General features: G+C 52.7%; 106 protein-coding genes, 3 tRNA genes, 2 pseudogenes and 1 other annotated feature (2 of these 112 only partly in view). Of the genes and pseudogenes, 65 read left to right on the top strand and 46 right to left on the bottom strand.

Features of this window, described 5'->3' with window-relative positions; genetic code table 11:
• On the bottom strand, positions 1 to 617 hold the start of the coding sequence (gene btsT / locus SK33_RS20310; protein ID WP_048219778.1) for a pyruvate/proton symporter BtsT. The gene continues 1,534 nt to the left of window position 1, outside the view; the window shows 617 of its 2,151 coding nt (coding positions 1–617); the start codon lies at positions 615 to 617; its stop codon lies off the left edge, out of view.
• Between the two features lie 365 nt (positions 618 to 982).
• On the opposite strand from btsT, the gene tsr reads away from it, so the two are divergent.
• Positions 983 to 2,644, top strand: coding sequence for a methyl-accepting chemotaxis protein (gene tsr / locus SK33_RS20305; RefSeq protein WP_003019155.1), 1,662 nt, complete (start codon positions 983 to 985; stop codon positions 2,642 to 2,644).
• 85 nt (positions 2,645 to 2,729) lie between these two features.
• On the opposite strand, the gene SK33_RS20300 is transcribed toward tsr, so the two are convergent.
• The 3 genes from SK33_RS20300 to SK33_RS20290 all read right to left on the bottom strand — a co-directional run bounded on the left by SK33_RS20300 (position 2,730) and on the right by SK33_RS20290 (position 5,787).
• On the bottom strand, positions 2,730 to 3,245 hold the full coding sequence (locus tag SK33_RS20300; protein WP_048219777.1) for a GNAT family N-acetyltransferase: 516 nt from the start codon (positions 3,243 to 3,245) through the stop codon (positions 2,730 to 2,732).
• 52 nt (positions 3,246 to 3,297) lie between these two features.
• The gene (locus tag SK33_RS20295) at positions 3,298 to 4,659 is read right to left on the bottom strand and encodes an MFS transporter (protein ID WP_003019150.1); all 1,362 of its coding nucleotides are present in this window, start codon (positions 4,657 to 4,659) and stop codon (positions 3,298 to 3,300) included.
• Between the two features lie 213 nt (positions 4,660 to 4,872).
• Positions 4,873 to 5,787, bottom strand: coding sequence for a GntR family transcriptional regulator (locus SK33_RS20290; protein WP_003019148.1), 915 nt, complete (start codon positions 5,785 to 5,787; stop codon positions 4,873 to 4,875).
• 136 nt (positions 5,788 to 5,923) lie between these two features.
• On the opposite strand from SK33_RS20290, the gene SK33_RS20285 reads away from it, so the two are divergent.
• Together SK33_RS20285 and SK33_RS20280 are read left to right on the top strand one after the other, a co-directional pair.
• On the top strand, positions 5,924 to 6,946 hold the full coding sequence (locus tag SK33_RS20285) for a zinc-binding alcohol dehydrogenase family protein (RefSeq protein WP_032948468.1): 1,023 nt from the start codon (positions 5,924 to 5,926) through the stop codon (positions 6,944 to 6,946).
• A gap of 13 nt (positions 6,947 to 6,959) precedes the next feature.
• Positions 6,960 to 8,405: a tagaturonate reductase gene (locus tag SK33_RS20280; RefSeq protein ID WP_048219775.1), complete on the top strand. Its 1,446-nt coding sequence runs from the start codon at positions 6,960 to 6,962 to the stop codon at positions 8,403 to 8,405.
• Between the two features lie 43 nt (positions 8,406 to 8,448).
• Here SK33_RS20280 and opgB read toward each other — a convergent pair whose 3' ends face one another.
• From opgB to SK33_RS20250, 6 genes are all read right to left on the bottom strand, one after another.
• On the bottom strand, positions 8,449 to 10,740 hold the full coding sequence (gene opgB, locus SK33_RS20275) for a phosphatidylglycerol--membrane-oligosaccharide glycerophosphotransferase (RefSeq protein ID WP_048219773.1): 2,292 nt from the start codon (positions 10,738 to 10,740) through the stop codon (positions 8,449 to 8,451).
• A 231-nt stretch (positions 10,741 to 10,971) separates the two neighbouring features.
• Positions 10,972 to 11,463, bottom strand: coding sequence for a DUF2501 domain-containing protein (locus SK33_RS20270; protein WP_003830016.1), 492 nt, complete (start codon positions 11,461 to 11,463; stop codon positions 10,972 to 10,974).
• Positions 11,464 to 11,533: 70 nt separating this feature from the next.
• Positions 11,534 to 12,271: a DNA replication protein DnaC gene (dnaC, locus tag SK33_RS20265; RefSeq protein ID WP_003019133.1), complete on the bottom strand. Its 738-nt coding sequence runs from the start codon at positions 12,269 to 12,271 to the stop codon at positions 11,534 to 11,536.
• Positions 12,272 to 12,273: 2 nt separating this feature from the next.
• Positions 12,274 to 12,813 (bottom strand): primosomal protein DnaT, encoded by a 540-nt coding sequence (dnaT, locus tag SK33_RS20260; protein WP_003019130.1) that lies wholly within the window; start codon positions 12,811 to 12,813, stop codon positions 12,274 to 12,276.
• Between the two features lie 123 nt (positions 12,814 to 12,936).
• A complete protein-coding gene (locus SK33_RS20255) occupies positions 12,937 to 13,410 on the bottom strand; it encodes a threonine/serine exporter (protein WP_003019127.1) in 474 nt (157 codons plus the stop codon).
• On the bottom strand, positions 13,401 to 14,177 hold the full coding sequence (locus SK33_RS20250) for a threonine/serine ThrE exporter family protein (protein ID WP_003019122.1): 777 nt from the start codon (positions 14,175 to 14,177) through the stop codon (positions 13,401 to 13,403). The genes SK33_RS20255 and SK33_RS20250 overlap by 10 nt, the downstream gene beginning before the upstream one ends.
• 462 nt (positions 14,178 to 14,639) lie before the next feature.
• Between SK33_RS20250 and SK33_RS20245 the strand changes: the two genes are divergently transcribed.
• Together SK33_RS20245 and bglJ are read left to right on the top strand one after the other, a co-directional pair.
• The gene (locus SK33_RS20245) at positions 14,640 to 15,365 is read left to right on the top strand and encodes a helix-turn-helix transcriptional regulator (protein ID WP_003019119.1); all 726 of its coding nucleotides are present in this window, start codon (positions 14,640 to 14,642) and stop codon (positions 15,363 to 15,365) included.
• Positions 15,326 to 16,003 (top strand): DNA-binding transcriptional activator BglJ, encoded by a 678-nt coding sequence (bglJ, locus tag SK33_RS20240; RefSeq protein ID WP_048219770.1) that lies wholly within the window; start codon positions 15,326 to 15,328, stop codon positions 16,001 to 16,003. Before SK33_RS20245 ends, bglJ begins: the two co-directional genes overlap by 40 nt.
• A gap of 58 nt (positions 16,004 to 16,061) precedes the next feature.
• Here bglJ and SK33_RS20235 read toward each other — a convergent pair whose 3' ends face one another.
• Entirely contained in the window at positions 16,062 to 16,520 is a 459-nt protein-coding gene (locus SK33_RS20235) for a YbaK/EbsC family protein (protein ID WP_003019114.1), read from the bottom strand.
• A gap of 236 nt (positions 16,521 to 16,756) precedes the next feature.
• Here SK33_RS20235 and SK33_RS20230 point away from each other — a divergent pair, with 236 nt between their 5' ends.
• Both SK33_RS20230 and SK33_RS20225 read left to right on the top strand, forming a co-directional pair.
• The gene (locus SK33_RS20230) at positions 16,757 to 16,897 is read left to right on the top strand and encodes a hypothetical protein (protein WP_008322136.1); all 141 of its coding nucleotides are present in this window, start codon (positions 16,757 to 16,759) and stop codon (positions 16,895 to 16,897) included.
• On the top strand, positions 16,887 to 18,230 hold the full coding sequence (locus SK33_RS20225; RefSeq protein ID WP_003829998.1) for a PTS cellobiose transporter subunit IIC: 1,344 nt from the start codon (positions 16,887 to 16,889) through the stop codon (positions 18,228 to 18,230). The genes SK33_RS20230 and SK33_RS20225 overlap by 11 nt, the downstream gene beginning before the upstream one ends.
• Before the next feature lie 29 nt (positions 18,231 to 18,259).
• Here SK33_RS20225 and fhuF read toward each other — a convergent pair whose 3' ends face one another.
• Both fhuF and SK33_RS20215 read right to left on the bottom strand, forming a co-directional pair.
• Entirely contained in the window at positions 18,260 to 19,048 is a 789-nt protein-coding gene (gene fhuF, locus SK33_RS20220; protein WP_048219768.1) for a siderophore-iron reductase FhuF, read from the bottom strand.
• 108 nt (positions 19,049 to 19,156) lie between these two features.
• Positions 19,157 to 20,233, bottom strand: a complete 1,077-nt coding sequence (locus tag SK33_RS20215) for a GGDEF domain-containing protein (RefSeq protein WP_048219767.1) — start codon at positions 20,231 to 20,233, stop codon at positions 19,157 to 19,159.
• A gap of 255 nt (positions 20,234 to 20,488) precedes the next feature.
• Here SK33_RS20215 and SK33_RS20210 point away from each other — a divergent pair, with 255 nt between their 5' ends.
• Complete coding sequence (locus SK33_RS20210) at positions 20,489 to 20,725, top strand: DUF1435 domain-containing protein (RefSeq protein ID WP_003019100.1); 237 nt, start codon at positions 20,489 to 20,491, stop codon at positions 20,723 to 20,725.
• A 40-nt stretch (positions 20,726 to 20,765) separates the two neighbouring features.
• Here the strand turns inward: SK33_RS20210 and SK33_RS20205 are convergent.
• The 4 genes from SK33_RS20205 to rsmC form a co-directional block, all read right to left on the bottom strand.
• Positions 20,766 to 20,851 (bottom strand) — tRNA-Leu (locus SK33_RS20205).
• 32 nt (positions 20,852 to 20,883) lie between these two features.
• A tRNA-Leu gene (locus SK33_RS20200) sits at positions 20,884 to 20,969 on the bottom strand.
• A 28-nt stretch (positions 20,970 to 20,997) separates the two neighbouring features.
• Positions 20,998 to 21,084: transfer RNA gene (locus tag SK33_RS20195), tRNA-Leu, on the bottom strand.
• A gap of 221 nt (positions 21,085 to 21,305) precedes the next feature.
• Positions 21,306 to 22,337, bottom strand: a complete 1,032-nt coding sequence (gene rsmC, locus SK33_RS20190; RefSeq protein WP_003829990.1) for a 16S rRNA (guanine(1207)-N(2))-methyltransferase RsmC — start codon at positions 22,335 to 22,337, stop codon at positions 21,306 to 21,308.
• A gap of 103 nt (positions 22,338 to 22,440) precedes the next feature.
• On the opposite strand from rsmC, the gene holD reads away from it, so the two are divergent.
• From holD to SK33_RS20150, 8 genes and pseudogenes are all read left to right on the top strand, one after another.
• Positions 22,441 to 22,854: a DNA polymerase III subunit psi gene (holD, locus tag SK33_RS20185; RefSeq protein WP_003837254.1), complete on the top strand. Its 414-nt coding sequence runs from the start codon at positions 22,441 to 22,443 to the stop codon at positions 22,852 to 22,854.
• Entirely contained in the window at positions 22,823 to 23,269 is a 447-nt protein-coding gene (gene rimI / locus SK33_RS20180) for a ribosomal protein S18-alanine N-acetyltransferase (protein ID WP_048219765.1), read from the top strand. The genes holD and rimI overlap by 32 nt, the downstream gene beginning before the upstream one ends.
• A gap of 14 nt (positions 23,270 to 23,283) precedes the next feature.
• Complete coding sequence (gene yjjG / locus SK33_RS20175; RefSeq protein WP_003019088.1) at positions 23,284 to 23,964, top strand: pyrimidine 5'-nucleotidase; 681 nt, start codon at positions 23,284 to 23,286, stop codon at positions 23,962 to 23,964.
• 92 nt (positions 23,965 to 24,056) lie between these two features.
• Positions 24,057 to 25,646, top strand: a complete 1,590-nt coding sequence (prfC, locus tag SK33_RS20170) for a peptide chain release factor 3 (protein WP_003019086.1) — start codon at positions 24,057 to 24,059, stop codon at positions 25,644 to 25,646.
• Positions 25,647 to 25,954: 308 nt separating this feature from the next.
• Complete coding sequence (osmY, locus tag SK33_RS20165; protein ID WP_048216855.1) at positions 25,955 to 26,572, top strand: molecular chaperone OsmY; 618 nt, start codon at positions 25,955 to 25,957, stop codon at positions 26,570 to 26,572.
• Between the two features lie 127 nt (positions 26,573 to 26,699).
• A complete protein-coding gene (locus SK33_RS20160; RefSeq protein WP_003019081.1) occupies positions 26,700 to 26,861 on the top strand; it encodes a DUF1328 domain-containing protein in 162 nt (53 codons plus the stop codon).
• A 121-nt stretch (positions 26,862 to 26,982) separates the two neighbouring features.
• Positions 26,983 to 28,055, top strand: a pseudogene (locus SK33_RS20155) (patatin-like phospholipase family protein).
• Positions 28,052 to 28,828: a metal-dependent hydrolase gene (locus SK33_RS20150; protein ID WP_003019050.1), complete on the top strand. Its 777-nt coding sequence runs from the start codon at positions 28,052 to 28,054 to the stop codon at positions 28,826 to 28,828. Before SK33_RS20155 ends, SK33_RS20150 begins: the two are co-directional and overlap by 4 nt.
• A gap of 36 nt (positions 28,829 to 28,864) precedes the next feature.
• On the opposite strand, the gene SK33_RS20145 is transcribed toward SK33_RS20150, so the two are convergent.
• The gene (locus SK33_RS20145) at positions 28,865 to 29,728 is read right to left on the bottom strand and encodes a YjjW family glycine radical enzyme activase (RefSeq protein ID WP_048219763.1); all 864 of its coding nucleotides are present in this window, start codon (positions 29,726 to 29,728) and stop codon (positions 28,865 to 28,867) included.
• A complete protein-coding gene (locus tag SK33_RS20140; protein WP_003019044.1) occupies positions 29,700 to 31,250 on the bottom strand; it encodes a YjjI family glycine radical enzyme in 1,551 nt (516 codons plus the stop codon). The genes SK33_RS20145 and SK33_RS20140 overlap by 29 nt, the downstream gene beginning before the upstream one ends.
• Positions 31,251 to 31,511: 261 nt before the next feature.
• Here SK33_RS20140 and deoC point away from each other — a divergent pair, with 261 nt between their 5' ends.
• From deoC to deoD, 4 genes are all read left to right on the top strand, one after another.
• Positions 31,512 to 32,291: a deoxyribose-phosphate aldolase gene (deoC, locus tag SK33_RS20135; RefSeq protein ID WP_003019042.1), complete on the top strand. Its 780-nt coding sequence runs from the start codon at positions 31,512 to 31,514 to the stop codon at positions 32,289 to 32,291.
• A gap of 112 nt (positions 32,292 to 32,403) precedes the next feature.
• On the top strand, positions 32,404 to 33,726 hold the full coding sequence (deoA, locus tag SK33_RS20130; protein ID WP_003019040.1) for a thymidine phosphorylase: 1,323 nt from the start codon (positions 32,404 to 32,406) through the stop codon (positions 33,724 to 33,726).
• 51 nt (positions 33,727 to 33,777) lie between these two features.
• Positions 33,778 to 35,001, top strand: a complete 1,224-nt coding sequence (deoB, locus tag SK33_RS20125; RefSeq protein WP_003019037.1) for a phosphopentomutase — start codon at positions 33,778 to 33,780, stop codon at positions 34,999 to 35,001.
• A 103-nt stretch (positions 35,002 to 35,104) separates the two neighbouring features.
• Complete coding sequence (deoD, locus tag SK33_RS20120; RefSeq protein WP_000224864.1) at positions 35,105 to 35,824, top strand: purine-nucleoside phosphorylase; 720 nt, start codon at positions 35,105 to 35,107, stop codon at positions 35,822 to 35,824.
• 150 nt (positions 35,825 to 35,974) lie between these two features.
• Here deoD and lplA read toward each other — a convergent pair whose 3' ends face one another.
• A complete protein-coding gene (gene lplA / locus SK33_RS20115) occupies positions 35,975 to 36,991 on the bottom strand; it encodes a lipoate--protein ligase LplA (protein WP_003019035.1) in 1,017 nt (338 codons plus the stop codon).
• A 37-nt stretch (positions 36,992 to 37,028) separates the two neighbouring features.
• Positions 37,029 to 37,670, bottom strand: coding sequence for a YtjB family periplasmic protein (locus SK33_RS20110; RefSeq protein ID WP_003019032.1), 642 nt, complete (start codon positions 37,668 to 37,670; stop codon positions 37,029 to 37,031).
• A gap of 115 nt (positions 37,671 to 37,785) precedes the next feature.
• Here SK33_RS20110 and serB point away from each other — a divergent pair, with 115 nt between their 5' ends.
• The 3 genes from serB to nadR all read left to right on the top strand — a co-directional run bounded on the left by serB (position 37,786) and on the right by nadR (position 41,466).
• Complete coding sequence (serB, locus tag SK33_RS20105; RefSeq protein WP_048219761.1) at positions 37,786 to 38,754, top strand: phosphoserine phosphatase; 969 nt, start codon at positions 37,786 to 37,788, stop codon at positions 38,752 to 38,754.
• A gap of 11 nt (positions 38,755 to 38,765) precedes the next feature.
• Positions 38,766 to 40,148, top strand: coding sequence for a DNA repair protein RadA (gene radA / locus SK33_RS20100; RefSeq protein ID WP_001728171.1), 1,383 nt, complete (start codon positions 38,766 to 38,768; stop codon positions 40,146 to 40,148).
• A gap of 88 nt (positions 40,149 to 40,236) precedes the next feature.
• Entirely contained in the window at positions 40,237 to 41,466 is a 1,230-nt protein-coding gene (gene nadR / locus SK33_RS20095) for a multifunctional transcriptional regulator/nicotinamide-nucleotide adenylyltransferase/ribosylnicotinamide kinase NadR (protein WP_003019021.1), read from the top strand.
• 99 nt (positions 41,467 to 41,565) lie between these two features.
• On the opposite strand, the gene ettA is transcribed toward nadR, so the two are convergent.
• Complete coding sequence (ettA, locus tag SK33_RS20090; RefSeq protein WP_003019019.1) at positions 41,566 to 43,233, bottom strand: energy-dependent translational throttle protein EttA; 1,668 nt, start codon at positions 43,231 to 43,233, stop codon at positions 41,566 to 41,568.
• 331 nt (positions 43,234 to 43,564) lie between these two features.
• Here ettA and sltY point away from each other — a divergent pair, with 331 nt between their 5' ends.
• Positions 43,565 to 45,502 carry a murein transglycosylase gene (gene sltY / locus SK33_RS20085; RefSeq protein WP_003019016.1) on the top strand — a complete coding sequence of 646 codons (1,938 nt, stop codon included), beginning with the start codon at positions 43,565 to 43,567 and terminating at the stop codon, positions 45,500 to 45,502.
• A gap of 89 nt (positions 45,503 to 45,591) precedes the next feature.
• On the top strand, positions 45,592 to 45,918 hold the full coding sequence (trpR, locus tag SK33_RS20080; protein WP_003837292.1) for a trp operon repressor: 327 nt from the start codon (positions 45,592 to 45,594) through the stop codon (positions 45,916 to 45,918).
• Between the two features lie 55 nt (positions 45,919 to 45,973).
• On the opposite strand, the gene yjjX is transcribed toward trpR, so the two are convergent.
• A complete protein-coding gene (yjjX, locus tag SK33_RS20075) occupies positions 45,974 to 46,489 on the bottom strand; it encodes an inosine/xanthosine triphosphatase (protein WP_003019009.1) in 516 nt (171 codons plus the stop codon).
• 52 nt (positions 46,490 to 46,541) lie between these two features.
• Between yjjX and gpmB the strand changes: the two genes are divergently transcribed.
• A complete protein-coding gene (gpmB, locus tag SK33_RS20070; protein WP_003019006.1) occupies positions 46,542 to 47,189 on the top strand; it encodes a 2,3-diphosphoglycerate-dependent phosphoglycerate mutase GpmB in 648 nt (215 codons plus the stop codon).
• On the opposite strand, the gene robA is transcribed toward gpmB, so the two are convergent.
• On the bottom strand, positions 47,186 to 48,055 hold the full coding sequence (gene robA / locus SK33_RS20065) for an MDR efflux pump AcrAB transcriptional activator RobA (protein ID WP_003837295.1): 870 nt from the start codon (positions 48,053 to 48,055) through the stop codon (positions 47,186 to 47,188). The two genes, gpmB and robA, sit on opposite strands and share 4 nt — an antisense overlap.
• A 211-nt stretch (positions 48,056 to 48,266) precedes the next feature.
• Here robA and creA point away from each other — a divergent pair, with 211 nt between their 5' ends.
• Genes creA through creD form a run of 4 tightly spaced genes read left to right on the top strand, consistent with a single transcriptional unit; the run spans position 48,267 to position 52,285 of the window.
• Positions 48,267 to 48,740, top strand: coding sequence for a protein CreA (gene creA / locus SK33_RS20060; protein WP_003018998.1), 474 nt, complete (start codon positions 48,267 to 48,269; stop codon positions 48,738 to 48,740).
• A 12-nt stretch (positions 48,741 to 48,752) separates the two neighbouring features.
• Entirely contained in the window at positions 48,753 to 49,442 is a 690-nt protein-coding gene (creB, locus tag SK33_RS20055) for a two-component system response regulator CreB (protein ID WP_003018994.1), read from the top strand.
• Positions 49,442 to 50,866 carry a two-component system sensor histidine kinase CreC gene (gene creC, locus SK33_RS20050; protein ID WP_016149521.1) on the top strand — a complete coding sequence of 475 codons (1,425 nt, stop codon included), beginning with the start codon at positions 49,442 to 49,444 and terminating at the stop codon, positions 50,864 to 50,866. Before creB ends, creC begins: the two co-directional genes overlap by 1 nt.
• A 57-nt stretch (positions 50,867 to 50,923) precedes the next feature.
• Complete coding sequence (creD, locus tag SK33_RS20045) at positions 50,924 to 52,285, top strand: cell envelope integrity protein CreD (protein ID WP_048219760.1); 1,362 nt, start codon at positions 50,924 to 50,926, stop codon at positions 52,283 to 52,285.
• 60 nt (positions 52,286 to 52,345) lie between these two features.
• Here creD and arcA read toward each other — a convergent pair whose 3' ends face one another.
• Entirely contained in the window at positions 52,346 to 53,062 is a 717-nt protein-coding gene (gene arcA, locus SK33_RS20040; protein ID WP_001194359.1) for a two-component system response regulator ArcA, read from the bottom strand.
• Between the two features lie 95 nt (positions 53,063 to 53,157).
• Between arcA and yjjY the strand changes: the two genes are divergently transcribed.
• From yjjY to thrC, 6 genes are all read left to right on the top strand, one after another.
• A complete protein-coding gene (gene yjjY, locus SK33_RS20035) occupies positions 53,158 to 53,298 on the top strand; it encodes a protein YjjY (RefSeq protein ID WP_042998021.1) in 141 nt (46 codons plus the stop codon).
• A 398-nt stretch (positions 53,299 to 53,696) separates the two neighbouring features.
• Positions 53,697 to 54,383, top strand: coding sequence for a tRNA/rRNA methyltransferase (locus tag SK33_RS20030; RefSeq protein WP_003018988.1), 687 nt, complete (start codon positions 53,697 to 53,699; stop codon positions 54,381 to 54,383).
• 206 nt (positions 54,384 to 54,589) lie between these two features.
• Positions 54,590 to 54,716: a sequence feature (Thr leader region), on the top strand.
• Positions 54,595 to 54,660 (top strand): thr operon leader peptide, encoded by a 66-nt coding sequence (gene thrL, locus SK33_RS20025; protein WP_032337689.1) that lies wholly within the window; start codon positions 54,595 to 54,597, stop codon positions 54,658 to 54,660. (Overlaps the previous feature by 66 nt.)
• 23 nt (positions 54,717 to 54,739) lie before the next feature.
• Positions 54,740 to 57,202: a bifunctional aspartate kinase/homoserine dehydrogenase I gene (gene thrA, locus SK33_RS20020; protein ID WP_003018985.1), complete on the top strand. Its 2,463-nt coding sequence runs from the start codon at positions 54,740 to 54,742 to the stop codon at positions 57,200 to 57,202.
• A 1-nt stretch (position 57,203) separates the two neighbouring features.
• Positions 57,204 to 58,133: a homoserine kinase gene (gene thrB, locus SK33_RS20015; protein ID WP_048219758.1), complete on the top strand. Its 930-nt coding sequence runs from the start codon at positions 57,204 to 57,206 to the stop codon at positions 58,131 to 58,133.
• A 3-nt stretch (positions 58,134 to 58,136) separates the two neighbouring features.
• Positions 58,137 to 59,423: a threonine synthase gene (gene thrC, locus SK33_RS20010; RefSeq protein ID WP_003018980.1), complete on the top strand. Its 1,287-nt coding sequence runs from the start codon at positions 58,137 to 58,139 to the stop codon at positions 59,421 to 59,423.
• 84 nt (positions 59,424 to 59,507) lie between these two features.
• On the opposite strand, the gene yaaA is transcribed toward thrC, so the two are convergent.
• Positions 59,508 to 60,281, bottom strand: a complete 774-nt coding sequence (gene yaaA, locus SK33_RS20005; protein WP_003018978.1) for a peroxide stress protein YaaA — start codon at positions 60,279 to 60,281, stop codon at positions 59,508 to 59,510.
• 77 nt (positions 60,282 to 60,358) lie between these two features.
• A complete protein-coding gene (locus tag SK33_RS20000) occupies positions 60,359 to 61,789 on the bottom strand; it encodes an alanine/glycine:cation symporter family protein (RefSeq protein WP_003018976.1) in 1,431 nt (476 codons plus the stop codon).
• A 274-nt stretch (positions 61,790 to 62,063) separates the two neighbouring features.
• Here SK33_RS20000 and tal point away from each other — a divergent pair, with 274 nt between their 5' ends.
• From tal to SK33_RS19985, 3 genes are all read left to right on the top strand, one after another.
• On the top strand, positions 62,064 to 63,017 hold the full coding sequence (gene tal / locus SK33_RS19995; protein WP_003018974.1) for a transaldolase: 954 nt from the start codon (positions 62,064 to 62,066) through the stop codon (positions 63,015 to 63,017).
• Positions 63,018 to 63,127: 110 nt separating this feature from the next.
• Positions 63,128 to 63,715, top strand: coding sequence for a molybdopterin adenylyltransferase (gene mog / locus SK33_RS19990; protein ID WP_048219756.1), 588 nt, complete (start codon positions 63,128 to 63,130; stop codon positions 63,713 to 63,715).
• 124 nt (positions 63,716 to 63,839) lie between these two features.
• Positions 63,840 to 65,147, top strand: coding sequence for an MFS transporter (locus SK33_RS19985; protein ID WP_048219754.1), 1,308 nt, complete (start codon positions 63,840 to 63,842; stop codon positions 65,145 to 65,147).
• 34 nt (positions 65,148 to 65,181) lie between these two features.
• On the opposite strand, the gene satP is transcribed toward SK33_RS19985, so the two are convergent.
• The 3 genes from satP to SK33_RS19970 form a co-directional block, all read right to left on the bottom strand.
• Positions 65,182 to 65,748: an acetate uptake transporter gene (gene satP, locus SK33_RS19980; protein ID WP_048219753.1), complete on the bottom strand. Its 567-nt coding sequence runs from the start codon at positions 65,746 to 65,748 to the stop codon at positions 65,182 to 65,184.
• A 148-nt stretch (positions 65,749 to 65,896) separates the two neighbouring features.
• Positions 65,897 to 66,610, bottom strand: a complete 714-nt coding sequence (gene msyB / locus SK33_RS19975) for an acidic protein MsyB (protein ID WP_048219751.1) — start codon at positions 66,608 to 66,610, stop codon at positions 65,897 to 65,899.
• Between the two features lie 33 nt (positions 66,611 to 66,643).
• Positions 66,644 to 67,048 carry a DUF2541 family protein gene (locus SK33_RS19970; protein ID WP_003018965.1) on the bottom strand — a complete coding sequence of 135 codons (405 nt, stop codon included), beginning with the start codon at positions 67,046 to 67,048 and terminating at the stop codon, positions 66,644 to 66,646.
• 383 nt (positions 67,049 to 67,431) lie between these two features.
• Between SK33_RS19970 and dnaK the strand changes: the two genes are divergently transcribed.
• From dnaK to nhaR, 5 genes are all read left to right on the top strand, one after another.
• A complete protein-coding gene (dnaK, locus tag SK33_RS19965) occupies positions 67,432 to 69,354 on the top strand; it encodes a molecular chaperone DnaK (RefSeq protein WP_048219750.1) in 1,923 nt (640 codons plus the stop codon).
• An 85-nt stretch (positions 69,355 to 69,439) separates the two neighbouring features.
• A complete protein-coding gene (gene dnaJ, locus SK33_RS19960) occupies positions 69,440 to 70,573 on the top strand; it encodes a molecular chaperone DnaJ (RefSeq protein WP_003837322.1) in 1,134 nt (377 codons plus the stop codon).
• A 177-nt stretch (positions 70,574 to 70,750) separates the two neighbouring features.
• Positions 70,751 to 71,185: an IS200/IS605 family transposase gene (gene tnpA, locus SK33_RS19955; RefSeq protein WP_041162689.1), complete on the top strand. Its 435-nt coding sequence runs from the start codon at positions 70,751 to 70,753 to the stop codon at positions 71,183 to 71,185.
• Positions 71,186 to 71,409: 224 nt separating this feature from the next.
• The gene (gene nhaA / locus SK33_RS19950) at positions 71,410 to 72,576 is read left to right on the top strand and encodes a Na+/H+ antiporter NhaA (RefSeq protein ID WP_003018952.1); all 1,167 of its coding nucleotides are present in this window, start codon (positions 71,410 to 71,412) and stop codon (positions 72,574 to 72,576) included.
• A gap of 38 nt (positions 72,577 to 72,614) precedes the next feature.
• A complete protein-coding gene (gene nhaR / locus SK33_RS19945) occupies positions 72,615 to 73,514 on the top strand; it encodes a transcriptional activator NhaR (RefSeq protein ID WP_003018949.1) in 900 nt (299 codons plus the stop codon).
• A 49-nt stretch (positions 73,515 to 73,563) separates the two neighbouring features.
• Here the strand turns inward: nhaR and SK33_RS19940 are convergent, their stop codons facing one another.
• The 3 genes from SK33_RS19940 to rpsT form a co-directional block, all read right to left on the bottom strand.
• Positions 73,564 to 75,603, bottom strand: a complete 2,040-nt coding sequence (locus tag SK33_RS19940) for a glycoside hydrolase family 31 protein (RefSeq protein WP_048219748.1) — start codon at positions 75,601 to 75,603, stop codon at positions 73,564 to 73,566.
• A gap of 40 nt (positions 75,604 to 75,643) precedes the next feature.
• Positions 75,644 to 77,017: an MFS transporter gene (locus SK33_RS19935; protein ID WP_048219976.1), complete on the bottom strand. Its 1,374-nt coding sequence runs from the start codon at positions 77,015 to 77,017 to the stop codon at positions 75,644 to 75,646.
• 463 nt (positions 77,018 to 77,480) lie between these two features.
• The gene (rpsT, locus tag SK33_RS19930) at positions 77,481 to 77,744 is read right to left on the bottom strand and encodes a 30S ribosomal protein S20 (RefSeq protein ID WP_003018940.1); all 264 of its coding nucleotides are present in this window, start codon (positions 77,742 to 77,744) and stop codon (positions 77,481 to 77,483) included.
• A 117-nt stretch (positions 77,745 to 77,861) separates the two neighbouring features.
• Here rpsT and SK33_RS26495 point away from each other — a divergent pair.
• The 11 genes and pseudogenes from SK33_RS26495 to caiF all read left to right on the top strand — a co-directional run bounded on the left by SK33_RS26495 (position 77,862) and on the right by caiF (position 91,376).
• A pseudogene (locus SK33_RS26495) lies at positions 77,862 to 78,065 on the top strand (DUF2575 domain-containing protein).
• Between the two features lie 7 nt (positions 78,066 to 78,072).
• Entirely contained in the window at positions 78,073 to 79,011 is a 939-nt protein-coding gene (gene ribF / locus SK33_RS19925; RefSeq protein WP_003837336.1) for a bifunctional riboflavin kinase/FAD synthetase, read from the top strand.
• Positions 79,012 to 79,048: 37 nt separating this feature from the next.
• Positions 79,049 to 81,865: an isoleucine--tRNA ligase gene (ileS, locus tag SK33_RS19920; protein ID WP_016149528.1), complete on the top strand. Its 2,817-nt coding sequence runs from the start codon at positions 79,049 to 79,051 to the stop codon at positions 81,863 to 81,865.
• Positions 81,865 to 82,362 carry a signal peptidase II gene (gene lspA, locus SK33_RS19915; protein ID WP_003018932.1) on the top strand — a complete coding sequence of 166 codons (498 nt, stop codon included), beginning with the start codon at positions 81,865 to 81,867 and terminating at the stop codon, positions 82,360 to 82,362. The genes ileS and lspA overlap by 1 nt, the downstream gene beginning before the upstream one ends.
• 117 nt (positions 82,363 to 82,479) lie before the next feature.
• Positions 82,480 to 82,929: an FKBP-type peptidyl-prolyl cis-trans isomerase gene (gene fkpB, locus SK33_RS19910; protein WP_003018929.1), complete on the top strand. Its 450-nt coding sequence runs from the start codon at positions 82,480 to 82,482 to the stop codon at positions 82,927 to 82,929.
• Between the two features lies 1 nt (position 82,930).
• On the top strand, positions 82,931 to 83,881 hold the full coding sequence (gene ispH, locus SK33_RS19905) for a 4-hydroxy-3-methylbut-2-enyl diphosphate reductase (protein WP_032948486.1): 951 nt from the start codon (positions 82,931 to 82,933) through the stop codon (positions 83,879 to 83,881).
• Positions 83,882 to 83,947: 66 nt separating this feature from the next.
• Positions 83,948 to 84,862, top strand: a complete 915-nt coding sequence (rihC, locus tag SK33_RS19900) for a ribonucleoside hydrolase RihC (RefSeq protein WP_048219746.1) — start codon at positions 83,948 to 83,950, stop codon at positions 84,860 to 84,862.
• Between the two features lie 173 nt (positions 84,863 to 85,035).
• Entirely contained in the window at positions 85,036 to 85,857 is an 822-nt protein-coding gene (dapB, locus tag SK33_RS19895; protein ID WP_003018920.1) for a 4-hydroxy-tetrahydrodipicolinate reductase, read from the top strand.
• A gap of 456 nt (positions 85,858 to 86,313) precedes the next feature.
• Positions 86,314 to 87,462, top strand: a complete 1,149-nt coding sequence (gene carA, locus SK33_RS19890) for a glutamine-hydrolyzing carbamoyl-phosphate synthase small subunit (RefSeq protein WP_003018918.1) — start codon at positions 86,314 to 86,316, stop codon at positions 87,460 to 87,462.
• Between the two features lie 17 nt (positions 87,463 to 87,479).
• Complete coding sequence (gene carB, locus SK33_RS19885) at positions 87,480 to 90,707, top strand: carbamoyl-phosphate synthase large subunit (protein WP_003018915.1); 3,228 nt, start codon at positions 87,480 to 87,482, stop codon at positions 90,705 to 90,707.
• 273 nt (positions 90,708 to 90,980) lie between these two features.
• Positions 90,981 to 91,376 carry a carnitine metabolism transcriptional regulator CaiF gene (caiF, locus tag SK33_RS19880; RefSeq protein WP_003018912.1) on the top strand — a complete coding sequence of 132 codons (396 nt, stop codon included), beginning with the start codon at positions 90,981 to 90,983 and terminating at the stop codon, positions 91,374 to 91,376.
• A gap of 75 nt (positions 91,377 to 91,451) precedes the next feature.
• Here the strand turns inward: caiF and caiE are convergent, their stop codons facing one another.
• From caiE to caiT, 6 genes are all read right to left on the bottom strand, one after another.
• The gene (caiE, locus tag SK33_RS19875; protein ID WP_003018909.1) at positions 91,452 to 92,048 is read right to left on the bottom strand and encodes a carnitine operon protein CaiE; all 597 of its coding nucleotides are present in this window, start codon (positions 92,046 to 92,048) and stop codon (positions 91,452 to 91,454) included.
• A gap of 6 nt (positions 92,049 to 92,054) precedes the next feature.
• Positions 92,055 to 92,840 carry a crotonobetainyl-CoA hydratase gene (caiD, locus tag SK33_RS19870; RefSeq protein WP_003018906.1) on the bottom strand — a complete coding sequence of 262 codons (786 nt, stop codon included), beginning with the start codon at positions 92,838 to 92,840 and terminating at the stop codon, positions 92,055 to 92,057.
• A gap of 54 nt (positions 92,841 to 92,894) precedes the next feature.
• Entirely contained in the window at positions 92,895 to 94,448 is a 1,554-nt protein-coding gene (caiC, locus tag SK33_RS19865; RefSeq protein WP_032948492.1) for a crotonobetaine/carnitine-CoA ligase, read from the bottom strand.
• A gap of 61 nt (positions 94,449 to 94,509) precedes the next feature.
• Positions 94,510 to 95,727 (bottom strand): L-carnitine CoA-transferase, encoded by a 1,218-nt coding sequence (gene caiB, locus SK33_RS19860; RefSeq protein WP_003018901.1) that lies wholly within the window; start codon positions 95,725 to 95,727, stop codon positions 94,510 to 94,512.
• A gap of 105 nt (positions 95,728 to 95,832) precedes the next feature.
• The gene (caiA, locus tag SK33_RS19855) at positions 95,833 to 96,975 is read right to left on the bottom strand and encodes a crotonobetainyl-CoA dehydrogenase (protein WP_003018898.1); all 1,143 of its coding nucleotides are present in this window, start codon (positions 96,973 to 96,975) and stop codon (positions 95,833 to 95,835) included.
• Positions 96,976 to 97,009: 34 nt separating this feature from the next.
• The gene (gene caiT, locus SK33_RS19850) at positions 97,010 to 98,527 is read right to left on the bottom strand and encodes an L-carnitine/gamma-butyrobetaine antiporter (RefSeq protein WP_048219744.1); all 1,518 of its coding nucleotides are present in this window, start codon (positions 98,525 to 98,527) and stop codon (positions 97,010 to 97,012) included.
• A gap of 480 nt (positions 98,528 to 99,007) precedes the next feature.
• Here caiT and SK33_RS19845 point away from each other — a divergent pair, with 480 nt between their 5' ends.
• From SK33_RS19845 to folA, 9 genes are all read left to right on the top strand, one after another.
• Positions 99,008 to 99,778 (top strand): electron transfer flavoprotein FixA, encoded by a 771-nt coding sequence (locus SK33_RS19845; RefSeq protein ID WP_032937512.1) that lies wholly within the window; start codon positions 99,008 to 99,010, stop codon positions 99,776 to 99,778.
• A gap of 15 nt (positions 99,779 to 99,793) precedes the next feature.
• Complete coding sequence (locus SK33_RS19840; protein WP_048219742.1) at positions 99,794 to 100,735, top strand: electron transfer flavoprotein subunit alpha/FixB family protein; 942 nt, start codon at positions 99,794 to 99,796, stop codon at positions 100,733 to 100,735.
• Positions 100,736 to 100,783: 48 nt separating this feature from the next.
• Positions 100,784 to 102,070: an FAD-dependent oxidoreductase gene (locus SK33_RS19835; RefSeq protein WP_003018887.1), complete on the top strand. Its 1,287-nt coding sequence runs from the start codon at positions 100,784 to 100,786 to the stop codon at positions 102,068 to 102,070.
• Positions 102,067 to 102,354, top strand: a complete 288-nt coding sequence (gene fixX, locus SK33_RS19830; protein ID WP_048219741.1) for a ferredoxin-like protein FixX — start codon at positions 102,067 to 102,069, stop codon at positions 102,352 to 102,354. Before SK33_RS19835 ends, fixX begins: the two co-directional genes overlap by 4 nt.
• A 147-nt stretch (positions 102,355 to 102,501) precedes the next feature.
• On the top strand, positions 102,502 to 103,845 hold the full coding sequence (locus SK33_RS19825) for an MFS transporter (RefSeq protein ID WP_003845694.1): 1,344 nt from the start codon (positions 102,502 to 102,504) through the stop codon (positions 103,843 to 103,845).
• A gap of 91 nt (positions 103,846 to 103,936) precedes the next feature.
• Positions 103,937 to 104,170 (top strand): YgdI/YgdR family lipoprotein, encoded by a 234-nt coding sequence (locus SK33_RS19820; protein WP_048219738.1) that lies wholly within the window; start codon positions 103,937 to 103,939, stop codon positions 104,168 to 104,170.
• 103 nt (positions 104,171 to 104,273) lie between these two features.
• Positions 104,274 to 104,804, top strand: a complete 531-nt coding sequence (kefF, locus tag SK33_RS19815) for a glutathione-regulated potassium-efflux system oxidoreductase KefF (protein WP_003018878.1) — start codon at positions 104,274 to 104,276, stop codon at positions 104,802 to 104,804.
• The gene (gene kefC / locus SK33_RS19810) at positions 104,797 to 106,659 is read left to right on the top strand and encodes a glutathione-regulated potassium-efflux system protein KefC (RefSeq protein ID WP_003018875.1); all 1,863 of its coding nucleotides are present in this window, start codon (positions 104,797 to 104,799) and stop codon (positions 106,657 to 106,659) included. Before kefF ends, kefC begins: the two co-directional genes overlap by 8 nt.
• Positions 106,660 to 106,857: 198 nt before the next feature.
• Positions 106,858 to 107,337: a type 3 dihydrofolate reductase gene (gene folA, locus SK33_RS19805; RefSeq protein ID WP_003018873.1), complete on the top strand. Its 480-nt coding sequence runs from the start codon at positions 106,858 to 106,860 to the stop codon at positions 107,335 to 107,337.
• A gap of 96 nt (positions 107,338 to 107,433) precedes the next feature.
• Here the strand turns inward: folA and apaH are convergent, their stop codons facing one another.
• From apaH to lptD, 6 genes are read right to left on the bottom strand one after another with little or no spacing between them, the layout of a single operon-like run.
• On the bottom strand, positions 107,434 to 108,282 hold the full coding sequence (apaH, locus tag SK33_RS19800) for a bis(5'-nucleosyl)-tetraphosphatase (symmetrical) ApaH (protein ID WP_016149534.1): 849 nt from the start codon (positions 108,280 to 108,282) through the stop codon (positions 107,434 to 107,436).
• A gap of 10 nt (positions 108,283 to 108,292) precedes the next feature.
• On the bottom strand, positions 108,293 to 108,670 hold the full coding sequence (apaG, locus tag SK33_RS19795) for a Co2+/Mg2+ efflux protein ApaG (protein ID WP_003018867.1): 378 nt from the start codon (positions 108,668 to 108,670) through the stop codon (positions 108,293 to 108,295).
• A 2-nt stretch (positions 108,671 to 108,672) separates the two neighbouring features.
• The gene (gene rsmA, locus SK33_RS19790) at positions 108,673 to 109,494 is read right to left on the bottom strand and encodes a 16S rRNA (adenine(1518)-N(6)/adenine(1519)-N(6))-dimethyltransferase RsmA (RefSeq protein WP_003018865.1); all 822 of its coding nucleotides are present in this window, start codon (positions 109,492 to 109,494) and stop codon (positions 108,673 to 108,675) included.
• Positions 109,487 to 110,479 carry a 4-hydroxythreonine-4-phosphate dehydrogenase PdxA gene (gene pdxA, locus SK33_RS19785; protein ID WP_048219736.1) on the bottom strand — a complete coding sequence of 331 codons (993 nt, stop codon included), beginning with the start codon at positions 110,477 to 110,479 and terminating at the stop codon, positions 109,487 to 109,489. The genes rsmA and pdxA overlap by 8 nt, the downstream gene beginning before the upstream one ends.
• A complete protein-coding gene (gene surA / locus SK33_RS19780) occupies positions 110,479 to 111,765 on the bottom strand; it encodes a peptidylprolyl isomerase SurA (RefSeq protein WP_003018860.1) in 1,287 nt (428 codons plus the stop codon). Before surA ends, pdxA begins: the two co-directional genes overlap by 1 nt.
• Positions 111,766 to 111,818: 53 nt before the next feature.
• Positions 111,819 to 114,173 carry an LPS assembly protein LptD gene (gene lptD / locus SK33_RS19775; protein ID WP_032948502.1) on the bottom strand — a complete coding sequence of 785 codons (2,355 nt, stop codon included), beginning with the start codon at positions 114,171 to 114,173 and terminating at the stop codon, positions 111,819 to 111,821.
• Positions 114,174 to 114,428: 255 nt separating this feature from the next.
• Here lptD and djlA point away from each other — a divergent pair, with 255 nt between their 5' ends.
• On the top strand, positions 114,429 to 115,244 hold the full coding sequence (djlA, locus tag SK33_RS19770) for a co-chaperone DjlA (protein WP_003845702.1): 816 nt from the start codon (positions 114,429 to 114,431) through the stop codon (positions 115,242 to 115,244).
• Positions 115,245 to 115,339: 95 nt separating this feature from the next.
• Here djlA and rluA read toward each other — a convergent pair whose 3' ends face one another.
• Positions 115,340 to 115,343, bottom strand: the final stretch of a protein-coding gene (rluA, locus tag SK33_RS19765) for a bifunctional tRNA pseudouridine(32) synthase/23S rRNA pseudouridine(746) synthase RluA (RefSeq protein WP_048219734.1). It continues 656 nt past the right edge of the window; the window shows 4 of its 660 coding nt (coding positions 657–660); its start codon lies beyond the right edge, outside the window — the gene reads right to left on this strand; its stop codon occupies positions 115,340 to 115,342.

The raw sequence follows: 115,343 nt of genomic DNA, 5'->3' as shown, positions 1-115,343 counted from the left end.
AGCGCGATAGGTACGGTTGAGCAGACGGTGAACACACCCCACGGGCTTTCAGCCAGTGCTTTCACCACGATCAACGCCAGTACTGCGAGGATGATGATCATGATTAAGAAGCAGCCGAACAGCGCAATGGTTCCCGGGATCGGGCCCATCTCTTCTTTGATCATCTCACCCAGAGATGCGCCGTTACGGCGAGAAGAGATAAACAGCACCATGAAGTCCTGTACTGCACCGGCCAACACTACGCCCGCCAGCAACCACAGCGTACCAGGCAGGTAGCCCATCTGCGCGGCCAGTACCGGCCCAACCAGCGGACCTGCACCTGCGATAGCAGCAAAGTGGTGACCAAACAACACGTTACGGTTGGTTGGAACGTAGTTCAGACCATCATTGTTGATGACCGCCGGCGTGGCGCGCGTCGGGTCAAGTTTCATCACCTTTTGGGCGATGTACAAACTGTAGTAACGATAAGCCACCAGATAAACAGAAACTGAGGCGACTACGATCCACAGGGCACTAATGTGTTCACCCCGACGTAATGCCACTACCGAGAGGCAGAATGCACCGATGATTCCGAGAATCACCCAGGGTATGTGCTTGAATATCTTTTTCGTATCCATAGTAAAACCTGGTATCTAATTAATAATTGGCCGAAGCCGCGTGGGTTAGATCTTGTGTTTGAGGAGGTTATTTGACTGCTATGTTGGGGGGATCTTGCCAGAGAATTACGCGCGTAAAGTAAGGTAAATAAGTGAGCGGTTGTATGTCAGCTTAAGCGGTCCCAAGTGTCAGCGAGCGGTAAGCGGTGGGGACTAACGGGTATATTTATGTGATTGAGATCACTAATAAACCCGCTTAGCGCTTTGGCAGACGGCGTAGATCGACGAATCGTCGATGCTGAGATCGATTCAACTAGCACAAATTTCATAAAGTTTTCCCTTTCCAGGCCGAAAATTCTGACATCTGTCTAGCGGAAAGAGAAAACATGTTAAAACGTATGAAGATTGTTACCAGCTTACTGCTGGTATTGGCGCTATTTGGCCTTTTACAGCTCGCCTCGGGCGGCTTGTTTTTTAACTCACTTAAGAATGACAAAGAGAACTTTACCGTTCTGCAAACCATTCGCCAGCAACAGTCTGCGCTGAACGCCACCTGGGTTGAGCTGCTGCAAACGCGTAACACCCTGAATCGGGCAGGCATTCGCTACATGATGGATCAGAGCAATATCGGCAGCGGCGCGACCGTTGCCGAGCTGATGCAGGTGGCGAGTACGGCGCTGAAGCTGACGGAAAAAAACTGGGCGATTTACGAGTCGCTCCCGCGCGATCCGCGCCAAAGCGAAGCCGCTTTCCAGGAGATCAACCGCACCTATGACATCTATCACGGTGCGCTGGCGGAGCTGATCCAGTTACTGGGTGACGGGAAGATCAACGCGTTCTTTGATCAACCGACGCAGAGTTATCAGGATGGTTTTGAGAAGCAGTATATCAATTACATGCAGCAGAACGATCGCCTGTATGACATCGCTGTGGAAGATAACAACAGCTCTTACAGCCAGGCGATGTGGGTGCTGGTTTGTGTGCTGATCACCGTTCTGGCGGCGATTATTGCGGTCTGGTTTGGTATCAAACTGACTCTTATTTCCCCAATGAACCGTCTGATTGACAGCATTCGTCATATCGCCAGCGGCGATCTGGTGAAGCGTATTGAAGTGGAAGGTTCCAACGAGATTGGGCAACTGGCGGAAAGCCTGCGTCACATGCAGGGTGAGCTGATGAACACCGTGGGTGACGTGCGTAACGGCGCCAATGCGATTTACAGCGGGGCCAGCGAGATTGCGATGGGCAATAACGATCTCTCCTCGCGTACCGAACAGCAGGCTGCATCTCTGGAAGAAACCGCAGCCAGCATGGAACAGCTGACGGCAACTGTGAAGCAGAACGCCGAAAACGCGCGTCAGGCCAGCCATCTGGCGCTGAGTGCGTCGGAAACCGCGCAGAAAGGCGGCAAAGTGGTGGACAACGTGGTGCAAACCATGCGTGATATCGCTTCCAGTTCGCAGAAGATCGCCGACATTATTAGCGTCATCGACGGCATTGCCTTCCAGACCAATATTCTGGCACTCAACGCCGCAGTAGAAGCCGCACGTGCGGGCGAGCAGGGCCGTGGATTTGCGGTGGTGGCGGGTGAAGTGCGTAACCTGGCCCAGCGTAGTGCACAGGCCGCGCGCGAGATTAAGAGCCTGATTGAAGACTCGGTCAGCCGTGTGGATGTCGGTTCAACGCTGGTTGAAAGCGCCGGTGAAACCATGGATGAGATCGTTAATGCGGTAACCCGCGTGACCGATATCATGGGGGAAATCGCCTCTGCTTCTGATGAACAGAGCCGCGGTATTGATCAGGTTGGTCTGGCCGTTGCCGAGATGGATCGTGTGACGCAGCAGAACGCCTCGCTGGTGGAAGAGTCCGCCGCTGCCGCTGCCGCGCTGGAAGAGCAGGCCAGCCGCCTGACTCAGGCCGTTGCCGTGTTCCGTATTCAGCATGACCAACAGCGCGCGCGTGACGTTGCGGCCGCTAAACCGGTTTCAACAGTCCAGCCGCGTAAAGCCGCGGTAGCGGATGCCGGGGATAACTGGGAAACGTTCTAAGACTGTGATGCCGGATGGCGCTATCGCTTATCCGGCCTACGGGAATGTTACGTAGGCCCGATAAGGCGTAGCCGCCATCGGGCAATTAGCGCAACATCAGGCGCATGGCGCAGCGCGATTCATATGCCAGTCCATGCGCTGCTTCCTCTTCTCTTTTCTGGAGCAACTTTGCAGGCAGCGTCTCTTCAGCCAACATTTCAAATCCCAGTCGCGCGTACCATGGCGCATTCCACGGCACATCGCGGAAGGTGGTCAGCGTAAGCGACGTGTAACCTTTCTCGCGCGCCTGTTCGGCAACATAGCAAATTAATCGGCGGCCAATTCCTTTTCCCTGCCACTCCTGATGCAGCGACAGTTCTGCAATGAACAGCGATGAATCCAGCGTTTCGGCGACTAAAAAGCCGACCGGATGCTCATCGGCCTGCGCCAGCCAGCTCAAGCCAGTGGCGGCAAATGCCTGATGCTGAGCAGCCGATATAATCTGGTCATCAGCAATCCACGCCAGTTCCGGGATCTGTAAAAAACGTTGCCCCGCAGATCGTTCGATGGCGGGAAGAGCGGCTGTGTCTGCCAGAGTAGTAGCGCGTAAGGTGATGTTCATACGAGGAGCATAACATGCCCGATAAGCACGGTGTTATCGGGCATCTGGAGGATTAATCTTTACGTGGATCGCTAATGGGCTGGCGAACCAGGAAGATGTAGGCAAGGGCCCCCACCATGGTGACGCAGCCACAGATGATCAGCGCCAGGCGGAAAGAGTTGGTGGTATCAACAATAAATCCGGTGACGATCGGCGCAAACGATGCGCAGATAAAGCTGGCAAAGTTCTGGATACTGCCCACGGAAGCGGTCATGCGTGAGGCGACGGCGACGTGGATCAGGCCCCAGCACGAGGTACCGGCGAAGTGGATACAGAACAGCGCCATACCGATCAGTAACACGGCGGCCATCGACGTTGTGGCCTGCGGCACAACGAAGGTGAAGGCTGCAGAGCAGAACATCCCGGCGATTATACAAATCTTACGGCTCTTAATCGGCGCCATACCGCCTTTTACCAGCCAGTCGGTGACAAAGCCGTTAATCAACATGCCGGCTGCGCCAAACAGGAACGGGATCGCCGCCATTAATCCGGTGCTTTTTAAATCCAGGTTGTAGGAGGTTTGCAGGTAGCCCGGCAGCCAGGCCAGGTATAACCATGCGGTATAGTTGATGCCGCTAAAGCCCAGCATCATGCCCCACATGGTACGGTTGCGAAACAGGCTGCGCCATTCGGCAAAGCTCAGCGGATCTCGGCGGGCATTGACGCTACCAGCGTTCAGGTACGCTTGTTCCGTGGCGCTCAGCTCAATTTGCTCGCGGTTGCGATACAGCATGTACCAGCCGATGGCGAGGAAAATACCCAGCACGCCAATGGTGATGAACATCCAGCGCCAGCCCATTACCAGCATCATGGCAGCCAGAATCGGCGGGCTAATGGCAACCCCGATGGTGGAGGCGGCGTTGAATAATCCCATCGGGCGGCCGCGCTCTTTGATGTTAAACCAGTCGTTGATGACCTTTACGCCGCACGGGTTCATTGGCGCTTCACCAATCCCCATCCCGATACGTACCAGCACAAACTGAGTGAAGGTATGCACCATGCCGGACATCGCCTGAAACAGCGACCAGAAGAACATCCCCAGCCCCAGCATAATGCGCGGACCTTTGCGATCCAGCAGCGGGCCGCAGGGCAATTGCGCAATACCATAAGCGAGAGAAAATACCGACAGCAGCACGCCGATTTGCGTGGCGCTCAGCCCCAGTTCTTCACGAATCGTTAAGTTGGCGACCGACAGAGAACTGCGGTCGAGGTAATTAATAACCGCAGCAAAAAATAATAAAATCATTGCCGTGGTTTGAATGCGTTTTATTCGGCTACTGCGTTGCACCATGCCCTCAGGCGGAACATTAATATCCGCAGATGATGACGTGCCAAACGAAGAACTCGGGTCGAGGGTAATATTATTTTTTTCCACGCCGGACTCCTGAACCTCAATAATTTATTTTTCACACAGCAGGACTGTGCAGTATTGAAAAAATACCGGTGATGAATCAATTTGCTCATCACCGCTCACAAAAGTTTTTAATGCAGTCGACTTAGCGTGAGCATAGGCAAGAGGTATTTTTCAGGCGTTTTTATTTTTATAAAATCGTGCTCCCGGTAATGATTTGCTGTTTTTTATCGGTACTTAATGGGCGGCGCTATGACTCTGGTTGATGGAACGAATCATTGATTGTTTGGCTGAATTCAAATGGTTACAAAGCGCCAGGGTGGCATCCAGGTCGCTGCGGCAGATCAGCGCGCTGAGGATGGTCATATGCTCATCGATGGCAATGATGTTGCGTTGTTTGAGGTCGCTCTCATCCCACTGATAGTGGAAGTGGAAAATCACGGAGATGATTTCAAGTGATTGATTGAAAAATATATTATCGGCAGCAGAGAGCAGCAAGGCATGAAACTCACGGTCTAACTGCGAGAACATACGAAAGCTGCTGCCGATGCTGTCGCGCAGGATCCGGTGGCGTTCCAGCAGCGTTTTCGCTTGCAGCCAGCGTGGGTCATCGTCGGGCAGATTGAGAAAATGTTGCAGGGAATGGGTTTCCAGCATTTCTCTGAGTTCAAACAGCTGCTCCGCATAGGCCTGATCGAACTGCTTCATGCTCCACTGACCGCGTTTTTCGTTTTTGATCAGGTTGTAACGTTCGAATTTTAAAAGATATTCCCGTACGACTACCGGACTGACGCCCGCGGCTCTGGCAAGCTGCAGTTCGGAGAAGCTCTCGCCTGCACGCAGCTGGCGCTGGTTGATCATGGTGAAAAACGCCTGCTCAAAAATCCTGTTTTGCTCAGTCATGGAGGCGGTGGTGCAGGCAAAACCGTCGTCATGGTCGGGTTTACGCACGATAACATAGTGGCTGCCGACCTGGGTCAGAACGCCGCACTCGCCTAAGTGGCTCAGCATATGACGCACAGTGGTGCGGCTGATGTTGTACATCTCCGCTAATGCGCTTTGCGACGGGAGAGGGGAAGGGATATGACCACGCGCCATATCATCGATAATCTGGTTAATCACATTGTGGCGTAAGTTCTGCGAACGGCTCATGGCTTCTCCTTTTTATCTATTAAAACCCGATTTAAAACATTTTTATGCGCTGGGATTCACAGATTGTGTTTCTGCTTTCTCCGTCTTTTTTATTTTCGTTGATATCTGAGGAAACAAAAAACAGGAGAGCAGAATCATGTCTACGATGAATACGTTGATTTGCCAGGAACCTAAAAAATTAGTCTGGAAAGAACGCGAAATACCTATTCCGGGTGAGAGCGAAGCATTAATAAAAATTAAATCGGTAGGGATTTGTGGTACCGATATTCATGCCTGGGGTGGCAATCAACCTTTTTTCAGCTACCCACGTGTATTAGGGCATGAAATATGTGGGGAAATTGTCGGGCTGGGTAAGAATATACAGAATCTGAAAAATGGTCAGCAGGTGGCGGTTATTCCTTACGTGGCCTGCCAGCAGTGTCCGGCATGCCTGAGCGGGCGCACCAACTGCTGCGAGAAGATTTCAGTAATTGGCGTGCACCAGGATGGCGGTTTCAGTGAATATTTGTCCGTTCCGGTGACCAACCTGCTGGATGCGCAGGGGATTGACCCGCAGGCGGCGGCGCTGATTGAGCCTTATGCCATCAGCGCGCATGCGGTACGCCGGGCGGCGGTGGCGTCGGGTGAGCAGGTGTTGGTGGTCGGCGCTGGTCCGATTGGCCTGGGGGCAGCAGCGATTGCCAAAGCCGATGGCGCACAGGTGGTGGTCGCCGATACCAGTCCGGCGCGCCGAGACCATGTGGTTTCCCGCCTGGGACTCCCGGTTATCGACCCATCCGCTGAAGATTTTGATGCGCAGCTGCGCGCTCAGTTTGGCGGTTCGCTGGCGCAAAAGGTGATTGATGCCACGGGGAATCAGCATGCGATGAATAACACGGTGAATTTGATTCGTCATGGTGGCAGCATCGTTTTCGTTGGGTTGTTTAAAGGCGATTTGCAGTTCTCTGACCCTGAGTTCCACAAGAAAGAGACCACCATGATGGGCAGTCGCAACGCCACGCCGGAAGATTTCGCCAAAGTAGGCCGCCTGATGTCGGAAGGCAAATTGACCGCCGACATGATGCTTACGCACCGTTACGCGTTTGCCACACTGGCTGAAATCTACGAGCGGGATGTAATCAACAACCGTGAACTGATTAAAGGCGTGATCACGTTCTGAGAGGGAAAACAGGATGAAAACATTGAATCGACGTGATTTTCCGGGAGCCAGCTACCCAACGCGTGTGATCCAGTTTGGAGAAGGTAACTTTCTGCGGGCGTTTGTCGACTGGCAACTGGATATCCTCAACGAGCATACCGATCTGAACGCTGGCGTGACTATCGTTCGGCCAATTAATACCGATTTCCCGCCGTCGCTGAATACCCAGGACGGGCTGTATACCACGCTTATTCGCGGGCTAAACGAGCAGGGTGAGGCGGTGAGTGAGGCGCGGCTTATCCGGTCGGTGAATAACGAAATCAACCCGTACCAGGATTTCGCGGCGTATCTGGCGCTGGCGCACAATGCAGATATCCGTTTTGTGTTTTCAAATACTACCGAAGCCGGAATTAGCTATCACGCGGCAGACTGTGTGGATGATGCGCCGCCAGTGAGCTTTCCGGCCAAACTGACGCGCCTGCTGCTGGAGCGCTTTAACCACTTTGAGGGCGCGGTGGATAAGGGCTGGGTAATTATCCCGTGCGAGCTTATCGACTATAACGGTGAGGCGCTCAAAACCCTGGTGCTGCGGTATGCGCAGGAGTGGCAGCTTCCTCCGGCATTTGCCGACTGGGTGGAGACGGCAAACACGTTCTGTTCCACGCTGGTTGACCGTATTGTCACCGGCTACCCGCGCGAAGAAGCCGCTGCGCTGGAGGCTACACTTGGCTATCATGATGCGTTTCTCGATACCGCGGAGCATTTTTACCTGTTTGTGATCCAGGGGCCGCAGTGGCTGGCAGAGGAGCTGAAGCTGGCGCAGTGTCCGCTGAATATCCGTGTAGTGAGCGATATCAAACCGTACAAAGAGCGCAAAGTCGCTATTCTCAATGGCGCGCATACGGCGCTGGTGCCGGTGGCGTGGCTGTGCGGGTTGGAGACCGTTGGCGAGGCGATGCAGGATGCTGATATCCGCCGCTTTGTCGAGCGGGCGATTAGTGAGGAGATTATTCCGGTGTTGGATCTCCCGGCGGACGAACTGCGAGAATTTGCCGACGCGGTGAGCGGGCGTTTTCAGAACCCCTACATTCGCCACCAGTTGCTTTCCATTGCGCTTAACGGGATGACTAAATTCCGCACCCGAATTTTGCCGCAACTGCTGGCGGGTGAGCAAAATGGGCGCTGGCCAGTGCGGTTAACGTTTGCCCTCGCTGCGCTGCTGTCGTTTTATCGCGCAGAGCGTAACGGGGAACGCTATCCGATACAGGATGATGAGCAGTGGGTAAGCCTCTATGCCAGCCTGTGGCCGCGAGTTGGCAATGATTTAACGCTGCGTGAACTGGTGGATTCAGTGCTTGGCGATGCGGCGCACTGGGGAGAGGATTTGACGTTGTTACCTGGGCTTGCCGGGCAGGTGACGGCCAACCTGGAGATGATTCTGGTGCAGGGTATGCGCCAGGCGGTGAACAGTCTGGAATAAGGTTGCCATGCAGCGCCCGGTGTGGTGTTGGGCGCTGTTTTTTTTATCCCTGAGCAGCCACTATTTTGATTTCAACCATCCCGATCCCCAGCTTACGCGGTGAGTGACCGAGAATATTGCCCTCGTTGGTGGCGACCGGATCGGGTGGAACAATAACCAGCGTATCGGCATCCGCCGGGTTATCAAAATGTAAGGTAGTGGTGCTGACGTCATGGCCTAACACCAGCGTCTGTTCCTCGTTGCCAACGCGCACGGGGATCGGACGATTGGCATTGTCGCCGAAGGCTTTCGCGGTAATGACCAGATCGAATTTCTTCGGCAACGGGGCTTTGTACTCTATCGTTACTTCTTCGCTGAGCTGCGCATTGGACCAGCGTCCCCAGGATTCGGGGCGTGAAATACCGCTAAATTGTTTCACCTCTTCCGGCGCGCCCGCCACGTTGAAAACGAAGCTATCTGCTTTGTAGCGAATGTCGTTATCGACAATTTTCAGCGTATCGACGTTACCTTTGTAGCGCTCCATGTCGATCACCGTATCTTTAAATACGGTTTTACTTTTCCATTTGGCTTTGTCGACGTGCTGCACAATTTGCTGCCCGCCTAACTGACCCTGTGAAACGCACCAGTCGGTAGAAAGCGCCAGCTCCGGCGCCCACAGTTGCGCCATTTTGTAGCAGCGATCGACCCAGACAAAGTTATCGCGCGGGGCAAAATCAGCCAGCTGGAAGCGCAGCGGGGCCGAGTATTCGCTTTCCGGCAGCGGCTCGACGCGTTTGTCCGATACACGCAGCAGCAACGGCAAGCGGAAATGGCTGCCGGAGAAGGAGATCATATTTTTGTCCTGGTCGACGGTGAACTCTTTCATCTCTTTCGGGAAATTCCACAGGCGAATGATATCGGGCTTCCACGCCAGCATTTTTTCTTTAATGTTCAGGAATACTTCCGACACGGATTCGCTCGACAAGCTGCTACGGCCAAGACCGATAAAGTTATCGCCGCCGAGAATATCCAGTACCGTTGCGCCGTTATCCATCGTATTACGTTTTACCGCCAGCGTGTCCTGTTGCGGTTGGTCGCCGCGCAGCACGAAGAACAGGTTGTTACGATCCTGCTTGTTCAGATACTTCCATGCGGTGTTGTTCATCGCCAGATGATCGGAAGAAACAACGATAACGGTATCTTTAAACCACGGCGATGCTTTGATTTTATTGATAAATTCGGCAATGTTTTCCTGGCTGCAACTGACCGCGCTGAACGACTGGTTGGCCTTCCCGTCGATGTCATAACGTTTACGGTTGCAGCTACGTGAGATAAATCCATCCGGATGATGGGTATCCACGGTCAGGTTAAACAGTGAAAAACGCTGGCCCGAGCGCGAAAGCTCTTCGAATTTTTTCCATGCTGCGTCCAGCACGGTATCGTCGTAGAAGCCCCAGTCGTTACGATAGGCCGGGTCCGCCACCACGCTTTTTAACTCTTCCGCACCGTACAGATGGTCAAAGCCGTGAGATTTCAGGAACACGTCTTTGCCGGCAAAGCGCAGGTTGGCACCCTGCACAAAGTAGTTCTGATAGCCGGAGTTTTTCAGGATATCGCCCAGACAGATATTGTTAGGGAAGAAACTTGAGACCGACGCCGAGGCGTTGCCTTCAAATGGCGCAAACAGCGGAATACCGCACTGGGAGGCGACCATCCCGGCGATGGTGTAATCGGTACCCGGCAGTTGCATGGTATTGCTGAAATCCAGACCTTCATTTTTTAACGCGCCGAGTTCCGGGGTCAGATCCGGGAACGCGTCGTTATTAAAATAGGTGCGCTCGAGGCTCTCACCGTAGATATACACCAGGTTCAGCTTCGGGTTGGGAATGGTTTTCGACGGCTCTTTATAATACGTCGTGAAATCCGGATCGCCATCGCGCGACTGCGACTTCACCAGTTCGGTTATCTGGTGAAAAGCCGGGCTGGCGTCAACGGAGGCCAGCGCCAGCAGCAGGGCCAGCAGACTGTAACCCACATGATGCGGGTGATGGCGACGGCGGCGCAGGATCCAACCGAGCGCGACAAAAACCGTCGTCAGCGCCAGCGCGATGCCGACCCCCGGCAAAATATATTTTCCAATCCCCGCGCCGGTCAGGCTGTTGGTCAGCGTGTAGAGTACCGCGTCATTGATCCCGTCGCCGGTGAAATAGTCACTGGCGTACAGCGTGATATTCAGGACAATAAAAATCCCCAGCACCGTTAACGTGGCGGCAAACCACCAGGTGTTGCGACCCGCTTTCCAGGCGTAAATCAGCACTGAAGCGAGAAACAGAGTGATGGAGATTAATTCTGACAACGGTCGATCCTCAATAAACCGGGCACATGCCTGGCAGGCTAATCATTAGGGGAAAGCACAATGTAATAGCGATGTTATATTGCTGCAATTGTAGTGACATTAAATTACGTTGTTATTCAGAATTGGTTTAGATATGTGTGTTTTTTGCAGGGGATTTACTAGTTATTTAACGTGTGAATGTAATGGGGTAAAAAATAGATGCCGCGCAGGTTATACGCGGCATGTCGTGCGTCAGGAAATGAAGTTCATGCCCTGTTTTAACACCAGATCGCAGGCCTTGGTTTTAACCTGCTTCGCCAGCGAGCTGTTGCCAATCGTGTTCAGGTCCAGCTGTTGACCATCTTTGGCGTTGAGCAGACCCTGAATCCCGTCCATATAGTTGGTGTCTTGCTTCTGCTCAGGAGCACTGAGCCCCAGTTTATCCAGCACCTGGTTTTTGACGTTTTGCGTGTCGGTGACCGAGGCCAGCTTCTGTTTCGCGCAATATTCCAGGATCCCGGCGGCGTTATTCATGCTGCTGGAGGTCAACGACTGATTACTGCCATTCAGCAGGCTGGTCAGGGAAGAGAGCGACGAGCTGCTTTGCGAGCCGGAGCTTTGTTTGCTCAGCTCACTGGCCGCGCTGGAGAGCGAGTCCTGCCAGGAGGCAGCGAAAACGCTGGTGGAGATGAGCGTGCTGGCGGCAAGCGCACAGCACAGCAGACGTTTGGTAGTTTTCATCATTATATGCAACTCGTGTTATGCCTTTTCAGCGCAGTATAGCGCTGGCAGTCTTAGGAGTGGTCCTAATACGTTAATACTCTTTACCGGTGACCCGACTACGGTAGCTTTCCCAGTTAAAAATGACCCACAGGCTGTTGCCAAGGCGCATACGATCCATCACGCGCTCGCCCAGCAGCTTGTTCATTTCATCCATATTGCTGTTAGTTAACATGCCGGTCGGACGTTTTGAGGATGAACGGCGATCGACAATCTGATTAATAATCACTTTTTCATAGCGGGATTCGGTCTGCATGCCGATCTCGTCGATCACCAGCAGATCCACATTGCTCAGATCGTTGAGCAGCTGTTCTTCGCTGGTTTCACGATTGCTGAACGTCTCTTTCATCGCCGACATGATATCGGCCACGGTAATGATCAGTACCGACTTGCCGCGCAATAGCAGTTCGTTGCAGATGGCGGCGGCCAGATGGTTTTTGCCGGTGCCGGGTTTGCCGGAGAAGATAAAGCTGGCGATGTTGCCGTCAAACTCTTCAACGTATTGGCGGGCTTTGCTCAGGGCGTTCATCTGACCTTCGCACTCAACCCGATAGTTTTCGAACGAACAGTTCTGATGCAGCGGACGGATACCGGAACGGTTGAATGTGCGCTGCATTTTCATGGCCCGGTTTTCGCGGGCCAGCGCTGCGGCACGAATTTCACCTTGCTCTTTTTGCCATGCCAGCAGCTCCTCGCCCGTTTTAAAGGCGGGCTCGACATTAGGTGGCATCATTTTTTGCAGACGTTTCATCAGGTCACCAACGTTTTTCATCGTTATCCTCTAAAACCCGGTGGAATGTGGCTGTCAGGTTCACTGACGCTGTTCACATCGCGCTTTGGCATTCCGCCATTGCTGGCCCGTCCAATCTGAATGCTGCGCGCCAGTTTTTGCTGCCACTGAATATGGTGAAAGACTTTGCCTTCAGCCTGCCAGTAGGCAACAAATGAGGCCAGTTCTTCAGCAGTAACCGGCTCTCGCAACGCTACGCCCCATAAAGCGGCCTGACGCTGAAAATCGGCATCAGGCTGCCAGGCAGCGTACATCGCAAATTTCCCCATTGGCACGGCAACGGGAGCGGTTTGCGGCTCTTCATAAAATTGATCATCCAATGTCACATCGCTTCCCGGGCGTGACAGTTTCTCCTCAAGCGCCAACAGCTCAGCCAGTCTCGCAGGCGTCACCGCGTAAAACGCTGGTGCATTGTTAGCGAATACGGCTACGGCGCCACCCGCAGACTTGGCCAGCACAGCGTGGTGATCGTGTAGTAAGGCGTCAATGCTCGTGACGTCTGGCGTCAAAATTTTGCAGGGCATAATGTTTCTCAATACTGAACAACAACCGAGAAGGGGACTGCTTTTATAGTAACACAGAGAAGAAGGAGAGCAGCAGGTGAGGGGAGATTCCCCTCTCTGCACGGCATTAAAGAAAGTGTACCGTCAAACGCGTGGACGTTTGCGATACAGCCATAATCCTGGCACGGACAGACCGATGGAGAGCGCACCGACAATCGATGAGGCTTTCAGGAAGTTGGTCAGCAGGGTAATCATCAGCACTTCGCTGTAACCAAAATGGCCGATTTTTACCGCTGAGATCATGGCTGTGTAGGCGGAGATCCCCGGAAACATAGGGATCACTGCCGCGACGGTGAAGACTTTCGGATGCGCCAGATACCAGCGCGACCACTGGATCCCAATGCAGCCGACCAGCAGCGACGCCATAAATGTTGACCATTCAATATTAAACCCTGCGGTCATCATCACCATTCGTGAGCCGTGACCGAGTGCACCGAGTAATGCGCACCATGGGAGCGCCCGATGGGGGACATTGAATACCATGGCAAAGCCAAGCGCTGGGATCGCCGACAGGATCATATCCTGCATCAGCGCCAGTATGAAATCGATCACGCCCATCCGCGCAGCCCCCATAAGGTCATCGACACGATCACGCCAATACAGGTCGCCAACGTAAGCAGACTGGCAATAGCCCAGCGAGCGAGTCCGGTATTAATGTGTCCCTTAAACATATCCGCGACGGAGTTGATCAACGGAAAACCCGGAACCAGCAGTAGCACGCTGGCGGCCATAGCGATAGTCGGAGTATTACTAAAAGTCGGCAACGTCAGCAGCAAGCCTGAAATGGTGGTCGCCACAAAGGCGGTGATGCAAAAATTGATTTGCGGATGCAAATGCCGGGATGCCAGTATCTGGCGGATATACATCGCCACCATGCTGGCGAAAAAGGTGATCACCGCACCATCCCACCCGCCGTTATTGAGTTTACAAAAACAGGCGCAGGATAAACCGACCATCAGGGCGACCAGCCATCTTGGATAGCGCAGTGGTTTAATCTGGCTAAAGCGTTTCTCTACGCCTTTAACATCCAGCAGTTTATGTTCCGCCAAAATGACAATGTGCTGCACTTCTGTCACGACGTGCATATTAATGCCGCGATCTTGATTTTTTCGCGTTGATGTCAGGCATTGCCCGTCTTTAATGGTGGTCAGGACGATAGCGTTAGAGGAGATAGCGCTTTCTACACTATCCATGCCAAGCGCCAGCCCGAGGCGGGTGGAAAGCTCGTCAACCAGCGCGCTTTCTGCCCCATGCTGAAGTAAAAAAAGACCGCATTGAATACATAACCGTGTAACCGTTCGCTGTGACGACTGCTCTGTTTGCATGGTTCGCTCTGACTGAAAAGGATCTCTTTGAGTGACGAATGTTTACTTTTATCATGAAGCATGAGCCCGCTGGCTCTGGCTAAGATCAATCTTTGTGTCGAAAAAAGACACCGACGATACGGTTATGGCATATTAACACTCCCCACCCGCCGAGGTATGAGAGGGCGCATGACTGTAATGTAGCGTTATTTATCCGGATGGCAAATACATAAGCCATGCTAACGACCTATTGTAGTTATTTTAATTTTACAAATAACGTATTTATGCGTAATCATGTAATAATAGCTTGACAGTTTGGCTTTATCTGGATTGTAGTGCCAATACTTTTATTTTAATAAACGCCAAGGATAAGCAATTCACCCCGTTTATTGTTCGGAGTATTTTCTCGTGAATTAATGGCTATTAATTTATTCGGGAAAACTGAATTAAGTACGATTACGGACTGGTGAGTGTGGAGGGGATATGTTGCAAGGACGCTGCAAAAACGCAATTATTATTAGTAAATCACCGATTATACAGACCGGGCTTAAAGGTATAATACAGGCGCAGTTTGCCGATTACGAACTCACATACTGTCGTTCTGTTGAAGAGCTAACATTATTACAACTACGGTACGCTGATTTGGTGATTGCTGATTTAACTGGAGACTGCAATTATCCTCGTTCAGTCTGCGAACAATATTATTCTTTATTATCTCAATACCGTGATATTCACTGGGTCTTTCTCGTCTCTCGTATTTTTTATCCTTTGGCTATTGAGCTACTGATGTGTCCTGTCAGTTCGCTACTCTCTGATGCAGAGCCGATAGAAAGTTTAGTGAGCGTCATTCACGCAGGAAATGCGCGAGCAGAAAGAATAAGTAAGACACTACTTTCTCCACCTGCCATGCCGCAATTGTTAGATCATAGCGCGCGCTCAATAGTCCTCACTCTCTCTGAAAGGAAAGTGCTGCGCCTCCTTGGGAAAGGCTGGGGAATTAATCAGATTGCGATGTTGCTGAAGAAAAGCAATAAAACAATCAGTGCCCAAAAGAATAGCGCTATGCGTCGTTTGTCGATAAATAGCAATGCAGAAATGTATGCCTGGATAAATAGTTCTCAAGGATCGCGAGAACTTAATTTACCTTCAGTTTATGGAGAAACCACGGAATGGAAAGCAGAATCATCAAAAGAAACGTTGCACTGGTAGAAAAGTGTACAATGAGCAGTGTAGGTATTAATAGTTTATTTAATACCATGCCAGATGACCAATATAAACTTCATCTCTTTTCTAGCCAGCCCACTTTTAGTCAGGCAATGTTAAAGATGTCGTTTTCGGCAGTTATTTTTTCTCTCTCTGCAATCAGAAGCGATCGCAGAGCTGGGTTGGCCTATTTAACGGAACTGGCGATAAATTTTCCACGGATTCGCCGTGTGGTGATTGCCGATGATGACGCTGAAGCGCGTTTAATTGGCTCCTTGTCCCCCTTGCCGCTGGATGGCGTTGTGAGTAAAGCTTCTTCGTTAACGGTGCTACAGGACGCTTTATTTACGGCGTTAAGCAGCCCAAGCCGAGGAACCGAAAGCACGAAAAACCATTGGTATATTAATCAAAGCCGCATACTCAGTCCAACAGAACGAGAAATTCTGCGCTTTATGTCGAATGGATATTCAATGCCGCAGATAGCCGTTCAGTTGGAGCGGAATATTAAAACCATTCGGGCACATAAATTTAATGTGATGTCTAAACTGGGCGTGAGCTCAGATGCCGGACTGCTTGATGCGGCAGATATCCTGCTGTACCTGCGCGCAGGTGAACCCGCTCCATTTCTACAGGCGGTTTCTTAACGGCAATGCTAATCGTAACGTGCTGGTGTGAGCAACCGGCACGGGGCGTATTATAACCTTACTGACAGACATCCACCCAGGTGGCAGAAGTTAGTTCAGCCATTCTCTCAGGCGTAATGCGAACAGCGCTGTGGATGGCACCTGCGGCAGGCAACACTTCAGCGTAGTGCTTCAGAGAAACATCACAGTACACTGAAATCGGTGTTTCTAATCCGAAGGGGCAAACGCCGCCAACGGGATGCCCCGTCGCGCTCACGACCTCATCACTACTCAACATACGGGCTTTGGCACCGAACGTACTCTTTAGCTTTTTATTATCCAGTCGGGCATCACCTTTTGCCACGACCAGGATGATGTCGTTCTTCACCTTTAGCGAAAGTGTTTTCGCTATCTGACCAGGTTCAACGTTATGGGCTTTTGCTGCCAGATCAACGGTTGCTGTGCTCTGATCTAATTCGATAATCTCAATATCTGGTGCATGTTGCGCCAGGAATTGACGTACTGATTGCAAACTCATTCTTCTCTCCCTATCGCTTACAGATAACCCTGCACAGCAGAAAACATGCAGGATGTAATTTGTCATAGGGGCAACCGCACTGTAAATATTTTATTGTAACAACATAGCAACATTAGCAGTTTTTCGATCGTCTTCACAATCAAAGAAACCGGTTACAGTAACCGGTTGCAGAATGCTGAAATGACGATTAATACTGAAGTTGTCACTTCCTCTGTATCACATAATAAGAGCCATCTATGAAACTTAACTCGAATAGCGGTAGTGCTGGTGTTCCTCCCGGCACGGTTGCGAAAAGTGGTAATGGGCTTTACGTGGTGGTGTTGATGCCAACACGGTTGCAGGATTTTGCACAACGGGAGAACGGCTATGTCTACTAACCATGCTGTGTTTAACGTGATTTTCCGCTTTGTTGAAAACTATGTTAGCCCTGTTGCCGGGCGCATCTCTTCACAACGTCATGTCATGGCTATTCGTGACGGTTTTATTTCGGCGATGCCTTTTATGATTGTAGGCTCTTTTCTGCTGGTTTTTGCCTATCCGCCATTTTCTCCGGATACCACCTGGGGATTCGCCCGTGCGTGGCTGGATTTGGCAAAACAGTTTGAAGGCCAAATCCTCACACCGTTTGATATGACGATGGGGATCATGTCGGTCTACATATGTGCGGCTATTGCTTATAACCTGGGCAAGCACTATGTGAAGTCGCATCAGTTAGATCCGTTTATGTGTGCGATGCTATCAATCATGGCTTTTTTGCTGATTGCCGCGCCAAAAACCAAAGGCACGATGCCGGTTGATAGTCTGGGAGGAACGGGGATTTTCACCGCCATCCTGGTAGCCATTTACTGCGTTGAAATGATGCGCTTCCTGAAGGCGCACAACATTGGCATCCGTTTACCCGATCAGGTGCCGCCGATGATCAAAAACTCTTTCGATCTGCTGATCCCGGTGCTGGTGGTGGTGCTAACGTTGTACCCGCTAAGCCTGGTGATACAGTCGCAGTTTGACATGCTGATCCCGCAGGCCATTATGGCTATTTTCAAACCACTGGTGTCGGCTGCAGATTCTCTCCCAGCGATCCTGCTGGCGGTATTGATCGGCCATCTGCTGTGGTTTGCCGGTATTCACGGCGCGGCTATTGTGTCGGGAATGCTGCAAATGTTCTGGCTCACCAATCTCGGGATGAACCAGTCGGCGCTGGCGCAGGGTGCGCCGTTGCCGCATATCTTTATGGAAGCGTTCTGGACATTCTTCATTGTGGTTGGTGGTTCCGGCGCGACGATGGGGTTGGTGATTTGCTATCTGCGGAGTCGTTCCGCTCATCTACGCTCGATTGGGCGTCTGAGCGTGGTCCCCAGCATTTTTAATATTAACGAACCGGTGATATTCGGTACGCCGATTGTCATGAACCCGGTGTTTTTTATCCCCTTCCTGCTGGCTCCGATGGTGAATGCGGTACTGGCGTGGGCGGCGATGAAACTGGATTTAATTGGGCGGGTAATTTCAGTGGTTCCATGGACGGCCCCGGCACCGGTTGGCGCCGCATGGGCGTTAGGTTGGGATTATCGTGCGGCTATCCTGGTGGTGCTGTTGGCGCTGGTATCGGCCGTTATCTACTTCCCGTTCTTTAAGGTCTACGAAAAGCAGTTATTAGCGCAGGAAAAAGAAGAAGCGCAGCGTATGGAAGAGGAAAACCAGCAGGTTGCATAAATATCTGGCGAGGGGCTACGGCTCCTCGCTTACTTCAGCGTGCAGTCTCCGCATTGCTGAACGTCAGGCAGGCGATAGCGTTGGCAGCAGGTTCTGCGCACTAACAGCCCTTCACGCGGAACAACGGTACGCCATAAAGGATTATCCTGACCGCAGGAAAGTTGTTTCTCAAAAAAGCAGGTCTGGCGCAGCGTGGTCAGCAGTTCTTCACCTAACAACGGCTTCATTTCCGTTAAATACCAGTGAATTAAGTATCCGGTGTTGCTCCAGATAAGCTTTGCGTTGATCTCACCCGTCGCTTCCAGCGCCTGCACAACCGGCGTTAGCGCTGAGATAATCAGCGTTTCCATGCGTTGTTGAGGAGACAGGGCTGTAGCCAGATGATCCTGATGGACATCGAGCCAGAAGCAGGCTGCTCGGCCCGTTTCGTGGAATTCTACGTGCATGTGTTCAGGAGAGACGTCTATAGCCTCCTTTTGCGTCAGCAGGGCCACCATTAACGGAGGCATCATCAGACCGATATACCATTGCGCCCAAAGAGATATCAGGGGCTTATTTTCGCGGGGCAGCGTGGGCTGGTTGCGATAGATATGATCTGAATAAATAGCGAGCAATGAACTTAGCGTCGTCGGTTGCGTCCATTCATGCAGCGTCATTGCACCTGGCACAGGCGTTTCGTCAAGACGAATGAAGTCCAGCAAGTGCTCGCGAGTTTTGGCTATCGTTGCGCGTACGGCAGCAGCCAGCGAGGGCATCTCTGAGGGGAGATGGCTACGCCAGATGACATCTTCAACGATCGGTGCGGAACGATAAGCCATGTCGATATAAGGATGTTAATCTTAATGATAATGATTGCTAATCCTATAATTGGTGTTAAGCGATAGCAAGATCTTTGTCGCCATCTCGGGTGGCACCGCACAGAAAACTCAGGTAGAAGGGCAGTTTACCCGTAGCTCATCGCTGGCCAGAGTATTGTTACGCCCAAGATTCTTCGCCTCGTAAAGGGCTTTATCCGCTTTGGCAATAGCAGCATCAATATCCTGTTCGACCAGAGGTGCAATGCCGATACTGACGGTTACGTTGGTTGCCACGCTCTCATTAAACATGTGAGGGATTTTAAGGTCGTACACTTTCTGGCGGATACGTTCGGCGGCTGCCTGGGCCTGCTGTGGATCGACCGCGGTCAGCAAAATCATAAACTCTTCACCGCCAAAACGCGCCACCACATCCCTGGAGCGGACGGAGTCTCGGATGGCGGCAGAAACACGGATCAACGCCTGGTCGCCCATCATATGTCCGTAATGATCGTTATAGGATTTGAAATGGTCGATATCCAGCAGCAGAACGAAGTGTCTCGAATTACTTAGGGCCAACAGCGTATCGAGCCGGTGTTGCAGCCCCCGGCGATTATACAAACCGGTTAGCGGGTCGAGCATGCTGAGCCCGTTCAGGGTTTCTCGTTCTTCCAGCAGTTTGTACATCAGCTGCTGAGCGAATCCATCGTAGCGCTTTTGTATCACATGCTGGATGGCGATACCGGCCATAGGCAGCGCCATAAAATAGAAAATCCGCAAACCATGCTCGCTGCCGTTAAGCCATAAACAAACGGCGACGGAGGGGAGTGAGTGGAGCGTAAACGCGATGATATTATTGGCAAAAGCGATAGAGCCAATAAACAGTACGCTGAGAAGCGCTATTAACAGGAAATAATAATCATTCTGACCTAAAGCATTATATTTCAATAATATGTGTAACGCCCATAACAAGCCAAAAACGATTGAAATAAAAGGGAGATTAATTCTTTTATCTGCGTATTTCCCATGCCATACCAGCAGCAGTGTACTCATCACCAGTATCAGCAACGCCGATACTGATAAGGCTTTGACCGCAAACAGTGGGAAAAAAAGCGTAAACAGCGCGGAGACTGCGTTGAGCAGCAGAAACAGTCGTAAAGAGAGTTGGTATTTTTTGGTGCGCAGAGTTCGCCAGGATTGTACTGTCATAGGTAAATATTGTTAGTTATCTGCAATGTACGAAGGTGTGTTGGTAAATAAAACAAATAACGAACGGGGTATCATTCGCAGAGGTTTTTATTGTTTTTAGTTGAAGAGCTAACCGGTGAGCAATTTATCACCTTGGATTATTCATGTCATCAATCGTTAAGTAAAACTCATATAATTGATAGTGCTTCACGGCTGACAAATGAGAAATTTTATCATATGATATTGGTTATCATTATCAATGTCATAGGTGGAATCATGTTGCAACGTACGCTGGGCAGTGGATGGGGTGTTTTGCTGCCGGGAATGCTGATTGCCGGGATGGCATATAGCGACCTGTCGGTCTACGTATGGAAGGTGATGATTGTATTAGGATTACTACTGACTTCGCTCATGTTGTACCACAAGCGTTTACGGCACTTTGTTTTGTTACCTTCATGCGCGGCGCTGATAGGTGGCATTGTTCTGGTAATGATGAACTGGAATCAGGGATGAACAAAACTAGGGAAGGAAATCGAGAGGGAAATAAGATAATTGGTGCGAGGGGGGGGACTCGAACCCCCACATCCTAAGGACACTAACACCTGAAGCTAGCGCGTCTACCAATTCCGCCACCTTCGCACAGTCATCTTATTTTTTTGATATCGCCTCGTTGGTGCGAGGGGGGGGACTCGAACCCCCACATCCTAAGGACACTAACACCTGAAGCTAGCGCGTCTACCAATTCCGCCACCTTCGCACAGTGCGAGCAATATCAACGTGGATTATGGTGCGAGGGGGGGGACTTGAACCCCCACGTCCGAAAGGACACTAACACCTGAAGCTAGCGCGTCTACCAATTCCGCCACCTTCGCATACCATCGACACTCAAAAAGTATCGTTACCACGGAGGCGAATTCTAGAGATTTTATGCAGGGCGTCAACTGTTAATTATCGAACTTAACGTGATTGCCGAAAAAAAAGGCGTTTCTTCGGCTTTGGCGTTTTATGCAGGCCGGATAAGCGATAGCGCCATCCGGCGTTGCTCGATGTCACGCCGGATGGCGGCGTAAACGCCTTATCTGGCCTGCAGCGGTTAGGCTTTTTTCGCCTGGCGCGTCATGATGGTGCGATAGACCTTGAAGCGCCCGGTCTGCGCGATAACTTCGTGGAAGCCAAACACTTCATCCAGAACCTTCGGATAAGGCAGGAAGGCGTTTGCCACGATACGCAGTTCACCGCCACTGTTCAGATGACGCACGGCGCCGCGAATCAGCGTTTGCGCGGCATCAAGGCTGGTCTGCATTCCATCGTGGAACGGTGGGTTGGAGATGATCATATCAAATCGGCCCGTTACGTCAGAAAAGACGTTACTGGCGATGACGTCACCTTCAATGCCATTGGCTGCAAGCGTTGCACGGCTGGCTTCAACGGCGGCGGCGCTAACATCGCACAGGGTTAAGCGCACTTTCGGCGAGTGGCTGGCTAAGGCGACGGAGAGAACGCCTGCGCCACAGCCGACATCCAGCACTTTGCCTTTGGTGTGCGGCGTCAGCGTGGAGAGCAGCAGTTGGCTGCCAACATCCAGGCCGTCACGGCTGAAGACGCCCGGCAGCGTTTTGATGGTCAGATTTTCTGTCTGGTATTCATCCCAGTATTTTTCTGCATCAAAGACCGGCTGTTTTTCCAGACGACCGTGGTACAGGCCACAGCGACGTGCGCTGTCGACTTTGTTTAACGGTGCGTATTCGGCCAGCATCTGCTCTGCGCTACGTACGCCGCTGCGATTCTCACCGACAACAAAAATATCGGTGCCAACCGGTAACAGCGACAGAATGTTCATCAACTGGAACTGGGCTTCTGGCTTATTCTTTGGCCAGTAGTAGATCAGCGTATCGCTATCGGCAACGTCATCGGCCTGCGCGACGAGGCTGAAGCGGACGTTGTCGCCCATCTGGCGGTTAAGCACCTGCCAGTGGTGAAGTTGCTGAGTGTGCGCTCGGCTGGCGGCACTTTCAAAATGGGCAGGCAGGTCATCCTGCAAATCACCGGCAAACAGAATACGGCTTTGTTCGAAATCATCACTGTGGCGCAGCAAGACTTCACTTGCCGGGGTAAAAGCAGACATGGAATGCTCCTTAAATTGTACAGCGGGGGATTATAGTTGTTTGATGGCACGGATTCGACAAATTTGCTATATTTGCGCCCCTGATAGACAGGAGTGTTTCGCTATGACATCCCGACGAGACTGGCAGTTACAGCAACTGGGCATTACGCAGTGGTCGTTGCGTCGTCCTGGCGCACTGCAGGGCGAGATCGCGATTTCCATTCCTGCGCATGTCCGTTTGGTGATGGTTGCTGCACAGTTACCCGCGCTAACCGAACCATTGATGAGCGATATTTTACGCGCATTAACCGTCAGCCCGGATCAGGTTTTACAACTGACGCCTGACCGTGTCGCCATGCTGCCGCAAGGCAGTCGCTGTAATAGCTGGCGGCTGGGAACCGAAGAGCCGCTGCTGCTGGAGGGCGCTCAGGTCGAGAGTCCTGCGTTTAATGAATTACGGGAAAACCCAGCGGCACGCGCCGCGTTATGGCAACAAATCTGCGCATATGAACACGATTTCTTCCCTCGAACCGACTGATTTACCCGCAGCATTTCATATTGAAAAACGCGCCCACGCTTTTCCGTGGAGTGAAAAAACATTTGCCAGCAACCAGGGCGATCGCTACCTCAATTTTCAGTTGAGAGTGGATGACGTGATGGCGGCTTTTGCGATTACGCAGGTCGTGCTGGATGAAGCTACGCTGTTCAATATTGCCGTCGATCCTGACTTTCAGCGTCGTGGGCTGGGGCGTGAGCTGTTGGAGTATTTGATCGATGAGCTGGAAAAGCGTGGCATTTTGACGCTGTGGCTTGAAGTGCGCGCCTCGAATGCGGCCGCTATCGCGTTGTACGAAAGCTTAGGCTTTAACGAGGCGACGATCCGTCGCAATTATTATCCAACGGCCGATGGTCACGAAGACGCCATCATCATGGCGTTGCCAATCAGCATGTAAGACAAGGTGTAATGATGAAGAAGTGGGACTGGATTTTCTTTGATGCCGACGAAACGCTGTTTACATTTGACTCGTTTACCGGCTTACAGCGGATGTTTCTCGACTATAGCATTACCTTTACCGCTGAAGATTTTCAGGACTACCAGGCCGTGAATAAACCGCTGTGGGTGGATTATCAAAACGGCGCGATTACCTCATTACAACTTCAGCATGCCCGTTTTCAGAGCTGGGCCGAACGCCTGAAGGTTGAACCGGGCCAGCTTAATGATGCATTCATCAATGCGATGGCGGAGATCTGCTCGCCGTTGCCGGGGGCGGTTTCTCTGCTCAATGCGATTCGTGATAAAGCGAAAATCGGCATCATTACTAACGGCTTTACCGCGTTGCAGCAAATCCGCCTTGAGCGGACGGGGCTGCGCGATTATTTCGACCTGCTGGTGATTTCTGAGCAGGTTGGGGTGGCAAAACCTGATTCCCGTATTTTTGACCATGCGCTGGAGCAGGCGGGCAATCCTGACCGTTCTCGCGTGCTAATGGTGGGTGACACCGCAGAGTCCGATATTCTTGGCGGCATTAACGCCGGGCTATCCACCTGCTGGCTAAATACGCACCACCGCGAGCAGCCAGCGGGCATTCAGCCGACCTGGACCGTAGCGTCATTAAGCGAACTGGAGCAGCTCCTGTGTAAACACTGATTGCCTCCCCCCCGTTGATGGGTAAAATAGCCGCAATTTTTCGTATTCAACTTGCCCGGCCCGTTGCCGTGCTTACCTAAGAAGATTTGACTATGACGTTGTCTCCTTATTTGCAAGAGGTGGCCAAACGCCGCACTTTTGCCATTATTTCTCACCCGGATGCCGGTAAAACGACAATTACTGAAAAGGTACTGTTATTCGGACAGGCCATTCAGACCGCCGGTACGGTAAAAGGCCGTGGCTCCAGCCAGCATGCAAAATCTGACTGGATGGAAATGGAAAAGCAACGTGGTATCTCCATTACCACCTCTGTGATGCAGTTTCCGTATCATGACTGCCTGGTGAACCTGCTGGACACCCCGGGGCACGAAGACTTCTCCGAAGATACCTATCGTACTCTGACGGCGGTGGACTGCTGCCTGATGGTTATCGATGCAGCAAAAGGCGTTGAAGATCGTACCCGTAAGCTGATGGAAGTTACCCGTCTGCGCGATACGCCGATCCTGACCTTTATGAACAAACTCGACCGTGACATCCGCGATCCGATGGAGCTGCTGGATGAAGTTGAGAACGAACTGAAAATCGGCTGTGCGCCGATCACCTGGCCGATTGGCTGCGGTAAGTTGTTCAAAGGTGTCTATCACCTTTATAAAGATGAAACTTACCTGTATCAGACCGGTAAAGGCCACACCATTCAGGAAGTGCGTGTTGTTAAAGGTCTTAACAACCCGGAACTTGATACTGCCGTGGGTGAAGACCTGGCGCAGCAGCTGCGCGACGAGCTTGAGCTGGTGCAGGGCGCGTCCAACGAGTTCGACCATGAGTTGTTCCTTGCGGGCGAAATCACCCCGGTCTTCTTCGGTACCGCGTTGGGTAACTTCGGCGTTGACCATATGCTGGATGGCTTAGTGGAGTGGGCGCCTGCGCCGATGCCGCGTAAAACCGACACCCGCGTCGTCGAAGCCTCAGAAGAGAAGTTCACCGGTTTCGTGTTTAAAATTCAGGCCAACATGGACCCGAAACACCGTGACCGTGTGGCGTTCATGCGTGTGGTATCCGGCAAGTATGAGAAAGGCATGAAAATGCGCCAGGTGCGCATTGGTAAAGACGTGGTGATCTCCGACGCACTCACCTTTATGGCCGGTGACCGTTCTCATGTGGAAGAAGCGTATCCGGGCGATATTCTCGGCCTGCATAACCACGGCACTATCCAGATCGGCGATACCTTTACCCAGGGCGAAATGATGAAGTTCACCGGTATTCCGAACTTCGCGCCGGAGCTGTTCCGTCGTATTCGCCTGAAGGATCCATTGAAGCAGAAACAGCTGCTGAAAGGGCTGGTTCAGCTATCAGAAGAGGGTGCAGTGCAGGTATTCCGTCCGATCGCCAACAACGATCTGATCGTAGGTGCGGTGGGTGTGCTGCAGTTTGACGTGGTGGTTTCACGTCTGAAGAGCGAGTACAACGTTGAAGCGATTTATGAATCCGTCAACGTGGCGACTGCGCGCTGGGTAGAATGTTCTGACGTGAAGAAATTCGAAGAATTTAAGCGTAAGAACGAAATTCAGCTGGCGCTGGATGGCGGCGATAACCTCACCTATATCGCGCCAACCATGGTTAACCTGAATCTCACCCAGGAACGTTACCCGGACGTTCAGTTCCGTAAAACACGCGAACACTAATCGACCTTCCAGGGCACGGTATCCGCCGTGCCCTGCAACTTTTCCTGTCTTTTAAATCCCTTGCGGAATGTTCTTAAAACCTCGCGTTTTTCTTTTGTTTGCCTGTTTTTTAGTCAATTCGGGCAGCGATCACGAAATCCTGAACTATATTTAACAATGTGATGACATAAATATCGGCGTTTAATGCTTTTTAGGCTGCCTGTTGCAGCTTCTATTGCTGATATTTATTCCACTTACAAAATTAGTTGCTGGTTCAGGCCGTGTAACGGCAGAGCCTGGCTTTTAGCAAAACATACAGGAATACATCGATGACAATGACAGGACTTAAGATTTCTAAAACGCTGCTGGCCGTGATGCTGACCTCCGCTGTTGCAACGGGTTCTGCTTATGCAGAAAACGCCACGATGGATAAAGCGCAATCCGGCGTCGAAAGTGCGGGGCAGAAAGTCGATAGCTCTATGAACAAAGTCGGTAATTTCATGGATGACAGCACCATCACCGCGAAAGTAAAAGCCGCGCTGGTGGACCACGATAGCATTAAGAGCACCGATATTTCCGTCAAGACCGATCAGAAAGTAGTAACGCTAAGCGGCTTTGTTGAAAGCCAGGCGCAGGCTGAAGAAGCGGTGAAAGTGGCGAAAGGCGTTGAGGGTGTGACCTCCGTTAGCGACAAACTGCACGTGCGTGATAGTAAAGAAACCTCCGTTAAAGGCTATGCGGGCGATACGGCAATCACCAGTGAAGTAAAAGCCAAGCTGCTGGCCGATGATATTGTCCCTTCACGCAAGGTGAAAGTTGAGACCACCGATGGCGTTGTGCAACTTTCAGGCTCTGTCGATTCACAAGCTCAAAGCGATCGCGCTGAGAGCATCGCCAAAGCGATTGATGGCGTGAAAAGCGTCAAAAACGATCTCAAAACTCACTAATTAGACTTAATTCGCCCTCCTGACGTTTGTCGGGAGGCGTATTGTGCACCACACTGAAAATATCGCCGATGGGTAGCCTGAGCGCTCATATCAAGCGGTGAAATTAACTATGGTAAAGGAGAAGCATATGTTTCGATGGGGCATCATATTTCTGGTTATCGCGTTAATTGCCGCTGCACTGGGTTTTGGTGGACTGGCGGGTACCGCTGCAGGCGCAGCGAAAATTGTTTTTGTGGTGGGTATCATTCTGTTTCTGGTCAGCCTGTTTACCGGGCGTAAACGACCCTAGTACGTAAACCGTAAAGATAACTTGCTACTGAGCCAGTCCAGCGGACTGGCTTTTACGGTTTTAGCTGCAGGCAATTTGCGTTACTTTGTTGTCCTATTACAAAAACAACAGGAAGGCAGAGGTGGGGCAGAGAATACCCGTCACGCTCGGTAATATCGCGCCGTTATCGTTACGTCCGTTTCAACCAGGCAGTATGGCGCTGGTGTGCGAGGGCGGGGGACAAAGAGGCATCTTCACCGCAGGCGTACTGGATGAATTCATGCGCGCGCAGTTCAATCCCTTTGATCTCTTCTACGGGACGTCCGCTGGTGCGCAAAACCTTTCAGCTTATCTCTGTAACCAGCCCGGTTACGGTCGTAAAGTCATCATGCGTTACACTACCCGACGTGAGTTTTTTGACCCGGTGCGCTTTGTGCGCGGGGGAAACTTAATCGATCTCGACTGGCTGGTGGATTCGACCTCGTCCCAAATGCCGCTGGCGATGGACAACGCTGAGCGCTTGTTGCCGCGGGGAAAGCGTTTTATATGTGCGCCTGTCGGGGTGATGACTACACGCCGGGCTATTTTTCGCCGAACCGGCAAAACTGGCTCGATCTTATTCGTGCCTCCAGCGCGATTCCCGGGTTCTACCGCACAGGGGTTGTGCTGGACGGTGTGAATTACCTGGATGGTGGCGTCAGCGACGCCATTCCCGTGCAGGAAGCAGCGAAGCAGGGGGCGAAAACGCTGGTGGTTATCCGCACTGTGCCTTCGCAAATGTATTACACCCCGCAGTGGTTCAAGCGTATGGAACGCTGGCTGGGCGAAAGCAGCCTGCAACCACTGTTGAATCTGGTGCAGCACCATGAGGCCACCTATCGCGCGATTCAGAGCTTTATTGAGAAACCGCCGGGCAAGCTGCGTATCTTTGAGATCTACCCTCCCAAACCGCTCCACAGCATGGCGTTGGGAAGCCGTATTCCGGCCTTGCGGGAAGACTACAAAACCGGACGTCTGTGCGGTCGTTACTTCCTCGCTACCGTCGGCAAACTGCTGGGGAAAAACGTGCCGCTGCCTCGTCAGACGCCGAAGATTGTGGTGCCGGGACCGGTGGTGGTTCCTCCCGCGCCGGTGGCCAACGATGCCCACGCGCCGGTGGTGGCCAATGCGCCTCAGGCCAACGATACAACGTTTAATAATGAGGATTTGGCGTGAGTTATCGTTTTATCGATACGCACTGTCACTTTGATTTCCCGCCGTTTACCGGCGATGAACCTGCCAGCATTCAGCGCGCGGCGGAGGTTGGTGTACAGAGCATTATCGTTCCGGCCACCCAGGCGGCGAATTTTTCCCGTGTACTGGCGTTAGCGGAAAATTATCCTCCATTATTTGCCGCGCTTGGTTTACATCCCATTGTTATTGAACAACATAGTGATGACTGCCTGGACCAGTTGCAGCAGGTGCTGGATAAGCGCCCACAAAAGCTGGTGGCGGTAGGTGAGATTGGATTGGATCTGTATCGCGACGATCCGCAATTCGACAAGCAAGAGCGGGTGCTGGAAGCGCAACTTAAGCTGGCGAAGAGGTACGAACTGCCGGTGATCCTGCATTCGCGACGCACGCATGACAAGCTGGCGATGTACCTTAAACGCCATGCTTTGCCACGAACAGGCGTGGTGCATGGGTTTTCCGGGAGCGTGCAGCAGGCCGAACGCTTTGTGCAACTGGGATACAAAATTGGCGTGGGCGGCACCATTACCTATCCGCGTGCCAGTAAAACCCGCGAGGTAATGGCGCAGCTGCCGCTGGAGTCGCTGTTGCTGGAAACCGACGCGCCGGATATGCCGCTCAACGGCTTTCAGGGGCAGCCTAATCGCCCGGAGCAGGTAGTCAGAGTCTTTGACGTCTTATGCGAACTGCGCCCGGAACCTGCGGACGTGATCGCTGACGCGCTGTATCGTAATACCACGGCGTTGTTTGATTTTTGAATTCCGGATGCGGCGCTATTGCATCGCATCCGGATATCACAGGTACAGCGCCGGAAAAATCAAATTATCCACCCCGCGTTCGCGCAATCTTTGCGCCAGGTGTTCCACATCCTCCGGCGTGGCGCTCGGCCAGTCCTTCGCTTCGCCATACACCCCGTGCGCATGAAAGGCATTCAGCCGTACCGGCACGTCACCTGAACCTCTGATAAACGCCGCCAGCGCATCAATATGCTGTAGATAATCCACCTGACCAGGGATAACCAGCAGGCGCAGTTCCGCAAGTTTCCCTTGCCCGGACAGAAAGGTAATGCTTTGTTTAATCAGCGTGTTATCGCGACCGGTCAACTGACGATGACACGTGCTGTCCCAGGCTTTTAAATCCAGCATTACGCCGTCGCACACCGGCAGCAGCTTCTGCCAGCCGGTTTCGTTCAGCATGCCATTGCTGTCGACCATACAGGTCAGGTGTTGCAGTTGCGGATCGGTTTTGATCGCACGAAACAGCGCCACAATAAACGGTAGCTGGGTTGTCGCTTCGCCGCCGCTGACCGTAATTCCCTCAATAAACAGTGCTGCCTTGCGAATATGCTGCAGCACCTCATCAACGCTCATGGTCTGCGCCATCGGCGTGGCCTGCTGGGGGCACATATGAAGGCAGGTGTCACACTGCTGACACAAATCGGACTGCCACCACACTTTCCCCGCGCTCAGGCTCAGCGCCTCATGCGGGCAATGCAGCACACACTCCCCGCAGTCGTTGCAGCGTCCCATCGTCCACGGATTGTGGCAATTTTTACAGCGCAGATTACATCCCTGCAGAAACAGAGCCAGGCGACTGCCCGGCCCGTCGACGCAGGAGAAAGGGATAATCTTACTTACCGAAGCGCATCTGCTGTTCATGGCTAATCACGCGAGGTTGTCGTTCCAGAATGCGCGTATTACGCGCGGCTTCTTCGCCAAGCCAGGTGGTGTTGGTGCGAGAACCTTCGGCGCGATATTTTTCCAGATCCGACAGACGCACCATATAGCCGGTAACGCGAACCAGATCGTTGCCGCTCACGTTGGCGGTAAACTCACGCATCCCGGCTTTAAATGCGCCGAGGCACAGCTGCACCAGCGCCTGAGGATTGCGCTTGATGGTTTCATCCAGCGTGAGAATGTCGCTGATCCCCGCGTGATAAAACGCGTGATGCGGCGCGACGGTTTGCAGATGAGTAATCGGGTCTGGTTCATCGCCGTAAGGCAGGCGTGCACCCGGCGTGGTGCCGATGTCAGAACTGATCCCCGACTGTGCATGCAGCATCGCGCGCTGCTTCCAGCCATATTTCACTGGGGTGCTTTCGACAAACTCCGCCAGTTGGGCGCTGATGCGATAGCCAAGCTGATTGGCGAACTCATCTTTTCCGTAGCGCGCATTTTGTCCCGCCTTATCGCACAGTAGATTCACCGCCTCCGCCAGGCCATACATGCCGAACATAGGCACAAAACGTTCGGGATCAATCAACCCTTCCTGCACGAGGAAGCTATTCTCAAAGAAATGTGATTTTTCATAGAGGAATTCACATCGTGAATCAATGATGGCGATTTGCTGTTGGCAATAGTGCGGTAGGGTGCGCGTAAAGAAGTCATCGACAGAGGCGCTGCGCTCTGCGATGGCTTTCAGATTAAGCCTGACCAGCGTGCTACCACCCCCGGCGAGCGGCAAAGAGTTGTAACAGCTGACGACGCCATACTGACCTTTTGTGAAAATTTTATCATTTTCAGGGCCGTTGGAAATATGTGGCTTACTGCACTCGCAGATATTTTTCGCCACGCTGAGCAGCAGATCGTCAGGTGTGATTTGCGGGTCATAAATGAAAGTCAGATTAGGCGAAACCTGCTTTAACTCTGCATCCGCGCGTAAAATTGCACGGGTAACTGGAGTATCGGCGGGGCCGATATTGGCATGCATAAACGCGTCTGGCAGGGTTCTGTCGAGATAACGCCAGAAACGTTTTATTCGAATATCGATCTCTTCTTGTGTTAGAATTCTAACATACGGTTGCAGCAGAGCATCGAGCTGGCCGAGATAAACCGGCATCGACGTCACTGACGGAACGTGGTGGTACAGGATGGTGAGTAAGGATAACGCGTCATCAAGATCCTTTGCCCCTTCCAGCTCTAGCCACGATGAACCATTGGCCAGAAAACGCGCGTAATCGGGTAAAACGTAGCGCGGTTTGAACGGGGCATGACCTTCGTACATATCGCAGATTACCCCATCATCCAGCGCCTGACGTGCCTGTGCAGGTAGTTGCGGATAAGGCAGCGCGTTTTCAGCTTCCAGCGCCAGAAAGTGGCGTTTCTGCTCAGGGCTGAGCACCGGGCTGGTCACGATTTGTTGGCAACGCTGTTGCAGCGCGAGTTCGCTTGAAGTGGGCATCGTTGATTCCTTTTTGTCCCGAAGGTGTAACGCCATTGTAGAAAGCAACGCCGCCACAACCTTTGATCCGGATGCGCCTGATGCCACCGCATCCCTTTAGAAAAGGTAATTTATTTGAAGTATATCTCATTAGAGTAATGCAAATCTGTATGTGGTTTTCATTAACTGTGATGTATATCGAAGTGTAATAGCGAGCGGATGTTAGAATACTAACAAACTCGCAAGGTGAAATTTTATACGGCGATGCCGTTGGAGAATGTTATGACCGATTTAACAGCAAGCAGCCTGCGTGCACTGAAACTGATGGACCTGACCACTCTGAATGACGACGACACCAATGAAAAAGTGATCGCGCTGTGTCATCAGGCGAAGACCCCGGTTGGCAACACTGCCGCAATCTGTATCTATCCGCGTTTCATCCCTATTGCGCGTAAGACTCTGAAAGAGCAGGGTACGCCGGACATCCGCATTGCAACCGTCACCAACTTCCCGCACGGCAACGACGACATCGAGATTGCGTTGGCGGAAACCCGCGCGGCGATCGCCTACGGTGCTGATGAAGTTGACGTGGTGTTCCCGTACCGTGCGCTGATCGCTGGTAACGAGCAGATTGGTTTTGATCTGGTTAAAGCTTGCAAAGACGCGTGTGCGGCGGCAAACGTGCTGCTGAAAGTGATCATCGAAACCGGTGAGCTGAAAGAAGAAGCACTGATTCGCAAAGCATCTGAAATCTCCATCAAAGCCGGTGCTGATTTCATCAAAACGTCTACCGGTAAAGTGCCGGTCAATGCGACGCCGGAAAGCGCACGCATCATGATGGAAGTGATCCGCGACATGGGTGTTTCTAAAACTGTAGGTTTCAAACCGGCTGGCGGCGTGCGTACTGCAGAAGATGCACAGCAGTTCCTGGCGATTGCCGATGAACTGTTTGGCGCTGACTGGGCTGATTCTCGTCACTACCGTTTTGGCGCATCCAGCCTGCTGGCTAGCTTGCTGAAAGCGCTGGGTCACGGCGACGGCAAGAGCGCAAGCAGCTACTAAGCCCGTAGGCCGGATAAGGCGCAGCCGCCATCCGGCATTAAGACGACTGCCGGGTGGCGCGTTGCTTACCCGGCTTACAACGGCCTTCTACTCTTTTCCCCTGGGGGTTACCGTGTTTCTCGCACAAGAAATTATTCGTAAAAAACGTGATGGTCATACGCTGAGCGATGAAGAAATTCGTTTCTTTATCAATGGCATTCGCGACAATACCATTTCTGAAGGGCAAATCGCCGCCCTGGCGATGACCATTTTTTTCCACGATATGACAATGCCTGAGCGTGTTTCGCTGACCATGGCAATGCGTGATTCAGGAACCGTGCTGGACTGGAAAAGCCTGCAGTTGAACGGCCCGATTGTGGATAAACACTCTACCGGCGGCGTAGGTGACGTAACGTCACTGATGTTAGGCCCGATGGTTGCTGCGTGCGGCGGCTATATTCCGATGATCTCCGGGCGTGGCCTGGGGCATACCGGCGGTACGCTCGATAAACTGGAAGCGATTCCTGGATTTGACATCTTCCCGGACGACGCGCGTTTCCGTGAAATTATTAAAGACGTGGGTGTGGCGATTATTGGGCAAACCAGCTCGCTCGCACCGGCGGATAAACGTTTTTATGCCACCCGCGATATTACCGCGACGGTGGATTCCATCCCGCTGATTACCGGTTCCATTCTGGCGAAAAAACTGGCGGAAGGGCTGGATGCGCTGGTGATGGATGTGAAAGTGGGCAGCGGTGCTTTTATGCCGACCTACGAGCTTTCTGAAGCCCTTGCTGAAGCGATTGTCGGCGTGGCAAACGGTGCGGGTGTACGTACCACCGCGCTGTTAACTGATATGAACCAGGTGTTGGCCTCCAGCGCAGGTAACGCGGTCGAAGTCCGCGAAGCGGTGCAGTTCCTGACCGGTGAATACCGCAATCCACGTCTGTTAGACGTCACCATGGCGCTGTGCGTGGAAATGCTGATCTCCGGCAACCTGGCGAAAGATGACGCCGAAGCCCGTGCGAAATTGCAGACGGTGCTGGATAACGGCAAAGCAGCAGAGATTTTTGGTCGCATGGTGGCGGCGCAAAAAGGCCCGACCGATTTCGTCGAAAATTATGCGAAGTACCTGCCGACGGCAATGCTCAGCAAAGCGGTATATGCTGATACCGAAGGCTTTGTCAGCGCGATGGATACCCGTGCGCTGGGAATGGCGGTTGTTTCCATGGGTGGCGGTCGTCGTCAGGCATCGGACACCATTGATTACAGCGTTGGCTTTAGCGATATGGCGCGTCTGGGCGACAGCGTAGACGGACAGCGCCCACTGGCGGTGATCCACGCCAAAGACGAAGCCAGCTGGCAGGAAGCGGCGAAAGCGGTCAAAGCGGCAATTAGCCTTGACGATAAAGCGCCAGAAATTACACCGACAGTCTATCGTCGTATTACCGAATAACTGTATACTGATCTGATCGCTTTTTTGCGGCGCAGATGTATGGAGAACAAGATGAAACGTGCATTTATTATGGTGCTGGACTCCTTTGGTATTGGTGCGACTGAAGATGCGGATCGCTTTGGCGACGTAGGTTCAGACACTATGGGACATATTGCAGAAGCCTGTGCGAAAGGTGAAGCTGACAATGGTCGCAAAGGTCCACTGAATCTGCCTAACCTGACCCGTCTGGGCCTGGTGAAAGCTCACGAAGGTTCTACTGGTAAAATTGCTGCTGGCATGGACGGCAACGCGGAAGTGATTGGTGCCTACGCATGGGCGCATGAACTTTCTTCCGGGAAAGACACGCCGTCTGGCCACTGGGAAATCGCGGGTGTTCCGGTTCTGTTTGACTGGGGATATTTCTCCGATCACGAAAACAGCTTCCCGCAAGAACTGCTGGATAAACTGGTAAAACGTGCCAACCTGCCGGGCTACCTCGGCAACTGCCACTCTTCCGGTACCGTGATCCTGGATCAACTGGGTGAAGAGCATATGAAAACCGGCAAGCCGATTTTCTATACCTCCGCTGATTCCGTGTTCCAGATTGCCTGCCACGAAGAGACTTTTGGCCTGGATAAGCTCTATGAGCTGTGCGAAATCGCCCGTGAAGAGCTGACCGAAGGTGGTTACAACATCGGTCGTGTTATCGCCCGTCCGTTTATCGGCGATAAAGCCGGTAACTTCCAGCGTACCGGTAACCGTCACGACCTGGCCGTTGAGCCGCCAGCACCGACCGTGTTGCAGAAACTGGTCGACGAGAAAGACGGTCACGTGGTTTCCGTCGGTAAAATCGCGGATATCTACGCTAACTGCGGCATCACCAAAAAAGTGAAAGCCACCGGTCTGGACGCGTTGTTCGACGCCACCATCAAAGAGATGAAAGAAGCCGGTGATAAGACCATCGTCTTCACCAACTTCGTTGATTTCGACTCTTCCTGGGGACATCGTCGCGATATCGCCGGTTATGCTGCGGGCCTGGAACTGTTCGACCGCCGTTTGCCTGAGTTGATGGAGCTGGTGGGTGAAGATGACATTCTGATCCTGACCGCTGACCACGGCTGCGACCCAAGCTGGACCGGCACTGACCATACCCGTGAGCACATTCCGGTACTGGTTTACGGCCCGAAAGTGAAACCAGGTTCTTTAGGTCACCGTGAAACCTTCGCGGATATCGGTCAGACGCTGGCGAGCTACTTTGGTACGTCGCCGATGGACTACGGTAAAAATATGCTCTGATGCAATTGCCCGGTGGCGCTTCGCTTACCGGGCCTACGGTTTTGTAGGCCGGGTAAGGCGCAGCCGCCACCCGGCAAAAACAACAATATAAAAGGAACTGAAGATGGCAACTCCACATATTAATGCAGAAATGGGTGATTTCGCTGACGTCGTATTGATGCCGGGCGACCCGCTGCGTGCAAAGCATATTGCTGAAACTTTCCTCGAAGATGTTCGTGAAGTGAACAACGTTCGCGGCATGTTAGGCTTCACCGGTACTTACAAAGGCCGTAAGATCTCCGTAATGGGCCACGGTATGGGTATCCCGTCCTGCTCCATCTACACCAAAGAGCTGATCACCGACTTCGGCGTGAAGAAAATCATTCGCGTAGGCTCCTGCGGCGCTGTGCGTATGGACGTTAAACTGCGTGACGTGGTTATCGGTATGGGCGCTTGCACCGACTCCAAAGTTAACCGTATCCGTTTTAAAGATCATGACTTTGCAGCTATCGCTGACTTCGACATGGTGCGTAACGCAGTTGATGCGGCAAAAGCGCTGGGTGTAGACGCTCGTGTGGGCAACTTGTTCTCCGCTGACCTGTTCTACTCTCCGGACGGTGAAATGTTCGACGTGATGGAAAAATACGGCGTGCTGGGCGTGGAAATGGAAGCGGCGGGTATCTACGGCGTGGCGGCGGAATTCGGTGCGAAAGCGCTGACCATCTGCACCGTATCCGACCATATCCGTACCCACGAGCAGACTACTGCCGCTGAGCGTCAGACGACCTTCAACGACATGATCAAAATCGCACTGGAATCCGTTCTGCTAGGCGATAAAGAGTAAGTTTTGTTGTGGCCCGGAGGCGCTGCGCTTACCGGGCCTACGGGAATGCCGCTATTAATGCTTGATGGCGCTTCGCTTATCAGGCCTACGGGAGCGGTCTTGTAGGCCGGATAAGGCGCAGCCGCCATCCGGTAATTCGCCACTAATCGCTTAACGCACGGCCTTCGCTACCCAAGCAGCCAGCTCACGCAACTCGCTTTCCTGATCTGGATACTCCGCAAGCAGCGCTTCACAAGTCTGCTGTAAAATATCGGCGCGATACTGGCAGCCCTGTAGTCGTTCTGCCAGTACTTCCAGCGGCGCAGGATTGAGGCTATCGGTGTAGACTTGGGTGCGGGTAATCACGCCTTTTTCGACGTCGAAATGCAGCTCAACGCCACCCCAGGTGAAACGTTCGTCCAGTAAATGTGAAAAAGCAGGCGCCTGACCAAAATTCCACTCCCAACTGCTCTGGCGGGCAAAGGTTTCGGCGAAGTTCGGCAGATCCGGCGCTTTGTCTGGGGAGATGATCTCGGCTTCTACGCGTTCGCCGTAGTGGGCAAAAAAGGCTTCCGTGATGGCCTGACAGACCTGTTGATGAGTGATGCCCGGTAACAGCTCGGTCAAATTCGCTACGCGCGAGCGAACCGAAGTGATGCCTTTGGCGGCAAGTTTCTTTTTATCGGGATTGAGATAGTTTGCCAGGCGGCTGAGATCGGCATTCAACAGCAGCGTGCCGTGGTGGAATCCGCGATCTTTCGTTTCCCGATAAGCAGAGCCGGAAACTTTGCGATCGCCGTCCGGCGTTTTCACCACCAGATCGTTACGCCCGGAGGCATCAGCTTCTACGCCCAGCGAATTCAGCGCATTGAGGACGATCGCGGTGGAGATGGTTTTGTCGTATTCCGGTTTACCAGCCATAAAGGTAAAGCAGGTATTGCCTAAGTCATGGAACACCGCGCCGCCACCGCTGCTGCGCCTGGCGAGCCGCACGTTGTCTTCTTCCATGCGGCGGGTATTACACTCTTTCCACGGGTTTTGCGCCCGGCCAATTACCACCGTATCGGCGTTACGCCACAAGAACAGAACGCGCTGCGTGGCGGGCATCTGGCGAAAAATGCACTCTTCGACCGCGAGGTTAAACCACGGATCGTAAGAGTCTGAGATAAGCAGGCGTAGTGTTGTCATGGTTGATTTCCCTTCTGTTTTACAGTTTTTACAGCTTTTACTCTATCTTCTCGTTGTCTTCTTCCTGCACCGGTTTGTTGGCAGTGAGAAGGAAAGGAGATTGCTGCCAGCGGGTACGCTTACCTTGCAATAAGGTACGGGTCAGCACTACACCGATTGCCAGTGACAGTAGCAGCATCAGGCGTAAGATGTTGGTGGTGTTATCCACCTGCTTGGCTTCAGTGGCAAGAGTGTGGGTATCCAGCGTCAGGCGCAGATAGCCCAGCGGACCATTTTTTCCCTGAATGGGTTCGACGATCTGCTGGTTAAAATAGCCTCCGGCTTTTTTGCCGTCGAGCGCCAGACGATCACGAACATTGACGCTCTCACCGGTGCGCGTAATCAGGTCTCCCTGTTCGTCGTACACGCCTGCGTCCAGAATACGGCTACTCTCCGTCAACTGTGTGAGCACCGCCTTAATACGCTTTTCATCCGGCGTTTCGGTACGCATCAGCGGGGCGACGTTCAGCGCGACCTGACGGGCCAGCGTGCGGGCCAGCTCTTCGAGCTGCGGATTACGCTGCTGCTGGTGGCTTTGACTAAACCAGGAAGCCCCCTGCATCAGCGCGACGAGCAGCGCAAGGCAGGACAATACAATCACTGCACGATGAAGTCGGAATTTCAGTTTTGTGCGAGCCATATTCCACCTGCTGAAAATTTGAGACTTAATGTTGCCAGAAGCGCTGGTTACAGGGTAGCCTCATGCGTTATTTTCCCCTGATGATTCCGACCCGAACGATTTTACAGGAGCTTTAATGCCTAACATTACCTGGTGCGATCTACCTGAAGATGTCTCTCTGTGGCCAGGTCTGCCCCTCTCTTTAAGCGGTGATGAAGTGATGCCGCTAGATTACCACGCGGGCCGCAGTGGCTGGCTGCTGTACGGTCGTGGGCTGGATAAACAACGGTTAACGCAATACCAGAGTAAACTGGGCGCGGCGATGGTGATCGTGGCGGCGTGGTGCGTTGAGGATTATCAGGTAATTCGGCTGGCGGGCTCGTTAACGCCGCGTGCGGCAAAACTGGCGCATGACGCCAAACTGGATGTTGCGCCGCTGGGTAAAATTCCGCATCTGCGCACGCCGGGTTTGCTGGTGATGGACATGGATTCAACGGCTATCCAGATCGAATGCATTGATGAAATTGCTAAACTGGCCGGAACCGGCGAGATTGTTGCCGAAGTCACCGAACGCGCAATGCGCGGCGAGCTGGACTTTACCGCCAGCCTGCGCAGCCGCGTGGCGACGCTGAAGGGCGCTGATGCCAATATTCTGCACCAGGTGCGCGAAACATTGCCGCTAATGCCAGGCCTGACTCAGTTGGTGTTAAAACTGGAAACGCTTGGCTGGAAAGTGGCTATCGCTTCCGGCGGGTTTACTTTCTTTGCCGATTATCTGCGCAACAAGCTGCGCCTGACGGCAGCTGTGGCGAATGAGCTGGAGATCATGGACGGTAAATTTACTGGCAATGTGATCGGCGATATCGTCGATGCTCAGTACAAAGCCAGTACTCTGACCCGCCTGGCGCAAGAATATGAGATCCCGATGGTGCAGACGGTGGCGATCGGCGACGGTGCCAACGATCTGCCGATGATCAAAACGGCCGGGCTGGGCATTGCGTATCATGCGAAACCCAAAGTGAATGAAAAGACGGAGATTACTATCCGTCACGCTGACCTGATGGGCGTGTTCTGCATTCTCTCTGGCAGTATGAATCAGAAATAATGAGGTAAAACGTGGCAAAAGCTCCTAAACGCGCCTTTGTTTGTAATGAATGCGGGGCCGATTACCCGCGCTGGCAGGGGCAATGCAGCGCCTGTCAGGCCTGGAATACCATTACCGAGGTGCGCCTTGCTGCATCGCCAACGGTGGCGCGCAACGAGCGACTCAGCGGCTACGCCGGAAACGCGGGCGTTGCAAAAGTGCAGAAGCTCTCTGACATCAGCCTTGAGGAACTGCCGCGTTTTTCTACCGGATTTAAAGAGTTTGACCGCGTGCTCGGCGGTGGTGTGGTGCCCGGCAGCGCCATACTGATTGGCGGTAACCCCGGCGCGGGCAAATCAACGCTGCTGTTGCAAACGCTGTGCAGGCTCGCCGAGCAGATGAAAACCCTGTACGTCACCGGCGAAGAGTCGCTGCAACAGGTGGCGATGCGCGCGCATCGGCTTGGCCTGCCGACGGCGAACCTGAACATGCTGTCGGAAACCAGTATCGAACAAATTTGCCTGATTGCTGAAGAAGAACAGCCGAAGCTGATGGTGATCGACTCCATTCAGGTGATGCACATGGCGGATATTCAGTCTTCGCCGGGCAGCGTGGCGCAGGTGCGTGAAACCGCTGCTTACCTGACGCGCTTTGCTAAAACGCGCGGCGTGGCGATTGTGATGGTCGGCCACGTCACCAAAGATGGCTCGCTGGCCGGGCCGAAGGTACTGGAGCACTGTATTGACTGCTCGGTGTTGCTCGACGGCGACGCCGATTCCCGCTTCCGTACACTGCGTAGCCATAAAAACCGCTTTGGCGCGGTGAATGAGCTGGGCGTCTTTGCCATGACGGAACAGGGGCTGCGTGAAGTCAGCAACCCTTCTGCAATTTTCTTAAGCCGTGGCGATGAAGTCACTTCCGGTAGTTCGGTGATGGTAGTCTGGGAAGGCACGCGCCCGCTGCTGGTCGAGATTCAGGCGCTGGTCGATCACTCAATGATGGCGAACCCGCGTCGTGTGGCGGTCGGTCTGGAACAGAACCGTCTGGCGATTCTGCTGGCAGTGTTACATCGTCATGGCGGCTTGCAGATGGCGGATCAGGACGTGTTCGTTAACGTAGTTGGCGGCGTAAAAGTCACCGAAACCAGCGCCGACCTGGCGTTGCTGCTGGCAATGGTCTCCAGCCTGCGCGACAGGCCGCTGCCACAGGATTTAGTGGTCTTTGGCGAAGTGGGGTTGGCGGGAGAAATCCGTCCGGTACCCAGCGGGCAGGAGCGTATTTCGGAGGCGGCGAAACACGGTTTTCGCCGGGCGATTGTTCCTGCCGCTAACGTACCGAAAAAAGTACCGGAAGGGATGCAGGTCTTTGGCGTTAAGAAGCTTGCGGATGCGTTAAGCGTGTTTGACGACCTATAATCAAATACCCGTACGTACTGAATTTGTAGGCCTGATAAGCGATGCGTCATCAGGCAGTGTTACGCGATTTTTCCAGCAGGAGGCTCTTGTGTCATTTGATTATCTGAAAACCGCCATTAAGAAAAAGGGTTGTACCCTGCAACAGGTGGCAGATGCCAGTGGCATGACCAAGGGATATCTAAGCCAGCTTCTGAATGCCAAAATTAAAAGCCCCAGCGCGCAAAAGCTGGAGGCGTTGCACCGTTTTCTCGGACTGGAGTTTCCGCGCCAGCAGAAAAATATCGGTGTGGTATTTGGTAAGTTTTATCCGCTGCATACCGGCCATATCTATCTTATCCAGCGCGCCTGTAGTCAGGTTGATGAACTGCATATCATCATGGGCTATGACGACACGCGCGATCGCAGCCTGTTTGAAGACAGTGCCATGTCGCAACAGCCTACGGTGCCCGATCGTCTACGCTGGCTGCTGCAAACCTTTAAGTATCAGAAAAATATCCGTATTCATGCCTTCAACGAAGAGGGCATGGAGCCGTATCCACACGGTTGGGACGTGTGGAGCAACGGGATCAAAACGTTTATGCAGGAGAAAGGGATCCAGCCAAACTGGATCTACACCTCTGAAGAATCAGATGCCCCGCAATATCTCGAACATCTGGGGATCGAAACCGTGCTGGTGGATCCCAAGCGGACGTTTATGAGCATCAGCGGCGGGCAAATCCGTGAAAACCCGTTTCGCTACTGGGAGTATATTCCGACCGAAGTGAAGCCGTTTTTCGTGCGCACCGTGGCGATCCTCGGCGGGGAGTCGAGCGGTAAATCGACGCTGGTGAACAAGCTCGCCAACATCTTTAACACCACCAGTGCGTGGGAATATGGGCGTGATTACGTCTTCTCCCATTTGGGCGGCGATGAGATGGCGTTACAGTATTCTGATTACGATAAAATCGCCCTGGGACAAGCGCAATACATTGATTTTGCTGTTAAGTACGCCAATAAAGTGGCGTTCATCGACACCGATTTTGTGACCACTCAGGCTTTCTGCAAAAAGTATGAAGGGCGTGAACACCCGTTTGTGCAAGCGCTGATTGACGAGTATCGCTTCGACCTGGTTATCCTGCTGGAAAACAACACCCCGTGGGTAGCGGATGGCTTGCGCAGCCTTGGAAGTTCGGTTGACAGAAAAGCGTTTCAGACGCTGTTGGTCGAGATGCTGCAGGAAAACAATATCAATTTTGTGCACGTTCAGGAGCCTGACTACGACGGCCGCTTCCTGCGCTGCGTGGAGTTGGTGAAAGAGTTGATGGGCGAGCAGAGGTAGGTTTTAATGCCGGATGCGCTGCGCTTATCCGGCCTACAAGTCGCACTAACCTCGTAGGCCGGATGTGGCATGACGCCGCCATCCGGCGCTTAACGCTAATTACTTAGAAATACGCTTGTACTTAATACGCTTCGGCTCCAGCGCATCGGCGCCCAGCGTGCGTTTCTTGTACTCTTCGTATTCGGTAAAGTTACCTTCGAAGAACTCAACCTTACCCTCATCCTGGTAATCCAGAATGTGGGTCGCGATACGGTCAAGGAACCAACGGTCGTGCGAGATAACCATCGCGCAGCCCGGGAACTCCAGCAGGGCGTTTTCCAGCGCGCGCAGGGTTTCGATATCCAGGTCGTTGGTTGGTTCATCGAGCAGCAGCATGTTGCCGCCAACTTGCAGCAGCTTCGCCAGGTGCAGACGACCACGCTCACCGCCGGACAACTCGCCAACGCGTTTACCCTGATCCACACCTTTGAAGTTGAAGCGGCCCACGTAGGCACGGCTTGGCATTTCGGTGTTGCCGATCTTCATGATATCCAGCCCGCCGGACACTTCTTCCCACACGGTTTTGCTGTTGTCCATGGCGTCACGGAACTGGTCAACGGAGGCCAGTTTGACGGTTTCACCCAGCGTGATGGTACCGCTGTCAGGCTGTTCCTGGCCGGACATCATACGGAACAGGGTTGATTTACCCGCGCCGTTCGGACCGATGATGCCGACGATAGCGCCTTTCGGTACCGAGAAGCTCAGGTCGTCAATCAGCACGCGATCGCCGTAGGATTTACGCAGATTGGTAACTTCAACGACTTTATCGCCCAGACGTGCTCCAGGTGGGATAAACAATTCGTTGGTTTCGTTACGTTTCTGGTATTCAGTGTTGTTCAGCTCTTCAAAGCGTGCCAGACGGGCTTTACCCTTAGACTGACGGCCTTTCGCGCCCTGACGTACCCACTCCAGCTCTTTCTCAATGGATTTACGGCGAGCCGCTTCCTGAGAGGCTTCCTGGGCCAGACGCTGATCTTTCTGCTCCAGCCAGGAAGAGTAGTTACCTTCCCATGGAATACCTTCACCACGGTCCAGCTCCAGGATCCAGCCGGCAACGTTGTCGAGGAAGTAACGGTCGTGGGTAATCGCCACCACGGTACCTTCGAAGTCGTGCAGGAAGCGTTCCAGCCACGCGACGGATTCGGCGTCCAGGTGGTTAGTCGGTTCGTCGAGCAGCAGCATGTCTGGTTTTTCCAGCAGCAGGCGGCACAGCGCGACGCGGCGGCGTTCACCACCGGAGAGATTCTCAATTTTAGCGTCCCAGTCCGGCAGACGCAGGGCGTCAGCGGCACGCTCAAGCTGCACGTTCAGGTTATGACCGTCGTGCGCCTGAATGATCTCTTCAAACTTGCCCTGTTGCGCGGCCAGCTTATCGAAGTCAGCGTCCGGTTCGGCGTACTTGGCGTACACTTCATCCAGACCTTTCAGCGCGTTAACCACTTCGGCAACCGCTTCTTCCACGGATTCACGAACGGTATGTTCCGGGTTCAGTTTTGGTTCCTGTGGCAGGTAACCGATTTTAATGCCAGGCTGTGGGCGAGCTTCACCTTCGATATCAGTATCAATACCGGCCATGATGCGCAGCAGGGTAGATTTACCCGCACCGTTCAGACCGAGAACACCGATTTTGGCGCCAGGGAAGAAGCTCAGTGAGATGTTTTTAAGAATATGACGTTTCGGCGGAACGACCTTACCGACACGATGCATGGTATAAACGAATTGGGCCACGTTGGACTCGCCTCTATGTTTATCCCGTCATACTTCAAGCCGCAGATGCGTTGGCTGTGTCGTTCACCCCAGTCACGTACTTTTGTACGCTCAGGGGATTCACTTCCTCGCCGCCTTGCTGCAACTTGAATTATTTAGGGCTAATTATTGGTAAATAGTTATCAAAGGCGAAGTGTAGCCTTTTTCATTGTCCAATCCCAGCCAGCAGATCCCACTCGCAACAAAAGTAAAAAAGTGTCCGTGACGTGGCGCATTCTGCAATGTCTGGTTAGCATGAATGAATTAAGCGGCATGATGCTGCACAGACGTAACATGAGAAGAGGAAGAGCTTGTGGACAAAGCCAAACAATTTACCTGGCGCCTGCTGGCTGCCAGCGTATGTCTGCTGACGGTCAGTCAAGTAGCGCGAGCGGATTCCCTGGATGAGCAGCGCAATCGCTATGCGCAAATTAAGCAGGCCTGGGATAACCGGCAGATGGATGTCGTAGAGCAGATGATGCCTGGCCTGAAGAACTATCCTCTGTATCCTTATCTGGAATATCGCCAGATCACTGACGATCTGATGAATCAGCCCACCATTACCGTCACCAATTTTGTGCGCGCCAACCCGACGCTGCCCCCGGCGCGTACTCTGCAATCTCGTTTCGTGAATGAACTGGCGCGCCGCGAAGACTGGCGTGGGCTGCTGGCGTTCAGTCCGGAAAAACCGGGCACCACCGAAGCGCAATGTAACTATTACTTCGCGAAATGGAGTACCGGACAAACTGAAGAAGCCTGGCAGGGGGCGAAAGAACTGTGGCTGAGCGGAAAAAGTCAGCCGAACGCCTGTGACAAATTATTCGGCGTATGGCGTGCCTCAGGCACCCAGGATCCGCTGGCGTATCTGGAGCGTATTCGTCTGGCGATGAAAGCCGGGAATACCGGACTGGTCACGGCGTTGGCCGGACAGATGCCCGCGCAATACCAAACCATTGCTTCAGCGATCATCGCGCTGGCCAACGATCCGAATTCGGTAATGACCTTTGCTCGCACCACCGGCGCAACGGATTTCACCCGACAGATGGCGGCGGTCGCCTTTGCCAGCGTGGCGCGTCAGGATGTGGAGAATGCCCGCCTGATGATCCCTTCCCTGGTGCAGGCGCAACAGCTGAATGACGAGCAAACCCAGGAGCTGCGCGACATTGTCGCCTGGCGTCTGATGGGCAATGACGTTACCGACGAGCAGGCCAAATGGCGTGATGATGCGATTATGCGCTCCAACTCCACCTCGCTTGTGGAGCGCCGGGTGCGCATGGCGCTGGGAACCGGCGATCGTCGTGGCCTGAATACCTGGCTGGCGCGTCTGCCAATGGAAGCCAAAGAAAAAGATGAGTGGCGCTACTGGCAAGCGGATCTGCTGCTGGAGCGCGGACGCGATGCGGAAGCCAAAGAGATCCTGCACCAACTCATGCAGCAGCGCGGTTTCTATCCGATGGTGGCGGCACAGCGCCTGGGCGAAGAGTACGAGCTGAAAGTGGATAAAGCACCAGCTAACGTTGATTCTGCGCTGACTCAGGGCCCGGAAATGGCACGCGTACGCGAGCTAATGTACTGGAACATGGATAATACCGCGCGCAGTGAATGGGCGAATCTGGTCACCAGCCGTACCAAGTCCGAGCAGGCTCAGTTGGCGCGTTACGCGTTCAACAATCACTGGTGGGATCTAAGCGTTCAGGCGACGATCGCCGGAAAGTTGTGGGATCATCTGGAAGAGCGATTCCCGTTGGCCTATAAAGATCTTTTTACCCGTTACACCAGCGGCAAGGATATTCAGCCAAGCTATGCGATGGCGATAGCGCGTCAGGAAAGCGCCTGGAACCCGAAAGTGAAATCACCGGTTGGCGCAAGCGGGCTGATGCAGATTATGCCGGGTACGGCGACGCATACGGTGAAAATGTTCTCGATTCCAGGTTACAGCAGTCCGAGCCAGCTATTGGATCCTGATACCAACATCAACATCGGAACCAGCTATTTGCAGTACGTGTATCAGCAATTTGGCAATAACCGCATCTTTGCGTCAGCAGCCTATAACGCCGGTCCGGGACGCGTTCGCACCTGGCTTGGCAATAGCGCTGGCCGCATTGATGCCGTCGCGTTTGTCGAGAGCATTCCGTTCTCAGAAACGCGTGGTTATGTGAAGAACGTGCTGGCTTACGATGCGTACTATCGCTATTTCCTCGGCGATAAACCGGAGTTGATGAGCGACGCAGAATGGCAACGTCGTTACTGATCGTGTCGATTGTGTTATGCTATCGTACTCGTTAAAGAGTACAAAAGGGGGAGGCAAGCACGCTTCCCCCGCAACGATGGCGATATCTTATGACTCAGCAATCACCCTATTCAGCAGAGATGGCAGAACAACGTCACCAGGAGTGGTTACGTTTTGTCGATCTGCTTAAACACGCCTACGAACAAGATTTACACCTGCCACTGCTCAATTTGATGTTAACGCCGGATGAGCGTGAAGCGTTGGGCACGCGTGTGCGTATCATTGAAGAGCTGCTGCGCGGTGAGATGAGCCAGCGTGAGCTTAAAAACGAGCTCGGGGCGGGGATTGCTACTATTACGCGAGGGTCGAACAGCCTCAAATCCGCACCGGTGGATCTGCGTCAGTGGCTGGAACAGGTGTTGCTCGGGAAAAATTGATCCGCCGGATGTGGCTTTGCCTTATCCGGCCTACGATTGAACAACCGGCACAATGCTATAAATATACCGCGTTATGAAACGGGCTGAGCGCCAGAATCACCGCCTGGTGGTAGACGCTCGAGCGCGTCAGCTTACCCGCGGTAAAGACGCCGATTGCGCCCTCTTTACGGCCAATCTCATCAATACCTGTATAGTCCGACATCACCGGGCCGAGTGCTTCACCTTTGCGGACTCTGTCGAGAATGACAGTAGGCAATGGCAGCGTGGCTGAACGGGCTTCACCGCGCTGGATGCCGTTATCAATTACTACCCAACTGAAGGTGGCATCGTCGTCAATTCCTGCTTCAATGGCGACCCAGAAATCAGCCTGTGGGTGCTGGCGGCGAGCGTTATCAACGCGATTTCGTGCGCCAGTGCGCGTTTCCTGGTTTCCGAAAGGTTGTTCCGGCACGCCACTCTCGACGGCGACGGGTTCAATATGGCAGGATCCTTCCCCGAAAATCTCTTCAAATGCCCGCAGAATTGCCTGAATTTTGGCAGGATTGGTGGTCGCAGAGATAACCTTGTGCATAATTAAGCTCAGTTTGAAAATTCATCGCATCGCAGTATAACGGAAAAAAAGCATGTTACAGGTATACCTTGTTCGCCATGGCGAAACGCAGTGGAACGCCGAGCGACGTATTCAAGGCCAGTCAGACAGCCCACTAACCGCTAAAGGTGAACAGCAAGCCATGCAGGTGGGTGAACGCGCTCGCTCGTTTGGTATTACGCATGTCATCAGTAGCGATCTTGGTCGTACACGACGCACCGCAGAAATCATCGCCCAGGCCTGTGGCTGTGATATCACCTATGACTCCCGTCTGCGCGAGCTAAATATGGGTGTGCTGGAAAAACGTCACATCGATACGCTGACGCCGGAGGAAGAGGGCTGGCGTCGCCAGTTGGTGAACGGTACGGTGGATGGGCGTATCCCGGAAGGGGAATCGATGCAGGAATTGAGCGATCGCGTCAACGCAGCGCTGGCATCCTGTCTGGAATTGCCGCCGGGAAGTCGTCCGCTGCTGGTCAGTCACGGTATCGCGCTGGGTTGCCTGGTGAGTACAATTCTTGGATTACCGGCATGGGCTGAACGTCGCTTGCGTCTGCGCAACTGTTCTATTTCTCGCGTTGATTACCAGGAAAGCTTATGGCTGGCGCCGGGATGGGTCGTTGAAACGGCAGGGGACATCTCACATCTGGACGCCCCTGCGTTGGATGAACTACAGCGCTAGCGGCGAATCGGAATCAGGAATTCGCAGCGCAGGTTGATCGGGCGATCTCCCGCTTTGGCATCTTCTGCCGGGTAATATCGCTCGATATCCTGTCCTTTACGGCGCGTCAGGTTCAGCATTGGCATGCATGTGCCGTAAACCGTCAGGATAAACTCTTGCACGCCGGTTCCCAGCCCTTCGTAGGTAAACATCACGTACTCGCCACCCTGTAACAGGATAGGCTGCGCCGACGGCACATAGCCATTGGCCTGTTCCGGCGTCAGTGCAGTGGTGTAAAACACTTCCTGCTCGTCATCTTTTTCAATGCTCGGACGCGTTTCGTTAAGCCCGTACAGGACTGGCGGGATCGCAGGAGCCTGACTGAGGAAGTCGCGCCAGAACTGAATACGCATTTCATGACGGAAATCTGAAATCTGTTCCAGCGAGCAGGAATAGCTTTGCGTGGTGCCGAGTAGTTGCGTATCTTCCAGGGTGACAAACTCGTGCGCAGGCATCGCAAATTCACCCAGTCGCATTGGCGGGCGAATACCAAACGCACTCCATTCCGGGGAGCGACGATACAGAGCAGGAGTTTGGGAAAACTGTTTCTTGAACGCGCGAGTAAAGGTTTGTTGAGAGTCGAAGCGATATTGCAGCGCAATATCCAAAATTGGGCGCGCAGTCAGTCGTAGCGCCACTGCAGATTTCGATAAACGACGGGCGCGGATATAGGCGCCAATAGCATGGCCCGTCACGTCCTTAAACATTCTCTGCAGGTGCCACTTGGAATAGCCCGCTTTTGCCGCCACATTGTCAAGCGACAAAGGCTGATCCAGATGACCTTCCAGCCAGATTAATAGGTCGCGAATAATGCCAGCCTGATCCATAAAATATCCTCATCCTTTCAACAACGAGTACCTGACGTCAGGTATGAGGATAATAGCATTTTTTGCTGTTTTAGCATTCAGTGTTTTTTTTGCTCATAAATGCTTTTTTCGGACATACGAAAGCGTGATTATTGTAATCCTGTGATCTGTATACGTTTTATCTTAGAATGTCGAATAATTGCACAGAGTAACTTTTAAAAATGGTAACAATATGAAATATAAGAGCTTAGTCATTTCCTCAATTCTGCTGATGTTGGCGCAGGTTGCCCATGCGGAGCAGATTGGATCTGTCGATACGGTGTTCAAAATGTTCGGCCCGGATCATAAAATTGTGGTCGAAGCGTTTGACGATCCGGATGTTACCAACGTGACCTGCTACGTGAGTCGGGCGAAGACTGGCGGCATCAAAGGTGGTCTGGGGCTGGCGGAAGATACCTCCGATGCCGCCATTTCCTGCCAGCAGGTTGGGCCGGTAGAACTGAGCGACAGAATCAAGAACGGTAAAGCTCAGGGCGAAGTGGTATTTAAAAAACGTACCTCGCTGGTGTTTAAATCTTTACAGGTCGTGCGTTTTTACGATGCGAAACGTAATGCGCTGGCCTATCTGGCTTATTCAGATAAAGTCGTCGATGGATCGCCCAAAAATGCCATTAGCGCGGTACCCATCATGCCGTGGCGGCAATAATAAGGAAGCACAATGCAACAGCCGTTGATCTGGTTGGTTGAGGATGAGCAGGGAATCGCTGATACGCTTATCTACATGCTGCAGCAAGAGGGGTTTAGCGTAGAGGCGTTTGAGCGCGGATTTCCCGTGCTGGAGAAATCTCGCCAGCAATGCCCTGATGCCATCATTCTGGATGTCGGGCTACCGGATATAAGCGGTTTTGAACTGTGCCGACGTTTACTTGAACGCCACCCGGCGTTGCCGATCCTGTTTCTGACCGCACGCAGCGATGAAGTGGATCGCCTGTTGGGGCTGGAAATTGGCGCGGATGACTATGTTGCCAAGCCTTTCTCGCCGCGTGAAGTGTGCGCTCGTGTGCGTACGCTGCTGCGGCGGGTGCAAAAATTCTCCACGCCTTCATTGACAACGCGCTGTGGGGATTTTGAACTTAATGAGCTGGCCGCGCAGATTACCTGGTTCGGCATGCCGTTGAACCTGACGCGCTATGAATTCCTGCTGCTGAAAACATTGCTGATGGCGCCGGGACGTATTTACTCCCGCCAACAATTGATGGATTTAGTCTGGGCCGATGCGCAGGATACCTTTGACAGAACGGTCGATACCCACATCAAAACGCTGCGCGCCAAGCTGCGGGCCATCAACCCCGAGCTTTCCCCCATCAATACGCATCGCGGTATGGGATACAGCCTGAGGAGCGTCTGATGCGCATTGGCATGCGTTTGCTGCTCGGCTATTTTCTGATTGTTGCCGTCGCTGCCTGGTTCGTTCTGTCTATCTTTGTGCAGGAAATTAAGCCAGGCGTCCGTCGAGCGACTGAGGGCACATTGATTGATACCGCCACGCTGCTGGCTGTGCTGGCGCGTGATGACTTACTCTCTGATACCCCCGCCAACGGCAAGCTGGCGCAGGCCTTTTCGCAACTGCATAACCGCCCATTCCGCGCCAATATCAGCGGCATTAACAAAGTACGTAATGAATACCATGTCTACATGACGGACGCGCAGGGCAAGGTGGTGTTTGATTCAGCTAACCAGGCCGTCGGTCAGGACTACTCCCGCTGGAACGACGTGTGGTTAACGTTACGTGGGCAGTATGGCGCTCGTAGTACGCCGCAAAACCCGGATGATCCGGAAAGCTCGGTGATGTACGTTGCCGCGCCGATTGTAGACGGTGGTCGTATTATCGGTGTGCTCAGTGTCGGCAAACCAAATGCAGCGATGGCGCCGGTGATTAAACGCAGTGAACGGCGAATGCTGTGGGCCAGCGCCGTATTGCTGGGTATTGCCCTGGTGATTGGCTTCGGGATGGTATGGTGGATAAACCGCTCCATTGCCCGGCTGGCGCGTTATGCCGATTCCGTTACTGAGAATCGCCCCGTCCCACTGCCTGATTTAGGCAGTAGCGAGTTACGCAAACTGGCGCAGGCGCTGGAAAGTATGCGTCTGAAGCTCGAAGGCAAGAACTACATTGAGCAGTATGTCTACGCGTTAACGCATGAGCTGAAAAGCCCGCTGGCGGCCATTCGTGGCGCGGCAGAGATACTGCGCGAAGGTCCGCCGCCAAACGTGGTAGCGCGCTTTACCGATAATATTCTGACGCAAAATGCGCGCATGCAGGCGCTGGTTGAAACCTTGTTACGTCAGGCGCGACTGGAGAATCGGCAGGACATTACGTTGACGCCAGTGGCGGTAGATGCACTGTTTGCTCAGCTCAAAGAGGCGCGTAGCGTGCAGCTGGCGGCAAAAAACATCACGCTGACCATTTTGCCTTCATCGCTTAGCGTCGCAGCCGATCCCGCGTTACTGGAGCAGGCATTGGGGAATTTACTCGACAACGCTATCGACTTTACGCCACAGGACGGGACGATTGTGCTGAGTGCACATCAGCACGAGGATCGGGTCACGTTGCAGGTTACCGACAGCGGTAGCGGGATCCCTGACTTTGCGTTGCCGCGTATTTTTGAGCGCTTCTACTCGCTGCCCCGCGAGAATGGACACAAGAGCAGCGGTTTGGGGCTGGCGTTTGTCAGTGAAGTTGCACGACTGCATGAAGGCGCGGTGACATTATCTAACAGACCAGAGGGCGGCGCACAAGCTTCGTTTACGCTTCACCGTCACTTCACATAACTTCAAATTCTCCGCACATAGCTGTTCTACCTTGCTGATATTGCAAAGGAGAACGCTATGTTGAAATCACCCCTGTTCTGGAAAATCGTCACTCTGGGTGGCGCCATGCTGCTGCTGTTAATTCCCCTGACAATGGTCAGGCAGATAATCGTAGAGCGATCGGATTATCGCAATGACGTTGAAGATGCAATCCGCCAGAGCACCAGCGGACCGCAAAAGATGGTCGGCCCGTTGATAGCCATTCCGGTGACAGAGCTTTATACCTCGCTGGAGGATGGCAAAGAGATCCAGCGTAAGCGAAGCTATATCCATTTCTGGCTGCCGGAGTCGTTGGTGGTTGAGGGGAGTCAGAACGTTGAAGCGCGTAAAATCGGTATTTATGAGGGCCAGGTCTGGCACAATGACCTCTCGGTGAAGGCCGAGTTTAACGCTGAACGTTTGCGTGATTTAAACCATCCCAACGTCAGCGTCGGCAAACCATTTATCGTGGTTGGCGTGGGGGATGCGCGCGGGATTGGTGTGGTGCAAGCGCCGCAGGTCAATGGAACGTCGCTGGCGGTTGAGCCGGGGACGGGGCTGGATGGACGTGCGCAGGGAATTCACATTCCGTTACCCGACGCGAGCTGGGCGGAGCAAAACCTGAGCATGACGCTGTTGCTGAATTTGAGCGGAACAGGAGATTTCTCCGTTGTTCCGGTTGGCCGTAACAGTGAAATGACCTTAACCAGCAATTGGTCGCATCCCAACTTTCTTGGGGATTTTCTTCCGGCTAAGCGCGAAATCAGTAAGTCTGGATTCAATGCCCAGTGGCAAAGCAGTTGGTTTGCCAATAACCTCGGCGAACGCTTTGATGGCGAAAAGATTGGCTGGGAGGGAATGCCTGCATTTAGCGTCGCTGTCGCCACGCCTGCGGATCAATACCAACTGACGGACAGGGCGACAAAATATGCCATTTTGCTGATTGTGCTGACCTTTATGTCTTTCTTTGTTCTTGAAAGCATGACCAGCCTTCGACTGCACCCAATGCAGTACCTGCTGGTGGGATTATCGCTGGTGATGTTTTATCTGTTGCTGCTGGCGTTGTCAGAACATATTGGTTTTACCGCCGCGTGGATTACGGCGAGTCTGGTGGGGGCGTTGATGAACGGTGTGTATCTGCAGGCGATATTACAGGGTTGGCGTAAGAGTATTTTGTTCACCGTAGCGCTGCTGGGGCTGGATGGTGTGATGTGGGTGTTGCTCCGTTCACAGGACAGCTCTTTACTGCTGGGAACCGGCGTGCTGTTGGTCGCGTTGTGTGGCGTGATGTTCCTGACGCGTCATCTTGACTGGCACTCGCTGGCACAGCCAAAACCAAAGCCGACAGAAATTCCGGAGTTTCAGCCTGCGCAGAGTGACGAGTTTCGCTTATGGAAATAGGGCTGTGGTGAAATGAAAAACGGCGCATATTGCGCCGTTTTTTTACCTGTGAGGATCGAATTAATCCTGCAGGTCGCCGCAGAAACGGTAGCCTTCACCGTGAATGGTGGCGATGATTTCTGGCGTATCCGGCGTTGATTCGAAATGTTTACGAATGCGGCGGATAGTCACGTCAACGGTACGGTCATGCGGCTTCAGTTCGCGACCGGTCATTTTTTTCAGCAGTTCTGCGCGAGACTGGATTTTGCCCGGATTCTCACAGAAGTGAAGCATGGCGCGGAATTCGCTGCGTGGCAGTTTATACTGCTCGCCATCAGGACCAATCAGAGAGCGGCTGTTGATGTCCAGCTCCCAGCCATTGAATTTGTAGCTCTCGACGCTACGGCGTTCTTCGCTGACGGTACCCAGGTTCATGGTACGCGACAGCAGGTTACGAGCACGGATAGTCAGTTCGCGCGGGTTAAACGGCTTGGTGATGTAATCGTCTGCGCCGATTTCGAGGCCGAGAATTTTATCGACTTCGTTATCACGGCCCGTCAGGAACATCAGCGCAACGTTAGCTTGTTCGCGGAGTTCGCGCGCTAACAGGAGGCCATTTTTCCCAGGCAGATTGATATCCATAATCACAAGGTTGATGTCATATTCAGAGAGAATCTGATGCATTTCCGCGCCATCTGTCGCTTCGAATACATCATAGCCTTCTGCTTCGAAAATGCTTTTCAACGTGTTGCGTGTTACTAACTCGTCTTCAACGATAAGAATGTGCGGGGTCTGCATGTTTGCTACCTAAATTGCCAACTAAATCGAAACAGGAAGTACAAAAGTCCCTGACCTGCCTGATGCATGCCGTAAATTAACATGATCGGCGTAACATGACTAAAGTACGTAATTGCGTTCTTGATGCACTTTCCATCAACGTCAACAACATCATTAGCTTGGTCGTGGGTAGTTTCCCTCTGGACCCGACAGTGTCAAAAACGGCTGTCATCCTAACCATTTTAACAGCAACATAACAGGCTAAGACATGCCGGACACCCAATAAAACTACGCTTCGTTGACATATATCAAGTTCAATTGTAGCACGTTAACAGTTTGATGAAATCAACGTATCCAAATGTTTGCTTTCATCACAAAATTGCAATATTACAACTAGTTGCACGCGCTAATTAATAAATGTAATGAATCCAACCAATGCGATCCATTTTAAATTAAATTATCATGGATAAACAGAAGGATATGCAACTTTTGTTAACATAAAGGGCAATAGTTCAGCCTGGAAATAGTTTAGCATTTTTTACCGGATGCGAAATGCTTTTTCAGTGATTTCTGTTAAAAATATGTAAATTCGTGCTGCGTAATATGTTGATGCACGTCACATTATTACCTGCACACAGGCCAAAAGAGTATCGAAATGCGTTTAACAATTATTCTGGTTGCCCCCGCCAGAGCGGAAAATATTGGTGCGGCAGCCCGTGCGATGAAGACCATGGGATTTACCCAGTTGCGGATCGTTGACAGCGAGGCCCACCTGGAACCCGCCACGCGATGGGTTGCGCATGGCTCGGGTGATATTATTGATAATATTAACGTTTTTCCAACGTTAGCCGAGGCGCTTCACGACGTGGATTTTACCGTCGCGACCACGGCGCGCAGCCGCGCGAAGTTTCATTATTACGCTACGCCGGTCGAACTGGTTCCCCTGTTGCAGGAAAAATCAACGTGGATGGATCACGCCGCGCTGGTTTTTGGTCGTGAAGATTCGGGGCTGACCAACGAAGAATTGGCTCTGGCGGATGTCCTCACCGGGGTACCTATGGTAGCTGACTATCCATCACTCAATTTGGGGCAGGCGGTGATGGTGTATTGCTATCAATTAGCAGGTTTAATACAACAACCGGCCAGAAACATTGAGATGACGGATGAGCATCAGCTACAGGCATTGCGCGAACGTGTTTTGCGTTTATTAGCCACGCTGAACGTTTCTGACGACATTAAGTTGACGGACTGGCTGCAACAGCGAATGGGTCTGTTAGAGCAGCGAGACACGGCAATGTTGCACCGTTTTTTACATGATATAGAAAAAAATCTAACAAAATAAAGTATTGATAAATGTTTGTTGAGTGGTGTTTTACTCTGGTTTCAAGTGGGCGAGACATACTGTATTGGTTGAAAGTAAAAGGGCAAGCAGTCGCTCATGAACAAGTGTCGGAATGTGATCAATTTAAAAATTTATTGACTTAGGTCAGCAGATACTTTAACCCTAAAAGAATACAAGACAGACAGATAATAATTACAGAGCACACAACATCATGAAACGCATCAGCATCACTATTACCACAACCATCACCATTACCACAGGTAACGGTGCGGGCTGACGCGTACAGGAAACACAAGAAAAAGCCCGCACCTAAACAGTGCGGGCTTTTTTTTCGACCAAAGGCAATGAGGTAAACCATGCGAGTGTTGAAGTTCGGCGGTACATCAGTGGCAAATGCAGAGCGCTTTCTGCGGGTTGCCGATATTCTGGAAAGCAATGCCAGACAGGGGCAGGTCGCGACCGTGCTCTCTGCCCCCGCAAAAATTACCAACCATCTGGTGGCGATGATTGAGAAGACCATCGGTGGTCAGGATGCTTTAGCCAATATCAGCGACGCCGAACGTATTTTCTCTGAGCTGTTGGTGGGTTTGGCCGCTGCGCAGCCGGGTTTTCCGCTGGCTCCGCTCAAAGCCTTTGTTGAACAAGAGTTTGCCCAGATTAAACACGTCCTGCATGGCATCAGCCTGTTGGGACAGTGCCCGGACAGCATCAATGCCGCGCTTATCTGCCGCGGCGAAAAAATGTCGATCGCCATCATGGCTGGCCTGCTGGAAGCGCGCGGGCACAACGTGACGGTCATCGATCCGGTGGAGAAATTGCTGGCAGTCGGCCATTACCTCGAATCTACCGTTGATATCGCCGAATCTACGCGCCGCATTGCCGCCAGCCGTATTCCTGCGGACCACATGATTTTGATGGCCGGATTTACCGCCGGGAATGAGAAAGGTGAGTTAGTGGTGCTGGGGCGTAATGGCTCCGACTACTCTGCCGCCGTACTGGCCGCCTGTTTGCGCGCGGATTGTTGTGAGATCTGGACCGATGTTGACGGCGTATATACTTGCGATCCGCGTCAGGTACCCGACGCCCGACTGCTGAAGTCGATGTCTTATCAGGAAGCGATGGAGCTTTCTTACTTCGGCGCCAAAGTGCTGCACCCGCGCACCATTACCCCTATTGCCCAGTTCCAGATCCCTTGCCTGATTAAAAATACCGGCAATCCACAAGCGCCTGGCACGTTGATTGGCGCCAGCAGTGATGACGACGATTTGCCGGTAAAAGGTATTTCTAATCTCAATAACATGGCGATGTTTAGCGTTTCCGGCCCAGGAATGAAAGGCATGGTGGGTATGGCGGCACGCGTTTTTGCCGCAATGTCGCGTGCGGGCATCTCGGTAGTGCTGATCACCCAATCCTCTTCCGAATACAGCATCAGCTTCTGCGTCCCGCAGGGCGACTGCGCGCGTGCGCAACGCGCGATGCAGGATGAATTCTACCTCGAACTGAAAGAAGGCCTGCTGGAGCCGCTGGCGGTGACTGAGCGTCTGGCTATCATCTCTGTTGTTGGCGATGGTATGCGTACTCTGCGTGGCATTTCGGCGAAATTCTTTGCCGCATTGGCTCGCGCGAACATCAATATCGTGGCGATCGCCCAGGGTTCGTCTGAGCGTTCTATTTCAGTGGTGGTGAACAACGACGACGCGACTACCGGCGTTCGCGTGACCCATCAAATGCTGTTCAACACCGACCAGGTGATTGAAGTGTTTGTGATTGGTGTAGGCGGCGTGGGCGGTGCGCTACTGGAGCAGCTTAAACGTCAGCAAACCTGGCTCAAAAAGAAGCATATCGATCTGCGCGTGTGCGGCGTGGCGAACTCGAAGGCCCTGTTGACCAACGTCCACGGACTGAATCTGGAAAACTGGCAGTCGGAGCTGGAAAGTGCGAAAGAGCCTTTCAACCTTGGGCGCTTAATTCGCCTGGTGAAAGAATATCATCTGCTTAATCCGGTGATTGTCGACTGTACGTCAAGTCAGGCGGTGGCAGATCAGTATGCTGATTTCCTGCGCGAAGGTTTCCATGTGGTTACGCCGAACAAAAAGGCCAACACCTCGTCGATGGATTACTACCATCAGCTGCGTTTTGCCGCCGCGAAGTCCAGGCGTAAATTCCTCTACGACACCAACGTGGGCGCAGGCTTGCCGGTAATTGAAAACCTGCAAAACCTGCTCAGCGCAGGTGATGAATTGCAGCGTTTCTCCGGTATTCTTTCCGGCTCGCTGTCGTTTATTTTCGGCAAGCTGGATGAAGGCATGAGCTTCTCGCAAGCCACCACCATGGCGCGTGAGATGGGCTATACCGAGCCCGATCCGCGTGACGATCTTTCCGGCATGGATGTGGCACGTAAGCTGTTGATCCTCGCCCGTGAGACCGGTCGTGAGCTGGAGCTTTCAGACGTGGTCATTGAACCAGTTCTGCCAAAAGAATTTGATGATTCCGGTGATGTATCCGCGTTTATGGCGAAATTGCCGCAGCTGGATGACGTGTTTGCCGCGCGCGTGGCGAAAGCCCGTGATGAGGGAAAAGTATTGCGTTATGTTGGCAATATCGAAGAGGACGGCGTTTGTCGCGTGAAAATTGATGCAGTAGACGGCAACGATCCGCTGTTTAAAGTGAAAAACGGTGAGAACGCGCTGGCATTCTATAGCCACTACTATCAGCCGTTACCGTTGGTTCTGCGCGGATATGGCGCGGGTAACGACGTGACGGCAGCGGGCGTCTTTGCCGACCTGCTACGCACCCTTTCATGGAAGTTAGGAGTCTGACATGGTGAGAGTTTATGCCCCGGCTTCCAGTGCCAATATGAGCGTCGGGTTTGATGTGCTCGGTGCGGCGGTAACTCCGGTGGACGGTTCGCTGTTGGGCGATGTGGTGACCGTTGAGGCGGCTGATCAGTTCAGCCTGAACAACCTTGGGCGCTTTGCCAACAAGCTGCCGTCAGAGCCGCGCGAAAATATTGTCTATCAGTGTTGGGAGCGATTCTGCCAGGAGCTGGGTAAAACGGTTCCGGTGGCGATGACGCTGGAAAAAAATATGCCGATTGGCTCCGGGTTAGGCTCCAGCGCCTGTTCCGTCGTGGCGGCGTTAGTCGCTATGAACGAACACTGCGGTAAGCCGCTCAACGATACGCGCCTGTTGGCGATAATGGGCGAGCTGGAAGGGCGTATCTCCGGCAGTATTCATTACGATAACGTTGCCCCGTGCTTTTTGGGCGGCATGCAGTTAATGATCGAAGAAAACGGCATTATCAGCCAGCAGGTGCCAGGCTTTGATGAGTGGCTATGGGTACTGGCGTATCCGGGGATTAAAGTGTCGACGGCAGAAGCGCGGGCGATTCTACCTGCGCAGTATCGCCGTCAGGACTGTATCGCCCACGGGCGACATCTGGCTGGATTTATCCATGCCTGCTATTCCCGTCAGCCTGGGCTTGCCGCGAAGCTGATGAAGGACGTCATTGCTGAGCCGTATCGTACCCGCTTGCTGCCAGGCTTTAGTCAGGCGCGTCAGGCGGTAACAGAAATTGGCGCGCTGGCCAGCGGGATCTCCGGGTCAGGGCCGACGCTGTTCGCCTTGTGCGATAAGCCGGATACGGCGCAGCGCGTAGCAGATTGGCTGAGTAAAAATTACCTGCAAAATCAGGAAGGCTTTGTTCATATTTGCCGGCTGGACACGGCGGGCGCACGGGTACTGGGATAATCAATGAAACTGTATAATCTGAAAGATCATAACGAGCAGGTCAGCTTTGCGCAGGCCGTCACGCAAGGGCTTGGCAAGAATCAGGGATTGTTTTTTCCGCACGATCTACCGGAATTCAATCTGACAGAAGTGGATGAGATGCTGAACCAGGACTTCGTCAGCCGCAGCGCGAAGATCCTGTCCGCATTTATTGGTGATGAGATCCCTCAGGAAATTCTGGAAAAACGCGTGCGTGCTGCATTTGCTTTTCCGGCACCGGTTGCTCAGGTTGCCGCAGATGTCGGCTGTCTGGAACTGTTCCACGGCCCTACGCTTGCATTTAAAGACTTTGGCGGGCGCTTTATGGCGCAAATGCTGACGCACATCAGCGGCGACAAGCCGGTAACCATTCTGACGGCGACCTCAGGTGATACCGGCGCGGCGGTTGCACATGCCTTTTATGGCCTGAAAAATGTGCGCGTGGTGATCCTCTACCCGAACGGCAAGATCAGCCCATTACAGGAAAAACTGTTCTGTACGCTGGGCGGTAACATTGAAACTGTAGCGATTGATGGCGATTTTGATGCCTGCCAGGCGCTGGTGAAACAGGCGTTTGATGACGAAGAGCTGAAGGTGGCTCTGGGACTGAACTCGGCTAATTCAATTAACATCAGCCGTTTGCTGGCGCAAATCTGTTACTACTTTGAGGCTGTGGCTCAGCTACCGCAAGAGGCGCGGAATCAGCTGGTGATTTCTGTTCCCAGCGGTAACTTTGGCGATCTGACCGCCGGGCTACTGGCGAAATCACTGGGCTTGCCGGTGAAGCGTTTTATCGCGGCGACTAACGTTAACGATACGGTTCCGCGTTTCCTTGCTGAAGGTGAGTGGGCGCCGAAAGCGACTCAGGCGACGTTATCGAATGCGATGGATGTCAGCCAGCCGAACAACTGGCCGCGCGTGGAAGAACTGTTCCGCCGTAAAATCTGGCGTCTGAATGAGCTGGGTTATGCCGCCGTTGATGATGCCACGACTCAGGACACCATGCGTGAGTTACATGAGATAGGCTACACCTCAGAACCGCATGCGGCGGTGGCTTACCGTGCGCTGCGTGACCAACTGAACCCTGGCGAGTACGGCCTGTTCCTTGGTACTGCGCATCCGGCGAAGTTTAAAGAAAGCGTTGAAGAGATTCTTGATCTGACGTTGGCGTTGCCAAAAGAGCTGGCGGAACGCGCGGACTTGCCGCTGCTTTCTCATCACCTGCCTGCTGATTTTGCGCAACTGCGTAAGCTGATGATGACCCGCAGTTAACGGTGGTGCCCGCTGGCGCTTTGCTTAGCGGGCCTACAAAACCTGTAGGCCGGATAAGGCGTTAGCCGTCATCCGGCATGTAAATTATTGCTCGTGGCGTTTAAACACCAGTTCGCCGTTTCCTGACGCTTCTTCATCAAAGAAATAGCCTTCGCTGTTAAATGCGGTCAGCTGTTCCGGCTGCGTTAAGCGGTTCTCAATGATGTAGCGGCTCATCAGGCCGCGCGCTTTCTTGGCATAAAAGCTGATGACTTTGAACTTGCCGTTTTTCTCGTCGAGGAAGACTGGTTTAATCAGCTCGGCATTGAGCTTTTTCGGCTTCACGGATTTAAAATACTCATCCGAAGCGAGATTAATCACCACGCTGTCGCCTTGTGCTTCAAGTGCTTCATTAAGTTTATCGGTGATGATATCTCCCCAGAACTGGTAGAGATCTTTACCCTTCGCATTGGCCAAACGAATGCCCATCTCCAGACGATAAGGCTGCATCAAATCCAGTGGACGTAGAACGCCGTACAGTCCGGACAACATCCGTAAATGCTGCTGAGCGAAGTCGAAATCCGCCTCGCTGAAGGTTTCAGCCTGCAGCCCGGTATACACGTCGCCCTTAAATGCCAGAATGGCCTGGCGTGCATTGTCCGGCGTGAAGTCAGGCTGCCAGTCATGGAAACGCGTGGCATTCAAATCCGCCAGTTTGTCGCTAATTCCCATCAGCTTGCCAATCTGCGGCGCAGAGAGCTGGCGCGCCACATGGATAAGCTGCTGAGAGTGATCCAGCAGTTCGGGTAGCGTATGGCGTGTTGTTGCCAGCGGACTTTGGTAGTCGAGCGTTTTTGCAGGTGAAATCAGAATCAGCATATCCAGTCCTTGCAGGAAATTTACTGCGACTTTAGCAAAAAAAACGACAGATTTGATCGATGGTTGTGATTGCCGCGCTATCCGCGCGGCGTTTCATCCCAGCTTTCGGGGGCAAGCTGTTGTCTGATATCAGGATAACGGTGCGGATCGAATTCCGGGCGCACCCCGAGTTTACGCTGGCGCAGATAGTCGCTGGCGATGGTATGGACAACCGGAGAAAGCAGCAGAATCGCTGTCAGGTTAGTAATGGCCATACAAGCCATAATGATATCGGCCAACTGCCAGACCAGCGGGAAGCTGACAAACGTTCCGCCGATAATGGTGCTAATGGTAGCGATTCGCAATAGCCAGATGACGCGCATATTGTCCAGTTTCAGAAAGACGAGATTGTTCTCCGCATAGATGTAGTTGGCGACGATCGAGCTAAAGGCAAACAGAATCACAATAAAAGCCACGAATCCGGCTCCCCATTCTCCCGTCAGCGTTACCATTGCTTTTTGAAGTAACTGGATGCCTTCCATTGGCACATAGCTGGTGCCATTGCCTGCCAACAGAATAATCATCGCGCTAGCCGTACAGACCACGAGAGTGTCGCCTAATACCCCAATCATTTGCACAATGCCTTGTGCCGCAGGATGCGGTGGCCAGGAGGCGGCCGATGCGGCTGCATTCGGCGTAGATCCCATTCCGGCTTCGTTAGAAAACATGCCGCGCTGAAAACCGTTGGCAATAGCCTGGCTTAGCGTATATCCGGCCGCACCCGCCGCTGCTTCCTGCCAGCCAAAGGCGCTTTTTATAATGGTGACGATAATGTCGGGAAGCTGCCCGATATGCCACAGACAGATGATGATGCTACTTCCAACCCACAGCAGTGCCATCATCGGAACGAACCATTGCATCAGGCGTGCGACGCCTTTAATACCGCCGACGATGACCAGTAATGACACTATTGCCAGTGCGATACCGGAGAAGAGGGGAGGGATGTCAAAAGCAAAGGTCAACGCACGAGAGACCGAGTTCGCCTGAACGCTGTTAAAAATCAGTCCATAGGCAATCAGTAAAAAGATGGCAAAAAGGACGCCCATCCAGCGCATGCCCAGACCACGTGCCATATACCACGCAGGACCACCGCGGAACTGTCCTTTGCTATCGCGTTCTTTATACAGTTGGGCAAGTGAGCACTCGGCGAATGACGTTGCCATACCAATGACCGCTGAGACCCACATCCAGAAAATGGCTCCAGGGCCGCCAGCGGCGATCGCCAACGCTACGCCGGCCAGGTTCCCGCTACCGATACGCGCGGCAAGGCTGGTGCACAGAGCCTGAAAGGAAGTTAAACCGCCCGGCTGCGGGCTAATGCTGTTTTTAAGACTTGTGCCAAACTGGCGAATGTAGCGGAACTGCACGAACCCTGTACGCCAGGTGAACCAACATCCTGCGCCAAGCAGGAGGTAGATCATCACCGATCCCCAGAGTATTTCATTAATAAATGAGAAAAAATCAGGCATTAACATCCCTCTTGTTGATGCCGGTAAGCGCGAAGATTTCCGTGTAAGCGCTACCAATAATCGACCAGTATATACCTTGTCATGAGAGTGATTGCGGGAGTTTATCATAACAATCGTTATATCCCGCAATTGCGCATCACAGGCTTTGAGATGCGTAATCAGGGCTGAGCAGCGGGTCGGACAATCCAGGCGGTTGCGCTGAGAGTGCGTCGTGCTATCATCAGGGAAGATCGGTTACATCCCCCTAACAAGCTGTTTAAAGAGAATCGCTATCATGACGGACAAATTGACCTCCCTTCGTCAGTTCACCACAGTAGTGGCCGACACCGGAGACATCGCGGCAATGAAGCTGTATCAGCCTCAGGATGCCACAACTAACCCTTCTCTCATTCTTAACGCAGCGCAGATCCCAGAATACCGCAAGCTGATTGATGACGCTGTAGCCTGGGCTAAGCAGCAGAGCAACGACCGCGCACAGCAGATCGTCGACGCGACCGACAAACTGGCAGTAAATATCGGTCTGGAGATCCTGAAACTGGTCCCGGGTCGTATCTCTACTGAAGTTGACGCTCGTCTGTCTTACGACACCGACGCGTCCATCGCGAAAGCAAAACGTCTGATCAAGATGTACAACGACGCTGGCATCAGCAACGATCGCATTCTGATTAAACTGGCTTCAACCTGGCAGGGCATCCGTGCCGCTGAGCAGCTGGAAAAAGAAGGCATCAACTGTAACCTGACTCTGCTGTTCTCCTTCGCGCAGGCACGTGCATGTGCAGAAGCTGGCGTATACCTGATTTCTCCGTTCGTTGGTCGTATTCTTGACTGGTACAAAGCCAACACCGACAAGAAAGAGTATGCACCGGCAGAAGATCCGGGTGTGGTTTCCGTAACGGAAATCTACGAGTACTACAAACAGCACGGTTACGAAACCGTGGTGATGGGTGCGAGCTTCCGTAACATCGGCGAAATCATTGAGCTGGCAGGCTGCGATCGTCTGACGATTGCTCCGGCACTGCTGAAAGAGCTGGCGGAAAGCGAAGGCGCTATCGAACGTAAACTGTCCTTCTCCGGCGAAGTGAAAGCGCGTCCTGCACGCATCACCGAAGCTGAGTTCCTGTGGCAGCACAACCAGGATCCGATGGCTGTAGATAAACTGGCGGACGGTATCCGTAAGTTTGCTGTAGACCAGGGTAAACTGGAAAAAATGATCGGCGATCTGCTGTAATCATTTAAGCGTGGCCCTGATATGGGTCACGCTACCTCTTCTGAAACCTGTCTGTCCTTCCTTTCGCAGTGTATCATTCTGTTTAACGAGACTGTTTAAACGGAATAATCATGAATACTTTACGCATTGGCCTGGTTTCCATTTCTGACCGTGCTTCCAGCGGCGTTTACCAGGATAAAGGTATCCCGGCCCTTGAAGAGTGGCTGGCATCTGCCCTTACCACCCCTTTTGAGCTGCAAACGCGACTGATCCCGGATGAACAGGCGATCATCGAACAGACCTTATGCGAGCTGGTGGATGAAATGAGCTGTCATCTGGTGCTGACTACCGGCGGAACGGGTCCGGCACGTCGCGACGTGACCCCCGATGCTACGCTTGCCGTCGCTGACCGCCAGATGCCAGGCTTTGGCGAACAGATGCGCCAGATAAGTCTGCACTTTGTGCCAACGGCTATTCTCTCCCGCCAGGTCGGTGTGATTCGCAAACAGGCGTTGATCCTGAATCTGCCTGGGCAGCCGAAATCGATCAAAGAAACGCTGGAAGGCGTGAAAGATGCCGACGGTAAGGTTATCGTACCAGGTATTTTTGCAAGTGTACCGTATTGTATACAGTTGCTGGATGGGCCGTATGTGGAAACCGCACCGGCTATTGTAGCATCTTTTCGTCCTAAAAGCGCAATTCGCGACACAAACGCCTGAAAGTAGCCCGATCGTGACATAAGTGCCAATCACAGTGGAGTATTGAATTGTTTACGATATAGTAATTTTTGCTTTACATGTATCGACAGACAGATTCAATAACTCCACTGACTGATGGTTTGCTATGTCACAACACACTCGATCGCTGAATCGCCAGGATTATAAAACTCTTACGCTTGCTGCCCTCGGCGGCGCGCTTGAGTTTTATGATTTCATTATCTTCGTCTTCTTTGCCGCTGTTGTTGGTGAACTCTTCTTTCCAGCAGACATTCCTGAGTGGCTACGTCAGGTGCAAACCTTCGGCATTTTTGCCGCCGGATATCTGGCGCGTCCGCTGGGTGGCATCATCATGGCGCACTTTGGCGATCTGGTCGGGCGTAAGAAAATGTTCACCCTGAGCATTTTGCTGATGGCGATACCGACGCTGGCGATTGGTCTTTTGCCTACCTACGCCTCAATGGGGATCCTCGCACCGTTGTTGTTACTGCTGATGCGCATTTTGCAAGGCGCTGCCATCGGCGGAGAAGTGCCGGGCGCGTGGGTGTTCGTGGCGGAGCATGTACCGGAGCGCCGCATCGGCATTGCCTGTGGCACGCTGACCGCCGGGCTGACGGTGGGGATTCTGTTGGGATCGGTGGTTGCGACGCTGGTGAATACCAATCTGACGCAACAGGCGGTGCATGACTACGGCTGGCGTATCCCGTTCCTGTTGGGGGGCGTTTTTGGGCTGGTGGCGATGTACCTGCGTCGCTGGTTGCAGGAAACGCCCATCTTCCTAGAAATGCAGCAGCGTAAAGCACTTGCGCAAGAGCTACCGGTGAAGTCGGTGGTGAGTAAGCATAAAAAAGCGGTGGTTATTTCAATGCTGCTGACCTGGTTGTTATCGGCAGGGATTGTGGTGGTGATCCTGATGTCACCAGTCTGGTTGCAGAAGCAGTATGGCTTTGCACCCGCGCTAACGCTACAGGCCAACAGTGTCGCTACCATTATGCTGTGCGTCGGCTGTCTGCTGGCCGGATTTATTGTCGACCGGGTCGGCGCCAGCAAAACCTTTATTGTCGGCAGCCTGCTGCTGGCCTGTTCGAGCTGGTTTTTCTATCACCTGACCGGCAGCCATCCTCAGCACTTGTTCCTGTTATACGGGCTGGTGGGATTATGCGTTGGCGTGGTCGGCGCAGTGCCTTATGTAATGGTGCGGGCGTTTCCGGCGGAAGTCCGTTTTACCGGTATTTCCTTTTCCTATAACGTCTCATATGCCATTTTTGGTGGTCTGACGCCAATTGCCGTGACGATGTTAATGGGCGTGTCGCCAATGGCTCCGGCCTGGTATGTGCTGGCGTTATCGCTGGTGGGGTTAGGTCTGGGGATTTGGCTGCGACAGGATATTTATCATCGCGATACGAGCGTACAGGGAGAGTTACAGCGTTTGTAAGGAATATCCCCCCTTCAGGGGGGATATTGTCAGATTAGTGCGCTTCACCAATCGGCAGGATGGTACGGCCAAACTGTTCGTTCAGCACTTCACCCATCGCCAGGTAAATGGCGCTTGCACCACACACTAAGCCAACCCAACCCGCAACGTGAATGATTGCTTCGTTACCTGCAATGTTGCCAACGGCCAGCAGGGCGAACAGCACTGTCAGGCTCAGGAACACGAACTGCAGCATGCGCGCGGCTTTCAGCGTACCGAAGAACATGAACAGAGTGAACACGCCCCACAGACCCAGGTAAGCGCCCAGGAACTTACCATTGGTTGCATCCGCGAGGCCCATTTTCGGCATCAGCAGAATCGCAACCAGCGTCAGCCAGAACGAACCGTAGGAGGTAAAGGCGGTTAAACCGAAGGTGTTGCCTTTTTTATATTCCAGAAGACCGGCAAAAATTTGCGCGATACCGCCGTAGAAAATGCCCATCGCCAGAATAATAACGTCTAAAGCGAAGAAACCCGCGTTATGTAGGTTAAGCAGAATGGTGGTCATGCCAAAGCCCATCAGGCCCAGCGGTGCCGGATTAGCCAACTTAGTGTTGCCCATAATTCCTCAAAATCATCATTGATTGAATGGTGAAATAGTTTCCCCGAATAACGATCGCTGTCTTCGGGGCGCGGCATAATAATCAGGGGAGAGGGCACTGTCTATGATCTAACGAAGGGAAAACGAATTATTTTCCCTGTGATGGGCATCACGCTTGTGTGTGGTTGAGCATTCTGCGCAGGCAGGCAATGTGGAGTACAGCCGGGATCGTCACCCGATAAGCGCTGCCGCTCACCGCTTTAACCCCGTTTAAAGCCGCACCTACCGGGCCGCCAAGTCCGGCTCCGCGCAGTAATCCGTGCCCGATTACGCTGACGGCGGCGTGGGTTCGCAGAATTTTGGTTAACTGGCCGGAGAGCAGGTGAGAGACGCCTTTTGCCAGATGACGATCCTTCAATAATAACGGTAGCAGTTCTTCCAGTTCAGAAACTTTTGCATCGACAGCCTGCAGAAATTCCTGCTTTTGTCCGGCATCCATTTTTTGCCAGGCGTTGCGTAAAAAGTGCTCCAGCAGAGACTGTTCAATTTCGAACGTGGACATCTCTTTATTAGCTTTAATCTTCAGACGCTTCGAAACGTCCAGCAAAATCGCCCGATACAGTTTTCCATGTCCACGGAGTTTATTGGCAATGCTGTCGCCCCCATAATGCTGCAGTTCGCCAGCAATCAGTTGCCAGTTGCGACGGTGCTGTTCCGGATGTCCTTCCATCGATTTAAATAAATCGTTGTGGTTGAGAACGCTCGACAGACGGGCTTTCCCCTTTTCATTATGTGTAAGCAGACGGGCAATATTGGCGAGCTGCTCCTCGCTGCAATGCTGAAGAAAATCGAGATCGTCGTCATTCAAATAGGTGACATTCATGTTTCTATGGCTTTTGAATAAAAGTATGGGGAATTAGTCGTCGCCGATGATTTTCAGCGTCGCCATATCAGAAGAGTTCACCGTATGGCCGGAGAAGGTAATTTTTTTCACGCAGCGCTTATTGTCGTTGTCGCTATTAATGTTGATCCAATTGGTCGTTTGCCCTTCTTTGATGGAGGAAGGCACGTTCAGACTCTGGCTGGACATGCGGGCAGCTTTGAAATAAACCGATGCACCACTGAGCTGTAAATCACCATGATCGGCCGTAAGTTGAATGCGTTTCACCACGCGGCAAACGGGAAGTTTCAGCGTCAGATCGTTGGTTTCATTACGGGGCATGGCGATCACGCCGAGGACTTTATGATCGTTAGCGTGTGCGGCGCTGCTCAGCAGTAGGCCCATAAGCAGGCTGGCGGAAAGGGTTAATACGGATTTCATGAAATTTCTCTTTGACGGCTGTAAAAGTGTGTCGTTTCAGACCATCTTACCGCTGTCAGAATCATGATTCATGCTTGTAATCTTTTCTTTTTATTACAATTTTTATGTGAATGGCTGTGCTGAATTTATCTGTTTTATGAATTAATTTTGATTTGAGACTATTCATTTTTTAATCTTTTAGCCTTTTTTCTGCGATTTTATTGCCACAAGGCTAAAAAAAATTTTCATGCCCCCCTTGATGACGTGGGTTACGACCCCATCTTGTAAGCAACCGCAGTGGTGAGTCTGAAAAAAAACGATTCAGGGTAGTTGAAACCGCACGTTTCGCCCTTATTACAGATTCACAACCACATGATGACCGAATTTTTAGTGGAGACGTTTAGATGGGTAAAATTATTGGTATCGACCTGGGTACTACCAACTCTTGTGTAGCGATTATGGATGGCACTACTGCACGTGTGCTGGAGAACGCCGAGGGCGATCGCACCACGCCTTCTATCATTGCTTATACCCAGGATGGTGAAACTCTGGTTGGTCAGCCGGCTAAACGTCAGGCAGTGACAAACCCGCAAAACACCCTGTTTGCGATTAAACGCCTGATTGGCCGCCGCTTCCAGGACGAAGAAGTACAGCGTGATGAAGCCATCATGCCGTACAAAATCATCGGTGCTGACAACGGTGATGCATGGATTGACGTAAAAGGTCAGAAACTGGCACCGCCGCAGATTTCTGCTGAAGTGCTGAAAAAAATGAAGAAAACGGCTGAAGATTACCTGGGTGAGCCGGTAACTGAAGCAGTTATCACCGTACCTGCATACTTTAACGATGCTCAGCGTCAGGCAACTAAAGACGCCGGTCGTATCGCAGGTCTGGAAGTAAAACGTATCATCAACGAACCAACCGCAGCTGCGCTGGCTTACGGTCTGGATAAAGAAGTCGGCAACCGTACTATCGCGGTATATGACCTCGGTGGTGGTACTTTCGATATCTCTATTATCGAAATCGACGAAGTTGACGGCGAAAAAACCTTCGAAGTTCTGGCAACCAACGGTGATACCCACCTGGGTGGTGAAGACTTCGACAGCCGTATGATCAACTACCTGGTTGACGAGTTTAAGAAAGATCAGGGTATCGACCTGCGTAATGACCCGCTGGCGATGCAGCGTCTGAAAGAAGCCGCTGAGAAAGCGAAGATCGAGCTGTCTTCCGCTCAGCAGACCGACGTGAACCTGCCGTACATCACTGCAGACGCGACCGGTCCGAAACACATGAACATCAAAGTGACCCGTGCGAAACTGGAAAGCCTGGTTGAAGACCTGGTTAACCGTTCTATCGAGCCGCTGAAAGTTGCTCTGCAGGATGCTGGCCTGTCCGTATCTGATATCAACGACGTTATCCTCGTTGGTGGTCAGACGCGTATGCCGATGGTGCAGAAGAAAGTTGCTGAGTTCTTCGGTAAAGAACCGCGTAAAGACGTTAACCCGGACGAAGCCGTAGCAATCGGTGCTGCTGTTCAGGGTGGTGTATTGACCGGTGATGTTAAAGACGTGCTGCTGCTGGACGTTACCCCGCTGTCTCTGGGTATCGAAACTATGGGTGGCGTAATGACTCCGCTGATCGCGAAAAACACCACTATCCCGACCAAGCACAGCCAGGTGTTCTCTACCGCTGAAGACAACCAGTCTGCGGTAACCATCCATGTGCTGCAGGGTGAACGTAAACGTGCTGCTGATAACAAAGATCTGGGTCAGTTTAACCTGGATGGCATCAGCCCGGCTCCGCGCGGTATGCCGCAGATCGAAGTTACTTTTGACATCGATGCCGACGGTATCCTGCACGTTTCCGCGAAAGACAAAAACAGCGGTAAAGAGCAGAAGATCACTATCAAGGCTTCTTCTGGTCTGAACGAAGAAGAAATTCAGAAAATGGTTCGCGAAGCAGAAGCGAACGCAGAATCTGACCGTAAGTTTGAAGAGCTGGTTCAGACCCGTAACCAGGGTGACCATCTGCTGCACAGCACTCGCAAGCAGGTTGAAGAAGCAGGCGACAAACTGCCGGCTGACGACAAAACTGCCATCGAGTCTGCACTGACCGCGCTGGAAACTTCTCTGAAAGGTGAAGATAAAGCGGATATCGAAGCGAAAATGCAGGCGCTGGCACAGGTTTCCCAGAAACTGATGGAAATCGCTCAGCAGCAGCACGCACAGCAACAGTCTGGTGCAGCAGGCGCTGATGCTTCTGCAAATAACGCGAAAGATGACGACGTTGTCGACGCCGAGTTTGAAGAAGTGAAAGACAAAAAATAATCGCCCTTTGAACGGGTAATTACTGGCACGGGCGAAGAGGTTTCCTCTCCGCCCGTGCACGCATGTTAGGGGCAGATAAAAAGAGATGGCTAAGCAAGACTATTACGAGATTTTAGGCGTTTCCAAATCAGCGGAAGAGCGTGAAATCAAAAAGGCCTACAAGCGCCTGGCCATGAAATATCACCCGGACCGCAACCAGGGTGATAAAGAGGCCGAAGCCAAGTTTAAAGAGATCAAAGAAGCGTACGAGATCCTGACCGATGCGCAAAAACGTGCGGCCTACGATCAGTACGGTCATGCTGCGTTTGAGCAAGGCGGCATGGGCGGCGGCGGCGGTTTTGGCGGCGGGGCTGACTTCAGCGATATCTTTGGTGACGTGTTTGGCGATATCTTTGGCGGCGGTCGTGGTCGTCAGCGCGCCTCACGTGGTGCTGATTTACGTTACAACATGGATCTCACTCTGGAAGAAGCCGTGCGTGGCGTCACCAAAGAGATCCGTATTCCGACTCTGGAAGAGTGTGACGTCTGCCACGGTAGCGGCGCGAAGGCGGGCACTCAGCCGCAGACCTGTCCAACCTGTCACGGTTCTGGTCAGGTACAGATGCGTCAGGGCTTTTTTGCCGTACAGCAGACCTGTCCACACTGTCAGGGCCGCGGTACGCTGATCAAAGATCCGTGCAACAAATGCCACGGGCATGGTCGCGTTGAGAAGAGCAAAACGCTGTCTGTTAAAATCCCGGCAGGGGTTGATACCGGCGACCGTATCCGTTTGTCTGGTGAAGGCGAAGCCGGTGAGCATGGCGCGCCAGCAGGTGATTTGTACGTTCAGGTGCAGGTAAAACAACACCCAATTTTCGAACGTGAAGGCAATAACCTCTACTGCGAAGTGCCGATTAACTTTGCGATGGCTGCTCTGGGCGGCGAGATTGAAGTCCCGACGCTGGACGGTCGCGTGAAGCTAAAAATTCCGGGCGAAACGCAAACTGGCAAACTTTTCCGCATGCGTGGAAAGGGCGTCAAGTCTGTACGCGGTGGCGCTCAGGGAGACCTGCTTTGCCGCGTGGTAGTGGAAACCCCGGTTGGCCTGAATGACAAGCAGAAGCAACTGCTGAAAGATTTGCAGGACAGTTTTGGCGGCCCGACGGGTGAACAAAACAGTCCGCGCTCCAAAAGTTTCTTCGACGGTGTGAAGAAGTTCTTTGACGATCTGACTCGCTAATTCGCCGTTTTATCTCGAATAAAAAGCCTGGGACTGAAAAGCCTCAGGCTTTTTTATTGTCACCCCTAAACCACCTCCTAGGGAGGTGGTGATTGATCCTGTAAGGCTATAGCCTGAAGAATGCCCATGCCGGAATATCTCTGCTTACTCACCACAAGTAAAAGGAGACAAACCAACATGGGGCTTTACAGGAGTTCATCACATGTATATTGGCGTTGCAAATACCACATAGTCTGGACACCAAAATATCGATTCAGGATCCTCAAAGACAAGCTGGGCAAGGAGCTTTACAGGACAATCTACATTCTCTGCGGAATCAAGGATTGTGAAGTTCTGGAGTTAAATGTCCAGCCAGATCATGTACATCTAGTCGTCATCGTCCCACCTAAAATCTCAATATCAACGCTAATGGGCCATTTGAAAGGTCGCAGTGCCATCAGGCTCTACAATCGTTTTCCACACATCAGGAAGAAGCTCTGGGGAAACCATTTTTGGTCGCGTGGTTACTTTGTAGATACGGTAGGAGTGAACGAGGAAATTATCAGAAGATATGTGCGGCATCAGGAGAAAACGGAACAAACACATGAACAACAGATGGAATTGCTAGAGTAGTAAGCGAAAGGTGAAAGTAGCCCCCCTTACAGGGGGCATTTTCAAAAGCCACCTTCTAAGAAGGTGGTCTTTTACTTCTGTTTTCCGCTCGGAAAATCTTTATCGACTTTATCTGAATAGGTCGTAAAAACCGATCTATCAATCACAAATAATCTAATTTTAACGAGCTTTTTGAGGGTGTAAGATAGTATTTACGAAGTATTCACCCAATAGAGAGAATAAAAGTGAAACATCTGCATCGTTTTTTTAGTAGTGACGCCTCGGGGGGCATCATTCTGATCATCGCTGCCGTGGTCGCTATGCTGATGGCAAACATCGGGGTAACCAGTGGATGGTACCACGCCTTTTTGGAAACGCCCGTTCAACTGCGGGTTGGCGCACTTGAGATCAACAAAAATATGCTGCTGTGGATCAACGACGCGTTGATGGCGGTGTTCTTCCTGTTGATTGGTCTGGAGGTGAAGCGCGAGTTGATGCAAGGCTCGCTGGCCAGCCTGCGTCAGGCAGCGTTTCCGATCATTGCCGCTATCGGGGGGATGATTGTCCCGGCGCTGCTGTACCTGGCATTCAACTATGCCGATCCCATCACCCGTGAAGGGTGGGCGATCCCGGCGGCAACGGATATCGCTTTTGCATTAGGCGTGCTGGCGCTGTTGGGCAGCCGTGTACCGCTGGCGTTGAAAATATTCCTGATGGCGCTGGCGATTATCGATGACCTCGGTGCTATCGTAATTATCGCGCTGTTCTATACCAGCGATCTCTCGCTGTTGTCGCTGGGGGTTGCCGCGTGCGCGATCCTCGTTCTGGCGGCATTGAATCTGTGCGGAGTGAGACGTACCGGGATTTATATTCTGGTTGGCGTGGTGCTGTGGACTGCCGTACTGAAGTCGGGCGTGCATGCAACTTTGGCGGGTGTGATCGTCGGTTTCTTTATTCCGTTGAAGGAAAAACACGGGCGTTCACCGGCGAAGCGACTGGAGCATGTTCTGCATCCATGGGTGGCATACCTGATCCTGCCACTGTTTGCCTTCGCCAACGCGGGCGTTTCACTGCAGGGCGTCACTATTGATGGACTGACCTCGGTATTACCGCTGGGGATCATTGCTGGTTTGTTGATCGGTAAACCGTTGGGTATCAGTCTGTTTTGCTGGCTGGCGTTACGCCTCAAGGTGGCGCAATTGCCAGAGGGAACGAATTTCCAGCAGATTATGGCGGTCGGCATTCTGTGCGGCATTGGCTTTACGATGTCGATTTTCATCGCCAGCCTAGCGTTTGGGAACGTCGATCCTGAGCTGATTAACTGGGCGAAACTGGGGATCCTGATTGGCTCCTTACTGTCGGCGGTAATTGGTTACTGCTGGTTACGCACCCGGTTGAACGCGTCAGCCTGACGGGATAGCCCTATCGTGACAATTTTCAGGGAGAGAGTATGTCTCATATAAACTACAACCACCTGTACTACTTTTGGCATGTCTATAAAGAAGGTTCGGTGGTTGGCGCAGCAGAAGCGCTTTATCTGACACCGCAGACCATTACCGGGCAGATTAAAGCGCTTGAGGAACGCTTGCAGGGAAAGCTGTTCAAGCGCAAGGGGCGTGGGCTGGAGCCCAGTGAGTTAGGCGAATTGGTTTTTCGTTATGCGGATAAGATGTTCACCTTAAGCCAGGAAATGCTGGATATCGTGAACTACCGCAAAGAGTCTAATTTACTGTTTGATGTCGGCGTGGCGGATGCGCTATCGAAGCAACTGGTCAGTAGCGTGCTGGATGCCGCTGTGGTTGAAGATGAACAAATCCATCTGCGTTGTTTTGAGTCAACACACGAGATGCTGTTGGATCAACTCAGCCAGCATAAGCTGGATATGATTATCTCCGATTGTCCGATCGATTCTACACAGCAGGAAGGGCTGTTCTCGGTGCGGATAGGCGAATGCAGCGTGAGTTTTTGGTGTACCAAGCCGCTGCCTGAAAAACCCTTCCCGGCCTGCCTTGAGGAGCGTCGATTACTGATTCCTGGACGTCGTTCAATGCTCGGTCGTAAGCTGCTGAATTGGATCAACTCACAAGGATTGAATGTCGAAATCCTCGGCGAGTTTGATGATGCTGCGCTGATGAAAGCGTTTGGCGCAACGCATAATGCCATTTTCGTTGCGCCTACGCTGTATTCACACAATTTCTATGCCGATGATTCTATTGTTGAAATTGGACGCGTAGAGAATGTGATGGAGGAGTATCACGCCATATTTGCGGAAAGGATGATCCAGCATCCGGCGGTGCAGCGTATTTGCAATGCGGACTACTCAGCACTGTTCAAGTCGCCACAGGTCTAAACGCCTTCATGTTGCCGGCTGCGGTGTACTAACCGCAGCCGGACTTTGACTACAGTTTCAACATATTACGATACTGCCCGCCTTCGCGGATAAATACCGGAATTCTGTTCAGGGGAGCGTCATAGCATAGCGTTTGTCCTCCCTGATAGCTCTCGCCGGTTGCAAGATCCGTCCATGTTTCCCCTTCCGGTAGCCAAACGTCACGCTCGCGCATGCCTTCATGCATCACCGGAGCAATCAGCAGATCGGGACCAAAACAGTACTGATCGGCGATCTCCCAGCTTTTTGTCTGCTCAGGAAATTCAAAAAACAGGGTGCGCATAACCGGGGCATTGCGTTCGTGTGTTTCCGCCATCACCGCTTTGATGTACGGCCTTAACTTTTCTCGCAACGTCAGACAGCCAGTCAACACTTCGCACACCTCTTCACCATAGCTCCACACTTCGTTTGCCGCACCGGTCGGACACTGGGCAATACCATCACGGTAAGGATGTTCTGGTAAAATCTGCGGATCGCGGTTGCCGTGCAGGCGCATCACTGGGCTAAACACGCCCCACTGGAACCAGCGAATCAGCAACTCATGAAAGTGTGGGTCGTGAATATTGCCGCCATGAAAGCCGCCAATATCTGTTGTCCACCACGGGATACCTGCAATCCCCATGTTCATCCCGGCGGCAAACTGATTGCGCAGAGAACGAAACGATGAGTGGATATCACCTGACCAGACCAGCGCGCCGTATTTCTGACTTCCGGCCCAGGCGCAGCGCAGCAGGTTGATCACCTGGTCTTCGCCATCGGCTTTCATGCCGTCAAAAAAGGTTTTGGCATACATTCGCGGGTAGATATTGCCCACTTCCAGCACCGGTCCGGCGTGGTAGCGATAATTATCGTAGTCGTAAACGCTGAACTCCGGCTCGGCTTCGTCTAGCCAGAAGAGCTTCACGCCTTTATCGTAATAGTTGCGTTTTGCTTTACCCCAGACGTAGTCGCGAGCGTCGGGATGGGTAGCATCAAAGAAAGTGGTATTGCCGAGGAAATCCATATTAATCGGCAATCCGCGCTCTGTTTGCACCAGCCAGCCGTTTTCACGCATCTCCCGATAGCTTTCGGTGCGGTTGTCTACCGTTGGCCACACGGATACCATCAGTTCGATACCCAGTGATTTCAGTTCGGCGATCATGGCATCGGGATCGGGCCAGTCCCGCGAGTCGAACATCCAGTCCCCCTGATTTGGCCAGTGGAAGAAATCGATCACGATTACCGAGATGGGGAGATTGCGCCGTTTGTACTCGCGGGCGACGGCGAGCAACTCCTCCTGAGTGCGATAACGTAACTTGCACTGCCAGAAGCCCATGGCGTAATCCGGCATCATTGGTGGCGTGCCCGTGGCGAGCGCATACGCCCGGCTAATTTCTGCCGGGGTATCGCCAGCGGTGATCCAGTAGTCCAGCTGCTCGCTGATTTGAGCTTCCCACTCGGTCACGTTGTGGGCGAACGTCACGCGGCCGACCGCAGGGTTATTCCATAAAAATCCGTAGCCCAGGCTTGAGAGCATAAAGGGCACCGAGGCCTGAGAGTTGCGCTGGGCCAGTTCGAGCACGCATCCTTTGAGATCCAGATTGGTCTGCTGATATTGGCCCATACCGTAAATTTTTTCCCCTTCGGTGGCTTCGAAGCGGGCTTTAAGTGAATATTTCCCACCCTGAATAGGGCGGAATTCGCGTCCCTCAAGGTTGAGTGCGCTGACGTACTGGCCGTGAGAAGATTCATCCTCGCCAATTTCGCCCCGCAGGCGCCAGAACTCCTGCAACAGGGGTTTGTGTGGATGACGGTAAAAGGTAACTTGTCCTTTTTGATTGACGATAGCGATAATTTTGCCGTTGGTCAGTGTCGCCTGGTGGTGCTCATAATCGATGTGGCAGTGGCTTTCTGCGACTGGCTCAGTCAATGCCCAGTCTTCATTTCTCATTACCGGCAGATGACGACCACTGCGTACGCGCAGGCTGTTCTCGCCCCAGGGTTCAATCCACAAATAGCGATCGTTTTGCTGCCAGACCAGACGACGCGGGTCATGTTGCACAAATGGCATGGTGGTGCCTCCCATATTTTGAGGGTAAAGATTAAGAAAGTTATTGGGTGATGGTTTCCAGATCGTGGCGAATCGTCTCTTCCATTGCTTCGTACTTACGGAAGAAAAGTAGCGGGATCGCCGCGAGTGCGAAGAGTAGGGCGGGCGCCCAGATAAAAGCCCAGGTAATGCCTTCCAGGCCCGCAGCGCTTTGGGCATGGTTCGGGACATAGCCAAAACTGTTCATGATCCAGGCGGCGAAAGCGGTACCCAGACCACTGCCCATCTTGATGCAGAAAGTACTGCCGAAGGCGATAAGAATGCCCGTGGCCTTAATGCCCGTTTTCCAGGCACCGAAGTCGACGGCAAAGCCCAACATGGCAAACGGCATTGAGCAGGCGATTCCGCTACCGATATTGCCGAGCACCCAGGCCGCGATGAGGAAAGGTATGTTGTCCGCCGCCAGCCACATCAAGACGCCGCCGAACGTGGCGATCAGCAAGCCACCTACCCATATCCAGGTTTTAGCCAGGAATTTGCTAAAGAAAGGGATGGCGATGATGAACAGGATCTGAATCGTCGCCAGACTGTTAATCAGCGGAACCAGGTCTTTGCGATCGAGGTTGTAGGTCAGATAATAAACAATGGTTGTGGACCGCTGTTGCAGGGCAATCCAGAAGATCAGATTGGCCAGCACCATCAGGATCCATGGCCAGTTACCTTTCATTGCCGTGAAACTTTTTTTCATCGGCAGTTTGGGTTCTTGCTGTATTTTATCCGCATCCATTTCGCGGATATTTTTAAAGGCGAAAAGCGTTAGCGAACAGGATATTGCAGCAAACAGAATCGCCGTGTAAATAAATCCGGCATGATCATTTCCGTTACCTAAAAATGCAACCAGGGGTAATGCTGTGGCATTCATTAATAAAACCCCAATTTGTCCCCCGGTCATTCTCCAGGAATTTAATACTAGCCGTTCCTTAGGGGACAGAGTCATTAGAGGTAATATTGCGCTGAGCGGTGTATTGAGTCCGGTAAATAAAATGCTGGCAATCATGTAGGATATTGCTGCATATATGGCTTTTCCTATCATGCTGATATCTGGAGACCAAAATGACAGCGCGCTGAATACACCAAAAGGCAGCGGTAGCCATAAGAACCAGGGACGACATTTACCATAACGTGAACGTGTTTTATCGATAATGATCCCCCAGATTGGGGCATCTATACCATCTACGATACGCGCCAACAGCAGGATGACACCTGCTACGGCGAGACTAATACCCGCAACGTCAGTGTAGAAATATAAGATGTAGGTTGAGCCGAAACAGTACAGTAGATTACCTGCCACATCCAAAGAGCCGTAGCTAATACGCTGTAGTAAAGATAATGATGCTGACCCGCAAGACTGGGTATCCTCAATAACAGAACTCATAATAATAACTCCGATATTGGTGCGATACGCCCAGAAAAACAACTTTTACTTTCCAAGCAAGTTTTAAATATTATTTTTTATGTCGTTACTGAATTTAACCTCAGATTAAAATGAGTGAGTAAGGTGTACATGGAAAGTAGTTGACCCTACCGCAGCAATCAATTATCAAATCTTACATCAGGATTGCGTTTATTCGTTTTTGAATGAGAGATGTTTCTATTTGCTAAGGTGGTCACAGTTTTTTTAATAATGAAATAAAAAAAGGAAAACAGTGAAAGAAAATAACTTTCAAGTATTACGCGACGCGACTAACTAAGGGAGGGATAGCTGAAAAAACAGGCTGGTCAGGAAGAGCGTGGGCGAGTGAGAACAACATCAGTGGTTGAAGAGAAAAACGCCAGATAGCAAGCATAAAAAAACCCGCTTTCGCGGGTTTTTTCACAAAGCGTCAACAAGCAGGCGATTAAGCCAGTTTGTTGATCTGTGCAGTCAGGTTTGCTTTATGACGTGCAGCTTTGTTTTTGTGGATCAGACCTTTAGCAGCCTGACGGTCCACGATTGGTTGCATTTCGTTAAATGCTTTCAGTGCAGTAGCTTTGTCGCCAGCTTCGATAGCTGCGTATACTTTCTTGATGAAAGTACGCATCATAGAGCGACGGCTAGCGTTGTGCTTGCGGGCCTTTTCAGACTGAACGGCGCGCTTCTTAGCTGATTTGATATTAGCCAAGGTCCAACTCCCAAATGTGTTCTATATGGACAATTCAAAGGCCGAGGAATATGCCCTTTTAGCCTTCTTTTGTCAATGGATTTGTGCAAATAAGCGCCGTTTAAATTCCAGCACTCGTTGCGTAGTGATGGCGCAGGATTCTACCAGCTTGCGTGGCGTGAATACAGCTTTTCGACGAGAAAAATTGCATTGGTGTACCCGTGAAGGGCGTCAATTTGTTTCATAACAATGAAAACCATCCTCTTTCTGTTTCGTAGAAACAATCGCCGGTTAACCTTGACCGCGGTACAGGGTATACTTTCACGATTTTCACTGTTTTGAGCCAGACATGAAGCTGATACGAGGCATACATAATCTCAGCCAGGCCCCGCATGGGTGTGTGCTGACTATTGGTAATTTCGACGGTGTGCACCGTGGCCACCGTGCGTTGCTGCAAGGCTTACGGGAAGAAGGGCGCAAACGCAATTTACCGGTGGTGGTAATGATTTTCGAGCCACAACCGCTGGAACTGTTTGCGACGGACAAGTCACCTGCGCGCCTTACCCGCCTGCGGGAAAAACTGCGTTATCTGGCCGAATGCGGTGTGGACTACGTGCTGTGTGTGCGTTTTGACAGGCGTTTCGCCGCATTAACGGCGCAGACCTTCATCAGCGACCTGCTGGTGAAGCGCCTTGGTGTACAATTTCTTGCCGTTGGCGATGATTTCCGCTTTGGCGCTAGCCGTGCGGGCGATTTCTTGTTATTACAGGAAGCGGGCGCTGAGTATGGTTTTGATATCACCAGCACCCAAACCTTCTGTGAAGGCGGTGTGCGTATCAGCAGCACCGCAGTACGTCAGGCGCTGGCCGAAGATAACCTGCAACTGGCCGAAAGCCTGCTTGGGCATCCTTTTACTATCTCAGGACGCGTCGTTCACGGTGATGAGTTAGGGCGCACCATCGGTTTTCCGACGGCAAACTTACCGCTTCGTCGTCAGGTTTCTCCGGTGAAAGGTGTTTATGCGGTTGAAGTGATGGGACTGGGTGACAAACCGTTGCCCGGCGTCGCCAACATCGGCACCCGCCCGACGGTAGCAGGCGTACGCCAGCAGTTGGAAGTGCATCTATTGGACGTTGTAATGGACCTGTATGGTCGCCATATAGATGTAGTACTGCGTAAAAAAATACGCAGCGAACAGCGATTTGCCTCGCTGGATGAACTAAAAGCGCAGATTGCGCGTGATGAGTTGACTGCCCGTGAATTTTTTGGGCTAACAAAACCGGCTTAATGCCTATACGAGTTTTAAATACGGAACCGAGAATCTGATGAGTGACTATAAATCAACCCTGAATTTGCCGGAAACAGGGTTCCCGATGCGCGGCGATCTCGCCAAGCGCGAACCGGGAATGCTGGCGCGTTGGACTGATGATGACCTGTACGGCATCATTCGTGCGGCCAAAAAAGGCAAAAAAACCTTCATTCTGCATGATGGCCCTCCTTATGCGAATGGCAGCATTCATATTGGTCACTCGGTTAACAAGATTCTGAAAGACATTATCGTGAAGTCCAAAGGACTCACGGGCTATGACTCGCCGTACGTTCCGGGCTGGGACTGCCACGGTCTGCCGATCGAGCTGAAAGTAGAGCAGGAATACGGCAAGCCGGGCGAGAAGTTCACCGCTGCTGAGTTCCGCGCCAAGTGCCGTGAATACGCAGCGACCCAGGTTGATGGTCAGCGTAAAGACTTTATCCGTCTTGGCGTACTGGGCGACTGGTCGCATCCGTACCTGACCATGGACTTCAAAACTGAAGCCAACATCATTCGTGCGCTGGGTAAAATCATCGGCAACGGTCATCTGCACAAAGGTGCGAAGCCGGTACACTGGTGCGTTGACTGCCGTTCCGCGCTGGCGGAAGCGGAAGTTGAGTATTATGACAAAACCTCCCCGTCCATCGACGTGGCGTTCCACGCTGCCGATCAGGATGCGGTGAAAGCGAAATTTGGCGTTTCTGACGTCAACGGCCCGATCTCTCTGGTTATCTGGACCACTACCCCGTGGACGTTACCGGCGAACCGCGCAATCTCTCTGGCACCTGATTTTGACTATGCGCTGGTGCAGATTGACGGCCAGGCTGTGATTCTGGCGAAAGATCTGGTTGAAAGCGTCATGCAGCGTATTGGCGCGGCTGAATACACCATTCTCGGCACCGTGAAAGGCGCTGAGCTGGAACTGCTGCGCTTTACCCATCCGTTTATGGGCTTTGACGTGCCGGCTATCCTTGGCGATCACGTTACGCTGGACGCGGGTACCGGTGCGGTCCATACCGCTGGCGGTCACGGTCCGGATGACTACGTCATCAGCCAGAAATACGGTCTGGAAATCGCTAACCCGGTTGGCCCGGACGGCGCATACCTGGCGGGTACCTATCCGGATCTGGACGGTGTGAACGTCTTTAAAGCCAACGACAAAATCGTTGCGCTGCTGAGCGAAAAAGGCGCGCTGCTGCACGTTGAGAAGATGCAGCACAGCTACCCATGCTGCTGGCGTCACAAGTCACCGATCATCTTCCGTGCGACCCCGCAGTGGTTCGTCAGCATGGATCAGAAAGGCCTGCGCGCGCAGTCGCTGAAAGAGATCAAAGGCGTACAGTGGATTCCGGACTGGGGCCAGGCGCGTATTGAATCGATGGTTGCCAACCGTCCTGACTGGTGTATCTCCCGTCAGCGTACGTGGGGTGTGCCGATGTCTCTGTTTGTTCACAAAGACACCGAAGAGCTGCATCCGCGCGCTATCGAACTGATGGAAGAAGTGGCTAAACGCGTTGAAGTTGACGGCATCCAGGCGTGGTGGGATCTCGATCCGAAAGATATCCTCGGCGACGAAGCTGACCAGTATGTCAAAGTCCCGGATACGCTGGACGTGTGGTTCGACTCCGGTTCAACCCACTCATCCGTCGTGGATGTGCGTCCTGAGTTTGCGGGCCATGCGGCAGATATGTATCTGGAAGGTTCTGACCAGCACCGTGGCTGGTTCATGTCTTCTTTGATGATCTCCACCGCCATGAAAGGCAAAGCACCTTATCGCCAGGTACTGACCCACGGTTTCACCGTTGATGGTCAGGGCCGTAAGATGTCCAAATCTATCGGTAACACCGTTTCTCCGCAGGACGTGATGAACAAACTGGGCGCGGATATTCTGCGTCTGTGGGTTGCTTCTACCGACTATACTGGCGAAATGGCTGTTTCTGACGAAATCCTGAAACGTGCTGCCGACAGCTATCGTCGTATCCGTAACACCGCGCGCTTCCTGCTGGCGAACCTGAACGGGTTCGATCCGGTTAAAGACATGGTGAAACCGGAAGAGATGGTGGTGCTGGATCGTTGGGCGGTAGGTTGTGCGCAAGCGGCGCAGGACGAAATCCTGAAAGCCTATGAAGCCTATGACTTCCACGAAGTGGTACAGCGCCTGATGCGCTTCTGCTCCGTAGAAATGGGTTCGTTCTACCTCGACATCATCAAAGACCGTCAGTACACCGCGAAAGCGGACAGCGTGGCGCGTCGTAGCTGCCAGACTGCGCTGTTCCATATTGCAGAAGCGCTGGTTCGTTGGATGGCGCCGATCATGTCCTTCACCGCCGATGAAATCTGGGGCTACCTGCCGGGCGATCGTGAGAAGTACGTCTTTACCGGTGAATGGTACGAAGGTCTGTTTGGCTTAGGCGAAACCGAAGCGATGAACGATGCCTACTGGGACGAGCTGCTGAAAGTGCGCGGCGAAGTGAACAAGGTTATCGAGCAGGCGCGTGCGGATAAGAAAGTCGGCGGTTCTCTGGAAGCGGCAGTGACCCTGTACGCTGAACCTGAGCTGGCGGCGAAACTGACCGCGCTCGGTGAAGAGTTGCGTTTTGTACTGCTGACCTCTGGTGCGACGGTTGCGGATTATGCGGCTGCTCCTGCTGATGCTCAGCAGAGCGAACTGCTCAAAGGTCTGAAAATCGTACTGAGCAAAGCCGAAGGTGAGAAATGCCCGCGCTGCTGGCATTACACTACCGACGTCGGTCAGGTGGCGGAACATGCAGATATCTGCGGACGCTGTGTCAGCAACATCGCCGGTGATGGCGAACAACGTAAGTTTGCCTGATGAGTAAGCCTCTTTGTTCAACAGGACTACGCTGGCTGTGGCTGGTGGTAGTCGTGCTGATTATCGATTTAGGCAGCAAGTACCTGATCCTCCAGAACTTTGCTCTGGGGGATACGGTGTCGCTGTTTCCGTCGCTTAATCTGCACTACGCGCGTAACTATGGTGCGGCGTTTAGCTTCTTAGCTGACAGCGGCGGCTGGCAACGCTGGTTCTTTGCCGGTATCGCCATCGGTATTTGCGTCATCCTGATGGTGATGATGTATCGCTCGAAGGCGACGCAGAAGCTGAACAACATCGCGTATGCGTTAATCATTGGCGGTGCGCTGGGCAACTTGTTCGATCGCCTGTGGCACGGCTTCGTGGTTGATATGATTGACTTTTACGTCGGCGACTGGCATTTCGCGACCTTCAATCTGGCCGATACAGCTATTTGTATCGGGGCGGCATTGATTGTTCTCGAAGGCTTCCTGCCGTCGAAAGAGAAAAAAGCCGCATAAAAAAATGCCGGATGGCGCTATGCTAATCCGGCCTACAATTTACTGCGATCCTTGTAGGCCCGGTAAGCGTAGCGCCACCGGGCAGACAGGCGGCAGCAATTTTAAAGAGCAACCTGCATGTCTAAATCAGTACAGAGTAACAGTGCGGTGCTGGTGCACTTCACCCTTAAGCTCGACGATGGCTCCACCGCAGAGTCAACCCGCAATAACGGCAAGCCTGCGCTGTTTCGCCTGGGCGACGGTTCTCTGTCTGAAGGACTGGAGCAACACCTGCTGGGGCTAAAAGAAGGCGATAAAACCACCTTTGCTCTGGAGCCGGATGCCGCCTTTGGCGTATCAAGTCCGGACTTAATTCAGTATTTCTCGCGTCGGGAATTTATGGACGCGGGCGAGCCAGAAATTGGCGCTATCATGCTCTTTACCGCAATGGACGGCAGTGAGATGCCTGGCGTGATCCGTGAAATCAACGGTGACTCGATCACGGTTGATTTCAACCATCCGCTGGCTGGGCATACCGTTCATTTTGATATTGAAGTGCTGGAAGTCGAACCGGCACTGGAGGCGTAAAATGCAGATCCTGTTGGCCAACCCGCGCGGTTTTTGCGCTGGTGTAGACCGCGCTATCAGCATTGTCGAAAACGCGTTGGCTATTTACGGCGCGCCGATTTATGTCCGTCATGAAGTGGTACATAACCGTTATGTGGTGGATAGCCTGCGCGAGCGCGGCGCTATTTTTATCGAGCAAATCAGCGAAGTGCCGGATGGCGCGATCCTGATTTTCTCCGCTCATGGCGTGTCTCAGGCTGTGCGTAACGAAGCCAAAGGCCGCGACCTCACGGTTTTTGATGCAACCTGTCCGCTAGTCACGAAAGTGCATATGGAAGTTGCCCGCGCCAGCCGTCGTGGCGAAGAATCCATTCTGATTGGTCACGCCGGTCACCCGGAAGTCGAAGGCACGATGGGCCAGTACAGCAACCCGCAAGGGGGAATGTACCTGGTTGAATCACCGGAAGATGTGCTGAAACTGAATGTGAAAAATGAAGGCAAATTATCCTTCATGACGCAGACCACGCTCTCCGTTGACGACACTTCTGACGTTATTGATGCTCTGCGTCAACGCTTTCCGAAAATTGTCGGACCGCGCAAAGATGATATCTGTTATGCCACCACCAACCGTCAGGAAGCGGTTCGCGCGCTGGCGGAACAGGCTGATGTTGTGCTGGTGGTCGGCTCGAAGAACTCCTCTAACTCCAACCGTCTGGCTGAACTGGCACAGCGAATGGGGAAAGCGGCGTATTTGATTGACGATGCGACCGACATCCAGGAAGCGTGGGTGAAAGAGGCGAAGTGCGTAGGTGTGACGGCCGGAGCCTCGGCGCCGGATATCCTGGTGCAAAACGTGATTGCTCGTCTGCAGGAACTTGGCGGTGGGGAAGCTATTCCGCTTGAAGGCCGCGAAGAGAACATCGTTTTCGAAGTGCCGAAAGAGCTGCGTGTGGATGTTCGTGAAGTAGAGTAAGTCTTTCCGGTTACGATTATGAGAAGATGCCAGACTTAACGTCTGGCATTTTTTTATGGAGAAACCATGCGCTTACCGATCATTCTTGATACCGATCCCGGCATTGATGATGCCGCCGCCATTGCCGCCGCGCTGTTTGCCCCTGAGCTGGATCTGCAACTGATGACCACGGTAGCAGGCAATGTGTCGGTGGAAAAAACCACCCGTAATGCGTTGCAACTGCTGCACTTCTGGAATGCGGATGTTCCACTGGCGCAGGGAGCATCAATGCCGCTGGTGCGGCCACTGCGTGATGCCGCTTCCGTGCACGGCGAGTCCGGTATGGAAGGGTATGAATTTGTCGAACACGACCGCCAGGCGATGGCAAAACCCGCCTTCCAGGCGATTCGCGATGCGCTGATGCATGCCCCGCAGCCCGTGACGCTGGTGGCAATTGGCCCGCTGACCAACATTGCGCTGCTGCTGACCCATTATCCTGAATGCGTATTCAACATTCACCGTCTGGTGATTATGGGCGGCTCTGCCGGGCGCGGGAACTTCACACCCAACGCCGAGTTTAATATTGCTATCGATCCCGAGGCTGCCGCGAAAGTCTTCCAGAGCGGGCTGGATATTGTGATGTGTGGGCTGGATGTTACTAACCAGGCCATGCTCGCCCCGGACTATCTGGCGACGCTTCCCCAGCTTAACCAGACGGGAAAAATGCTGCACGCGCTGTTTAGCCATTACCGTAGCGGCAGTATGAATACGGGGCTGCGAATGCACGATCTGTGTGCCATTGCCTGGCTGGTGCGTCCGGAACTGTTTACCCTGCAGTCGTGTTTCGTGGCGGTTGAAACCCAGGGCGAATATACCTCAGGTGCAACGGTGGTGGACATCGAAGGACGTCTGGGGCATCCAGCAAATGCGCAGGTTGCGCTGGGTCTGAACGTTGAAGGTTTCCAGCAGTGGGTGGCAGAGGTACTGGCGCTGGCCCCTTGATCTCCACGCTTTATAACCCGATGACGCTGCTTATTCCGTGGCGTCATGCCTTTTACTGATATCTCTGCCTGTTTATCATTAAATTCTAATTATCGACGTTTTCGGCTGGCGGCGCAGCGTTGCGCTGGTTAATCTGAAAACGATTTACGTAAAATTAACAAAAGAGAATAGCTATGCATGATGCACAAATCCGCGTTGCCATCGCGGGAGCCGGAGGACGCATGGGGCGTCAGTTGATTCAGGCCACTCTCGGCATGGAAGGCGTACAGCTGGGCGCGGCGCTGGAGCGCGAAGGTTCCTCCTTATTAGGAAGCGATGCCGGAGAGTTAGCTGGAGCCGGGAAAACGGGCGTTACCGTACAAAGTAGCCTTGAAGCGGTGAAAGATGATTTCGATGTTTTCATCGATTTTACCCGCCCGGAAGGCACGCTGACGCATCTGGCGTTTTGCCGCCAGCACGGTAAAGGGATGGTGATTGGCACCACCGGCTTTGATGACGCGGGTAAACAGGCTATTCGTGATGCCGCGCAGGAGATTGCTATTGTTTTCGCCGCGAACTTTAGCGTCGGCGTGAACGTTATGCTTAAGCTGCTGGAGAAAGCGGCGAAAGTGATGGGCGATTACACTGATATTGAGATTATTGAAGCCCACCACCGCCATAAAGTTGATGCGCCGTCAGGCACTGCGCTGGCGATGGGCGAGGCGATTGCCGGGGCGCTGGATAAAGATCTGAAAGACTGCGCAGTCTATTCGCGTGAAGGTTACACCGGCGAGCGCGTACCGGGCACGATCGGCTTTGCCACGGTGCGGGCGGGGGATATCGTTGGTGAGCATACCGCGATGTTTGCTGATATTGGCGAGCGTATTGAGATCACGCATAAAGCGTCCAGCCGCATGACTTTTGCTAACGGCGCGGTGAGATCGGCAATTTGGCTAAAATCAAAGTCAAATGGTCTTTTTGATATGAAAGATGTGCTTGATTTACGTAATTTATAGCTTTTACTACCCTTCGTGATGTGGTTATTGTAATCATAATCAATTGATTACATGGGGCAATATTTTATTGCCCTTTTATTTTTTAGCTTTTGAATGTATTTTTTCTTTTAAATGAGTGTTTGTATATGTTTTGTTGGGTGTTTATGTTATCTCAATGTAAATTTTGACCAAATGGTCCACTTTTTTCTCTCCCGCATTCTGTTTTTACACTCTTTGCCTACCGCAAGCGTTTTCCACCACAAGTTAGCTGATCTTTTTGCCTGTTAAATCGTGTGATTTATCCCAGTGGCGCAAAATAATAATAAAAATTACCCTTTTGGGTAGACTTTTACGTGGGCTATCTCTAGAATGCCGCCGTTTGCCAGAAATCCATAGGTAAGCAAATTTGCATTGATTCATGAGGTGTTAATGAATTAATATGCAAATAAAGTGAGTGAATATTCTCTGGAGGGTGTTTTGATTAAGTCAGCGCTATTGGTTCTGGAAGACGGAACCCAGTTTCACGGTCGGGCCATAGGGGCAACAGGTTCGGCGGTTGGGGAAGTCGTTTTCAATACTTCAATGACCGGTTATCAAGAAATCCTCACTGATCCTTCCTATTCCCGCCAAATCGTCACTCTTACTTATCCTCATATCGGTAATGTCGGCACCAATGAAGCCGATGCAGAATCTTCACAGGTACATGCGCAAGGACTGGTCATCCGCGACCTGCCGCTGATTGCCAGCAACTTCCGCGATACCGAAGACCTCTCTTCTTACCTGAAGCGCCATAACATTGTGGCGATTGCTGATATCGATACCCGTAAGCTGACGCGTTTGCTGCGTGAAAAGGGCGCACAGAACGGCTGCATCATCGCGGGCGATAACCCGGATGCGGCGCTGGCACTGGAGAAGGCAAAAGCTTTCCCTGGCCTGAACGGTATGGATCTGGCGAAAGAAGTGACCACCGCGGAGCCTTATAGCTGGACGCAGGGTAGCTGGACGCTGGCGGGTGACCTGCCGGAAGCAAAATCTGCCGATGAACTGCCGTTCCACGTTGTGGCTTACGATTTCGGCGCTAAACGTAACATTCTGCGTATGTTAGCGGACCGCGGTTGCCGCCTGACGGTTGTACCGGCGAAAACCTCAGCAGAAGACGTTCTGAAGATGAATCCGGACGGTATCTTCCTGTCCAACGGCCCTGGCGACCCGGCGCCGTGCGACTATGCGATTACCGCGATTCAGAAATTCCTCGAAACCGATATTCCGGTATTTGGCATCTGCCTCGGCCATCAGCTGTTGGCGCTGGCGAGCGGTGCGAAGACCATTAAGATGAAGTTTGGCCACCACGGCGGCAACCATCCGGTAAAAGATATTGATAACAACACCGTGATGATCACCGCGCAGAACCACGGTTTTGCTGTAGATGAAGCCTCCATGCCTGCCAACCTGCGCGTGACCCACAAGTCACTGTTCGACGGCACCTTGCAGGGGATTCATCGTACCGACAAACCGGCATTCAGCTTCCAGGGGCACCCTGAAGCGAGTCCGGGTCCGCACGACGCTGCACCGCTGTTCGACCACTTTATCGAGTTAATTGAGCAATACCGTCAGTCCGCGAAATAATCAGGAGTAAAAGAGCCATGCCAAAACGTACAGACATAAAAAGTATCCTGATTCTGGGCGCGGGTCCGATTGTTATCGGTCAGGCGTGTGAGTTTGACTATTCCGGCGCACAGGCGTGTAAAGCCCTGCGTGAAGAGGGTTACCGCGTTATTCTGGTGAACTCCAACCCGGCAACCATCATGACCGACCCGGAAATGGCCGATGCCACCTACATCGAGCCAATTCACTGGGAAGTAGTACGCAAAATTATTGAGAAAGAACGTCCGGACGCGGTGCTGCCAACCATGGGCGGTCAGACGGCGCTGAACTGTGCGCTGGAGCTGGAGCGCCAGGGCGTACTGGCTGAATTCGGCGTGACCATGATTGGCGCAACGGCGGATGCCATTGATAAAGCGGAAGACCGTCGTCGCTTCGATATCGCGATGAAGAAGATTGGTCTCGACACCGCGCGTTCAGGCATCGCTCACACCATGGAAGAAGCGCTGGCGGTTGCCGCTGACGTTGGCTTCCCGTGCATTATCCGCCCTAGCTTCACCATGGGCGGCACCGGTGGCGGTATCGCCTACAACCGCGAAGAGTTCGAAGAAATCTGCGAACGCGGTCTGGACCTTTCCCCAACCAACGAGCTGCTGATTGATGAATCGCTGATTGGCTGGAAAGAGTACGAGATGGAAGTGGTGCGTGATAAAAACGACAACTGCATCATCGTCTGCTCCATCGAAAACTTCGACGCGATGGGCATCCATACCGGTGATTCCATCACCGTAGCACCTGCCCAGACGCTGACCGACAAAGAATATCAAATCATGCGTAACGCCTCGATGGCGGTACTGCGTGAAATCGGCGTGGAAACCGGCGGTTCTAACGTCCAGTTTGCGGTAAACCCGAAAAACGGTCGCCTGATTGTCATCGAGATGAACCCGCGCGTATCCCGCTCCTCGGCGCTGGCGTCCAAAGCTACCGGCTTCCCGATTGCGAAAGTCGCCGCCAAGCTAGCCGTAGGTTACACCCTCGACGAACTGATGAACGACATCACCGGCGGCCGTACTCCGGCCTCGTTTGAGCCGTCCATCGACTACGTTGTGACGAAAATTCCACGCTTCAACTTCGAGAAATTCGTAGGTGCTAATGACCGTCTGACCACGCAGATGAAATCTGTTGGTGAAGTGATGGCGATTGGCCGCACCCAGCAGGAATCGCTGCAGAAAGCGCTGCGCGGTCTGGAAGTGGGCGCGACCGGCTTCGACCCGAAAGTCAGCCTGGACGACCCGGAAGCGCTGACCAAAATCCGTCGCGAACTGAAAGACGCTGGCGCTGAGCGTATCTGGTACATCGCCGATGCCTTCCGTGCTGGCCTGTCCGTCGATGGCGTGTTCAACCTAACCAACATCGACCGCTGGTTCCTGGTGCAGATTGAAGAGCTGGTGCGCCTGGAAGAAAAAGTCATTGACCTTGGCATCAACGGCCTCGACGCTGACTTCCTGCGCGTACTGAAGCGCAAAGGCTTCGCTGATGCGCGTCTGGCAAAACTGGCCGGCGTTCGCGAAGCGGAAATCCGCAAACTGCGTGACCAATATAACCTTCACCCGGTCTACAAGCGCGTGGATACCTGTGCGGCGGAATTCGCGACCGACACCGCTTATATGTACTCCACTTATGAAGATGAGTGTGAAGCGAATCCGTCCGTCGACCGCGATAAAATCATGGTGCTGGGTGGTGGTCCAAACCGTATCGGTCAGGGCATTGAGTTCGACTACTGCTGCGTACACGCCTCTCTGGCGCTGCGCGAAGACGGTTACGAGACCATCATGGTCAACTGTAACCCGGAGACTGTCTCTACTGATTACGACACTTCCGACCGCCTGTACTTCGAGCCGGTCACGCTGGAAGACGTACTGGAAATCGTGCGCATTGAGAAGCCGAAAGGCGTCATCGTACAGTACGGCGGCCAGACCCCGCTGAAGCTGGCGCGTGCGCTGGAAGCGGCAGGTGTACCGGTAATCGGCACCAGCCCGGATGCCATCGACCGCGCGGAAGACCGTGAGCGTTTCCAGCAGGCGGTTGACCGTCTGAAGCTGAAGCAACCGGCGAACGCTACCGTAACGGCTATCGAACAGGCTGTTGAGAAGGCGAAAGAGATTGGCTACCCGCTGGTGGTGCGTCCGTCATATGTTCTCGGCGGCCGCGCGATGGAAATTGTCTACGACGAAGCCGACCTGCGTCGCTACTTCCAGACTGCGGTCAGCGTTTCTAACGATGCGCCGGTACTGCTGGACCGTTTCCTTGACGATGCGGTTGAAGTGGACGTGGACGCTATCTGCGACGGCGAAATGGTGCTGATTGGTGGCATCATGGAGCACATCGAACAGGCGGGTGTACACTCCGGTGACTCCGCATGTTCACTGCCAGCGTACACCCTGAGCCAGGAAATTCAGGATGTGATGCGTCAGCAGGTGCAGAAACTGGCCTTCGAACTGCAGGTTCGCGGTCTGATGAACGTTCAGTTTGCGGTGAAGAATAACGAAGTTTACCTGATTGAAGTGAACCCGCGTGCGGCGCGTACCGTTCCGTTCGTCTCCAAGGCAACTGGCGTACCGCTGGCGAAAGTTGCGGCGCGCGTGATGGCCGGGAAAACACTGGCACAGCAGGGCGTAACCAAAGAAGTTATCCCGCCGTACTACTCAGTAAAAGAAGTGGTGCTGCCGTTCAACAAATTCCCGGGCGTTGACCCGCTGTTAGGGCCAGAAATGCGCTCTACCGGGGAAGTGATGGGCGTGGGCCGTACCTTCGCGGAAGCGTTCGCCAAGGCACAGCTGGGCAGCAGCTCCACCATGAAAAAACAGGGGCGTGCGCTGCTCTCCGTTCGCGAAGGCGATAAAGAGCGTGTGGTTGACCTGGCGGCGAAACTGCTGAAGTTTGGTTTTGAGCTGGATGCAACGCACGGCACGGCGATTGTGCTGGGCGAAGCGGGTATCAATCCACGTCTGGTGAACAAGGTGCATGAAGGGCGTCCGCACATTCAGGACCGTATCAAGAATGGCGAGTACACTTACATCATCAACACCACCGAAGGTCGTCAGGCGATTGAAGACTCTAAGCTGATTCGCCGTAGCGCCCTGCAGTACAAAGTGCATTATGACACTACCCTGAACGGCGGTTTCGCGACGGCGATGGCGCTGAATGCCGATGCCACTGAGAAGGTGACCTCGGTACAGGAAATGCACGCGCAGATCAAAAAGTCATAAACAAAGAGTCCGGTGATAATTGCGTTAACCGGACCTGCAATATAATCTTGAAAGGGTTTCTGTAAAGAAACCCTTTTTTTATCTCTCGTAAGGTCATTCCTGGCCAAATGCAGTTTCATAACCACATTTTCAATGTAATAAGCACGATATTGCTCACACTAATCAACATTCAAGTCGCATACTATCTTTTATATCCACAATTTTAATATGGCTTAGTTTTTATTAATTTGGACAGGCCGTAGCCAGATTTTTAATTTGTGAAATGGTGTGCTTATGTGTGAAAAATATGTTGAAAGACCGCTTTATTTGTTAATTGCTGACTGGATGATGGCTGAAGATCGTTGGATCACCGCAAAAGAAATTTCCCGCCATTTTGATATTGAACACTGCAAAGCAATTAATACGCTCTCTTATATTCTGTCGGAAGTGGGAGAAATTGTTTGTGAAGTTAAGATGATCCCTAATCAGATTGCAGGCCGGGGCTGCCAGTGCCAGCGTCTGGTAAAAGTCATCAGTATTGATTCTCACCTCTACAACCGATTGAGCCACAATTTGCAGGAAAAAAAGGTGAGTGTGGCGAAAACGCCGCGGCTGTCTGCCGTTCCCCCAACAGAGCTCAACCGTGAGCAGAAATGGCAGATGATGCTCTCCAAGAGTATGCGTCGCTAATTGTCAGTTGCCTGATGGCGGCATAAACGGTGGTTGACGCGTAGGCCGGATAAGCGTGAGCGAATCCGGCATCAATTACTGTGCTGATTTGGGTTTTACGTCCGTCGTGCCTTTCAGGCGCGGCCGGTGTTCTTCGACCCGCGTTAATGGCTGCGTTTCGCGTAAACCTGCCCGGCAGCGGACCGCAAGATCCTGATACTCTTTGGTGTTTAACCGTTTCCAGTGCAGTTCCTGGTCCGTGACTTCACGCAATACGCGAGCGGGTGAGCCCACCAGCATCTGCCTTGCCTCCCCCTGAAATCCGGCTTTGACAAAGCTCATGGCGGCGACAATGCTCTCTTCACCAATCGCTGCGCCGTCCATAATGACGCTGTTCATGCCGATCAGCGCATCTCTGCCCACCACGCAACCGTGCAGGATTGCGCCATGGCCGATATGCCCATTCTCATGCACGATGGTGTCAGTGTCGCAATAACCGTGCATGATGCAGCCATCCTGCAAGTTAGAACCTGCCTCCAGAATCAGGCGACCATAGTCACCACGCAGTGAGGCATGCGGGCCGACGTAGACGCCAGCCCCCACGATTACATCACCAATCAACACGGCGCTGGGATGAACATACGCCTCTGGATGCACTACCGGAATCAGGCCTTCAAAGGCGTAATAGCTCATCGGTTATCAGCGTCCTTTCCACACCGGATCGCGTTTTTCTGCAAACGCTTGCGGTCCTTCAAGCGCATCTTCGGAGTGCAGCACTGACGGATAGTGCTTCAGCACGCCGCTGCGGATGTAGCGGTAGCCTTCTTCCACCGGCATTTCGCTGGTCGCACGATAAATCTCTTTCAGCGCGGCGATCGCCAGCGGGGCGCTATTCACCAGCTGCTGCGCCAGTTCGCGCGCGCTATCCATCAGTTCGCTCTGGCTGACAACGCGGTTGACGATACCCCAACGCAGTGCTTCTTCGGCACTCATTCGTCTGCCGGTCATCACCATTTCGTTGACGATAGCCGGTGGCAGTAGCTTCGGCAGACGCAGAACGCCGCCGCTGTCAGGCACGATCCCGAGCTTGGCTTCCGGTAGCGCGAAGCTGGCATTTTCCGCGCAGACGATAAAATCCGCCGCCAGCGCCAATTCAAAACCACCGCCAAACGCATAGCCGTTTACCGCAGCGATGACCGGTTTATTGAGGTCGAAAATTTCGGTTAAACCGGCAAAGCCGCCTGGGCCAAAATCGGCATCCGGCGCTTCACCTTCAGCTGCCGCTTTTAAGTCCCAGCCCGCAGAAAAGAATTTCTCACCGCCGCCAGTGATTATCGCTACGCGTAATTCCGGGTCATCACGAAAATTAAGAAACGCTTCACCCATGGCAAAACTGGTTTTTGCATCAATGGCATTGGCTTTAGGCCGGTCGAGGGTAATTTCCAGAATCGGGCCGTTACGGGTCAGATGTAATGATTCACTCATAGTTCATCTCCAGATAAATAGATTTCCCGGCAGGAGGAATTCCTACCGGGAGGGTTATTTCAGATTTTTTTTGATTATTTTTCCTGAACAATTGCGCGGCAGGTCGGTTCTTATCTCCATAAACGAGGGAACCTTGAATTTCGCCATATTGTTTTCGCAGAAGCTGAAGAACTCGGCTTCGCTTAATGTTTCACCTTCATTAAGGACGATAAACGCTTTAATGGCTTCATCACGGATTGAATCTTTAATACCGACAACCACAATGTCCTGAATTTTCGGATGCGCAGAAATAATATTTTCCAGCTCGACGCAGGAGACATTTTCTCCGCCGCGTTTAATCATGTTGCAGCGTCTGTCGACGAAATAAAAATAGCCATCCGCATCCTGATAGCCCGAATCTCCGGTATGTAACCAGCCTTCAGGTTCCAGCGCTTTGGCGGTAGCCTCCGGCTGGGCATAGTACTCTTTGAAGATTGTTTTGCCCGGCACGCCTTTAATACAGATTTCGCCAATTTCTCCGGCGGGCAGGGGACGGTTGTGATCGTCACGGATTTCGGCCTCATAGCTAAATCCCACGCGGCCAATGGAGGGCCAGCGTCGTTTGTCACCGGGACGGTCGCCGATAATACCGACGATGGTTTCAGTCATACCGTAAGAGGTCAGCAGCCTGACGCCAAAGCGTTCGGTAAAGGCGTCTTTTTCCTGTGCGGATAAATTGAGATAGAACATTACTTCGCGCAGGTGATGCTGTCTGTCGGTTGGCGCGGCAGGTTGTACCATCAGCGTTCTGATCATCATCGGAATGCATTCGGTAACCGTCGCCTTATATCTATGCACCTGATTCCAGAACGCCCTGGCACTGTACTTCTCTAGCAGCACAAAGGTGCTGCCTGCGGAGAATGCGGGCATTGCGGCGGTACACTGACAGTCGATATGAAAAGCGGGCATCACCGTCATGTAGACGTCATCATCGCGCAGAGCGATTTGCCAGGAAGTGTAGTAGCCTGCAAAACGCAGGTTGTAGTGGGTAATCACCACCCCTTTAGGCCGTGAAGTGGTGCCTGAGGTAAACAGAATTTCCGCCGTATCGTCAGTGGATAACGCAGGTGTATAGCACAGCGTGGCGGACTGGCGGGATTGCAGTTGGGTAAAGTGGCTCACGCCGTCGTCAGCCGGAAGCTGTTCGCCAATCAGACAGATATGATTAAGCGGCGTGGTATTTTCCAGCCGTATCTGGCGGTACATAGGATAAAACTGGGCGCTGGTGACCAGCAGGCTTACCTGGCTGTTTTGCAGGATCCAGGCACTTTCTTCGCCCAGTAAGCGGGCATTAATCGGTACCATAATGGCGCCAATTTTTGCCAGCCCAAACCAGCAAAAAATGAATTCCGGACAGTTATCCAGATGCAATGCGACCTTATCGCCCTTGCGGATCCCTAAGGAATGGAAAAGGTTTGCCGTGCGGTTAATCTCTTCATTGAGCGAGGCATAGCTAAACTGCCGAACGACTCCTTCGCAGGATTCGAAAATTAACGCCGTTTTATCTCCGTACACCCCGGCCAGGTCGTCCCACATCTGACGTAAGTTTTGTCCGCCAACGATATCCATATTGCTTTATCCACTGAAATCAGGCGTGAGCGCTAACCAATGAGCGGTCAGCGCGTCGCGTTTATTCCTCAACTCTGGCCAGGCCTTTGCCGACCAGCTCATTTATGTCTGCTTCGCTATAACCAATGTTTTTCAGAATGGCGGCAGTATCCATGCCATGTGACGGCATGCCACGCCAGATTTTCCCCGGGTTGTTTTTAAATTTCGGCATGATGTTCGGACCTTTGCAGGTGCGACCGTCCATCGTTTGCCACTGAGTAATAGATTCACGGGCAACGTACTGCGGGTTGCCTTCCAGTTCTGGAATGGTCAGCACCTTCGCGCAGGCGATGTTCAGCTCAGCAAAGCGCGCCTGGACTTCGGCGATGGTGTGCGTTGCCAGCCAGGCGTCCAGTTTCTCTTCCACGAGCGGGCCGTAAGGGCATTCCACACGATGAATAAGCTGGGTACCTTCCGGAACTTCCGGCGTGCCAAGAATGTGGGCGAGGCCAATATCTTTGAAGCACTCGTTGATTTGCGTGATGCCGACCAGCTCCATGACGATATAGCCATCGGCGCATTTATACAGGCCGCAGCCAGCGTAATACGGGTCTTTGCCTTTGGTCATGCGTGGGCAAATTTCGCCGCCGTTGAAGTAATCCATCATGAAATACTGACCCATGCGCAGCATCACCTCGTACATGGCGATATCGATGCTTTCACCTTTACCCGTTTCGCGGACTTTGTGCAGAGCCGCCAGCGCCGCTGTCGTCGCGGTCATCCCGGAGAAGTAATCGGCGGTGTACGGGAAGGCTGGCATTGGCTGATCCACGTCACCGTTTTGGATCAGATAGCCGCTAAATGCCTGTGCGATGGTGTTATACGCTGGAAGATTGGTGTACTCCTCGGTACCAAACTGGCCGAAGCCGGAAAGGTGGGCGATAACCAGTTTCGGGTTATGTTCCCACAGCACTTCATCGGTAATACCGCGGCGGGCAAAGGCCGGGCCTTTACTGGCTTCAATGAAAATATCGGTGGTTTCCATCAGCTTCAGAAACGCTTCCCGGCCTTCATCTTTGAAAATATTCAGCGACAGGGCATGCAGATTACGGCGTGAGAGCTGCGGATAGTTAGGTTGCACGCGGATGGTATCGGCCCACGCAACGTTTTCAATCCAGATAACCTCAGCACCCCATTCGGCGAACATCTGTCCGGCGAACGGACCGGCAATTTCGATCCCTGAAAAGACAACGCGTACCCCGGAAAGCGGGCCGAAGGCTGGCATTGGTAAATGATTCATCATTTTTCTCCTGGCATTTTTTTGTAGGCCCGGTAAGCGCAGCGCCACCGGGCATATTGCCGGATGGTGGCGTAAACGCCTTATCCGGCCTACGAAACGAACGAATCAACGGTATTGCTTCAATACCGCACGACCCAACGTCAGGATCTGCATTTCGTCAGAACCTCCAGAAACACGGTCAACGCGCAGGTCACGCCAGAAGCGCGTGATGCGATGGTTACCCGCGATACCCACGCCACCCAGCACCTGCATGGCGGTGTCTACCACTTCAAATGCCGCGTTGGCGCAGAAGTATTTGCACATGGCCGCGTCGCCCGAGGTAATAGTGCCGTTATCCGCTTTCCATGCGGCTTCCAGCAGCATGTTTTTCATGGAGTTCAGTTTGATCGCCATGTGCGCGAACTTCTCCTGAATCAGCTGGAAACGGCCGATCGTTTCACCAAACTGTACGCGTTGGTTGGCATAACGCGCTGCGTCTTCAAAAGCGCACATTGCCGTACCGTAGTTGGTCAGTGCGACGAGGAAGCGTTCATGGTCAAACTCTTCTTTCACACGATTGAAGCCATTACCTTCCCGACCGAACATGTCTTTCTCGTCCAGTTCAACGTCATCAAAGGTGATTTCACAGCAGCTATCCATGCGCAGACCGAGTTTCTCCAGTTTGTTGACCTTGATACCCGCCTTGCTCATGTCAACAAACCACTCGGTATAAACAGGTTTATCCGGCGATGCACCATCTCTCGCCATCACTACGATGTACGGGGTATAGGCGCTACTGGTGATAAAGCACTTACTGCCATTAAGATAAACCTTACCATTTTTGCGTGTATAAGTGGTTTTCAGACTGCCAACATCCGATCCCGCTCCCGGTTCGGTAATTGCAGAGTTCCACATCTGCTTACCTGTTCCCTGGAACGCCATGATTTTATCGATTTGTTCCTGAGTCCCTTCACGCAGGAAGGTGTTAAAACCCCCCGGTAACTGGTACAGCACATAGGTTGGCGCGCCCAGGCGGCCGAGTTCCATCCAGACGGCGGCAACGGTGACAAAACCGGCTTCCAGCCCGCCGTGTTCTTCCGGGATCAACAGGCTATCGATGCCCATATCTGCCAGTGCTTTTACAAAACGCTCAGGGTAGACGCTGTCGCGATCGCACTCGGCAAAATAAGCTTCCCAGTTCTCACTGGCCATCAGTTCACGAATACCGGCGACAAACAGTTCCTGCTCGTCATTTAAGTTGAAATCCATCTTTCAGCCTCTTGATCAATTGGGTTAATAAGAATTACTTGTCTTTCCAGTGCACTTTGGCGTCTTTAATAAAGGACAGCGTCACCATGATGTTGACGAAGAACAGCGGGCATCCTCCGGCGATAATTGCGGTCTGAATGGGCTTCAGCCCACCCAGCGCCAGCAGAACGATGCCGATGACGCCGACCAGAACGGACCAACCGATACGCACCAACAGCGGCGGTTCTTCACCATCGCGAACTTCGCGACAGGTGGACATCGCCAGGGTGTAGGAGCAGGCGTTAATTAGCGTGACGGTGGCAATAAAGCAGAGGATAAAGAAGCCCCACATGGTGGCGGTGCTGAATGGCAAGGCGGCCCAGGTTTCGATAATGGCGCGCGCCACGCCGTGTTGTTCAATCAGCTGCGGGATGTTGAGAATGTTTTTATCCATCAGCAGCAGCGTGTTGCTGCCAAGGACTGTCCACAGGATCCAGGTGGAAGCGGTCAGGCCCAGCACCATCCCAAAGCACAGTTCACGTACGGTACGACCACGAGAAATACGCGCCAGGAAGATACTCATCTGGATGGCGTAAATGACCCACCACGCCCAGTAGAAAACAGTCCAGCCCTGCGGGAATCCGCCTTTGCCGATGGTATCGGTATAGAACAGCATGCGCGGCAGATACATCAGCAGCATGCCGACCGAGTCGGTGAAGTAGTTCATGATGAAGCTGGCGCCGCTGACGATAAACACCCAGCCCAGCATCAGGAAGCTCAGGTAGCTACGCACGTCGCTGGCGATTCTGACTCCTTTTTGCAGGCCACAGGCTACGCAAATGGCGTTCAGAATGATCCAGCAGGTAATGATGATGGCATCTAATTGCAGCGTATGCGGAATACCGAACAGCCATTGCATACACTCGGTTACCAGCGGCGTCGCCAGACCGAGGCTGGTACCCATCGCGAAGATCAGCGCCACCAGGTAGAAGTTATCAACGATGGTGCCGAACAGCCCTTTCGCATGCTTTTCGCCCACTAACGGTACCAGCGTAGAGCTGGGACGGATGACGTCCATCTTGCGCACAAAGAAGAAATAGGCGAAGGCCACGGAAAGGAAGCTGTAGGTTGCCCACGGCAACGGCCCCCAGTGGAACAGGCTGTACGCCAGACCGATCTCTTTCGCACCCGTGGAATTGGGCTCCAAAGCGAACGGCGGGGTAGAGATATAGTAGTAGATCTCGATGGAACCCCAGAACAGCACCGCGGCGGATGTACAGGAGGCGAACATCATAAAAATCCAGCTGGCGGTACTAAACTCGGGTTTTTCGTCGCCTAATTTCTTTTTGGCATACGGGCCAAAGACTAACCAGAACCATCCGAAGAGCATGACGACCATATACCATTCGAATGCCCAACCCCAGACGTTGGTGACATAACTGAATACCGCATTAATAACGACGTTAGCGGCATCAAGATCTCTTACTGTTAGCCAACAAAGTATCCCAACAATTATTAATGGCGGAAAAAAAACCTTCGGTTCAATTCCCGATTTTCTCTTTTCATTTTTCATAAGTGAATTCCAGTGTGAAAACGAAATTTATTTAGCGTGCCCGTATGTGATCGTTTGTTTATTTATTATTAATGATTTGTTGATGACTTTTTAACCTCTGGGGCGCCTCAGTGAGTAACTCATAATGGGTATTCATTTCCGGCTATTCTGTTATCTTTGTCACACTTTTTTATGCTGGTTATTTTGTCTGGAAATCTAGATAATTTCTTTATTAATCATGATGTTGGCATTGGTTTTTTAACTTTTTTAAGTGACTGGCGTTCAATATTGTTGAACCAGCAGACAATATTGAAAATTTTCATATTTGACGTGATTCTTTCAATATTGGTGAGGCATGTAACACTATTGAAAGTTACGAATTTCAATGTGTGACATTTTCAATATTGGTGATTAAGGTTTTATTTCCGAATTAAAGAGCGTGATATCTGTATTTAACACCGCCGATATAAATACGTTTCCTTCATGATTTCTGGAGATGCAATGAAGATAATTACTTGCTACAAATGCGTACCTGATGAGCAGGATATTGCGATTAATAATGCTGATGGAACACTCGATTTCAGCAAAGCAGATGGCAAAATCAGCCAATATGATCTGAATGCGATCGAAGCGGCTTGCCAGTTAAAACAGCAGGTGGGAGAGGCTCAGGTTGTGGCCATGAGCGTCGGAGGCAAAGCGCTGACCAATGCAAAAGGGCGCAAAGATGTGCTTTCCCGTGGCCCTGATGAACTGATTGTTGTCATTGACGATCAATTTGAACAGGCGCTGCCGCAACAAACTGCCACTGCGCTGGCTGCCGCCGTGCAAAAATCCGGTTTTGATCTGCTTATTTGCGGCGACGGTTCTTCCGATCTTTATGCTCAGCAGGTTGGTCTGCTGGTGGGCGAAATGCTGGACGTGCCGGCGATAAACGGCGTGAGCAAAATCCTCTCTCTTACCGACAGCACTCTGACGGTAGAGCGTGAACTGGAAGATGAAGTTGAAACCCTGAGTATCTCGCTTCCGGCGGTTATCGCGGTCTCTACTGACATCAACACCCCTCAAATCCCTTCCATGAAAGCCATTCTTGGTGCGGCGAAAAAACCGGTTCAGGTTTGGTCACCTGCAGACATTGGGCTGAACAGCGTGCAGGCGTATTCCGCACAACAGGTTGCTGCGCCGAAACAGCGCGAGCGTCAGCGCGTTGTAATTGAAGGTGACGGTGAAGAACAGATTGCCGCGTTTGTCGAGAATCTTCGCAAAATCATTTAATTATCAGGGGATGTTATGAACAAATTTTCCAGTATCTGGGTATTCAGCGATACCCCTTCTCGTCTGCCGGAACTGATGAATGGTGCGCAGGCTTTAGGTGAAAAAGTTAACACGTTTGTGCTCAGCGATGCGGACAGCGCAACGGCATGTCATTTAGGCGCGGATCATGTCTGGCTGCTCAGCGGCAAACCAGAAGACCGTATGGTTGAAGACTACGCCGATGTGATGGCTCAGACCATTCGTCAGCACAGCGAGGGCGGCGCGGTGCTGCTGCCGAATACACGTCGGGGCAAGCTGTTAGCGGCAAAGCTGGGCTTTCGCTTGTCGGCTGCAGTCTCAAATGACGCCAGCGCAGTCGCGGTGCAGGATGGAAAAGCGGCGGTCAAACATATGGTCTACGGTGGCCTGGCGATGGGAGCAGAAACAATCGCTTCACCGTTTGCCGTGATAACTCTCAGTAGCGGAACGTTTGACGCGCAGCAACCGGATACCACCCGCAGCGGCGAGATGCATACCGTACAGTGGCAGGCTCCGGCCATTGTCGTGACCCGTACGGCAACTCAGGCGCGTCAGAGCAACAGCGTCGATCTCGACAAAGCCCGTCTGGTGGTCAGCGTGGGACGCGGTATCGGTAGCAAAGAAAATATCTCGCTGGCAGAAGCGCTGTGCCAGACGATTGGCGCTGAGTTGGCCTGTTCCCGTCCGGTGGCGGAAAACGAGAAGTGGATGGAGCATGAACGCTACGTCGGCATCTCTAACCTGATGCTTAAGCCTGAACTGTATCTGGCCGTGGGGATCTCCGGGCAGATCCAACATATGGTCGGTGCCAACGGCGCACAGACGATTTTCGCCATCAACAAAGACAAAAATGCGCCGATTTTCCAGTATGCAGATTATGGCATTGTTGGCGATGCGCTGAAGATCCTGCCTGCTCTGACGGCTGCCTTAGCGCGTTAAACCATTCGGGCAGGATGCGAAGGTATCCTGCCGCTGACAGGAGTACGTATGTCCGAAGATATCTTTGATGCCATCATTGTGGGTGCAGGTCTGGCTGGTTCGGTTGCGGCGCTGGTGCTGGCTCGGGAAGGTGCACAGGTGCTGGTTATCGAGCGCGGCAATTCTGCTGGCGCGAAGAATGTCACCGGTGGGCGCATGTATGCGCATAGCCTGGAGCGCATCATTCCCGGTTTTGCTGAGCAGGCCCCCATTGAACGCATAATCACCCACGAAAAGCTCGCCTTTATGACCGACAAAGGGGCGATGACCATCGACTATTGCAATGGTGAAGAGGCCGCATCGTCGCAGGTTTCTTATTCCGTCTTACGTAGCAAATTTGACGCCTGGCTGATGGAGCAGGCCGAGGAGGCGGGCGCCCAGCTTATCACCGGTATTCGTGTGGATAACGTTGTGCAGCGCGAGGGTAAAGTCGTGGGCGTGGAAGCCGACGGCGATATTCTGGAAGCCAAAGTGGTGATCCTCGCCGACGGGGTGAATTCTCTGCTGGCTGAAAAGCTGGGTATGGCAAAGCGCGTCGAGGCATCGCATGTTGCCGTCGGCGTAAAGGAGCTGATCGAACTGCCAAAATCGGTAATTGAAGATCGTTTCCAGTTACAGGGGAACGAAGGTGCAGCTTGCCTGTTTGCCGGTTCGCCAACTGATGGATTGATGGGCGGAGGCTTTCTCTATACGAATGAAACGACCCTTTCTCTGGGGCTGGTCTGCGGCCTTCATCACCTGAAAGACGCGAAAAAATCGGTCCCGCAAATGCTGGAAGATTTCAAACAGCATCCGGCGGTTGCCCCACTGATCGCCGGTGGCAAGCTGGTGGAATATGCCGCGCACGTCGTACCTGAAGCCGGTATGAATATGCAGCCAGAACTGGTGGGGGACGGTGTGCTGATCGCCGGTGACGCTGCCGGAATGTGTATGAACCTCGGCTTTACCATTCGCGGTATGGATCTCGCCATTTCCGCAGGCGAAGCGGCGGCGAAAACGGTGCTTTCAGCGATGAAGCGCGACGACTTTAGCAAGCAGTCGCTGGGTGAATACCGTCAGCATCTGGACGATGGCCCGATGCGCGATATGCGTATGTACCAGAAGCTTCCTGCTTTTCTTGATAACCCGCGCATGTTTACCGCCTATCCCGAAATGGCGGTCAGTATCGCACGCGACCTGTTCACCGTAGATGGTTCCGCCCCGGTGCCAATGCGTAAAAAAATCCTGCGCCATGCGAAGAAAGTGGGCTTCATCAACCTGATGAAAGATGGCCTGAAAGGAGTGACCGTATTATGACATCTCCCGTCAATGTGGACGTCAAACTGGGCGTCAATAAGTTCAATGTCGATGAAGACAGCCCACATATCATTCTCAAAACCGATCCTGATAAACAGACGCTGGAAGTGCTGATTAAGGCCTGTCCAGCAGGGCTGTATAAAAAGCAGGACGACGGCAGCGTACGGTTTGATTACGCCGGATGCCTGGAGTGCGGAACGTGCCGCATTCTCGGGCTCGATACAGCGCTGGAAAAGTGGGAATACCCGCGTGGGACATTTGGCGTGGAGTTTCGCTACGGTTAATAAGTACGAGGTTGTGCACCCGTAGGCCGGATAAGACGCGCTAGCGTCGCCATCCGGCAATCATGTGACGCCAGTGCCGGATGGGGGCGTAAACGCCTTATCCGGCCTATAGATGACGCTTTGCCCGTGTTGAAACAGGAAGTCGCTATGCAGCAGCCCAGGAACTTTGATGACATCAAATTTACCTCTATTCACCGCCGGATAATGCTGTGGGGAAGCGGTGGGCCATTTCTGGATGGTTATGTGCTGGTGATGATTGGCGTGGCGCTGGAACAGCTCACGCCAGCATTGAAACTGGACGCACAGTGGATTGGTCTGCTGGGCGCCGGCACTCTCGCTGGTCTGTTTGTGGGGACGTCGCTGTTTGGCTACATTTCCGATAAGGTCGGGCGGCGCAAAATGTTCATCATCGATATTATCGCCATTGGCGTGATATCGGCAGCAACCATGTTTGTTTCCTCGCCCGTTGAGCTGTTGGTGATGCGCGTGCTGATCGGCATTGTGATTGGTGCCGATTATCCGATTGCTACCTCGATGATTACCGAGTTCTCCAATACCCGCCAGCGCGCTTTCTCCATCGGTTTTATCGCCGCGATGTGGTATGTCGGTGCCACCTGTGCCGATCTGGTCGGTTACTGGCTGTATGATGTTGAGGGAGGATGGCGCTGGATGCTGGGCAGCGCGGTGATCCCCTGTATTTTGATCCTGATTGGGCGCTTCGATCTTCCTGAATCGCCGCGCTGGCTGCTGCGTAAAGGTCGGGTGAAAGAGTGTGAAGCGATGATGATCAAACTGTTCGGCGAACCGGTGGTGTTCGACGAAGAGGCGCCGCAGGAGACGCGTTTCCTTCAGTTGTTTAATCGCCGACACTTCCCGTTTGTCCTGTTTGTTGCCGCAATCTGGACCTGTCAGGTGATCCCGATGTTCGCCATTTATACCTTTGGTCCGCAGATTGTTGGACTGTTGGGGCTTGGTGCCGGGAAAAGCGCAGCGTTGGGCAATGTGGTGATAAGCCTGTGCTTTATGCTGGGATGCATTCCGCCCATGTTCTGGCTCAATAGCGCGGGTCGCCGACCGCTGTTGATTGGCAGTTTTATTATGATGACGCTGGCGCTGGCCGTGCTGGGGTTAATTCCTGATATGGGGGCGTGGCTGGTAGTGCTGGCGTTTGCCGTGTACGCGTTTTTCTCGGGGGGACCGGGAAACCTGCAGTGGCTATACCCAAACGAGCTGTTCCCTACCGACATTCGCGCGTCTGCCGTCGGGGTGATTATGTCCTTAAGCCGCATCGGTACTATTGTTTCAACCTGGGCGCTGCCGGTATTCATCACCAAATACGGTATCAGCAATGTCATGCTGATGGGCGCAGGAATTTCGCTGATTGGCCTGCTTGTGTCCATCGCTTTCGCCCCGGAAACGCGAGGTCTGACGCTGGCGCAAACCAGTCAAATGACGATTCGCAGTAAGCCCGTGACCAGGGCGGGCTATTAGGAGTGTTCTGTATTTTCCCTGCAACTCAGTCAGTTAGCCTACAGTTAACTGGGTATATCACTGAAAACAACTGAAAAGCAGGGAGAACACCATGCAAAAACATATCCTGGTCACCTCAATTTTTACCGCAGCAGCACTGTTTACCGTGGCCGGTTGTTCCTCAAACCAAGCGGTTAAAACCACCGATGGCAAAACAATCGTCACTGACGGCAAACCGCAGGTTGATGATGATACTGGTCTGGTGTCGTACAAAAATGCCCAGACGGGTAAGACGGAACAGATTAACCGCGATCAGGTTAAGGATATGAGCGAACTGGACAACTAGTTCAGTTTTCTCCATTCAGCCACTCAATAATATTGACTGTTAGCCTGTGGATTAAGTGACTAAACTCACTGTTATTACAATAATGCAGTGACACAGGCTAATCATGATTCTCATCATTTATGCGCATCCCTATCCGCAACATTCGCATGCGAATAAGCGGATGCTTGAACAGGCAAGGACGCTGGAGGGCGTGGAGATACGCTCGCTCTACCAGCTCTACCCCGACTTCAATATCGATATTGCCGCTGAACAGGATGCGCTGGCGCGCGCTGATTTGATCATCTGGCAGCATCCGATGCAGTGGTACAGCACACCTCCATTACTCAAGCTGTGGATGGATAAAGTCCTTTCGCACGGCTGGGCGTATGGCCATGGTGGTACTGCGCTGCACGGTAAACAACTGCTGTGGGCGGTGACGACCGGCGGCGGTGAAAACCACTTCGATATTGGCTCCCATCCCGGATTTGATGTGCTTTCTCAGCCTTTACAGGCAACAGCGCTCTATTGCGGCCTCAAATGGCTGCCGCCGTTTGCGATGCACTGTACGTTTATCTGTGATGATGAAACGCTGCAAGCGCAGGCGCGTCACTACAAACAGCGTCTGATGGAATGGCAGGAGGCACACCATGGATAGCCATACGCTGATACAGGCGCTGATTTATCTCGGATCGGCGGCGCTGATTGTACCCATCGCCGTACGGCTGGGATTAGGGTCGGTACTGGGGTATCTCATCGCCGGATGCATTATCGGGCCCTGGGGTCTGAGGCTGGTGACGGACGCCGAATCCATCCTGCATTTTGCGGAGATCGGTGTGGTACTGATGCTGTTTGTCATCGGTCTGGAGCTGGATCCGCAACGTTTGTGGAAATTGCGGGCATCGGTGTTCGGCGGCGGTGCGCTACAGATGGTGGTTTGCGGCGGCTTAATTGGTTTGTTCTGTATGTTCCTTGGCCTGCGCTGGCAGGTAGCGGAACTGATCGGCATGACGCTGGCGCTTTCCTCAACGGCTATCGCTATGCAGGCAATGAATGAACGCAACCTGATGGTTTCGCAAATGGGCCGCAGCGCGTTTGCCGTGCTGCTGTTCCAGGATATCGCCGCTATTCCATTGGTGGCGATGATCCCGTTACTGGCGGCGAGCGGCGCATCGACTACGCTTGGGGCGTTTGCATTGTCAGCCCTGAAGGTAGCGGGCGCACTGGTATTAGTGGTGGTATTGGGGCGTTATGTCACACGTCCGGCCTTGCGTTTTGTTGCGCGTTCGGGCCTGCGGGAAGTATTCAGTGCCGTTGCGCTGTTCCTCGTGTTTGGCTTCGGTCTGCTCCTGGAAGAGGTTGGCCTGTCGATGGCGATGGGGGCCTTTCTGGCCGGGGTGCTGCTGGCAAGCTCTGAGTATCGCCACGCGCTGGAAAGCGACATTGAGCCATTTAAAGGATTGCTGCTGGGACTGTTTTTCATTGGCGTGGGGATGTCTATCGACTTTGGTACGCTGATTGATAATCCCTTGCGCATTATCATTTTGCTGGTCGGTTTCCTGGTTATCAAAACCGTCATGCTGTGGTTGATAGCGAAACCGTTGCAGGTGCCGAACAAGCAGCGTCGCTGGTTTGCCGTATTGTTAGGGCAGGGCAGTGAGTTTGCCTTTGTGGTGTTTGGTGCGGCGCAAATGGCAAATGTGCTCGATCCTGACTGGGCGAAATCGCTGACGCTGGCGGTGGCGTTGTCGATGGCGGCTACGCCGATTTTGCTGGTGATTTTGACGCGTCTGGAAAAATCGGCGACTTCGGAAGAGCGGGAAGCCGATGAAATCGATGAGGAGCAACCGCGGGTGATCATCGCTGGATTTGGGCGATTTGGCCAGATAACCGGTCGTCTGTTGTTGTCGAGTGGGGTCAAAATGGTGGTTCTTGATCATGACCCGGACCATATCGAAACGCTGCGTAAATTCGGGATGAAGGTTTTCTATGGCGATGCGACCCGGATGGATCTGCTGGAGTCTGCCGGGGCGGCGAAAGCTGAAGTCATTATTAATGCCATTGACGATCCGCAAACCAGCCTGCAGTTAACCGAAATGGTGAAAGAGCATTTCCCGCATCTGCAAATTATTGCTCGTGCGCGCGATGTGGATCATTACATCCGCCTGCGCCAGGCGGGCGTGGATATGCCGGAACGCGAAACCTTTGAAGGTGCACTGAAGACCGGACGTCTGGCGTTGGAGGGGCTCGGGCTTGGGCGCTATGAGGCACGTGAGCGGGCCGACGTATTCCGCCGATTCAATACCATGATGGTAGAGGAGATGGTGAAAGGGGAAAATGACGCGACTTCCCGCGCGGCCGTTTATAAACGCACCAGCGCAATGCTGAGTGAAATTATTGCGGAAGATCGTCAGCACTTATCGTTAATTCAACGCCATGGCTGGCAAGGCACGGATGAAGGTAAGCATACGGGCGACGTCGCCGATGAGCCGGAAGTGAAACCGTCAGCATAGGGTAAAAAATGTGATGTTCTGCAAACTTTACTGCTAATTGGCTGTTTTTGAACTACTGTAATGCTGGCGTACCACCTTAAATAGGTCGGTTCGCCAGCAGAACGGAAAATTTTCCTGTTCATCCTCTTTCCGCCAGTCGACGAAAGATTGCGCTTTCCGTATAGTGGCGACAATTTTTTTGTATCCGGGAAATATTCAATGATCAGTCTGATTGCGGCGTTAGCGGTAGATCGCGTCATCGGTATGGAGAACGCCATGCCGTGGAACCTCCCTGCCGATCTCGCCTGGTTTAAACGTAATACCTTAAACAAGCCGGTTGTCATGGGACGCCACACCTGGGAATCCATCGGGCGACCGTTACCTGGGCGTAAAAATATCGTCATCAGCAGCAAGCCTGGCACTGACGATCGTGTACAGTGGGTGAAGTCTGTTGATGAAGCCATTGCGGCCTGCGGTGATGAACCAGAGATTATGGTGATTGGCGGTGGGCGCGTGTATGAGCAGTTCCTGCCAAAAGCGCAGAAGCTGTATCTGACGCACATTGATGCTGAAGTCGAAGGGGATACGCATTTCCCGGACTACGAACCGGATGACTGGGAGTCGGTGTTCAGTGAATTCCACGATGCCGACGCGCAAAACTCTCACAGCTACTGCTTCGAGATTCTGGAGCGTCGTTAATCCTGTAAGTGCCGGATGGCGGCGAAACGTCTTATCCGGCCTACTCTTGTGCCAGATGTAGGCCTGATAAGCGTAGCGCCATCAGGCATAAATCTCTCAGGCGTTTACCGCTTCGCCAGGATCCAGATTCAGATGGCGATTTGATGGCTGCACAAAGTACTGTTTGTCTTCCCAGCGCAGACAGGTGAGATCGCCTCCCCAGCAACACCCCGTATCCAGCGCGTAAATACCTTCTGGTGTGCCTTTGCCTTCCAGCGATGCCCAGTGCCCGAATGCAATGCTGTACGCTTCACTGACAGGTCCAGGAATGGCAAACCATGGCTTCAGCGGGGCAGGTGCGTCTTCTGGTGACTCTTTGCTGTACATATCCAGTTGACCGTTGGGGAAGCAGTAACGCATGCGGGTAAAGGCGTTGGTAATAAAACGCAGGCGTGCCAGCCCGGTCAGTTCCGGGGTCCAGTTATTGGGCATGTCGCCGTACATCGCATCAAGGAAGAAGGGATATGAGTCGCTCGACAACACGGCTTCAACATCGCGAGCACAGTCTTTTGCCGTCTGCAGGTCCCACTGTGGGGTGATACCGGCATGTGCCATCACCAGCTTCTTCTCTTCGTCTACCTGCAACAGCGGTTGACGGCGGAGCCAGTTAAGTAATTCGTCGGCATCCGGTGCTTCGAGCAGCGATGTGACCCTGTCTTTAGGTTTATTACGACTGATACCAGCAAATACGGCCAGCAGGTGTAAATCGTGATTACCCAATACCAACCGTACGCTGTCGCCCAGTGATTTCACGTAGCGCAAAACGTCCAGCGAGCCCGGCCCACGAGCGACCAGATCGCCGGTGAGCCATAGGGTGTCTTTTTGGGAATTAAAGTCTACCTGATGCAGCAAGGCTACCAGTTCATCGTAACAACCGTGAACGTCGCCAATAAGGTATGTCGCCATAGTTATTGTTTTAATGAATGAGTGTTGGAACGGCGAGTCGGAATACGGGAATGTCGATGGTAAAGGCGATGCCTTGTTCATCGATCATTTCGTAGTGACCCTGCATGGTGCCCAGCGGCGTTTCAATCACCGCACCGCTGGTATACTGGTACTCTTCGCCGGGTTCGATATGGGGCTGGACGCCAACCACGCCTTCACCCTGGACTTCTGTTTCGCGGCCATGACCATTAGTGATTAACCAATAACGCCCCAACAGCTGCACAGGCGCTCGCCCCAAATTGCGGATAGTTACGGTGTAAGCAAAAACGTAACGTTCATCATCAGGTGAGGATTGCGCCTCAATGTAGACGCTTTGTACCTGAATGCACACTCGGGGCGAATTGATCATGTTTAACTCTCCTTCGATGGCGCGTTTTCTGACAGATAGTTAGCCATCCGGCAGTATTGCGCGACAGAGATATTTTCCGCTCGCATCGCCGGATCAACGCCCAGCTCTGTCAGTACTTCAACGCTGAATAGGTTGCCGAGACTGTTACGTACCGTTTTACGGCGCTGATTAAACGCTTCGGTGGTAATACGGCTCAGCACACGAACATCTTTAACCGGGTACGGCATCGTCGCGTGAGGGACCAGACGCACAACAGCTGAATCAACTTTAGGCGCTGGCGTAAATGCAGATGGCGGCACTTCAAGTACCGGGATCACATTGCAGTAATACTGCGCCATGACGCTTAATCGACCATACGCTTTACTGTTTGGCCCTGCAACCAGACGATTGACCACCTCTTTTTGCAACATGAAATGCATGTCGGCAATGGCATCAGTATAGGAAAAAAGATGGAACATGAGTGGCGTGGAGATGTTGTACGGCAGGTTGCCGAATACGCGCAGCGGCTGACCCATCGTTTGTGCCAGTTCGCCGAAGTTCATGGTCATGGCATCTTGCTGATAAATCGTCAGCTTAGGCCCTAAAAACGGGTGTGTCTGTAAGCGTGCTGCCAGATCGCGGTCCAGTTCAATGACCGTGAGCTTGTCCAGGCGTTCGCCAACTGGTTCGGTCAATGCCGCCAGGCCTGGGCCGATTTCGACCATAGCCTGACCTTTCTGCGGGTTGATAGCAGAGACAATACTTTCGATCACAAACTGATCGTTGAGGAAGTTCTGCCCGAAACGTTTACGGGCTAAATGGCCCTGATGGACTCGATTATTCATTGGTATTAACAATCATTTTGATGGCGAGATTAAGCGCCGTAATAAAACTGCCGACATCTGCTTGTCCACGGCCCGCGAGTTCAAGTGCGGTGCCGTGATCGACGGATGTGCGAATAAAGGGCAGGCCCAGTGTGATATTCACACCGCGACCAAATCCCTGGTATTTTAGCACGGGGAGACCCTGATCGTGGTACATTGCCAGCACGGCATCCGCGTGGTCGAGATATTTGGGCTGAAAAAGCGTATCTGCGGGCAGCGGGCCGTTTAATTTCATCCCCTGCGCACGCAGTTCATCGAGTACCGGAATGAGGGTGTCTATCTCTTCCGTTCCCATATGGCCGCCTTCACCAGCATGCGGGTTAAGACCGCACACCAGAATATGTGGATCGGCAATGCCGAACTTAGTGCGTAAATCATGATGCAAAATGCCGATCACTTCCTGAAGCAGGGCGGGCGTAATGGCGTCGGCAACGGCTCTGAGCGGCAAATGCGTGGTTGCCAGGGCAACGCGCAGTTCTTCGGTCGCCAGCATCATAACAACTTTCTTTGCCTGTGAGCGCTCTTCAAAAAACTCGGTATGCCCGGTAAACGGAACGCCTGCGTCATTGATTACGCCCTTGTGAACAGGACCGGTGATCAACGCCGCAAACTCACCATGCAGGCAACCATCGCAGGCGCGAGCCAGCGTATCCACCACATATTGCCCGTTTTCTACCGCCAACTGACCCGCGACAGCAGGTGCCCGCAGCGCAATCGGTAACAGCGTCAATGTGCCTGCAGATTGCGGTCTGGCTGGGGTATCTGGAGAGTAGGGGAGGAGTGAAAGCGGTAAACCGAGCATTGCTGCCCGGTCACTGAGAAGTCCTGCATCCACACAGACAACGAGTTCTACAGGCCAATCGCGCTGGGCGAGCTGAACCACCAGGTCCGGGCCAATCCCGGCGGGTTCGCCGGGAGTGATAACAACACGTTGAGTACGAGCCATTAGTTGCTCAGAACTTTAACGTAAGCGCTGGCGCGCTGTTCCTGCATCCAGGTTGCTGCTTCTTCCGAGAATTTACGGTTCATCAGCATACGGTAAGCTCTGTCTTTCTGCGCCGCGTCAGTTTTATCAACGTTACGCGTGTCCAGCAGTTCGATCAGATGCCAACCGAAAGAGGAGTGCACCGGGGCGCTCATCTGGCCTTTATGAAGTTTGGTCAGCGCATCGCGGAAAGCTGGGTCGAAAATATCCGCTGCAGCCCAACCCAGATCGCCGCCCTGGTTGGCAGAGCCTGGATCCTGAGAAAACTCTTTAGCGGCTGCTGCGAAGGTAGTTTTACCGCTCTTAATATCTGCCGCGATTTGTTCCAGCTTCAGACGCGCCTGCTGATCGGTCATGATCGGCGACGGCTTAAGCAGAATATGGCGGGCGTGAACTTCAGTCACGGAGATGCTCTGGCTTTGGCCACGCATATCATTGACTTTCAGGATGTGGAAGCCGACACCTGAACGAATTGGGCCGATGATATCGCCTTTTTTCGCAGTGCTTAACGCCTGGGCGAAGATACCCGGCAGCTCCTGAATACGTCCCCAACCCATCTGGCCGCCTTTCAGCGCTTGCTGGTCAGCGGAATAAGTAATAGCCAGTTTGCCAAAATCACTACCGTTACGCGCTTCATCAACAACAGAGCGCGCCTGGCTTTCAGCCGCGTTAACCTGGTCGGAAGTTGGGTTTTCCGGTAATGGGATCAGAATGTGGCTCAGGTTCAGTTCGGTGCTGGCATCGTTTTGGTTGCCTACCTGTTGCGCCAGGGCATCCACTTCCTGAGGCAGGATAGTGACGCGACGGCGAACTTCGTTGTTACGCACTTCAGAGATGGTCATCTCTTTGCGGATCTGGCTACGATAGGTCGAATAGCTTAAACCATCCTGTGCCAAACGACTGCGCATCTGATCCAGCGTCATGTTGTTCTGCTTGGCGATGTTGGCAATAGCCTGATCCAACTGCTCGTCAGAGATTTTAACACCCATCTTCTGACCCATTTGCAGGAGGATTTGATCCATGATCAAACGTTCCAGGATCTGATGACGCAGCGTGGCGTCGTCCGGTAACTGCTGACCAGCCTGACCCGCATTAAGTTTTACTGACTGCATTAAGCCATCGACGTCGCTTTCGAGAACGACGCCGTTATTGACGACGGCTGCGACTTTATCGACTACCTGTGGGGCAGCGAAACTGGTATTCGCGATCATGGCGATACCGAGAAGCAGCGTTTTCCAGTTCTTCATACTTTTTCCATTTCAATTAACCGCGATGCGGATTACGTTGTAAATCAATCAGATCATAAAGAGCTTTGATACGGCAAAATGTTTGAACGCAACATTTGGTTGGTGCCGAGACCGTAGTTGGAGCTCAGGCCGCGCAGTTCGATATTAAAGCCGATCGTGTTGTCATAAATCGCGTGTTTCTGGGTATTATCCCAGCCGTTCAGCTTACGTTCGTAACCGAAGCGAATGGCGTAACAGCAGGAGTTGTACTGCAAGCCCAGCATTGAATCTGCTTCTTTGTTCACGTTTGTATCGAAGTAGTAAGCGCCGACAATCGACCAACGGTCGGCGATTGGGAAGCTTGCCACTGCGCCCACCTGTGAGATCCCGTTTTTATACTGCTCTGCCGTAGAGTAGTAAGACGGCAGGGTAGCCTGGATATACTCCGAGCTGGCATAACGGTAGTTCAACTGCAGCATACGGTTTTCGTCGCGACGATATTCGATACTGCTGCTACTGGTTGCAACGCTGTCCAGACGCGTGTCGTACTGGATCCCACTGCGTAAACCCCAGCGATCGGAGATGCGCCAGTAGGTGTCACCCGCCCATACCAGTGAGCCCGTTTTGTCGTCATTCTCCCATTTAATGTTGTCATCGCCGGTGCGAGACTCGGTGAAATAGTAGATTTGACCCACGGATATATTAAAACGTTCAACGGCTGCGTCATCATAAACGCGAGATGTGACCCCAGTCGTGACCTGGTTGGCGGAGGCAATGCGGTCCAGACCGCCATAGGTACGGTCACGGAACAGGCCGCTATAGTCAGATTGCAGCAGGGACGAGTCATAGTTATAGATATGACTTTGGTCGCGATACGGTACGTACAGGTACTGCGCGCGCGGCTCCAGCGTCTGGGTATAACCCGGCGCCAGCATTTGCATGTCACGCTCAAACACCATCTTGCCGTCAACTTTAAACTGCGGCATGACGCGGTTAGCTGAATCATCGAGCTTGGTGGTGTTATTCGCGTTGTACCAATCCAGATTAGTCTGCTGATAGTGCGTTGCCAGCAGTTTTGCTTCGGTATTGATACTTCCCCAGTTGTTCGACAATGGCAGATTGATGGTCGGTTCAAGGTGAACGCGCGTCGCTTCCGGCATGTTGTCGTTGGTGTTAACGAAGTGCACCGCCTGACCATAAATACGGGTATCAAACGGACCAACGTCATTCTGGTAGTAGTTGACGTCTAACTGCGGCTGCGCAGAGTAGCTGTTACTGTTTTGCGCGTCGAAGACCTGGAACTGCTTGGTCGAAACCGTGGCATCAAAGTTCTGTACCGCGTAGCCGACGCTGAATTTTTGCGTGGCGTAGCCGTCAGTACTAGAACCGTATTTGTTATCGAAATCATTAAAGTAGCTGGTGTCGCTGACCTTGGTATAGTCGACGTTGAAACGCCACACCTGGTCCAGTACACCGGCGTGCTGCCAGTAGAACAACCAGCGACGCGAATTGTCATCCTTCGGATGTTCGTCCTCATACACTTTATCGGAGTTCAGATAGTCGAACTCCATCAGGCCCGCACCTGCTTGCGTCAGGTAGCGGAATTCGTTCTCCCACATGATCCCGCCACGACGGTGCATATAATGTGGCGTGATGGTGGCGTCCATGTTGGGCGCAATGTTCCAGTAATACGGCAGGTAGAACTCAAAATAGTTATTGGTGGAATATTTTGCGTTCGGGATCAGGAAACCGGAACGGCGCTTATCGCCGACGGGTAACTGTAAATAAGGACTGTAAAAGACCGGAACCGGACCCAGTTTAAAACGGGCGTTCCAGATCTCTGCGACCTGTTCTTCACGGTCGTGGATCACTTCGCTACCGACGACGCTCCAGGTATCGGAACCTGGCAGACAGGAGGTAAAGCTACCGTTTTCCAGAATGGTATAACGGTTTTCCCCACGCTGTTTCATCAGATCGGCTTTCCCGCGCCCCTGACGGCCCACCATCTGGTAATCACCTTCCCAGATGTTGGTATCTTTGGTATTCAGATTAGACCAGCCCTTCGGTCCCTTCAGAATAACCTGATTGTCATCATAATGGACGTTGCCCAGCGCATCGACGGTACGTATTGGCTCCGGCTGGCCTTCAGCCTGCTTCTGATGAAGCTGTACTTCGTCGGCCTGCAGGCGGCTGTTACCCTGTGCGATGTCCACGTTGCCGGTAAACACCGCGTCATCGGGATAATTCCCTTTAGCGTTGTCGGCATTGATGGTGACGGGTAATTCATTAGTCTCGCCCTGTACCAGAGGACGGTCATAGCTCGGCACGCCCAGCATACACTGTGAGGCGAGATCGGCTGCCAGGCCCTGATGGCTATAGAGGGCACTGGCAATCATGGTGGCCAGAAGAGTGGGAATACGTTTTTTCATACGTTGTATTTATTGTTCCATCATCAGTAGCGTCGCGCGTGACAAACGGTCACAGCCTAACTTATCTCATCTTCACTGCGCTAGTGTTAATCCTGCCCATTTAGGCATCCGTGGTGTTAGGCACGGCATTGAATGACAGGTATGATAATGCAAATTATAGGCGATGTCCCACAATTGACCGCAGCCGTAAATCGGTAAAAGCACCTTATATTGTGGGACATAGCCTGGCTGAGAGCATAAAGATTTGGGGAGTCTATGCAGTATTGGGGAAAGATAATTGGTGTAGCCGTGGCCTTAATGATGGGTGGCGGCTTCTGGGGTGTGGTTCTGGGGCTGTTAGTTGGCCACATGTTCGACAAAGCCCGCATGCGCAAAATGGCGTGGTTTGCCAACCAACGTGAACGCCAGGCGCTGTTTTTTGCCACCACTTTTGAGGTGATGGGACATTTGACCAAATCCAAAGGTCGCGTCACGGAAGCCGATATTCATATCGCCAGCCAGTTGATGGATCGGATGAATTTGCACGGTGACTCGCGAACGGCTGCACAACACGCCTTCCGGGTAGGAAAATCGGATAATTATCCATTACGTGAAAAGATGCGTCAGTTTCGCAGCGTCTGTTTTGGTCGATTCGATCTGATCCGCATGTTTCTGGAAATTCAAATCCAGGCGGCATTTGCCGATGGGTCGTTACATCCTAATGAGCGTGAAGTGCTGTATGTGATTGCTGAAGAGTTGGGGATCTCACGTACCCAATTTGATCAGTTCCTGCGCATGATGCAGGGCGGCGCACAGTTTGGCGGCGGATATCAGCAGCAGTCTGGCGGCGGTGGCTGGCAGCAGGCGCAACGCGGCCCGACGCTGGAAGACGCCTGTAATGTGCTGGGTGTGAAAACGACCGATGATGCGACTACCATAAAGCGCGCTTACCGTAAGCTGATGAGCGAGCACCATCCGGACAAACTGGTCGCGAAAGGTCTGCCGCCAGAGATGATGGAAATGGCGAAGCAAAAAGCGCAGGAAATCCAGAAGGCTTACGAGTTAATCAAAGAACAAAAAGGCTTTAAATAATAATTATGCCGGATGCGGCTAGCGCTTTATCCGGCCTACGGTAATGAATGTAGGCCGGGCAAGCGAAGCGCCCCCGGCATAAATTGGCTCAGAATTTAA

The sequence above is a fragment of the Citrobacter sp. MGH103 genome (assembly GCF_001034475.2).
GTDB classification, from domain to species: domain Bacteria; phylum Pseudomonadota; class Gammaproteobacteria; order Enterobacterales; family Enterobacteriaceae; genus Citrobacter; species Citrobacter freundii.
This window is presented reverse-complemented; position numbering and strand designations above follow the sequence as displayed.

Bases quoted from the DNA above. Each gene is read 5' to 3' on its own strand.
- tsr (WP_003019155.1), top strand. From the start codon at position 983: ATGTTAAAACGTATGAAGATTGTTACCAGCTTACTGCTGGTATTGGCG.
- SK33_RS20300 (WP_048219777.1), bottom strand. From the start codon at position 3,245: ATGAACATCACCTTACGCGCTACTACTCTGGCAGACACAGCCGCTCTT.
- SK33_RS20290 (WP_003019148.1), bottom strand. From the start codon at position 5,787: ATGAGCCGTTCGCAGAACTTACGCCACAATGTGATTAACCAGATTATC.
- SK33_RS20285 (WP_032948468.1), top strand. From the start codon at position 5,924: ATGTCTACGATGAATACGTTGATTTGCCAGGAACCTAAAAAATTAGTC.
- SK33_RS20280 (WP_048219775.1), top strand. From the start codon at position 6,960: ATGAAAACATTGAATCGACGTGATTTTCCGGGAGCCAGCTACCCAACG.
- SK33_RS20270 (WP_003830016.1), bottom strand. From the start codon at position 11,463: ATGATGAAAACTACCAAACGTCTGCTGTGCTGTGCGCTTGCCGCCAGC.
- dnaC (WP_003019133.1), bottom strand. From the start codon at position 12,271: ATGAAAAACGTTGGTGACCTGATGAAACGTCTGCAAAAAATGATGCCA.
- dnaT (WP_003019130.1), bottom strand. From the start codon at position 12,813: ATGCCCTGCAAAATTTTGACGCCAGACGTCACGAGCATTGACGCCTTA.
- SK33_RS20255 (WP_003019127.1), bottom strand. From the start codon at position 13,410: ATGGGCGTGATCGATTTCATACTGGCGCTGATGCAGGATATGATCCTG.
- SK33_RS20250 (WP_003019122.1), bottom strand. From the start codon at position 14,177: ATGCAAACAGAGCAGTCGTCACAGCGAACGGTTACACGGTTATGTATT.
- SK33_RS20245 (WP_003019119.1), top strand. From the start codon at position 14,640: ATGTTGCAAGGACGCTGCAAAAACGCAATTATTATTAGTAAATCACCG.
- bglJ (WP_048219770.1), top strand. From the start codon at position 15,326: ATGGAAAGCAGAATCATCAAAAGAAACGTTGCACTGGTAGAAAAGTGT.
- SK33_RS20235 (WP_003019114.1), bottom strand. From the start codon at position 16,520: ATGAGTTTGCAATCAGTACGTCAATTCCTGGCGCAACATGCACCAGAT.
- SK33_RS20230 (WP_008322136.1), top strand. From the start codon at position 16,757: ATGAAACTTAACTCGAATAGCGGTAGTGCTGGTGTTCCTCCCGGCACG.
- SK33_RS20225 (WP_003829998.1), top strand. From the start codon at position 16,887: ATGTCTACTAACCATGCTGTGTTTAACGTGATTTTCCGCTTTGTTGAA.
- fhuF (WP_048219768.1), bottom strand. From the start codon at position 19,048: ATGGCTTATCGTTCCGCACCGATCGTTGAAGATGTCATCTGGCGTAGC.
- SK33_RS20215 (WP_048219767.1), bottom strand. From the start codon at position 20,233: ATGACAGTACAATCCTGGCGAACTCTGCGCACCAAAAAATACCAACTC.
- SK33_RS20210 (WP_003019100.1), top strand. From the start codon at position 20,489: ATGTTGCAACGTACGCTGGGCAGTGGATGGGGTGTTTTGCTGCCGGGA.
- rsmC (WP_003829990.1), bottom strand. From the start codon at position 22,337: ATGTCTGCTTTTACCCCGGCAAGTGAAGTCTTGCTGCGCCACAGTGAT.
- holD (WP_003837254.1), top strand. From the start codon at position 22,441: ATGACATCCCGACGAGACTGGCAGTTACAGCAACTGGGCATTACGCAG.
- rimI (WP_048219765.1), top strand. From the start codon at position 22,823: ATGAACACGATTTCTTCCCTCGAACCGACTGATTTACCCGCAGCATTT.
- yjjG (WP_003019088.1), top strand. From the start codon at position 23,284: ATGAAGAAGTGGGACTGGATTTTCTTTGATGCCGACGAAACGCTGTTT.
- prfC (WP_003019086.1), top strand. From the start codon at position 24,057: ATGACGTTGTCTCCTTATTTGCAAGAGGTGGCCAAACGCCGCACTTTT.
- osmY (WP_048216855.1), top strand. From the start codon at position 25,955: ATGACAATGACAGGACTTAAGATTTCTAAAACGCTGCTGGCCGTGATG.
- SK33_RS20160 (WP_003019081.1), top strand. From the start codon at position 26,700: ATGTTTCGATGGGGCATCATATTTCTGGTTATCGCGTTAATTGCCGCT.
- SK33_RS20145 (WP_048219763.1), bottom strand. From the start codon at position 29,728: ATGAACAGCAGATGCGCTTCGGTAAGTAAGATTATCCCTTTCTCCTGC.
- SK33_RS20140 (WP_003019044.1), bottom strand. From the start codon at position 31,250: ATGCCCACTTCAAGCGAACTCGCGCTGCAACAGCGTTGCCAACAAATC.
- deoC (WP_003019042.1), top strand. From the start codon at position 31,512: ATGACCGATTTAACAGCAAGCAGCCTGCGTGCACTGAAACTGATGGAC.
- deoB (WP_003019037.1), top strand. From the start codon at position 33,778: ATGAAACGTGCATTTATTATGGTGCTGGACTCCTTTGGTATTGGTGCG.
- deoD (WP_000224864.1), top strand. From the start codon at position 35,105: ATGGCAACTCCACATATTAATGCAGAAATGGGTGATTTCGCTGACGTC.
- lplA (WP_003019035.1), bottom strand. From the start codon at position 36,991: ATGACAACACTACGCCTGCTTATCTCAGACTCTTACGATCCGTGGTTT.
- SK33_RS20110 (WP_003019032.1), bottom strand. From the start codon at position 37,670: ATGGCTCGCACAAAACTGAAATTCCGACTTCATCGTGCAGTGATTGTA.
- serB (WP_048219761.1), top strand. From the start codon at position 37,786: ATGCCTAACATTACCTGGTGCGATCTACCTGAAGATGTCTCTCTGTGG.
- trpR (WP_003837292.1), top strand. From the start codon at position 45,592: ATGACTCAGCAATCACCCTATTCAGCAGAGATGGCAGAACAACGTCAC.
- yjjX (WP_003019009.1), bottom strand. From the start codon at position 46,489: ATGCACAAGGTTATCTCTGCGACCACCAATCCTGCCAAAATTCAGGCA.
- gpmB (WP_003019006.1), top strand. From the start codon at position 46,542: ATGTTACAGGTATACCTTGTTCGCCATGGCGAAACGCAGTGGAACGCC.
- robA (WP_003837295.1), bottom strand. From the start codon at position 48,055: ATGGATCAGGCTGGCATTATTCGCGACCTATTAATCTGGCTGGAAGGT.
- creA (WP_003018998.1), top strand. From the start codon at position 48,267: ATGAAATATAAGAGCTTAGTCATTTCCTCAATTCTGCTGATGTTGGCG.
- creB (WP_003018994.1), top strand. From the start codon at position 48,753: ATGCAACAGCCGTTGATCTGGTTGGTTGAGGATGAGCAGGGAATCGCT.
- creC (WP_016149521.1), top strand. From the start codon at position 49,442: ATGCGCATTGGCATGCGTTTGCTGCTCGGCTATTTTCTGATTGTTGCC.
- creD (WP_048219760.1), top strand. From the start codon at position 50,924: ATGTTGAAATCACCCCTGTTCTGGAAAATCGTCACTCTGGGTGGCGCC.
- arcA (WP_001194359.1), bottom strand. From the start codon at position 53,062: ATGCAGACCCCGCACATTCTTATCGTTGAAGACGAGTTAGTAACACGC.
- yjjY (WP_042998021.1), top strand. From the start codon at position 53,158: ATGACTAAAGTACGTAATTGCGTTCTTGATGCACTTTCCATCAACGTC.
- SK33_RS20030 (WP_003018988.1), top strand. From the start codon at position 53,697: ATGCGTTTAACAATTATTCTGGTTGCCCCCGCCAGAGCGGAAAATATT.
- thrA (WP_003018985.1), top strand. From the start codon at position 54,740: ATGCGAGTGTTGAAGTTCGGCGGTACATCAGTGGCAAATGCAGAGCGC.
- thrB (WP_048219758.1), top strand. From the start codon at position 57,204: ATGGTGAGAGTTTATGCCCCGGCTTCCAGTGCCAATATGAGCGTCGGG.
- thrC (WP_003018980.1), top strand. From the start codon at position 58,137: ATGAAACTGTATAATCTGAAAGATCATAACGAGCAGGTCAGCTTTGCG.
- yaaA (WP_003018978.1), bottom strand. From the start codon at position 60,281: ATGCTGATTCTGATTTCACCTGCAAAAACGCTCGACTACCAAAGTCCG.
- SK33_RS20000 (WP_003018976.1), bottom strand. From the start codon at position 61,789: ATGCCTGATTTTTTCTCATTTATTAATGAAATACTCTGGGGATCGGTG.
- tal (WP_003018974.1), top strand. From the start codon at position 62,064: ATGACGGACAAATTGACCTCCCTTCGTCAGTTCACCACAGTAGTGGCC.
- mog (WP_048219756.1), top strand. From the start codon at position 63,128: ATGAATACTTTACGCATTGGCCTGGTTTCCATTTCTGACCGTGCTTCC.
- SK33_RS19985 (WP_048219754.1), top strand. From the start codon at position 63,840: ATGTCACAACACACTCGATCGCTGAATCGCCAGGATTATAAAACTCTT.
- satP (WP_048219753.1), bottom strand. From the start codon at position 65,748: ATGGGCAACACTAAGTTGGCTAATCCGGCACCGCTGGGCCTGATGGGC.
- msyB (WP_048219751.1), bottom strand. From the start codon at position 66,610: ATGAATGTCACCTATTTGAATGACGACGATCTCGATTTTCTTCAGCAT.
- SK33_RS19970 (WP_003018965.1), bottom strand. From the start codon at position 67,048: ATGAAATCCGTATTAACCCTTTCCGCCAGCCTGCTTATGGGCCTACTG.
- dnaK (WP_048219750.1), top strand. From the start codon at position 67,432: ATGGGTAAAATTATTGGTATCGACCTGGGTACTACCAACTCTTGTGTA.
- dnaJ (WP_003837322.1), top strand. From the start codon at position 69,440: ATGGCTAAGCAAGACTATTACGAGATTTTAGGCGTTTCCAAATCAGCG.
- tnpA (WP_041162689.1), top strand. From the start codon at position 70,751: ATGGGGCTTTACAGGAGTTCATCACATGTATATTGGCGTTGCAAATAC.
- nhaR (WP_003018949.1), top strand. From the start codon at position 72,615: ATGTCTCATATAAACTACAACCACCTGTACTACTTTTGGCATGTCTAT.
- SK33_RS19940 (WP_048219748.1), bottom strand. From the start codon at position 75,603: ATGCCATTTGTGCAACATGACCCGCGTCGTCTGGTCTGGCAGCAAAAC.
- SK33_RS19935 (WP_048219976.1), bottom strand. From the start codon at position 77,017: ATGAGTTCTGTTATTGAGGATACCCAGTCTTGCGGGTCAGCATCATTA.
- ribF (WP_003837336.1), top strand. From the start codon at position 78,073: ATGAAGCTGATACGAGGCATACATAATCTCAGCCAGGCCCCGCATGGG.
- ileS (WP_016149528.1), top strand. From the start codon at position 79,049: ATGAGTGACTATAAATCAACCCTGAATTTGCCGGAAACAGGGTTCCCG.
- lspA (WP_003018932.1), top strand. From the start codon at position 81,865: ATGAGTAAGCCTCTTTGTTCAACAGGACTACGCTGGCTGTGGCTGGTG.
- fkpB (WP_003018929.1), top strand. From the start codon at position 82,480: ATGTCTAAATCAGTACAGAGTAACAGTGCGGTGCTGGTGCACTTCACC.
- ispH (WP_032948486.1), top strand. From the start codon at position 82,931: ATGCAGATCCTGTTGGCCAACCCGCGCGGTTTTTGCGCTGGTGTAGAC.
- rihC (WP_048219746.1), top strand. From the start codon at position 83,948: ATGCGCTTACCGATCATTCTTGATACCGATCCCGGCATTGATGATGCC.
- dapB (WP_003018920.1), top strand. From the start codon at position 85,036: ATGCATGATGCACAAATCCGCGTTGCCATCGCGGGAGCCGGAGGACGC.
- carB (WP_003018915.1), top strand. From the start codon at position 87,480: ATGCCAAAACGTACAGACATAAAAAGTATCCTGATTCTGGGCGCGGGT.
- caiF (WP_003018912.1), top strand. From the start codon at position 90,981: ATGTGTGAAAAATATGTTGAAAGACCGCTTTATTTGTTAATTGCTGAC.
- caiE (WP_003018909.1), bottom strand. From the start codon at position 92,048: ATGAGCTATTACGCCTTTGAAGGCCTGATTCCGGTAGTGCATCCAGAG.
- caiD (WP_003018906.1), bottom strand. From the start codon at position 92,840: ATGAGTGAATCATTACATCTGACCCGTAACGGCCCGATTCTGGAAATT.
- caiC (WP_032948492.1), bottom strand. From the start codon at position 94,448: ATGGATATCGTTGGCGGACAAAACTTACGTCAGATGTGGGACGACCTG.
- caiB (WP_003018901.1), bottom strand. From the start codon at position 95,727: ATGAATCATTTACCAATGCCAGCCTTCGGCCCGCTTTCCGGGGTACGC.
- caiA (WP_003018898.1), bottom strand. From the start codon at position 96,975: ATGGATTTCAACTTAAATGACGAGCAGGAACTGTTTGTCGCCGGTATT.
- caiT (WP_048219744.1), bottom strand. From the start codon at position 98,527: ATGAAAAATGAAAAGAGAAAATCGGGAATTGAACCGAAGGTTTTTTTT.
- SK33_RS19845 (WP_032937512.1), top strand. From the start codon at position 99,008: ATGAAGATAATTACTTGCTACAAATGCGTACCTGATGAGCAGGATATT.
- SK33_RS19840 (WP_048219742.1), top strand. From the start codon at position 99,794: ATGAACAAATTTTCCAGTATCTGGGTATTCAGCGATACCCCTTCTCGT.
- SK33_RS19835 (WP_003018887.1), top strand. From the start codon at position 100,784: ATGTCCGAAGATATCTTTGATGCCATCATTGTGGGTGCAGGTCTGGCT.
- fixX (WP_048219741.1), top strand. From the start codon at position 102,067: ATGACATCTCCCGTCAATGTGGACGTCAAACTGGGCGTCAATAAGTTC.
- SK33_RS19825 (WP_003845694.1), top strand. From the start codon at position 102,502: ATGCAGCAGCCCAGGAACTTTGATGACATCAAATTTACCTCTATTCAC.
- SK33_RS19820 (WP_048219738.1), top strand. From the start codon at position 103,937: ATGCAAAAACATATCCTGGTCACCTCAATTTTTACCGCAGCAGCACTG.
- kefF (WP_003018878.1), top strand. From the start codon at position 104,274: ATGATTCTCATCATTTATGCGCATCCCTATCCGCAACATTCGCATGCG.
- kefC (WP_003018875.1), top strand. From the start codon at position 104,797: ATGGATAGCCATACGCTGATACAGGCGCTGATTTATCTCGGATCGGCG.
- folA (WP_003018873.1), top strand. From the start codon at position 106,858: ATGATCAGTCTGATTGCGGCGTTAGCGGTAGATCGCGTCATCGGTATG.
- apaH (WP_016149534.1), bottom strand. From the start codon at position 108,282: ATGGCGACATACCTTATTGGCGACGTTCACGGTTGTTACGATGAACTG.
- apaG (WP_003018867.1), bottom strand. From the start codon at position 108,670: ATGATCAATTCGCCCCGAGTGTGCATTCAGGTACAAAGCGTCTACATT.
- rsmA (WP_003018865.1), bottom strand. From the start codon at position 109,494: ATGAATAATCGAGTCCATCAGGGCCATTTAGCCCGTAAACGTTTCGGG.
- pdxA (WP_048219736.1), bottom strand. From the start codon at position 110,479: ATGGCTCGTACTCAACGTGTTGTTATCACTCCCGGCGAACCCGCCGGG.
- surA (WP_003018860.1), bottom strand. From the start codon at position 111,765: ATGAAGAACTGGAAAACGCTGCTTCTCGGTATCGCCATGATCGCGAAT.
- lptD (WP_032948502.1), bottom strand. From the start codon at position 114,173: ATGAAAAAACGTATTCCCACTCTTCTGGCCACCATGATTGCCAGTGCC.
- djlA (WP_003845702.1), top strand. From the start codon at position 114,429: ATGCAGTATTGGGGAAAGATAATTGGTGTAGCCGTGGCCTTAATGATG.